Source organism: Bradyrhizobium genomosp. I (2014) (genome assembly GCF_000261685.1).
GTDB lineage: Bacteria > Pseudomonadota > Alphaproteobacteria > Rhizobiales > Xanthobacteraceae > Bradyrhizobium.
Genome location: NZ_AJQE01000042.1, coordinates 1 through 110,567, shown reverse-complemented (window position 1 = coordinate 110,567; position 110,567 = coordinate 1). Strand labels below are relative to the sequence as shown.

Below are 110,567 nucleotides of genomic sequence, written 5' to 3'. Positions count from 1 at the left end.
CCCCCCTGCCGTAGAGCCTGGGCTCGAGCGGTCGGTGCTTCAGGCCGGATCGGATATCAGAGTGAGGTCGCGCAATGCTGCCGGCTGTGCCGGCCCAATCATGCTCAAGGCAGCCAAGCCGCCGAGCAGGACGAGAACGCCGGTCACGACCATGATTGCAAAGCAGCGTTCGACTCTGTCCATGATGATGCGCCCTCCAACTGGCGGTCCGAGCGCCAGATAAGACCGGTTGGCGGTGCATTGTAAATCGCCGAAATGATCGGTCGGTACGCCGCCGCGCTCGCTTTCTGAGGCAAGAAGGTCGCGGCCCCGCCGCCCGCCAGCGGGCGCCGCCCTCAACCCGCGTCGTCGAGAGTGCCGTCTTCCAGGATTCGGTAGCGCTGCCCGCGCCAGGCGATGTTGGCGCCGAAGAAGCCAGCCACGAACACGGCCGACATGATCGCATCGTGGATGACATGGGTCATGATGTGCAGCCGTTCCTTGCCCCTGATCTGTAGCGTTCGGGCGACCGTTGCGGTCAAGGCGATCCGGCTGGCGAGCGCGATCGCAACGAGCAGTAACGGATAGGCGCTTCCGAACAGGCCGGCGAAGACCGAAAGCATGATCGGCTGCATGAAGATGAGCCCGCCATAGCCCACCGGGTCCAGCGCGCGGATCGTGCGATGGATGCGCAGTTGGTGGTGCCAATAGACAGAGAAATTCGGCTCGAAGCAGACATGACCGACGGCCCAGGGGGGAATGACGACCTTGAGCCCGAGCGACCTTACGGCTTGGCCGATTGCATAGTCGTCGGCCAACTCGTCGCGAAAGGCGCGAAATCCGCCGATCCGCCGCAGCACGTCGCGCCGCAATGCGATTGCCGCGCCGAAACACGGCGAGGCCGCGCCGCAGACCAGTGCGACGATGACGTTCGGAAGGAAGGTCGAGTTGATGCTCAATGCGGATAGCCGGCCCCATAAGCCACGGGCCGCTATGCCGTAGTAGAGGCAGGTGACGGCGCCGGTGGCTTCACGATCGAGCTCGGCGGTAGCAAGTCTCAGGAAGTCGGGCCCGACGACGATGTCGCTGTCGGACAGAACGATCGTATCGTATGTTATTGCGCAGTCCATGTTGGCGAGGTTTCCTACCTTGCGATTGATGCCCTGAGACCGTTCGTCGACGACGAGATCGATGTGCAGGTCCGGATGCAGGCGTTTGAGCAATCGAACCACGTGGATGGCGGGATCCTGGGCGCTCTGGACGCCGGCGACCAGCTGAACCGGTCCCGTATGATCCTGCCGGCAGAGATCTTGGAGGCGTTTGAACAGACCAGGTTCGGAGCCATGGATCGGTTTGAGCACTGTGACTGCTCGGGTCGCCGACCGCTCGGGTGACTGCTCGGGAGCATGAGCGAAGAACCAGAGAACGGCACCGGCAGCGAAGCAGTTATAGAGGATGCCGAGGCTGGCACCGGCAAGACATAGATCGGCGATGATGTGGAGGCTAGGTGCTATCATGATCGAATGACGTTGCTCTAGGCAGGAGAAGGGGCGAGCGACCGTGAGGAGGCTCCGACCTGCGTTCCGGGTCGGTCCGTTGCAGGCACTTGATGCGAATGAATGTGCATGCCGGACTGTTCCTAAGTTGGAGTCGACGACGAACCGACTTCCCGCCGTTTCGGGTAGGCCGAGAGTCAGCTGGTGAGGAGGAGATTCATTGTTGTGCAATGCTGCGAGCAACCATGAGGTCCGTGTCTGCGTTTGACCTCCGACGGGCCATTGGGCTCGTTTGGCAAGGTGTGTGCGTGGTCAACAGAGACCGAATCCCATGAAGGTCATGCGAAGCTCGGAGGTGCCTGCGCCCGCCGCCATCTGCGTGGCGTTGGAGCTCGAGGCGAAAATTGCCGGTCGGCACTTTGCGCCGGACGATCGAACCGAGCCCTCGGAGCGAAGCTTGATGCGGCTCGCAAATCTGCGCGCGCCGGGCTGCAAAGGGCTCGTGAGCCTTGGGCTTGCCGGTGGGCTATGTGATGACCTCAGCGTGGGTGACGTCGTCGTTGCCTCGGAAATTGTCGCCAACGGGCAACGGTTCGCGACTGACGATGAATGGGCAGGTCGTCTGCTCTCGGATATGCCGTCGGCGATCTACGGTCCGGTTACAGGGTCGGATGTCGCCGTCACGAGCGCTGCGGCGCGATACGATCTTGCTCGGCGGTCGGGCGCTCTCGCCGTCGATATGGAATCGCATGCGATTGCGCGTATGGCCGCGGTGAACGGGATACCGTTTCTTGCTGTTCGCGTCGTCATGGATGGCGTTCAGCGACGCGTACCTGAGGCCGCGGTCAGCTGCATCTCTTCGAGCGGGCAGACGAGCCTTCTCCGTCTCGGGCAACTGGTGTTGCGACGTCCGCGGGACGCCTCGGCCGTGTTTCTCCTGTGTTCGGATTGGCCGCGAGCCAGGCACTCTCTGGACGCATGTTGTCGCGCGATTGCTGCTTGCGAGGCGGCCAACGAACAGAGTTCGGTGATGAGGGCCGGATGTCCCTGAGCACAGCCGATGTCCTTCTGACCGGCGCCAGCGGCTTCATCGGCTCTGCGGTGCTGCGCGAAGCCGTGCGGCAAGGATTTCGAGTCCGGGCACTGGTCCGAAGGGACAGCAATTGCGCCGACCTCTCCTGCGCCGGCGTCCACTTCATCCATGGCGATCTCCTGGATCCGGCCTCGCTGCGAAAGGCCTGTGACGGATGCCGCTATTTGTTTCACGTCGCGGCGGACTACAGGCTGTCCCTGCACCACGGTGCGAAGCTCCTGGCAACGAACGTGGCTGGTACCGATCATCTGATGTCGGAGGCCTTGCGAGCGGGAATCGAGCGCATCGTCTACACCAGCAGCGTCGCCACTTTGCGCTATGAAAACGGCAGCGAACCGGTTGCGGACGAACCCGACAGTCTGCCGCTCGCCTTGGCTGTCGGCCCCTACAAGCGCAGCAAGATCCTGGCGGAGAGGCTGGTTCTCGAAAGGGTACGCGAGCGGAAATTGCCCGCCGTGATCGTCAATCCGTCTGCGCCGATCGGCCCGCGTGATAGTCGTCCGACGCCCACCGGTCGTATCCTGGTTGCCGCAGCAACGGGCCGCATGCCGGCGTTCGTCGACACCGGATTGAACCTCGTCCATGTCGAGGACGTGGCTCGGGGGCACCTGGCGGCGTTGCGCCGGGGTCGGATCGGCGAACGCTATGTGCTCGGTGGCCAGAACGTGGCGTTGTCGGACTTGCTGGCCGAGATCGCGTCGCAGCTAGGCCGCCGCTTTCGCGCTGTGCGCTTGCCTTGGTACGCCGCCGTGCCGGCTGCGTTGACCGGCGAGGCCAGTGCTTATCTGACCGGAAGGGAGCCGTTGGCGACCTGGACGGGCGTGCAGCTCGCGCGGCACCGAATGTATTTCAACACCCGTAAGGCCGAGCGTGAGCTTGGCTATGCCGCGAGGCCCTACCAGCTCGGCGTCGAGGACGCCCTAAGGTGGTTCGCAGAAAATGGCTTCTTTGTGCAGCGCTCAGGCGGACGCGGGAGGGTGGCGGTCGGTTCGTGACCGGGGAGAGGTATGGTCGGACCTCTGGCCAAACCGCCCGATCAGAGTTTCCCGCGTCATATAAACGTGCAGGCGGGTACGCCGCATGGTGTTGCCGCGCAGCGCCCTCGGGTTGTGTGACCATACCAGCAAAGTGATCAACATATTCTCCCCGATCTGGTGCAGGCGATCGCCGGCCGTCCTGCGCGACCTTGCCTGCTCGAGCGGCTTGGCGAAACCAAAGCGTCCCGAGAGTTCGATCATCAGCGGAGTGGTCGCGTCGGACCCGAAAGCGAGGGTTGCACTGATCGCGGCAACGTCCGCTAGATCGCTGCGGCTCGTGACGAACGCTGCCAGTGCGCGCAGTGAAAGGTCGATCTCGCGCGAGAGCCGCCGTGCCCAGGCCAAATTGGCTCCGCTGGCAGGAAGCGGGGGGACGTGCTCGTTCCAGACGTGAAGCGCGAGCATCGGAGCACCAGGAGGCAGACACGTTCCATCGGGAAGCTTAAGCGCGCCAGGATTGCTCGCCCGCTGGATCCGGAACAGGCAAGCTTCCGACGAGCTGTACTCGAAGATGTGCTGACGAGCGCGGAGCGACCGATCGATCGCAGCCATCAACTTGCTCAACATCACGGTTGCTCCAATGACGCCGATGAGAGCAGCTCCGTGGCACCCGAATCGGTGCTTGCCGGTTCGGACGTCGACAGAAGCGGCGCCATGACGGGCGTTGAAGCGGAGAGGTACTGGTGATCCCGTGTCCACGGACGCCGCACCGAGCCGTCGGCCAAGGGCTTGAACGCTTGCACCTGTGCGATGGATAACCAACCGCGCTCGAATGCGCAGGCCATGCCGGCGAGGAAAACCCGCCAGATGCGGACGACCTCCGGTCGAGCTGTGGCGTAGGCGTCAGGCAGCCGCGCTTCGAGCCGCCGGCTCCAGTGCTGCAGCGTCAGTTCGTAGTGCGGACGAAGATCCTCGGCATCGGCGAATTCGAGGCCGGCCGCGGAGAGTTCGACGAGGACGCGCGACAAGTGCGGCACGGCGCCGCCGGGAAAAACGTGCCGGTCGATGAACTCTCCGCCCGGCGGTCCCTGCGGACGGCCGGCGGCGTCGGTCGAAACGATCCCGTGGTTCAAGAATACTCCGCCGGGCCGCAGCAGCCTGTGCACCGTCTGGAAATAGGTCGGGAGATTGTCGAGCCCGACGTGCTCATACATGCCGACCGAAACGATCCGGTCGAAGAGCTTGGCGTCGTCGAGATCGCGATAGTGGCGGAGCTGAATGTCGATCCGGTCCGACAGTCCGGCGGAGGCGACGGCTTCCTGTGCAGCAGCATGTTGCTGCTCGCTCAAGGTGACCCCGACGACCCGTACCTCATAGCGCCCCGCCGCCCATATGGCCAAGCCGCCCCACCCGCAGCCGAGGTCGAGCAGCCGATCTCCGGGTCGCAGCAGCAGCTTGCGGCAGATGTGATCGAGCTTCTGCTCCTGTGCAAGCGCGATGTCCTCTCGCCCGGTGCGGAAATAGGCGCAGGAATAGATCATCTGTCGATCCAGCCAGAGCCGATAGAAATCATTGCCGACGTCGTAATGGTGACGAATGTTGGCCCGATCGCGCGATCGCTTCCGAAGCAGACGGGTCAATGCCGGTAGGCGGGCGGCGCGAACGACCGGCGAATACCGTCCCAGCCGTTCTGCAAGGGCAATTCCGGCATCGACGACGTTCCCGATCGGTCCGTCCACCGAGATGTCGCCGGCGACGTAGCAATCGGCCGCGCGCGAGAAGTCGCCGACGATGAGAGCTTTCAACGCGACGGCCGAGTGGAACGTGATCGTGACGTTCGGGCGCGTCGACGAGAAGACCGTGCCGTCCGGAAAGATCAGCCGAATCGCGGGAAGTTCGTTGCCGAACCTGCCTTCGAGGCGCTCGAGGAGATGGTGGACGAGGCTCATCGTGTTTCCTGCGCGTAATTTCGTTTCCGCCTCGTCTGCTCGGGCGCTTCGTCGTACAGCGTGGCCAGAGTGGTGCGGATCACGAGCGCAATCGGCACGGCCGTGATCACGCCGACGATGCCAAAAAGCGCTCCACCTGCGAGGAAGCAGAAGATGATGAGGGTGGGATGCACACGCCCAGCAGCGCCGAGCAGGATCGGTCCCATCAACTGGTCGATCACGAGCCGAAGCGCCGCGAGATAAACGCCATAGGCGAGGATCGCGCCGAGGCTCGAATCATGTTGCAGGGCGACGAGGCCGGCGATCGTGGCGGCGGCGATCGGGCCCACGACCGGAATGGCTTCCAGAAGCCCCGTCAACAAGGCGAGAAAGATCGCATGCGGAACGCCGAGCGCCAGACCGAGACCGACGTAGGCGAGGACCGCCGCCAGGCACACGACAGCGATGACACCGACGAAATAGCGGCGCAGCACGGGATCGAGCGTGATCAGGAGATGATCCGTCACGAGCTTGCGGTGCCCGGGGGGAACGAGCCGAAGCAGGCCGTGTACGATCACGTCGCCGCTGACCATGAAGAAGAACAGGAGGACCAACGTGAGCATCAGCCCGAACCCGGCACCGAGGGTGGTGCCGGCCAGCACGGCGATCAGGCGCGGGGTTGAAAGAACGTCCCACAGAGCTGCGGTTGCTTGGCGGGCAAGATCCTGGGCAGACATCTGTTGGCCCAGGACAGTCACACTTTCGGCTCCGACCGCGCCTCGGACGACGTGCTCGATCGTGCCCTGCAAATTGCCGAGCACGATGGCGACTTCGCGGGCGAAGGGCGGAACGCCGACCCAGCCGAACAGCGCCCCGAACCCGACGATGACGAGGAAGGCCGCCGTCGCGACCAACGCTCGCGGCAAGCGGGTTGCCGCTGCGGCGCTCCCGATCACGGGCCAGCATATGTAACTCACGACGGCGGCGCAGACGAACGGAAGCAGGACCAGCTGAAGCTCATACAGGGCAAGGATGGCCAGCGCCACGATGAAGAGGATCGCATTCGTCGACAGCTTTTCGACATGCTCGTGATCCCTTGCGGTACTGATCGGGGGCTGGGTTCGGGTCACGGATAGGTCCGTCCCTTCCAGACGATGCGTCCCCGCCGATGACGGCGGACGCTCTCGATCGCGAGCCATGCGCCGATCGAATATCCGAGCGGAAACAGCAGACCATACCAGAACGGGATGCGCAGGTAGACCGCGCCGGCGACGTGAAGGCCGACGAGTGCTGCGGTTCCTGCTGCAGCAGGCACAGCAGCGAGGCAGCTCGAGGTGATCCCGTCGGCACATCGTGCTGCCAAGAGCACAGGCAGCAGGACGCTGGTCAGGGATGCAAGCACGACGGCGCCAGCGGTGATCACGGCGGCGGTGGAGCCCCCGAGCATCTCGACCAGATTCTTCGAAAGGCCGGACCACAGGTCCGCCCAGCCCCGGTACATGCGCGCGGTCAATGCGGTCCGTCCGTCGGCCAGCAGCACCCGCCCCCCGCCCTGCTTGATCAGGTGAGCCAAAGCGGTATCCTCGCAGATCGCGTCGCGAACGGCGGCGTGGCCGTTCACGGCCGCATAGGCCGATTTCCGAACGAGCATGAACTGGCCACTGACAGTGACGCCCGGGGTGCCTGGACCTTGCAGGGATGCGAGGTCCTGACTGAAGGCCAACAGATAGAATCCGCACGGGATCAGCAGGCGCTCCGGAAAGCTTACCAGTTCCTGACGGGGCGCAAGCGACAGCAGATCGAGCCCTTGATCCTCTGCGTTGCGAACCGCTCTGGTCAGGAGGGACGGCTCGGCCCGAACGTCAGCGTCGATAAAACACAGCCATTCTGCGTCGGCCGGAGCGAACTGCACGCCGGTCCAGCAGGCCTGCGGCTTTCCGACCCATCCGCTGCGAAGCGGTGGACTGCTCACCGGCCGGATCAACGGCGACCGGGCTGCGAACGATGTGGCGATCGCCAGAGTCTCATCGAGAGAGTTGTCGTCGACGACCACGACCGCGAGACGATGTCTAGGATAATCCTGCGCCACCAGCGCCCGGAGACAAGCGGCAAGGTTGCATGCTTCGTTGCGGGCCGGGATGATCACGCAGATGTCGGGAAAATCGTCCTGAGGCGAGCGCAAATATCCGAGCGAAGGCAGCAAGCCGCGCTGGCGGCTGGCGCGCACGATCAGCCAAATAGCACAGATGAGCCATGCAATCGATATCGCCAGATCCATCGCGGGCCTCGGCCGACACACCCGAACCGCTTAATGGGCGGGCGTGGGATAGGTTCCTGTTTACGGCGCGGGTTCGCCCGGCAAGCTCGTGGGTTGTCCCAGCACTTCGCGGAGATAGAGCTTCTTGACCGCCACAAAGGCGATCACGGTCATCGGCGCGGCGAAGATGATTCCGATATCCCCGAAGATCATGCTGACGACCACGATGCTGAGGATGAGGACGGCCGGTGGCAGGAAGATCAACTGTCGCTGAATGATCGGTACGATGACGTTCCCCTCGATCTGATGGATGATCAGATACGCCACGATGGTCCAGATTGCGGTGTAGAGGCCTGAATTCATGGCCACCAGGATCGCAGGAACGGACGCGATCAGCGGACCGAGATATGGGACGAATTCGCAGACGCCGGCGATGGCGCCGAGCGCGATGGGTGAGGGCAGGCCGATCAGCCAGACCGCCCCGGCGGACAGAGCTCCGATGAGGAACATCTGGATTCCCTGCCCGAGCAGCCACAGGCGCAATGCTCGGCCGATGTCGTCGAGCGTCTCCTCTGCATCCCGCCGGCTGCCCGGATTGAAAAGGGCCGCCAATCCTTTTCGGTAGAGATTCGGCTGCACCGCCAGATAAACTCCGGCAGCGACCGTGAAGACGATCTGCTCCAGAACCTGCATGCTCTGGCTGGCGAGGTTGCCGGCGAGGCTTGTTACCGAGATGCTCCCCGTTCCGGCATGCGCGAGAACCAGCCGGCCCAGCTCCGAGTGCCCCAGACTCTCGCGAATGGAGGATGTCGCGGCTTCGGCGCGGTTCACCACGTCCTGTATCTCGGAGACCAGTTGCGTGCCGAACAGGTAGACCGTTCCGCCGGTGATGCAGAAAATGAGCAGACCGGAAACCGTGAGGGCAAGGCCGTGCGGCAGTCCGAGCCACCTCGTGAACGGCTCGCTGACGAGCTGGAGGAGCATCGCCACCAGAACTGCACCGACGAGAACGAGGAGGAAGTCTCGCAGGTACCACAGCAAGGGCGGCAGCGCCGCGATCATCACCACGATCGCGGCGCGTTTGGCAAACTCGCCGGCCGACATCTGCGTCATCTGCTCCGTATCCCGACTAACGAAATGGGTGCTCCGCTGTTTCGCCTGGCCCCGCTCTAGGATTGACCAAATCCGCGTGTTTCGTCAGGCGTGGTCGTTGGCGATCCTGAGGATCGCCAGATAGTGGAGGACAATTCCGGCCAGGACGAAGCAGTGCCAGATCGCGTTCTGGAAACGCAGCCGTCGCCAGAGATGAAAGACGATACCGACGCTGAACGATACGCCGCCAGCGATCATCAACCGGCTGACGGAGGCGGGAAGCGCAGCTGCTTGTCCATTGCATAGGGTGAGGCCACACCACCCCATCAGCAGATAGGCGACGATCGACAGCCCATCGTAGCGGCCAGGCACGAACAGCTTGAGCGCGACACCTGCTGCCGTGGCGCTCCAGACGCTGACGAGAAATACCAGCCTGACGTCGGGCTGCTCCGCCTTCACGATGAACGGCATGTAAGTGCCGGCGATCAGAAGATAGATGGCGGCATGGTCGAAGCGGCGCAGCAACCACTTGGTGGGACTGATCGGCCAGAGATTGAAGGCTGCCGAAGTGCCAAGGGCCGTCAGCAGCCCGATGAGATAGATCGTGACGGCAGCCCGCTGCTGCATGTCCTGCAGACGCACCAGAGCCGCGAGCAGCGGCAGGACCGCCGAAAGCCCGAAACAGAGACCTAGGCCATGAATGAGGAGGTCGGCGCGGATCTCGAGCGGGCTGTACGGCCAGTCGACCGGCGCAGCCGGTTCGGTGGTTGGCCGACGGCGCGGTGCGGCACGGAGGCCATGAGCTTTGAGTGTGTCGGATGTAATACGCATGAAGATCGGCCAGGGGGCAGGTGTTGTCATCGCAGGTGGTGCGCTTACGCAGGACGCGGCAGCGATCGCGTCCGTTTCCAATCGACCGTTCCAGCGGTCGTTCCTAGGCCAGGACTGGACTTGGACCGGTCGCGGACCGTGTCTTCATTCGGCCGGTGGCGCCTCGGGACTTTCGTGTGCGAACGGCTTGACGTCCCTCGGAGGGCCCATCAGCACCGGCTGAAACAGCACGGCGGCCGTCATGGTGCAGAGAAGCGACAGGGCCATCAGTTTGCCCATGCTCGACATACCCGGATATTTGGAGGCCCACATGCTTCCGAACGCAACCGCATTGGTCAGGGCGCTGAACACGACCGCTTGTGTCAGGGCAGATTGCAACAAGCCGGTCTTTCCGGCTCGCCAAGCCATGATGTAGTAGATCTTGAATGCAACCCCCACGCCGAGGAGGAGAGGAAGCGCGACGATGTTCGCGAAGTTCAGCGGCAGCCCCCATATCACCATGATCTCGAGCGCAAGAAGACCTGCGACGAGCAGGGGAATGAGAGTCAGGAGCACGTCGCCGATCCTCCGCAACGCGACGTAGAGCAGAACGGTAATCGCCAGTAGCGCCAGGATGCCGGCCTGGACGAACGCGCTGGTTACGGTGCGGCTCGACTCGTAGTAGCTGATCGCCGCCCCGCTTGCGTCGGGAGCAACACCGAGCACGGCCCGCGCGAAGGCGCGCAGGACGTCGACGTCGTTGGCGTTTCCTTTCGGCACGATCTGCACACGCGCCCGGCCGTCCGGAAGCACCCAATCCCGCTTCAGGTCTTGCGGCAGCGTCTCGCGCGTCACGCGATCGGCCGACAAGCCGGATCGGAGCGCCTCGAGGTCGTAAGTCAATGGGCGGATGAATGCGAGTTCGGCGCGGTCCCGCGCCGCAGGATCGGCGCGGGCCAGGCGCTGGATGAGCCCGGCGAATTCGCGCGTTGCGCCTGCCCCTGAGTCTTCGGCATTGTCGGCAGCTTCATTGAGCACTTTGGCGGCTGCATTGAGGGCCGCGACGTTCTCCTCATCGGTCGGTGGTTGCAGCTTGCCTGCAGGCCGCAGCGCGGGTCCGAGAACCGCGTTTGCCCGGTGCAGGACGGCAAGTTTCTCGTCCTGGTTCGCCGGGATGAAGCTGGAGAGGGTCAATGTTCGCTCGACCTGCGGCAGCGCTGAAAGCCGCTTCGCTTCCTGATCGGCCTCAGCGACGCTGCCGACGAGCAGCTCGGCTCCCAGACTGGCCGCCAACGGGTCCTGCTGCAACCGTCGATAGGTGACGACCGCAGGCGAAGAGGGATCTTGCAGGTTGACCGGATTGAAGTCGAACCGGAGCTGAAGCAGGAGCGGAATGCCCGCGAGGATGGCGATGGCCGTCAGCGCAAGGACGACGGCCCGGTGACGTTGCAGAAAGGACTCGATCGGCGCGAGCCAGGGAAAGCCGATCGGCGCCGGCTCCCCCTGGGGAGCCAGCAGCATGAGCGCCGCCGGCACCATCGTGATGCTGAATGCAAACGCGAGAATCATGCCGAATCCGGCGATCAGTCCGAGTTCGGAGAGACCGCGGTAGTTGGTCGGCAGAAAGGCGAAGAAGGCGACCGTCGTTGCAGCGGCGGCCAATGCGAGAGGATCGCCGGCCTTGTGTGCTGCACTCCTGAGCGCCTTTCGGAGGTCGCCGATGTCATGGCGTTCGGCACGGTAGCGTACGCTGAGCTGAATGCCGAAATCGGCGCCGAGACCGACGAACAGCACGAAGAATGCGATCGAGATCAGATTGAACGAGTCGACCATGAGCAGGCCGAGAGCGGCGGTTGCCGCAAGACCGACCGCAAGACTGAACAGAACGGCAGCGATCAGCTTCCACGACCGGAGGGCGAGCCAGAGCACGACGACCACGCCGAGGGCCGCGGCCAGCGTGTCGCGAACGGCGCTTTCGCGGATGACCGAGAACTGCTCGTCGTTCATAGGAACCTGTCCGGTCAGCGCGACGGTCGCATCATAATCTCGTCTCAGCGCAAAGTCATGCGCGGTACTCCTGATGGCCTCTGTCGCGCCGCGGCCGGGCTGCAATTGATCGAAGTTGAGAACGGGAGCGACCTCGATGAAGTGTCGCTTTTGGCTGAGCGGCAGATCATGGCCTTTCAGCAGAGCTTGCCACGAAAAGGCGGCGGGTCGCCCGGCCAGCACATCTTCCAGGGTTCTGCTCGCCTGCGACAGCGGCCAAGACAGGGAAGCGAGATCGACCTCGCCTGACCTAACGACGGAGGTCAGCACGGTGAGGACGCCCCGCAAAGAGGGGTCCGAAGCCAGGCCGCTCAGAAGAGGTTTGGCCCTGGTGAGGCCGCCAGTCAGTTGCTTGAGATCGGCTTCCGAGCTGTACAGCAGCCCGTTGCCCTCGAGGGTCAAGCCGGCGTCCGGCCTGTTCAACTGGCGGACATGGGCGCGATCGTCACGAAGCGCGCCGGCCAGGCGGTCGGCGGCCAGCGTTGCGCCCTCTGCCGTACTTCCTTCGACGACCACGGTGATTCCACGCTGCGGGAACGCCCGCTCGAGTTCGCGTTGGCGCTGGTGCCACGGCAGGTCTTGTGCGAGCAGGACGTCGACGTCGGTGTTGATCCGGAAGTGCAGGGCGGCGAACACAGTGCAGCCGATCATGAGCACGATTCCGAACGCAAGCGTCGTCCATTTGTGCTGCGCGCAGACATCGACGATCCGCACGATGAGGCTGTTGATCATGGCGGCGAACGCTTCGCATGAGGGGCCGAGTGAAGGCCGCGGGGCCGTGGTCGATCAAACGTCGTCGTACGCGCAAGTTCCTGCAGTTTCGAAGACCGTCGAGAAAAGGTGGGTTTGGTACGGTTCCGATCCTTCAGACGGTGTGTCGACCAAGGAACGAAATGCAACCTGGTGTGCTTGCTCCGACAGGCCCACCCGGATCGAGCCATGTTGCATCGCCTCGTGATCAATGCCGACGATTTCGGGCTCGCGCCCGAGATCAACGAAGCGGTCGAGAGCGCTCACCGGAGCGGTGCGCTGAGCGCCGCCAGCCTGATGGTCGGTGGGGCAGCGGCCGCGGACGCCGTTGCCCGCGCACATCGCCTGCCAGGGCTGAATGTCGGACTGCATCTCACTCTGCTCGAGGGTGAAGCCGTTTCGGCCAAGGACCGAGTTCCTGGTCTGCTCGCTGCGGACGGGCGGCTGAGGACAGATCAAGTGGGGCTCGCGCTCGCTCTCGGACTCGACCCGGCGATACGGCGGCAGCTGCGCGCCGAGATGGAAGCGCAATTCGAAGCCTTCGTCCGGACCGGGCTGACGCTCGATCACGTGAACGCACACAAGCACTTTCACCTTCATCCCATGATCCTGTCGGACCTGCTCGAAACCGCACGGCGATTTGCCGTTCCGGCGATCCGGATTCCCGTCGAGCCGCGAAGGCAGCTGCGCAAGGTCGAGAAGATCTCCGCCGGTCTGTCGAATCTTGCTTTGCAGGCTCATGCAAAGGTCCTGAGGGGTGTGGTTCGGCGAGCCGGATTTATCGCGCCGGATGCGGTGTTCGGACTTGCCTGGTCGGGCGCCTTCACGCGCGACCGACTGTTGGGCCTCCTCAGTCACCTTCCCGCGGGAATCGTGGAGATCTACCTCCATCCTGCAACGAGCGACGAGTTTCCCGGCTGTGCGAAGGGGTATCGCTACTGCGATGAGCTTGCGGCCCTGAGCTCTCCGGGGATCATTGCCGGGCTTCGTCGCATCGAAGCGAGGATCGGAGGCTATGCAAGCCTTCGACGTGCCGAGCCGGTCGGCGTGCAGGGCGCAGCGATGGCCGGCGCGCGGGCTGATTCGGTCAGCTGAGCCTTTCCGTGAGAATGATCAGTCCGATGAAGCCGACGAAGAACATGGCCGTCGTCCAGAGGCGGTCCTCGACCTCGTGGGCCTCGACCAGCAGTTCCTCGACCGCAAGATAGAGCAGTGCAACGAGGCCGAAGGAGAATGCGGCCGTTCGAAGCGCGTTCGGGCTGTGCGATATCGGCAGCGCCAGGAGCGATCCTGCCGGGACCATGCATGACACGCCGAAGGTGGCGGCGAGCAGGACCCATTTGCGGACGCCGCCCCGGAACGCGGCGGCGATTCCGACGGCCAGCGACAGGAATTCGATCGAGAGCGCGATCGCGAGCAGCATCCCTTGCTTTTGCCCGGCAGCGAATCCGAGGCCGAGTACGATGCCATCGAGGAGGGCATCGACGGCGGCGGCTCCGATCAGCCCGACCGGGCCCTTGGCACGTTGCTCGGCCACCCGAAGCATGAGCATGACGGCCACGCCGACCGCGGCGCCGATCGCAACGGGCCAGATGGTTCCGCGGCGGATCGCGTCGGGCAACAGCTCGGAAGCGGCAGCAGCGAAGATCACGCCGGCTGCGAGATGCTGGGCGGCGCTTGTGACCTGCTTGCTCGGCTTCCAGAGCACGACGAAGAGGCCGCCAAGCAACGAGGCGCCGACTGGAATCAGGGCATAGCTCCACATGGGGAGCAAACCTGCATTCGAGGGTGGACGTTCCGACGCATTTGGAGGGAGCGAGCAGCGCACGGTCAAACCCAGTGTCGAGCGCGTCCGACCCGGCAACTATTGAACCTCTCGATCCCTATGAGGACGTCAGCAGCGCTGGGAGGGTAGGTTTCGGTCGCGGTGGTGCTCAGGCGTACGCAGCCGCACCAATCGTGCGCTTTGGAAGCGTCTTGATCGGAACGCTCGCAGTTTGCGACGATTGGCGCGGGGTGGTCCGAGAGCGCGGTCGACAGGGACCGGTTGACATACCTCATCCATGGTGAAGCGTGGGAGCGTGGCATGCTGAAATGGGCGTTGATTCTCTTCGTAATATCATCGTAGCCGGATTCTTCGGCTTCAGCGGAATCGCTGCTGGTGCATCCACGATTGCCAAATGGCTGTTTTTTGCAGCTATCGCGATCTTTGTGGTGTTCGTGCTTCTTGCCTTTCTGGCAGGAGAGTTAATTTTGTAGCCGCGCGGAACCTGGTGCCCGCTTCTCCGCCGTCGCACCTTCAGGAAAAGTAGTACGCCAGCGCCAGAACGACGTAGACGCCGATCAGCAGCAGGCCTTCGAACCAGGTGGTCTCGGCATCCCTCGTGATGGCGTTGACGATGAACGCAGTGCCGGCGATCGTGAACAGGTCGACGGGATTTTGGAAGACGAGGGTCATCGGCTTGCCGATCAGCCAGGAGAAAATGACCAGGAGCGGAGCGACGACCAACGCGACCTGGATCGCCGATCCGATGCAGAGCGTCATCACGAGACCCATCCGGTCGCGCCGGGCAAACCAGACGGCGGCAAATATGTCCGAACTGGTGCCGACAAGCGCCAGCACGACGACGCCGAGAAAGAGTGGTGTCACGCCCGTCGATTTGGCTGCCTCCGTCAGAGCGCCGGAGACGAATTCGCTCTGCAGGGCCGCAGCCCCAGTGCACGCCAAGAGCACGACTAGGCATATCGTCGCCGACCAGGCCGGTTCGGCCGAAGCGTCCTCGTTGGCCGCGAAGACGTTGCGGTGGGTGATCAGTGTGAAGACGAGGTTTCCCGCATAGAGAATCAGCAACACGACAGACACGGCGAGGCTGAGCAGTTCGTCGGAGGCACCGACGTCATGGATGTGACGAATGCTGCGGCCCGTGTAATCGAACACCGCGGGCAGCAGAAGAGCGATCACCGACAGAACGAGCATGCTCGACAACAGCCCGGCGCGGGCTTGGGTAAAGCGTTGCCGCTCGCGATTGAGCCCGCCGGCGACGATGGCCAGTCCGAGTCCCAGCAAGCAGGTCGCAGCAACGGACCCGGTGATCTGGGCATGGACGACGTCCACCTGGCCGCGCCAGAGAACGAACAAGGCCAGAATGAGTTCGGCCAGGCTTCCCAGGCTGACCGTCAGGAGACCGCCCAAGGCAGGACCGGTATGGGTGGAGAGCTGGTCCGTTGCAACGCGGATCCACTCGGCGAGCACGGCTATCGCAAGGACACCGGATCCGAAGACCCAGATCGGCGAAAGGTGAAATACGTACTCGCCCAGCGGCGTGAGCAGAACGAACGCCAACGGCGCAATGCGCGCGAGGGCACCGTATCGCGAAAAGATGTCCGTTGCTCTGGAGACGTTTGACTTTGGCAAATTGGCGACTGGCTCCTGACTGCCCCGCAAAAGGTAGTCACTGGGATTTGCAGCGGGGCACCCGACGGAACGTAGCCGACGGAGCGGCGGGGCGCGAGGCTCCTCGCATTTGGTTCCGGGCAGTTTGCGATGATCAACGAAGCAGGATGCGCAGCGTTCGCTGCGCGGAGGGTTGATCTTGGTACGCAACCGGACAAGGCGGAGGCAATGCGAGGCCGCATGAGTGATGACCTTTGCCGTTTTCCTTGGCACGGCACCGGACCATTCGTCGAGGCCACCTAGAACTCCGGGCCTCGGAAGGGATTAAGGGAGCAAAGGCCAGAGTGATCTCGAATGGTAGGAGCATGGAATGAGGGTCAAGAGGATCGCCCGTGCAATTTTCGTAGGTGCAATCTCGAGCTCCGTTCTGTGGGGTGCCGCGTGGGCTGAGACTGCCGCGAAGGTTGCGACGGAACAATCAGCACAATCCCAGCAATTCGCCGCGATGGTGTATGATGGCTACCGTGCCTCCCGCTTGCTCGGAAGCGCGGTGTTCTCCTTGAAGGGCGAATATTTGGGAGCCGTTCGGAACGTGGTCATGGCGGACGACGGACAAATCACGTCGTTGCTGGTCGAGGGATTCAGAACCAAGGACCAGCCGGAGTTCATCTCGCGCATTCCGTTCAAGCGGGTCCTGCGGCCCCTTCACGAAGGCGCCATCGTTGCCGACTTTTCCGACCTGAGGTCGCGAGAGTTCGGCCTCTTTCTCGATCCCGGTCAGGCCGAACCGGAGCCGCACGAGTTCACGATCTCGAAGATCATCGGAGACTATGCGCGGTTGCAGGCCGGACAAGGCTACGGGTATGTCTCCGATCTGGTTTTTGACGGCGGCGGCAAGCTCGCGGCCGTCGTGATATCCCGCGAAGCGTCTGCCGGCGGAGGGACGTACGCCTTCCCGTATCCGGGCCAAACGGGACGATGGAGCCCGAAGCTGAGCTATTACGGCCTGCCTTACGTCACGGCAGATCAAGCGAGCAAAGCCGGCTTGCGCTTGGATATGAAGGAGTTTCAGAACTCGTGAAGAGCCAATGCTGCCGCGATGGAAGCCGGCGACGTGCCTTCCCATGCACGCGGGTAGCGAACTGAGGTAGTCACGTTTGAGCGCAGAAAAAGTCCTCCCCTCCTCAACCTGCGTTTGAACGTGGCTGCACCGGAGGAGGTTCCTGGAGCGTCGGGTTCCTCGTTCGACCGCGAAGCGCCTCGCCCGGCAGACCGGACGGGGCTTGGTGGGGCGCTCTTACTCGCCGGTCTTGCGCGGCCGCGACCAGAGCAGGGTGTAGCCTTCACCGCCCTCGTCATCGAACAGGTTCGCGTGATCGGCGCGTTGAACGAGGGGTCGTCGAGCTTGAGCGAGAGGTAGTCGCGGCCTTCCTCGGAACGCTTCGACCAAGCTGCGCCAATCTCCGCGCGACCCACATAGATGCGGTGGCTGGGAGCGTTGTCGTTGGATCGGTTGGTCTCGGCGACGATGCGGAATAGCCGGGCATAGCCATTGCCGGCCCGGTCCGCTTGCCGTCCGATCGCCCTCTAGAAGGTCGAGGTCGCGTCCTCTTTCGGCGATGGCCTCGTTATGACCGACCGATCAACATCGATCCAAGCACTGGCCTATTCTGCGGCTAGCGTCGCCGAATGAAGAAAACGGACGACGTCCTCTGGTACGAGTTGAAGCCGCAGCGCTGCTCGGAGGGTCTCGAGACCGAAGATGTGCAGGTCTTCGTTGAAATCGCCCAGCCGGGGCGACACTGCAATCGCTTCAATGCCGGCATCTTCCGCGCGCTGGATGAGAGTAGCCTGCGCGGCATCTCCGGCGGCATCGTCATCGCGGGCGATATAGAGCCGACGCAGGCCAGATGGCAGCAACATGGTTGCGAGGTGATTGGCCGAAAGCGCCGCGGCCATAGGCATAGTCGGCAGAACGCAACGCAATGAAAGCATGGTCTCGATGCCCTCGCCGGCCGCGAGCACGTCGTCCACCGCACCGAAGCGAACGGCGTTGCCGAGCAGGTCGCCCATGGCCCGTCGTGGCGTGTCGATCGGAGCTTTGCCGAGACGAATGCGATCAAAGCGGACAGGATCGAGCCAGGTTCGGTGCAGGCCGGTGATTCGTCCCTCGAGGTCCGTGACGCAGGCGATCATTGCAGGCCAAGTTTCGGTCGGCGAATGCTCATCCGGTCGGTAGTAACAACGTGGGTGGAAGGCAAGCTGCCGCCATGGTGGATGCGGGCTATTCCGCGGCGCTGTAAATAAGTCTCGACCACCGTCCCCTCGATCTGGCTGGATATTGCAAAGAGCCGACGGGCGGCCTCCTGCGATCCAGCGGGCGCCACCGAGCGAACGGGTTTCGAGGCTAGTTGCGGCTCAGGACGAGGCAGCTTCAGAAACCGCCTCGCCTCCTCGGCGGCCTCGCCGAAGTCGCGCAAGCCCCGGCATTCGCGGATGATGTCGAGGAGGTCGCCGTGCTCGCCGGTCGCAGCATCAGTCCACTTCCCGGCGGGCCCCTTCAGCGAGCCCTGAAGCCGCACGAACATCGGGCGGCCCGGCGTGTTGTGGACGTCGCCAACCACCCAGTACCGCCCCGCCCGCTTGCCATTGGAGAGATAGTATCGGCACACGGCCTCGGCCTCGCGCGCGACGCGGCGTGCCAGTTCGCAAGGCGCGGGAGCCATCACGCGGCCTCCCGCTCACTGACGCGCGCGACCGGATAGGTGTCGAGCACCTTGTCAGGATCGCCACGCCGCTTGCGTCCGTGGGCACGAACGTCCGCAGCTTCCAGGATATGATCTCTCCAAAGAGGCCGTAAGCGCGGAGGCGATCGCGCATCGTGTCGTTGAATCCCGACAGCTCGATGCGATATGCGCCCATCACCCGGACCCGGCGAAGCTGGAGCCCCTCCGCAAGATCGAGGACGGTGCGTCCTTCCATCACCGCGGCAAAGGCAGCGTCAGGCCTCAGAGTAGGCGCGTCCGCCGAGAGGACGTTTGCGACCCACGCGGCAGAAACCTTGCGGCCGATGATGCGTTCGCCCGCATCGGTCTGGAGCCGATAGACGCGGGTCGATTCATTCGGCAGGCGTTTCCAGATGGGTAACAGCAAGCCGGCCACGACGTGGATCTTGCTTTCCGTGAACTCGGGGACCTCGGCAAGCTCCGCCAACCAGGCTGCGGCGAAGCGTTCACGGTCCGCATCGACCCAATGGCTCTCCGCCATCATGGTCAGGAGGACCCTGTGCTGTTCCATAGGCCGGATCAGGCAGACGCGGCGCTCGATCTCGCCGTCGTCGAGCATGACGCTCGCCGTTGGGATCGAGCTGCGCGACCTCATCCAGCGCATCTGCCTCAAACACATCTTCTATGGCTATCGGCGCGTGACGGCAGCCGTCAGGCGCCAGGGCATGGTCGTGAATGCCAAGAAGGTTCAGAGGCTTATGCGCGAGGATAACCTGCTCGCGCAGCGCAAGACCCCGCTCCTGAAGCCGCCCTCGGAACGGCCATCGGGCTTTCTCGTCGTTCCCAATCTCGTGCGCGGCCTGGTTCCGTCTGCGCCCGACCAGATTTGGGTGGCGGACATCACCTACGTCCATCTTGCCAGGACCTTTGCCTATCTCGCCGTCATCCTCGACGCGTTCTCGCGCAAGGCTGTGGGCTGGGCCTTCGACGACACGCTCGACGCCTCGCTTGCCATCAGCGCTTTGGAGAAAGCCATCGCCGCGAGGCGGCCGGCGCGTGGCAGCCTGATCCACCATTGGATCGCGGCGTGCAATACGCCTCGATCGCCTATCGCCAACGGCTTGCCGATCGGGACATCACGCTGAGCATGAGCAGACCTGGCAATCCCTTCGATAACGCGAAGGCCGAGAGCTTCATGAAGACGCTCAAGGCCGAGGAGATCAACGGGAAGACCTTCATCGATCTCGACGACGCCCGCCGCCGCATCAACAGCTTCATCTCGGATGTCTACAACAAGGAGCGCTTACACTCGGCGCTTGGGTATCAATCGCCCCTTGAGTTCGAAACCGCGTTCGCGCAAAACAATCCACGGTAACGTGTCGTGGCAACCGCCCTGTCACTGCAATTATCGTGTCTCACTTCAGGGGTGCAGTCCAGTGCTCTCAATTGTTGGTCTTTGTCGCGCGAGCCTTCGCAGCCGCTGTGCTCGAATCCGATTGCGTGACTGTCATCGCAACTCCAGGCGTCTCCGGCGCTGTCACGCTTGCGGCGGTCCGCGCGGTTTGCTCGAAAAGCGAATGGTTCAGGGCCGGCGCAGATCCGGCGGGGTTGCCGAATAAAGTTTGAGCTGCATCAACTTCGTCTCTCCATCCTATGCCATCGTGACTCAACCAGGCTTGGGGCGCGTCCGATGAAGCTGCAAAAGTTTACACTTCCTGATCTGGAAGCGAGGCTGGAAGTTCTGGCTGACGGCGAGCAGTGCCGGATCACGACTCAAGACTACGAGCGGCTATTCGGAACCAATGACGCAGCGTTGGGACGTGTGCGAAACTTTGCGAAGCTCCATGCGTGCCGGGTGAGCTTCAGTGCGAACCATACCCTGTTTCGAAAGGCTCTTAACGACCGTACGAGTTGATTTTGTCGCGCAAGCGGAGGCAGAACCGTTACAGAAGAGTTTGCAGGTTCTCACAATTTACAAGCACTTGCTCTGCCAGCTGGCGCTCCGATCGCGGTGGTGGCATGGTCGAACGGGATCAGGTGCCGGATCGGCTTCGAGACGGTCGCGAACTCCGGCAGCAGCATGTTGCCGGCGACGGCGCGCAAGGAGAGGTCGTAGATCTCGATGTTGCGGCCGATGTCGGCCTCGATCGTGGTGGCGAGGTTTTCCAGGGTCTGGCGCGCCAAGGCCTGCTCGCCCCGGCGCATGTCGAGCATCACGTTGACGCAAATGGCGGAAAAGCCGATCACCGTCACGACCGACGAGACGATCAGCAGTTTTGCCGAAATCCGCCACGGCCGCCTGGCCGTGCCGTCGCGCCTTCCGAACAGCATCGTTCACTCCCGAACATTTACGGATGCGCCCGAAATCTTGCGTAGTGTTTAAATCGCCACGCCTCCGCCGCGATCGGCTAAGAAATGGTTTCCAGGCGTATCGCTTTCAGGCAGAAGCGATATGGACGAACGGCTTTGAGGACTGACGTGAACGACTACGCCCCCTTGCGCGATCATCTGATGCGGCAGAAGCAGGCCGAATTCGTCCCGACCTTCGACGAGATCGAGGAGATCATCGGCGCGGCCCTGCCGCGCGCGGCGCACCGTGCCTCATGGCGGGACTCAACTCGCAGCCCCGACATCCAGATGCCGCACGCGAGGCGGTTCTCGCCGCGGGATCCAAGGTGGTGCGGATGCCGGATGGGACGAGCGTGCGGTTTAAGAAGATGAGGAAGCAAAGGTAGCGGCTGGCGCCAACCAGGCGCCTGAGCCGCGATTAGCAATGAGAGAGCGACCCGGATTCCCACAGCGATGCGCTCCCGATTGCTCCCGACATCCGCCTCGAGGTTGAGATTGCCGCCGGCGAGCGGATCGGTTCGCCGAACCTGACGGGGATCGCCGATCCGGCCGCGCTCACCTGTCCTGCCTGCGGAGGGGTGCTCTCGGCCTTGAAGGACACCCATCCCACGCGGTTTCGCTGCCAGGTCGGCCATGCCTATACCGCGGATGCGCTGGCCAGGGAGCAGGAGGGACAGGTCGATGAGGCCATGCGGGTGGCGCTCCGCATCATCGAGGAACGGGCCGAGCTCGTGCGCCGCATGGCGGCAGACGGAAGGCGCGCCGGCCGGCCGGCGGTGGCCGAGATGTACGAGCTGCGTGCGACGGAATATCGCGAATATGCCGATATGATTCGGCGCGCCGTGCTACAATCGCTCGACCCTGCGATACGCTAGGGAAGGTGCCTCATGGCCGTGTCTCCCGCCGAGCGTGCCGAGCAGCTCCATGCCGAGCAGCGGCTGCTCGTGAAGGCCGATACGGATATCGAGCAGGGCTGGCAGCGTGTCCGCAATCAGCAGGATCTGGTTCGGGAGCTCGAGGCCAGCGGCCACGATGCGCGGCAGGCGCAGCGCCTGGTCGAGCTCATGAAGCAGACGCTGGTCGAATGGGAACGGCATCGTAAGCTGATCATCCAGCGGATCAATTTCCTCGAGCGGGAGGTTTCTTCAGGGCCGCCGAAGGCTTCTTGAGTTTTGGAATTGTTGCGATGGGCGTCCGCCAGCGGATGGCGGTTCCCGGCTTTTCGCTGTTGGGGTAGCCTCAATCTCTGCTATTTGCAGGAATCGGGCTGCTTGATCCCGGGTAATGAGAGTTGCGGCAAGCATGGACGAAGTCGAGAAGACGTCGGGCGCGGAAGAACGCCAGGCAAGGGTGCCACTGGTCATCGGCGTGGGTGCCTCGGCCGGTGCGGTCGACAGCATCGAGCGCTTCTTTGCCAAATTGATGCTGGGGGAGGACCAGGCCGTCGTCCTCGTGCTGCAAAATCGCGAGGCGCTCGCCGACGATCGGTTGCATGCGCTCATTCAGCGCGCCGACGGCACCCGGCTCTCCGAGATCAGCGATGGAATGGCAGTCGAAGGCGGGACGATCTATCTCAGTCCGGTCGCGATGATCACCACCGTCCATGGCGGCCGTCTGGCGGTGCGCAAGGCGGAGCAGGGGCCGGGCGAGCGGGCGACCATCGATAGCTTCCTCGTCTCGCTCGCCGAGGAACGCGCCGAGCAATCGATCGGCGTGCTCCTGAGCGGCACCGGTGGCGACGGCACGCTCGGCGCGGCCACGCTGAAGGATCATGGCGGCCTCGCCATTGCGGAGAGCGTCACCAATCATGAGGCCGAGCATCTCATCGACAGCAGCCGGCCGGCAGCCATTGCCGATTACGTGCTGCCACCCGAAGACATTCCCGAGCACATCCAGGTCTATGCGCGCCATTTGCGGCGGCTGAAGGAGAAGCAGGGCTTTGACGAGGTGCTGGCCGCCGCGGCGACGTCGCTGTCACGCATCGCGGACATCCTGCGCAACAAGACCGGCAATGATTTCCACGGCTACAAGCAGAACACGTTTCTGCGTCGCGTCCAGCGTCGCATGCAGGTGGTGCAGATCGAGGACATCGCCGCTTACGTCGACTTCCTTCGCAACGACAAGGACGAGGCCCAGCACCTCTTCAACGATCTTCTGATCGGCGTCACCGAATTCTTCCGCGACAAGCGTGAATTCGAGGTGCTGGAGACGCAGATCATTCCGAAAATCTTCGAAAGCAAGAGCAACGGGCAGCAGGTTCGCGTCTGGGTGCTCGGCTGCGCCACTGGCGAGGAGGCCTACTCGATCGGCATCCTCCTGCGCGAACACGTAGCGAAGCTCGATTCCGCGCCGCAGGTCCAGATCTTTGCCACCGACATCGACGGACGGGCGCTGGCGACCGCGCGCGTCGGCCGCTATCGCACCAATATCGAGCAGGACATGTCGGCTGAACGCCTGGCGCGCTGGTTTGTGCGCGAGGGGGATACTTATTGCGTGGTGAAGGAATTGCGGGAGATGTGCATCTTCTCCCAGCACAACGTCATCAAGGACGCTCCGTTCTCCAAGCTCGACCTCGTCTCCTGCCGCAACCTGCTGATCTATCTCAACGCGGAGCTTCAGAACCGCGTGATTCCGCTGTTTCACTTCGCGCTGTTGCCGGATCGCTTCCTGTTCCTCGGCAATTCCGAGAACGTGACGCGGCATCCTAAATTGTTTGCGCCGGTCGATCGCCGCGCCCGGATCTTCAAGAAACTCGAGACCGGCACGCGGCTGCCGCCGGAGTTTCCGATCTCGACCGCGGCGGGCCGCGCGCCGGTCGAGCTGCCGCCGGTCCGCTCCTTCGGTCCCGACGTCGGACTGGAGCGCCGGGCCCAGCGGATCGCCGAGCGCTATGCGCCGGCCTATGTCATCACCGACGACAATTTCCAGATCCTGCATTTTTCCGGGCGCACCGGACGCTATATCGAGCCAACGGCAGGGGCGGCCTCGCTCGATCTGCTTCAGCTCGTGCACCGCGACCTCAGGCTGGAGCTGCGGACCGCGCTCAGCCGTGCGGCAGAAACCAACGAGCCCGCCCGTGCCGAGCACGTCCAACTCGGCGTCAACGGCCATCGCGTCGTGGTCGACATGACCGTGGAGCCGATCCAGGAGACTGGGGGCGCCCATCGCAATTTCGTCGTGCTGTTCAAGGACGGGCCGGCGCGCGCCGCCAATGCGCCCGACGGCAATCCCGGCGCCGGCGCCCTGGTGCGGACCGAGCATGTCGAGCGGCTCGAAAGCGAATTGCGGGCGACCCGCGAGCGCCTCCAGGCAACGATCGAGGAGCTCGAAAGCACCAATGAGGAGCTGAAATCCTCCAACGAGGAGTACCAGTCGCTGAACGAGGAGCTGCAATCGGCCAATGAAGAACTCGAAACCTCGCGCGAGGAATTGCAGTCGGTCAACGAGGAGCTGACGACGGTCAATGGCGAGCTGGCGCATCGTGTCCAGGAGCTGACGCGGGCGACAAGCGACCTCAAGAACTTCCTCGAGAGCACGCAGATCGCGACCGTGTTCCTCGATAACGATCTCAAGGTGATGAACTTCACGCCCGCGATCACGCAGATCCTGCATCTGGTCGAAACCGACGTCGGCCGTCCGATCGCGCATATCAAGGCGCGCATTGCAATCGAGGAGCTCTATGACGACGTGCGCCGCGTGCTGCGCACGCTGGCCAGCGCCGAGCGTGAACTCACCGCGCCGGACAGCGGCACGCGCTACATCGTCCGCATCCTGCCCTACCGCAGCATCGACAATTTCATCGCCGGCGTCGTCATCACCTTCATCGACGTTACCGCGATCACGCGCGCGGAGGAGCGGCAGCGGCTCCTGCTCGCCGAGCTTCAGCATCGCGTGCGCAACACGCTCGGCGTGGTGCGCTCGATCGCGCGCCGCTCGGCCGAGTCGAGTTCGACGGTTGCTGAATATGCCGCCCATCTCGATGGCCGGCTCAACGCGTTCGCCCGGACGCAGGCACTGGTGACACGGGATCCCGAGGGCGGCGTCGATCTCGAATATCTCGTCGTCGAGGAGCTCTTGGCCTACAATGCCCGCGAGGGCGAGCAGATGCGCGTGTCGGGACCTGCGGTACGCTTCCAGCCCAAGGCCGCCGAGACCTTTGCGCTCGCGATCCATGAGCTCGCGACCAATGCGCTCAAATATGGTGCGCTGGGCCAGCCGGCGGGCCGACTCGAGATTTCCTGGCGTATCGACGAAGCCGCCGCACCGCCGCAATTGCTGTTCGAGTGGCGCGAGCGGGGTGGCCCGCAAGTCACGCCGCCGCCGCGTAAGGGATTTGGCACGGAGCTCCTGGAGCGGACCCTCGCGTTCGAGCTGAAGGGGCAGACGACGATCTCGTTCAATGCGCCCGGGATCCACTGCCTGATTGCAATTCCGTTGAGCAAGCGCACCTTTCACACGCCTTCGATGGACGGCTGATGCGTGTTCAGCATACCGAGGGAAGTCTTGCGCAGGCGGTCATCCGCCGCTTCAACGCCCTGCGGCCCTTGTCCGAGGACGCTGTCGCAGCGCTGGAGCAAGCCATTCTGGAAGGCTTGCTGCGTGCCGGGCCGGGCGAGGATATCGCTTCCGAAGGAGATGAGGTCGACGGCGTCCGGCTCGTGCTCTCGGGCTGGCTGTTCCGGCACAAGACGCTGGAGGATGGCCGGCGGCAGATCGTCAATTTCATTCTGCCTGGCGAAGCCTGCGATGCCTATGTTTATCTGCTCTCGACCATGGATCATTCGATTACGACGGCGACGCCTGTGGTCTATGCCGAGATCAAGAAAGCGCGTTTCGAGAAGCTGCTGGCGAGCGAGCGCACGCTGGCCGAAGCATTCATGTGCGAGACGCTGGTGAACTCAGCGATCCAGCGCGAATGGGCGATCAATCTAGGGCGGCGGGTGGCGTTGGAGCGGGTGGCTCACCTGTTCTGCGAGATCTATGAGCGGCTGCGACCGGTCGGTCTCGTCGACGGCAATTCCTGCGCCTTTCCGGTGACCCAGATGGACCTGGCTGACGCAACCGGCCTCTCCGTGGTGCATCTCAACCGCACCATCCAGGAGCTCCGGGCCTCCGGTCTGATCACCCTGCGGGAACGGACGCTAACCGTCAACGACCTCGATGCGCTCAAGAGCGCAGCGTTCTATTCGCCGAGCTATCTGCAGCTCTACCGGCGGGGTTGAGCACCCGCGCAGTTGCGATGCACCATGCGGTAGTCATGCAGATTCCATGATCTCTTTAACTTGCTGAAATGCCGGAACCGGCTCAGCGCTCGAAGCTGGGAATAGAAATCCGCCTCCCGGCGGATCCCAATTCAAGCGCAGATCGAAAATGAGCGCGAAACGCATACGAAGGAAACACACCCAATCGCTCCAGGAGCGGCTGCTGTCATCGGCTGAAGCCGCGCGCGAACGCGCACGCCGCTTGCCGCCCGGCAAGGCCCGCGAAACGCTGTTGCAGCGCGCAAGGCACAACGAGCTGACCTCGAGTCTGGCGGATTGGCTCGGCGCACCGGTTGTCCAAAGGAGGGGGTGATGACGATCCAGTGCCTGAAGCTCTCGGGTTTCACAGCTGTTTTGCTCGGCGCTCCCGATAAATTATTCGCGTGTTCCGTCGGCGCACTGGAAGCCATTCGCGTCGCTTGTTCTGGAGGCGGCCCATGAGGCCACCCTGTTGGCTGCTGTCCTGAACAAACAGCGGGGCATATCAAATGTGGTTTTGCTCACACATCTTGTGTGGGGGTGCCTTTGGAACGAGGAGGAGTGGATTGACACTGCCATACGGCGAGCTTTGACGACAATGTCGCGTTTTCTCGACGCGCTTGCGGGAGTTGCCGACCTTCTTGACCGCCTTCTTCACGGCCGATGCCGAGTGGCCCGTCTTCTTCGCTGCTGCCACTGGCTCCTCCTCTTGCGAATGATGCCTGTGCAACGCCGCTAGGATTCGCGGGGTTCCCAGTCTGTAGCCCGCGATCTCGACCGAACTATAGGCGAAAGCCGGCGTTTACCTGGACCATGTCAGACGCATTCGACTATTTCCGAGCCTACGCTGTCCGAGCTCTTTGCAAGGCGAGATCGATGCCGCGGGGGAGGATGAAGCATCTGCAGCTGGTCGCGGGGCGGATCTACAATCTCCTCAAGAAAGAGGCCGCGTACGGCGCCAATATCCAGCACCTCGAGGACTTTCGCGCAGCTCAGAAGCTCGAGAGCTCTCTCGATGGGCGGCCAAGTGACCGTTCGGGCGGCCGCCTTGCTGCGGCGCCGCCGCAACGCAGGGAGCGGGAGGCACGCTGAATGCCTTCGCTCGACGCTCGCGGTGTGGCAAGTCTCCTGCGCGAGTACGCGCAGCGCACGGCCTTGCGGGGCGGTAATCCCTACCGAGCGAAAGCGTATTCCCGGGCCGCCGACAGCCTAGCGGCCCTTGCCGTTCCTCTTGATGTTCTCGTCGAGGAGGATCGACTCACGGGAATCCCCGATATCGGCGATGCGATCGCCGATATCGTCACGAAGCTCCACAAGACGGGCAGTCATCCCAGCCTCGAAAAGCTGCGGCAGGAGATTCCCGCCGGGGTGCTCGAGATGCTCGCTGTCACGCGCCAGCGCGGTTTCGAGTATTTCGGCGTCGCGGACCATTCCAAGTCTGCGCATTATGCCGGAGGTCTGTCGGTCGAGGAGATCGCGCAGCAGCACCTGGAAGCCGACCGGCTGAACAAGCGCTTCGGCAAGGATTTGCGGATCCTCAAAGGTATTGAATCCGACATTCTGGCCGATGGCTCTCTGGACTATCCGGATGACGTGCTGGAGCGCTTCGACTTCGTGGTCGCGAGCATTCATGGCCGGTTCAAACTCGACCGCAAGGCCCAGACGCAGCGCCTGCTGCGGGCTATCTCCAATCCTTACACCACCATCGTCGGCCACATGACAGGACGACAGCTCCAGCGCCGGCCAGGCTACGAAATCGACATCGAGAAGGTGCTTCGGGCATGCGCGAAGCATGACATCGTCGTGGAGATCAACGCCCACCCATGGCGGCTCGACCTGGACTGGCGTTGGCATCAGGCGGCCTGGAGTTCGGCTGCATGCTGAGCATCAATCCGGACGCGCACTCGATCTCCGAACTCGACCACATGCACTGGGGCGTCCAGATGGCCCGAAAGGGCGGGGTCCCTGCCGATCGGGTCCTGAACGCGATGAAGCTTCCCGAGATCAAGCGCTACTTCCGCCAGAAGCGGCGCTCGCTCGCCCGCGCCGCCTGATGCCGCAGACGCACGATCTCTCGCTCGAGGCAAAGGTGGCGGCGGTCGCCGCCGACCCTGGGCACTACTTCAGCAAACCAACTCGGGACCGCATAATCCTGGTGGAAGGCTACGGTAGAAGGCGACGCTCACGCCGGCCCGTTCGTCCGGCACCGCTATTTGGCACGCCGCCGTCCCCGCCTGCCCAATCTCCGGCAAGTCCACCTGATCCCGTCCGAACTCTTCCCGTCCCTCCTCGAAGCTGGCTTCGAGGTTGGCGCCGGCGAGCTCGGCGAGAACGTCACTACCGGCGGATTGGACCTCGAACGGATGCCGCTCGGGACCCTGATCGAGCTCGGGCCGACGGCCATGGTCGAGCTGACCGGGCTCCGGACGCCCTGGATCCTCATCGATCGCTTCCGGGCCGGACTGAAACGGCAGGTGCTGTCGTCGGAGGAAACGGGCCCCCATTCAAATCAGGGGTGCTGGGCGTGGTCCGAGCCGGGGGACCGGTCGTGGCCGGCGACAGCGCGCGGGTTCGCCTTCCATCCTCCTCGTTTCGGCCTTTGCCGGCCCTGTAGAGAGCCCCTGCCATGGCCCGAAAATCGACCCTGCCTCGTCGCCTGCAGCCCATGCTGGCCACGCTGACCGACTCACCATTCGACGACCCCGACTGGGTCTTCGAGGACAAGTTCGATGGTTTCCGCATGGTTGCGGAGATCCGGCGTGGTCGGGTCGCGCTCTACAGCCGTAATGGGAAGATCATCAACAGCTCCTACGTCGAGGTCGCGAAAGCGCTGGAGGGCGTGACGGCCGACGCCGTGATCGATGGCGAGCTCGTCGCGGTCGGCAAGGACGGCGCATCCCATTTTCAGTTGCTTCAGAACGCCCTGCGCCATGAGGCCAAGCTCTTGTACTGCGCGTTCGACCTCATGTTCGCGGATGGCGAGGACCTGCGAGCACTGCCGCTCCTGAAGCGCAAGAAGCGGCTCAAGGCCATCCTGCCGCGCCACAAGCTGATCGCGTTCAGCAACCACCGCAAAGGCAAGGGAACGAAGTTCTTCGCGGAAGCCGAGCGAAGGCATCTCGAAGGCATCATGGCCAAGCGCGCCGACAGCCCGTACGCATCCGGACGCCGAACCGCTGACTGGCTTAAGGTGAAGACCGCGCAACGTCAGGAGGTCGTGATCGCCGGCTTCACGGCGCCGAGGCGAACCCGGCCGTTCTTCGGCGCCCTCGTGCTGGCGGTACGGGAGAACGATGCGTGGCGGTACATCGGCCACGTCGGCACCGGGTTCAGCCACCAGGTTCTGGAAGAGCTTCACGGCAAGCTCGTGAAGCTCAAGACGGCCAAGTCGCCCTTTCCCGCCAAGGTGAAGGATGAGCAGGTCACGACCTGGGTGCGTCCTTCCTTGGTCGCAGAGGTGAAGTTCGCGGAGTGGACCAGCAAGGGAGAGCTGCGACAGCCAGTCTATCTCGGCCTGCGGTCCGACAAAAAGGCCAAGGATGTCGTTCGCGAAAGGAGTTGGTCGCGAGCCCCCCCGAATTTTGAACGTCCTTTCACAACCTCTTCTAACCAAGCGCCGCTCAATGCAATTTTATCGAACGGTCCACGCTGTTGGCAGAAGGGCCTAGATCGGCAGGGTTGGAGTTGAAGTCTGGATCTCCCGCTGTTGCGGAGTCGAACTTGTCGGGTCGACCCGCACTCGTGGAAAGCCGGATGAGCACGGCGGCCGTTACAGTCCGTCGTCAACTTCTTGCCGAGCAATACGGCGGCAATCACTTTACCGGCATTGGGTGGGGAGTCGATGGAGGCCGTAATTGCAGGGTGAGAGAGCTTGTCGCCCCGCCCCCAGAGTGCCCTCCGCCAATGACTGTACTTGAACTATTCAAAAGCGCTTTTCGCTAAACTGATTATCAGTTGGTTCGCTGGCCGTCACCGCGAGCAGGTCTCCACAAGTATAGGACTGAGCCTGCGGGACTGCCGATCGGAAAACGAACCACATTGCAAGATGTGTCATAGTTTCCGCAGCCAGGGAGAGAGATGTGGCCGATGAACAGAATTGGGTGATGCTCCAAGATTTGGAGCCGACCGAGCAAGAAAAGATATTTGAGGAGGCCCATAGGACGGCAACCGAGCGGATCAGGCAGTACGAGGAGCGCATTGTCACTGTCCTAAAGGGTCATCTGGCTACCGAGCAAGCGCTTAACTATTTGCTTACGGTAGCCAAGAGACGAAAGCGAGGTCGCAAATTCGCAGGCTGCGTCTGCGCAGGCGCCGAGGTCAACTTCTTCGAAGACCCCCGCCGAGCCAGGAAGTTCTGCCAGCGTGACCGTCATCGATGGGCACCTCCAGACAGCGTCGCGGCGGACAACCCGCCCTTCTGCAGAATGAAGCCCGCGATCTCATCGACGCCCCGACCACTCTTCAGATTGGAGAAGACGAACGGTCGCGCGCCGCGCATCCGTCGCGCGTCCGCTTCCATGATCTCCAGATTTGCGCCCACCAGAGGAGCCAGATCGACCTTGTTGATCACCAGCAGGTCGGATCGCATGATCCCCGGTCCTCCCTTGCGCGGGATCTTCTCGCCAGCCGCGACGTCGATCACGTAGACGGTCAGGTCCGCAAGCTCCGGGCTGAAGGTGGCGGCGAGATTGTCACCGCCCGACTCGACGAAGCAAAGCTCCGCGTCCGGAAACTTCAGGTTCATGTCGTGGATCGCCGCCAGGTTCATCGAGGCGTCCTCCCGTATGGCCGTATGCGGACAGCCACCCGTCTCCACTCCCATGATGCGCTCTGCCGCCAGCGCTTGCGCGCGGGTCAGAATGAGCTGATCCTCCTTGGTATAGATGTCGTTGGTGATCACGTAGATCTCGTAGAAGTCGCGCAGATGCTTGCACAGCGCCTCGACCAGCGCCGTCTTTCCAGACCCGACCGGACCGCCGATTCCGACGCGCAGCGGCCCGTTGGTTGCCGAAATGCCGGGTGTGCGGAGCGACCTGCTCTCGCGTTCAATCGTGTTCATGATCGAAACAACCTCGTATACTGGAGTTCGTGCGCGATGGAGGCGAGCTCGACCATCATGCCCGCCGAACCGAGATCGTCGATCGTCTCACGGCTTGCCATTTCACTGCGCGACAGGATCGCCTGCTCGAGCGCTGCGATAGCGAGCTGACCGTCGGTCTGACCGAGAGGCACCAATCGAACGCCCGCGCTCACCAGATTGGCGACGTAGCTGTGCAGGAATGCGGGCAGTGCAATGTCGACCGCTATCCGCTCGCGGGCCGCTCGCGCTCCGAGCAGGACGGCCAGCACAGGCGGGCATTTCGGGTCGGAGAAAATGTCCAGAATTCGATCCGGCCAGACACTGCGAAGGGTCGCAAGGCACGCAGAGGATTGTTGCGCGGATTCGAGCACGAATTCCGACGTTCCGCGGGAGGCGGCTGCGAGTTCAGCCAGCTGCGGAAGCTGACCTTCGGCATCCTCGGCAACGCATCGATAGGCTTCGCTGAAGAAGATCGCATCGTTTCGGCCGGAGCCATAGCAAAGGTCGGCCTTGAGCCAATCGATCAGACTGCGCCGATCGGAGACATAGCCGGCCTCCACAGCCCATTCCAGCCCGTGCGAGTAGCTGTAGGCCCCGTTGGGAAACGACGGCGAAAGCCAGCTCTGCAGCCTGAGGAACGCCAGCGTCGTATGTCGATAGCTCTGGTCTGTCATCGGACCACCATGCCGGCGTCAGTACATGAAATAGCGCTGCGCCATCGGGACCACACTCACCGGCGGACAAGTGAGGAGTCGTCCGTCGGCCCGCACCTCGTAGGTTTCGGGATCGACCTCCATGTGGGGCAGCGCGTCGTTGAGGATCATGGAATGCTTGCCGATCGATCGCGTATTCGAGACTGGCAGGAGCTGCTTTGCCAGGCCGAGCTGTCTCGTCCTTTCGAGCGCGGCCTGACTGACGAAGGTCACAGAATTTCTGCCGGGAGCACGGCCGAAGGCGCCAAACATCGGCCGGTAGTATTCCGGTTGAGGCGTCGGTATCGATGCATTGGGATCGCCCATGATGGCGGCAACGATCATGCCGGATTTCAAGACCATGTCGGGCTTGATCCCGAAGAACGCCGGATCCCAGATGGCGATGTCCGCGAGCTTCCCGACCTCAACCGAACCAACGTAGCGTGACATTCCCTGCACGATGGCCGGATTGATGGTGTATTTCGCGACGTAGCGCCGCGCCCTGAAGTTGTCGTTATGCCCGGTCTCCTCTGGCAACCGCCCGAACTGCTTCTTCATCTTGTCGGCTGTCTGCCACGTCCGCGTGATCACCTCGCCGACGCGCCCCATCGCCTGGCTGTCCGACGACACGATCGAGAACGCGCCGAGATCGTGCAGAATATCCTCTGCGGCGATCGTCTCCTTTCGGATGCGGCTCTCGGCGAACGCGACATCCTCCGGGATACGGCGATCCAGGTGATGGGTCACCATCAGCATGTCGAGGGCTTCGTCGAGCGTATTCGCAGTGTAGGGACGCGTGGGGTTTGTCGAGGCTGGTATGACGTTCCTCTCGCCACAGATCTTGATGATGTCTGGCGCATGCCCGCCGCCGGCTCCCTCCGTATGAGCCGCATGGATCGTCCTGCCCTTGAATGCCGCTATCGTGCTCTCGACGAAGCCGCCCTCGTTCAGGGAATCGGTGTGGATCATGACCTGCACGTCCATGTCGTCGGCGACAGAGAGACAGCAGTCGATCGATGCGGGCGTTGCTCCCCAGTCTTCGTGCAGCTTCAGGCCGCACGCGCCGGCTTCGATCTGGTCGACCAGGCCGGCAGGGACGCTCGTGTTGCCCTTGCCGAAAACGCCGAAATTCATCGGGAACGCATCCAGCGCCTCGAGCATCCGATGGATGTGCCATGGCCCCGGGGTGCAGGTCGTCGCCGTCGTTCCAGCGGCGGGTCCGGTGCCGCCACCCATCATGGTTGTGACGCCCGAGAAAAGCGCCTCCTCGATCTGCTGGGGGCAGATGAAATGGATGTGTGTATCCATTCCGCCGGCGGTGATGATCTTGCCCTCGCCCGCGATGATTTCCGTTCCCGGCCCGATGATGATCGAAACACCCGGCTGTATGTCGGGGTTGCCCGCCTTGCCGATGGCGGCGATGAGCCCATCCTTGATCGCGATGTCGGCCTTGACGATTCCCCAGTGATCGAGGATCAGCGCGTTGGTGATGACCGTGTCGACTGCTCCCTGTGCCCGCGTGAGCTGCGATTGTCCCATACCGTCGCGGATGACCTTGCCGCCTCCGAACTTGACTTCCTCGCCATAGATCGTGAGGTCCCTCTCGGGCTCAATGAACAGGTCGGTGTCCGCCAGCCGCACCCTGTCGCCGACCGTGGCGCCAAACATCTGCGCATAGGCTCTGCGGCTCATCGTGTGGGACATGCCTTCCTCGCCTTATTCGTTGGAGCCGGAGGTATCGGTCGCCGATTCCAGAGGTCCCATCACGCTGCCGCTGAAGCCGTAGACGCGCCGCGCTCCGGCGAACGGAATCAACGAGACCTCGCGCGACTGACCCGGCTCAAACCGCACCGCCGTCCCCGCCGGGATATCGAGCCGGCATCCACGAGCGGCGGATCGATCGAACGTGAGCGCGGCGTTCACTTCGGCGAAGTGATAATGGCTGCCCACCTGAACGGGCCGGTCGCCGCTGTTGGATACGACAATCGATAGACCCGTCCTGTCCCCGTTCAGGACGATGTCGCCGTCATTCGAAATGACCTCCCCGGGAATCATGCCACGCCTCCGAGCAGCAGCAGCCCGACAAGGCCGGCACAGACGCCCGCCGCGCGAAGCAGGCCTTTCATGGCCGCGCTTCTTCCGCAATGGCCAGCGACCATGCCGACGAGAAGCAGAGCACCGGTCGCCGTTGTGAAGCCGATGACGTAGGGAACGAGCACCGCGGCCGTTTCAGTTCCATGCGCATGACCATGGAAGAATGCAAACAGGCCGACGGCTGCGGCGCCCAGCATGACGGGCATCCTGAATTCGAACGCAACGAACGCTCCCAATGCCACCACCGAGAGGCTGATCGCAGCCTCCACGAAGCCCATCTGAAGTCCCGCGCTTGCCGCAAGGAAGCCGCCCAGCATCGCGATCAGAAAGGTCAGCGGCCACAGGGCTCTTGCAGGTCCGCCCATGAGCGCGCTCCACGTTCCCACCAACGTGATCGCAACAAGATGATCGGCGCCGCTGAACGGATGGACGAGGCCGGCGTCGAACGAACTGCCTGTGCCGAGGGCGGGATGAGCGAGGGCCGGCGAGGCAAGCACGCTCAACACGGCGACATAAGACGGGACGATACGCATCATCGGCTCCTATCGGATCGGGTTGTGCACCGGGACAAGCTTGGTCCCGTCCGGAAACGTCGCCTCCACCTGGATCTCGCGAATCATTTCCGGGATGCCCTCCATGACCTGGTCGCGGCGCAGAAGCCGGCCGCCTTCGGACATCAGGTCCGCGACCGACCGTCCGTCGCGAGCGCCTTCCATGATGGCATCCGAGATCAATGCGATGCTTTCGGGGTAATTCAGCTTGACGCCTCGCGCGAGTCGGCCACGCGCAACGATTGCGGCAAGGGCGATCATCAGCTTGTCTCGTTCCCGTGGCGTCAGATTCAAGGTGCTTCTCCGACCTGGCAGCGCTGCTAGCAGGACCACATCTTCGGCACTCCGAAGGGCCCGCATCCGAGTTCATGGTTGAGTTGATCGAGGAAGCGGCGCAGACCTCGTCTGAGATCCGCACCGGCAGTCGCGGCTACCCGGATCACGATGATCGCGCCCACGAGCGTGACGCCGCAGGTGCATTCCAGAGAAGCACCGATCTCGCGCAATCTCTCGAGCCGGGTCTCGGCACGTGGACCGAAGTAGATCATCGTCGCGATCGCTTTCCAGTTTGAAAGCAGAGCCGTGTTCCGAAGCTGCGGGAACACCTGGTCAGACACCAGGAGGCCATCCGCCCAGACCAGACGGCCGTCGACCCTGATGCGCCAGCCGTCCAGGATATGTCCGCCAAGAACCTCCTCGCCGCTCTCGATGCGGCCAAGAACCAGCCACTCGAGGGCGATCAGTTCAGTGCCCGAGCTCACGTCGATCTCGGTCTGCCGCGCGATGCGCGCCTGATTGAAGACGAGCGTCTCCTGTGGGAGCCAGGCAAGCCGAGCGTTCCCCTCGGCCTTTAACCTGGTCAGGATTCGGGCGGGGCGATCCAGCGCCCGATAGACCTTCTCCGCGGCCTGCGTGGTTACAGCGACCGAGGCATTGCCTTGAACGACCACCTCGATCCTGATCTCGTCGCCGCCTGCGACACCGCCCGAAGTGTTGATCAGAACGGCTTCCTTGCGCCGACGATCGTCGATGTTCGGGAATGCAACGGCGATCGGAAACTTCTGATAGATGTCGCGGATCTCCGTGCCGCTTGCGGCGCCGGAGAACACCACGCGAGCCGCCCCTGCGGCGCGCTGCAGGTCGAATTTCTCCGTAGCACTCTGCCCTTCTCCGGGACGGCCGGGAGAGGCTGCGGATCTGCCGCGAGAGCGCTCATGAATCGCCTCAAACATCCGTCTCGGAGCTCGCGATTGACGTTGCATTTCCCGCCTGAGGGCGAGCGAGGCCGGGCGTGGAGCGGCAGAGCCGGCCACGCCCGGACCACGTGTCGAGGAAGAGCGATCAGAACCCCGCAAGCCCCTGAGGGCTGTTGTACGGGATCTTGACACTGCCGATCTCCTTCAACGAGCCGTCAGGCTGGGTGCTGTAGCTGACCAGCTTCGACGCGTTGCCGTAGATCTGATAGAGATAGGCGCCGTCCGGCGTGATCCAGCTATCGCTGGGCCCGCTGGTCACGGTCCCGTTCAACCCCCTCGCGGTGCCGTCGCCGGGGACCTTCGGACACGCCGGATCGCAGGCGACCTCGAGGCCGCCACCATTGATGCGGTAGCTGCTGATGTTGCTGTAGCCGAAATTCGTCGCGTAGATCGTGCGGTCATCGGGCGCGACGGCCAGCCAGCACAGCTCTGACGGCAGCCCCGGGCTCGTGTCGATCTTGACGAGCGGGCCGATATTGATCGAACCGTTCTTCTCGATGGTGCAGATGGAGCACCCGTCGCCGACGGCATAGCCGATCACGAACGTGTTCGGACGCTGGTGCAGGAACGCGATATAGAACGGAGAACCGCCCTTCGCATCGTAGAACCTGGCCGTCCCGAGCGAGCCATCCTTTTGCAGGGCGAACACGGCGAGGCCATCCGGATCCGGCGCATTCGAAGCGATCGAGTGCAGCGCGCCGCCGGCCCGCTGGACCCAGAGGATGGGCGAGCCGTCGGGATACAAGCCGGTGAGCGCGATCGGCTCATCGAATGTGGTGCCGACGAGCACCAGCTCCTCGTTGGGCGAGACCACGACCATGGTGGAGACGCGATTGCGCTTGCTGTAGGTGTTCACCGTATACCGCTCGGGCCGCGCCTTGAGCATGCCCTCGGCATCGACCGACATCAGCCGAAGATGATCCGGCCCGAACGAGTGCAGCACGAAGAGCGTGCGCGTGGTCGGAGCGAAAGCCAGCGATTTGGCCGTGCCGCTTCTTCCGTCGACGGGGTTGCCGGTCGACTTCACGTCGAGCAGCGTCGGCCGCCCATCGCTACCCAGGCGGAAGCTCGAAACGGAATTGTCTCCACCATTGGTCGCGAACATGAAGCGCCGATCGGATGTAATGATCACGCTTCCCGCGCCCTCGAAGGAGTTGGGCGCGCTGTCCTGGCCGCTGATCGGCTTGAATTCACCGGAGCCGGCGCCGCCCGTCTTGATGCGCGCGACCTCGACCAGCTTGCCGTCGGCCTGCCGGGTGTAGTGAATGATGGCATTGTCGATTTCGTTGGTCTGGATGTAGAGATGGCCAGCCTGTCCCTTCGACATCCCCATCTCACTCGCCGTCGCTTCTTTAGCCATCTCTCGCTCCTTTGATGATTGGCTTGGTTGAATCGAATGACTTTCCGTGACCCGCGCCGGTGCTAGTGCTTCAATGGCGGATAGCCATCGACGTAGACCCAGTCGGACGCCCGTGCGGGTACGTGGCAAGCCAGACATTCGGCCTTGTAGTCCGTCGTCGTCGTTTTCGAGCGGTCGCTCGCGTCGAACCAAGACCATCCCCAGCCATCGCCCCACAGCGCGCTGTCCGGATGACTGTTCGCGGTGTCCTTCACCATGACGAACCACCCTTTCAAAGCGTCGGCGCGGCTGACGGTACCGGTCGTCATTTCAGAGGTCGACGCCTTGAATACCTCCTTGATCAGCACCGCGCCGTCCGGAAAGCGCTTGTCTCTCCGATAGGCGTCGATCACTCCCGGCGAGGCATACACGACGTGAAACTCCTTCGAGGCGCGCCCGTCCTCTGCCGCAATCGCCCAGCTTCCGAGGAGCTGATAGGTCGTGCGATAGTCATCGGGTACGTGCAGATGCCCGTCGCGATCGGCAACGCTCGCACCGGTCGAGACGCCATCCGCTGCGTTCGCCCGCAGCTGCGACTGCCTGATCGCGGACGCGATCCCGAGGATCAAGACGAAAGCGACACAGGCGGCTTTGAGGATTCTCATGCCGATCTCCCGCCGACTACGCGGTCAGCGCGCGTCCTTGTTGTCCAGCAGCGGATAAAACTGCGTCCAGACCTCATCCTTCTTGGCGTTGGCGATGTGGCAGTAGGCGCACTCGTCCTTCGACTTCACCTTGGCCATCGGCGCCTTCGGCTCGTGATGATTGAAGTTGAAGTAGCCCCACCCGTTGGTATCGGCGAAGCGCCTCGAGTCCTTGACGGTCACGTCGGCGCCGTTCCACTTGCCCGGGAAGTAGCCGCGTCCCGACGCTTCCGTTCGCGAACCGTCGGCATTCTCCTGTGGCAACGTCAGCTGCAGCTCCTTGAACAGGATCGTTCCCTCGGGGAACTCGCCGGTCTTCTTGTAGATCGCGTACGAGCCCGGCTCGATATAGACGTTGTGGAATTCCGGGAAGTTCGCCTGCCCGCCATTGAGGGCGTTTGGCGTCAATGGTGAGCCGACATAGACCCACTCGTGAAAATTCTTCGGCAGGAGCAACTGCCCGTCTGCGGTGTATTCCGGCAGGTACCGCGCATTGCTCTGGGCATTGCCATCCTTGAGCGATCCGAAGAACAGGATCGTTGCGACCGCACTGCCTACGATGACCGCCGCTGCTGCCTGGACTCTCACGCGCATTGTCTTCTCCCGCGACTGGAGCCGAACGCACGAGGCGCCGGCACGATTGACCTGTTGGGAGATGAGATAGCCGGTCGCGGAGGACCTTGCGCGCTGGGGATTGCCTTCGCTTTTTCTATCTTGATGTATTCCGTGCCGATCCTGCGATCGCAAAGAGATTCGTGCATCGATAGACGCGCAGCCCAATGAGCGCCGCGACCGCTGAGCGGTCGCGGCGCATCATGAAGGCGAGCCAGGCGGCGCAAGGTCGGCCGGACCTGACAGCGAAGCTGTGCGAAGGCGCTCGGAATTCAGCCGGCCGATTCATCACGGGGATCGTCCGTCACGCCGCCAGGGGTCGTTCGCGGCAGATCCGGTAGTTGTCCTGCCAGGGACGAAGCCGCTCGAAGGCCGCGCTCGCGGCCAGCACGTCGAAGTCGGCGTTTCGCCGACCTATTATCTGCATCCCGACAGGAAGGCCGTCGGACATTCCGGCCGGAATCGATGCAGCCGGATGGCCGGTAAAGTTGACGAAGTATGTCAGAGCCCATCCGATGAGCGGATCGATGTCGACACCATTGATCGACTTCGGTCCGACCGTGTTGCCGTCGCCCGCGTTGTCGACCGGCGGGCACGCGACAGTCGGCGTCACGAGCAGATCAAATCTGCCGAGGACGTTCTGGAAGGCATCGTAGACCTCCGACCGGACCGCCTGGTCCCTGAAGAAGTCCAGGCCCGACATGCGATTGGTCTTCTCGACCCAATCCAGGTATTCTGGCGGAAAGTCGTCGCGATGCTTGCCGAACAGATCGATGCCATCGCGCTTCATGGTCTCGATCGCCTGCAGGTTCAGAAGCATGTACAGACGCGACCAGACGTCGCTCAACTCCCGTTGCGAGCGTGTGATCCCGAGCTTCACTTCCTCCACGTGAGCACCGGCTTCCTCGAACGCCCGTAAGGCACGGCCGACCGCCTCCGCGACTTTTCCGTCGACCGGAAAGACGTCGAGATTTGGACTGTAGGCGATCTTGAGGCCACGGATGGACCGACGGGTCGCGGCGGTAAAGTCGACTGGCGGCTCGATCAGACTGAAAGGATCTCGCGGATCATGCCCGGCAAGTACGTTCAACGCGATTGCGGCATCTTCGACCGTCCGCGTGATGGGCCCTTCGAACAGGAACGGAGAGTCGGCCGTACCGAACGCGTTGGGACGCACGAGGAACGGCACGCGGCCGAACGACGCCTTGTAGCCATAGACCCCACACCAGGCGGCGGGGATTCGTATCGAACCTCCGGCATCCGTGCCTTCTGCGATGGGCAGAAGTCCATCGGCAACCGCCGCGGCGCTTCCTCCCGATGACCCGCCGGTGTTCTTGGCAAGATTGAAGGGGTTACGCGTCGGACCAAACAGGTAGTTGTCGCAAGTGCCCCGGAATCCCATGAGCGGGCTGTTGGTCTTGCCGAGGAACACCGCTCCGCCGCGCTTCTCCATGCGCTCGCAGAACACGCAGTAGCCGTTCACGACGTGGTGCTTGAGCGCACGGATGCCGCCCAGGCTCGCAGGCCAGCCCGGCTTGAAGTCGAACAGATCCTTGAGAGCCGACGGAATGCCGTGCAGCGGCCCCAATGGCTCACTGGCGACCAAAGCACGCTCGGCCTCTTTCGCTCTCATGCGAGCGCCGTCGAAGTCGAGATAGACCAGCGCATTCAGGCTCGTGTTACGTGCCTCGATGCGCCGGATGAACGAATCGACCACTTCTACCGGCGACAAGTCGCGTCGCCGGATGCGAGCTGCCAGTTCTTGCGCGGTGAGGTAAGCGAGTTCGTCGGAATGCAGGGTCCGGCTCACGCTCGACATGGTCTCCTCCTTTTTGATCCACTTCAGGATGAAGCCGCATTTGATATTGAAATGGTCCATCCCCGCGCAGCCACGATTGCTTCGCCTTTCGCAATCTTGATGCATTCACCGCGACGGCCATCGACAAGGCATCGATCAAGGTTCATCTGCGCTTGTGCGGGCTGCACGGTATGCCGACACACATCCGGACGACCTGCGCGTCACCACAGAAGGGCACGCTTCCATGGACCGACCTCCCGTTTCTCGCGGCTTCAAATCGAAGCGACAGGCATCCGAAACCGCCCGGCTGCCGCCGGGTCAATATCTGACGACCGACTTCCCGGTGCTGTCGGCGGGCCCCACGCCGGAGATCCGTGTCGCCGACTGGAAGATCGCGCTTCAACTTGGCGGCTCGCTACTTGGGAAATGGACCTGGGACGAGTTCGAGGCGCTGCCCCAGACCACGATCGCGGTCGACATTCACTGCGTCACCAAATGGACGAAGCTCGGCACGATCTGGCAGGGCGTTGGCTTCGACGATCTTCTCAGGAGCGTCGGACTGAGCGAGCCGCCGGACGCCTATGTCATGGCGCATTGCGATGGCGGATACACGACGAACCTTCCGGCGGCCGACCTGATCGCGGGAAAGGCGATGATCGCGACCCGCTATGACGGTCTGCCGCTCGCGCCGGCGCACGGGGGCCCCGCCCGACTTCTGGTGCCGCATCTCTACTTCTGGAAGAGCGCGAAGTGGCTGCGAAGACTCCGCTTCATGCCCAAGGACGAACCGGGGTTCTGGGAATCGCGCGGCTATCACAACTATGGCGATCCCTGGCGGGAGCAACGTTATGACGGCGACTGATACGCCTCTGCAGTACCCCAGGATCGAGTGGCAGATCGGCTGCGTGCAGGCCATCATGGCAGAAACAAGCCGGGTGAAGAGCATCATCCTGCGGCCGGCCAAATGGTCCGGGCACTGGCCCGGCCAGCACGTCGACATACGGCTTACGGCCGATGACGGCTATCAAGCCGAACGAAGCTACTCGATCGCATCGCCACCGGAGGAACAACTGCTCACCCTCACCGTGGAGCGGGTCGAGGACGGTGAAGTTTCCTCCTATCTGCTCGACGAATTGCGGGTCGGCGACGCTCTCGAATTTCGAGGGCCCATTGGGCGGCATTTCATCTGGCGCCAATCTCTGGGCGGACCGATTTGCCTGGTCGCTGGCGGCACCGGGATTACGCCGCTGATGGCCATGTTGCGCCACCGCAAGAAGTCGCGCGCATACACACCGGCATCATTGATCTATTCGGCACGCAGCCTCGCCGAAATCGTGTATCGGGATGAACTCGACACGATGGCTCGCGACGATATCGACCTGCGTCTGGTCTATGCGCTCACCCGCGAGTATCCGGGCGACTGGAACGGGCATCGGGGGCGGATCAACGAGGCCCTGCTCGCAGAGAACAGCTTTTCGCGCGAGCAGAACCCCACATTCTTCATTTGCGGTCCTGCGGGGTTCGTCGAAGGCATCTCGAGCATGCTCGTGAAGTTCGGCTTCGATTCCTTCGCCATCAAAACCGAACGTTTCGGACCATCAGGAGCATGATCGCCATGGCAGACAACATCGCCGATCTCATTCTTGGCGGTGATCCGGGCACATGCCTGCTTCAACAAGCCTTTGCCTTTGACATCACCTTGACGAAGATCCGGTGCGCGGCATGCAACACCGTATCCGGCCTCGGCTCTCTAGCCGTCGACGGTGGTCCCCTGGAGGCGCTCGTAAAGTGCGCCGATTGCGGAAGCGATCTGATGAAGGCGACGCGAACTCAGAGAGGCTGTGTCCTTGAGATGCATGGTGCCCGGCACCTGTACTTCTGAATGCTGCGCCCGATCGCCCGCCGAACTCCGAAACCAAAGCCCCCTCAATGCACGGTGAAGACATCCACCTCGCTGAAATCGAGCGCCAGATTGCCGCCACGGCGGCAAACCTTCGCGAGTTGATCGAACAGGCCGCGTCATATTCCGCCGCGATCAGCGAAGAGCTCGTCGGCCAGCGAATTGACGACCAGGCCGCTCGGCTCGAGATTCTGATCAGGCGTCGCGAAGAGCTGCTCAGATCCAGAGCTGGAGAAGACTGAAGGGGTCGGCGAGCGCGAGCGCGCCGACCAGCCCTGGAAGCGTCAGGTATGAAATTTCAACCCATCGACGATCTTGTTTATCACCCTGCGTTCAGCGTCCATCAGATCGATTTCGCCTCGCCGCCGTCCATCCGCAACGCCGAGCCGGTCATCCAGCGCGCGCCGGGCGATACGAGGAACGCCATCAGTTCGGCAATCTCTTCCGGCTCGCCGTAGCGCGCGATGCCGGCCTCCTTCGGAAACTTTGCCGTTGCCTCCTCGACGGTCATGTTGTGCAGAGGCGCCCAGTGCTGAAGGTAGGAGCGGCGGCGGCCCGTCATCACCGGCCCCGGCAGGACGCTGTTGACCTGGACGCCATCGCTGATGCCCTTGTCGGAGAACGCCTTGGCCAAGGCGACGATTGCGGCATTGATGGTGCCGACCGCGGCGTAGGGCGCCTTGGGGAAGGAGGCCGAGTTTCCCGACATCAACACCACAGCTCCCTTCGCCGCCATGAGCGACGGCCAGGCGGCGATCGTGAGCCGCCGGGCGCCATGCAGCTTCAACGCCAGTCCGGCCTCCCACTGCGCCTCCGTCGTCTCGAACAGATCGACCTGAGGCACCGCGCCTGCGATATTGAGCAAGGCATCAATGCGGCCGAACGCCGCCAGGGTCTGGTCGACGACAGATTGAGCAGCACGAGGCTCGGCCAGATCGGCATCGATCACCAGCACCTCGGCGGCAGCCCCGACCGCCTTTGCGGTGTCCTCGAGATTGGCGCGGTTTCGCGCGACCAGGACGAGCGCCGAGAAATCGCGCGCCAGGCGCACCGCGGTCGCCCGGCCGATTCCCTGGCTCGCACCCGTCACGATCGCAACTGATTTCGACATATGAACTCTCCCGGACACCAGGCTTGCAAGTATCAGTCGCGGACAACGACCATCTTTCCGACTGCCTCGTTCGCTTCCATGACGCGGTGGGCCTCACGAATCTCATCGAAGCGAAAGATCCGGGCTGGCTTGACATCCAGCCGACCGGCCGCCGCGTCGGAGGCAATTTGCCTCAGCGGCACGTCGGAGAGCGGAAACCCGGGCGTGCCGAACACGAAGCTGCCGAAGAAGGTCAGGTGGACGCCGCTCGGCATCTGCAGCAGCGGATTGAAATCGGGAATTGGATCGAGCCCGCCGAGCCAGCCGGCGAGACAGGAACGGCCGCCCCGGCGGAGCATGGCGAGTGAGTCGAGCACGACACTGTTGCCGACGAGGTCGAGAATAGCGTCGACCTGCTTCGCCTCGGGGAGATGCCTCGAGAGATCCCGCCGTTCGATTTCGCACCGCGCGGCCCCGAGCTTCTCCAGCAGGGCAAAGCGCTCCCGGCTGCGCGTCGTTGCGATGACCCGCGCGCCGGCATTGGCCGCGAGCTTGAGCGCCGCTTGACCAAACGAGGAGGTCGCTCCGCGGATGACGAGAAGCTGATCTCTTCGGAGCTCGAGGTTACGGAACAGACAGGTCCATCCCGTCGCGAAGGTTTCGGGTATCGCTGCGAGCTCGGCCCAGGGCAAATCTGCATCGATCAAAGCGACGTTCGAGACCGGCGCCCGAGTGTATTCGGCGTAGCTGCCGTTGATGGTCCGGCCGAGCCCGCCCATCAATGCAGCCACCTTGGCACCTACAGGAAATTCTCCGCCCGGGCACGACTTCACGAGACCGACGCATTCGATGCCGCTGATCGGCGCCGCTTCGGCCCATTCGCCCCGGCGCATGTGCATCTCGGCATGATTGATGCCGAATCCCCTGACCTCGATCACGACATGACCGAGCTGCGGTTCCGGCTCCGGAACGTCGCGGTAGACAAGACTGTCCAGACCGCCGAATTTTTCAAGAACGATGGCGCGCATCATGATCCTCCGGCATTCCTCGCGGCGAGGGAAGCGCCGATCACGCGTTTGCGATCGGTGGCGCAAGAAAATCACCGATCGCAACGGCGATCTCCCGAGCATGGGTTTCGAGCGCGAAGTGCCCCGTGTCGAAGAAGCGCACTACGGCACCTGGCATGTCGCGCTGGAACGCCTTCGCGCCGGCCGGCAGGAAGAAGGGATCGTTCTTGCCCCAGACGGCCAGGAAGGGCGGCTTGTGCCTGCGGAAGTAGGCCTGGAATTCCGGATACATGGCGACGTTGGTCCTGTAGTCGCCGAAGAGATCGAGCTGAACGTCGTCGGCGCCGGGGCGCGCGAGATAGTGGTTGTCGAGCGTGTATCCATCAGGGGAGATCAGCGAGGTGTCAGGCACCCCGTGGGTGTATTGCCAGACCGTCGTTTCCGGCGAAAGGAATGATCGCAGTACCGCCCGGTTGGCGTTCGATGGATCTTCCCAGTAAGTACGGATCGGGCCCCAGCCCTCGCTCAATCCCTCCTCATAGGCGTTGCCATTCTGCGAAATGATGGAAGCGATACGCTCGGGATGCCGCAGAGCCATCCGGAAACCCGTCGGCGCGCCATAGTCGAAGACGTAGAGCGAGAAACGAGCAAGCCCGATGACCTCCGTGAACCGTTCGATCACCTGCGCCAACGCGGCAAACGTATAGGCAAAGCGTCCGCGGGCCGGCATGTCGGACTGGCCAAACCCCGGCAAATCCGGCGCCACCAATCGGAAGCGATCCGAGAGCGGCGGGATCAAGTCGCGGAACATGTGGCCGGCCGTCGGAAATCCGTGAAGCAGCAACAAGGCCGGCGCGGCGGCCGGGCCCGCCTCCCGATAGAATACATTCAGTCCGTCCACGTCCGCCCTGCGGTAGCGAATGCTCGTCATCTGCGGTCCCTCGCGGTCCCCCTCGACACCCGTTACGTCTCCTGAAAACGATGCTCAGATGGCCGTTGACGGGAGGCGGCCTCGCTGAGGTATTTCGTGGCACGGCACGATCCGGTTACAGACCCGCCTGGATTCTTCCGCACGTACGAGACTGCTGTCGCCTCCTCTGCCCGATCCATCACCCTCTGGTCGGCTCATTCGAACTTCCTGCGATAGCCCGTCGGGGTCCAACCCGTCGCTTTGCGAAAGGCCGAGCTGAAGGAACTCGTTTGTGCATAGCCCAGGCTCAGTGCGATGTCCGTAATCGATACCGCGCGATCCGCCAGTCGCAGCTTGGCGAACTCCATTCGCCGCTGCACCTGATACTGATAGGCCGGGATGCCGAACGACTTCTTGAATGCGCGGCAGAAGTGGTGAACGCTGAGCCTGGCGAGCTCGGCGAGCGTCAGGAGGCAGACTTGCTCTCCCAGATGCTCCTCGACATACTCGACGACGACGCGCCTCTGCCAGCCTGCGAGACCTCCGCGACTGATCGGTGTCGGCTCGCGAACGAGATGGGGATCGAATCTCAAAAGCTCGTGGGCGAGCACACCGCAGAGCGCCTCGAGGTAGGGCGCGCAGTTCGTCTCTCCGCTCTCGATTGCCTTCTTCAATTTGGAGGCTGTCTCCCAGACCAGCGGATCCTCGAAATATATCCTTGGCGCGAGTCCGGTCGCGCCGTCGACGGAGCTATGAAGCGCGGCAGGATCGAAGTAGAGGAAGGTCACCTGTGCAGACGATGCCGTCTCATGCCATTCCCGATAAGCACGTCCCGCCGGGACAAAGGTCAACCTGTTGTCGCTCCCCCGCAGCCTCGATGAGCAGAGGCCATCAATGGAGGTCTCTCCGCTTTTCCGTGCGCCCTCGTTGTACAACGCCAGGAGATGTCTCGATCCCTGAAAGCGAAACTCGACCCTGTTGCCGACCGGAAGGTGGACGCTCTCGGAAAACCACCAGCGCCATCCTATCCCGAGACGTTTCACCGGCCCGGCAGGCGTTATGCTGACCGTCGGATGAAGGACGGCCTCGGACCGCCCGGAAGGCTGCGTCTCGTCCGCCGACTGGATTGGCACCGCAGAAACCGCGGTGCGCAGCATGCCCTCACTCGAACTTGATACGTACATCCCCATCGTCGTCGCCCTGTTCTGTGCTCCGGATGGCCGCGTTCAGTCGCCAACAAACTTCCGCACGGAAGATATCCTGATTGCCTGGAGCCGGCGTTGAAGCCGCAAGCTGCAAGCGGCGTTACCTCTCCAGTCAAAGCGAGCTGCCTGCAGTGGCTGGCAGCACCGCACGGAGACAACATGCTTTTCATCGCCCTGGCGGGCAATCTCACGCTTATGCTGTTTCGGCCCATACCTAGGTATGGGTCGCGTGCGGGGACGGCACTGAGATGGTTCGGCACGAGATGCCGGTGCCGAAGGCGAAGCTTCAGCCCTGGAGTTGTAGCGCTTCGGCCATTCGAACGAGCATTGCCGCGGTCTTGGCCCCCAGCTTCCGCATCACGCTGCCACGATGCATCTTGACCGTCGCTTCGCTGATCGAGAGCTCGCTGGCGACCTGCTTGTTCATCAGACCGGATGCCACCAGCGTCATCACTTGCCGCTCGCGCGTGGTCAGGAGCGCAAACTTCTCCTGCAACTGTGCAAGGTGCGCGTTGTCGTCGCGCCGATCCATGTCCCTTCGGATCGCGGCAGTGACCGCATCGAGAAGATCCTGATCCCGTATCGGCTTGGTGAGAAAGTCGACCGCCCCCAGCTTCATGCCTCTCACGGACATGGGAATGTCGCCGAAAGCGGTCATCAGGATCACCGGGAGCCCGACATTGATCTTTGTCAGATACTCCTGCAGCTCCAAACCACTCGTGCCCGGCAATCTGACGTCGAGCACCAGGCACGCGGGAGCATCCGACAGCTCGACCTTCAGGAAATCCGAAGCAGATCCGTACAGCGCGACCTTGTAGTGCAGGGACTCAAGCAGGTCGCCAAGCGACTCGCGAACTGCGCGGTCATCGTCGACGATATGAACAACGCCAGAAGGAGGCATGTCTACCGGCTTTCCGACGTCTGAACCGCTTGGCGAAGCGGGAGAGCGAAGGTGAACCTCGCTCCACGTCTCCCGTTTTCTTCCACCCATAGCTGTCCTCCGTGGAGTTTCACTATCTTGCGGCAGATCGACAGTCCGAGTCCCAGTCCGGCCCCCTTCGTCGTATAGAGCGTCTCGAAGACCCGCTCTCTATCAGACGGGCTGATGCCACCCCCCGTATCCGCGATCGCCACGGAAATCATACCATCGGCGACCCCCGAAGAGAGGGCCAAAATGCGGTTCCCCTCCTCGACCCCGGCCATGGCCTCGATCGCGTTCCGCACGAGGTTGAGGGCCACCTGCTGGACCTGAACACGATCTGCTTCGACTTGAGGCGATGATCGATCGAAGTCGGTTCGGACGATGACCCCGGCCCGCTCGATCTCCCTTTTCGACAGAAGCAGGACCTCGGCAACCGCCTCGTTGATATCGAACTCGGCAAAATGGACCTGCGTGCCCTTCACGAGAGACCGGACCCCGGTCACAACCTCCGCGGCTCGACGGGCCTGCCTGATAATGCGCGCCACCGACTTCCGGGCCTCCGCAGCCTGAATGGGATCCCTGGCAAGCCACCGGAGGCAGGCTTCCGCGCTCATGATCGTTCCCGTCAGCGGCTGATCGATCTCGTGGATGATCGAGCCGGCGAGCTCGCCAAGGGACGTCAACCCCGTCGCCCGCGCCAGCTCGTTTCGCGCGTCGGCGAGCGCCTGCTCCGCCGCCTTCCGCTGCGTGACATCCGTGATGATGCCTTCCAGCTCGAGGTCTCCCGTCGGCCCCTCGTCGAATTGTCCGACGGCTGCGACATGCAACGTCTTTCCGTCCCGGTGGATCACGCGGTACTCGTGGGCAAACGGAGACTTCGTGCTGATCGCCTCGGTGAGAGCCTGCTCCAGCGCGGGATAATCCTCGGGGTGGACCCGACTACGGAACACCTCGAACGGCACGGGGTTTACATCCAGGTCGATATCCAGAATGCGGTAACATTCGCGCGATCCACGGGAGAGCGAGGTCCGCGTGTTCCACCGATAGCTGCCCATCCCGCCGATCTGCTGACCTCTGACCATCCACATATTGGTCTCGCGCAGCGCCTCGAACAGACGTACCGATTCGAATGAGACGGCGGCCTGATTGGCAAGCAAAGAAATCACCCATACACACCGCTGGGTAAAGATACCCGCATCTCCATCCGCTTCGAGATAGAGAACGCCAATCGCCCAGTGCTGGTGAATCAGCGGCAGGCACAATTGGGCTATCTTTCCAGACGTCGCCTTCGCGGGGTCAATCAATGCCGAGCTCTCTGCGCCGGCCTGTCTCACGACCGTCTGCTTCCGATCGAGCACCTCTTCGGCGAGGTCGCTCGGCAAACGGAAGTCGGCTTGCAGAGGAAAGGAAGCAAGGAAGTCTGCCCTCTCGCGCGGGAAGCTCGCATCGGCTTTGGCAAGCAACTCTCTTTGCCCGCTGAGCAGGATCGCCCCCCGAGCGGCCCCCGAATAACTCAGCGCCTCCATGAGGAGAGCCTTGGCCAATCCCTGATAGCTTATTTCTCTCGAGATGATCTGAAACGCCTTGGCGACCAGATCCAGCTCGTGCGTCTCGTTATCAAGCCTCATGCCGAGATGTCTCGTCGTGACCATCATATCCAGACGTCTCGACGCATCACCCCGCGGCTTGCGCATCGAGGGGGAGGACGAGCGCGGCGTCAGTACGCCGCAACATGTAACGGGACTTGCGAACGTTGCCAAGGTTGGCTGCGGGAGGCCGCGCTTCACGAACCCGCAACGGATGTTTCGCTTCGCATCGCATCGCATTTTTTCGAACCAGGTGTAACCAATGCGACGGCTGCTCCGAACTTCCACGAAAGTGCAGAGCGACGCCCCGATTGATCTGGAGTCTTCGCGCATCTGCTTTCCGTATCGCTGCTGCCGTTCTCGACAGCCCGGACCGCGAGCTCGAAGCCGGGCGGCACTGCCCGTCACGGGCTACGCCAGCATTTTCGCCCTGGTGAACGCGACCTATTACTGTGCTGGGAGGCTGCCGACCGGCCGGCGATCGAAGAGATTCCGGGCCAGGCACGCGTGACGATACGCACGCGGTCCCCAACTACCCCGCTCGATTTCGTCGCCGCGACGGCCGTCTCGCTGCACCATCCCATGTTCGCGCTGGCCATGATCTGCATCTGTCTGGCCGTGCATCTCAAGCCTCAGGTCGACTCAGGACCCGCGCCGCATCCTGCTTTAGAAGATACAACGACACCGCGAGCAGCACGACATCCTTCATCAGGAACGGGACGTTGCCTGTCATCGCCGGAAAGCCTCCCGCTGAAGCGTCCCAACCATCCGGCATGAACGGAATGATCGTGACCGTCGCGATGAAGGTACCGGTCGATCCAAGGGCGCCCAGAATGCCGAGGCGCTTGCTCCAGAAGCCCGCGAATATCAAGGCGCCAAAGGTCCATTCGGAGACGCCGAGAAACCAGCTGGCACCTTGATGGCCGAAAACGGGGTAGAGCCACCAGATCAGGGGACCGTTGCTGATGAAGGGTTCCAGACGATCGGCCTCGTACGCCCACCACTTCTGATACCCGAAAAAGAAGAACAGGATCACCATCGACGCTCGGACCACGTGGTAATCCAGATCTCCCGCCAGGAGTTCCGATATCGGCAGCCTGCTTGCGAACGATTTCCGCGGGACACTCGTCAATGTACTCATGATGTCGATCCTCCTGATCCTAGCTGACAGCCCCCAGCGTAGTCGACGTCTGGCCGAGATCGATCAGAAGCCGGCAGACAAGACCGTCGGGTGCGAAGTCGAGATCGACCTGCGCACCCGGCAAGGCCTTTGCGATCAACTGCGTGCCGAAACCTCTGCGCTCCGGCCTGGTCACCCTCGGTCCGCCGCGTTCGCGCCACTGGATGGCAAGACCTTGTCCGCCAAGACAGGGCGGGCTCTCCCAACTCACCTCGACGGCTCCCGTCGTCGAGGTCAGCGCGCCGTACTTGCTCGCATTCGTCGCCAACTCATGGATGATGACGTGCATCGACAGGGCGATGTGCGGCTCCAGCGTGAGGTCCGGCCCCGCCAGCAGAATGCGGCCCGTTTGGAACATCGCGTGCGGCTCGAGCGTTCGCTCCAGCAGCTCCGCAAGAGACACGCGCTGCTCCCGCACCGAGCCGATCATCCTGTAGGCATCGGACAGGGTCGCGATCCGCGCCGAGAGCGCCGCGCGAAGATCGGCGGTCGTGTTCGCATCGGTATTGTTCACGAAGCACAGCACCACGCTGAGGATGTTGCGCATTCGATGCTGCAATTCCCTGACGAGCAGCTCGAACGAGTCGTCCCGGATCGGGGCAATCCGCTCGTAGCGCGTGCACCCGCTTCCGTCGCGGAACGAATCGGTGACAGTGCGCCTCATGTGCAGACCCATTGCTGTTTGCCGAGCCCGATATCGATCAACATCCGCGGCAGATTTTCAGCCTCTTGTCGAGATCTGCGTCCAGGCCTTCCTGCTTCTGATTGAAGTCTGTTATGCGCTTCTGCAACGCATCTTCGGCGACTGAGTTCGGCATGAACGCATCGCCGCGCGGCTGCACGTGTACGCTCTCAGCCGGGCTCGGCGCTTTCGGCGACGGCGCGGGGAGAGGATCCGCCAGGGCAGTCAGGGGAATGGCGGCGAAGCTCAGGATGAGGGATGAACGGAGTTGCATGGTCGCACCTCGACGCAGTTGATTGCCACGAAGACACACGCAGTATGCAGGATATCGCGGGCCTTGCTGTTCGTGGATTGCGCCGATTGAGGCGATATTGCCGGAATGATTCCGGTTGCGCCTTCGATGCGCCCTAGGGTGCCGCTCGCGCGGGCCTTTGCTCCGCGAGAATGACGGAGAAAAGCTCCCTGTCGTCGGTCCAATCGGCGATGGGATTCCATCCGCCGGCCTGCAGCAGGACGAAGGCATCCCTCCGTCCGTATTTGAGGCTGTTCTCCGTGTGGATGGTCTCGCCCTTCGTCAAAAGAAAGACCCGACCATCGACCTCGAAGCTGACGTCGTGAGTGGCTTCCAGATGCATCTCGATACGCGCTTCCGCATCGTTCCACCGCGCCACATGGCGAAATGCGCCCACGGGAATCGAGCCTCCCAGCTCGCGATTGATCCGATGCAAGAGGTTGAGATTGAACGCCGCCGTCAGCCCTTGCGTGTCATCATATGCCGGCAGCAGAATTTCCTGATCCTTGATACGATCGATGCCTATCAGCAGCATCGACCCGGCCCCCAGGGTGGTCGCCATGGCCCGCAGCAAATCCACCGCCGCAGGGACGGTCAGGTTTCCGATCGTCGACCCAGGAAAGAAGCCGAGGCGCGCAGTCGACGTAATCTCTTCCGGCAGCGAAAAGGGATGGGTGAAGTCGGCCTCGGTTGGATAGATCGGTAGCCCGGGAAATGCACGCGACAAGCCTGCCGCAACCTCCCGGAGGAATTCGCCCGAGATGTCGATCGGCACATAGGCGCAGGGCCTCGTTTCCGCCAGCAGCAACCGCGTCTTTGCCGAGGAACCCGAACCGAACTCTATGACTGCGCGTCCCGCCCCCGCGAGCGCGGAGATTTCCGATATCGCGGACGCGAGGATCGATCGCTCGGTTCGTGTCGGATAGTATTCCGGCAACAGCGTAATGGCCTCGAACAGCGCCGATCCGCGGCGGTCATAAAGCCATCTCGCCGGAATTGCCTTTGGCGCGAGACTTAACCCTTCCATGATGTCATAACGGAATGCCGCCGTCTGGTCGGCCGCGCCGGATCGCACTTCGTTCTGGATTTGAAGCAACTTCACTATTCCTTCGCACGGCGTCCCGTTCGGCCCGGACGGCGGCCGCAATGACATCAGGAAACCAACGCCGCCAATTTCTTCAGCCCGCGGTGGATATTGATCTTGACCAGGGCCGCCGACTGGCCGGTCGCGCCGGACGCCCGCGCGATGCTAAGACCGTTGAGCTTCACGAGGCGGATCACGGTCTCTTGTGCAGGCTTGAGCCTGCCGAGCAACTGGTCCAACGCGGCAGCGCTGATGGCGACACCTTCGTGATCCTCGACTGCGATTTCCTCGTCGAGCGCAAGCGCACTGTAGCGGGACGCATCGCGAACGCGATCGACCCATTTGTAGCGCGCAATAGCCGTGATCCAGGCCCCGAAGGGCTTGGACGGCGTAAAGGTGTGGCGTTTGGCGTGAATGGCCAAGAGCACGTCCTGCCGGGCATCGTCGGCAGCGGGATATGGAAGCCGGCGCGCGTAGTAGGCGCGAAGCCACAGATCCAGCTCCCGAAGCAATTGCTCATATGCGGCTCCATCCCCTGCCCGCGCCGCAAGCATGAGCCCGCCCCATCGCTTCGAGCAATCGTTCCATCTCTCCCAGCGGGCCGTCTTTCCGCGATCATGTCGCGGCGGAGCCGTATCTTCCCGGGACCGTGGGCTCCGCAGCTCGTCGCCACCGGAGGACTGCGTAGCCATAAATGACGTGATGTCGTCACCGGTGAGCGCTTTCATCTTCGAAGGCTCCTGTCGAGACACTCAAGCAGCGCGCTTGTTTCGAACGGCTTTCTGAGAAGGCAGAATGCGCCGATCGATGCGGCTTCCGCATCCAGCTGCTTGTGAGGGAGCGCCGTAATGAGAATCACCGGCGCTCCGACCTTCTGCTCCTGGAGTTCGCGAACGAGATTGAGCCCGCCCATTCCGGGCATGTGAACGTCGGCGATGATGCAGTCGAAGCTCGAGCGGTCGGCATAGCTCAGCAGCGCTTCGGCGCTGTCGAACGGCTCCGAGCGGTAGCCGATCGATCGCATCAGATCCACCAAGGACAGGCACAGGGCCTCGTCGTCATCGACGACTCCTACGAAAGGGACCTTCACCTGACTTATCCTCGCAAGGCGCAATCATCATCAAGACGCGATCGCAACGGGGGCGATCGGCACGCAAGCCGTTCCCCTTCTGACCAGGTGACAGTTGTCGTGACGTTCGACGCTTGTTCCCGAGAGGCGCATGTTCGGTCTCCCCAATTGAGGAAAATCCAGTAGCTGCGCCAGGAGCAGTTGCGCAGATGAGCCCGGAACATGCGTTCGGCGCGAGCCCCCTACAATCTCACGATTGTGATGCACAAACCTATACCTTGGTATGGGTTTGCGGCGGCAACGCGGACCACCGAAGACGGAGCGCGCGCAGCAGCAAGCCGGCGTCGTCGTCTCGCAATGTCATTCGCGGATGCCGGGACGCGAGTGAGGTCCGGCCAAGCCGACCGCGGTCTCCTCCAGCCGAACAGCACAATTCTGAGAAACGCGCGATAACCCACGCACAGCGCGGCTTTCGAACCCTGGTTACTGTTCAAGTCACGACGGACGTCGAGGCGCCGCTCGGCGTCAATCCGTGATCTCGAGGATGAGACGACATCAGATGGACCATCTCATAAAGAAACTGTCCGAGCTCGATCTGGTCAGAAGCGATTTTGACTACCATGCCACGCGTGTGGCGATGATCGTCGTGTTCCTCGTCTTCGGCTGCCAGAAATGGTTCGACTACGAAGCGCATGCGTTGATTCCCTTCATCAGCCACGGGCCTCTGATCTTCTGGATGTATCCGGTGTTTGGCGTGCGCGGGGCGGCCTACTTCCTGGGTTCCGCGGAATTGTCGTTCGGATTGCTTCTTCTGCTCGGCTTCTGGAACCGAAAACTGGCGATCCTGGGATCGCTGGGTTCATGCGCGACCTATGTCGCCACCGTGACGATCATTCCGTTTTTCCCCGACGCCTGGGCCGCGCCGGCCGGCGGCTTTCCCGCGGCCACGTTGCCGTTCCTCTTCCTCGTGAAGGACGTCGTCCTGCTTGCGGCTTCGGTCTATCTGCTCAAGCAGGATATCCTCCGGGCAGCGGCCGAACTGTCCCCGGCCCAGAACGGGATTGTCCGACAGGAAGCGATGCGGTAGCGCCGGTTGACGCTGGAGGGCAGGATCACCTTCGTCCCGTGTTCCGGGCGATGAGCTGCTCGGCTACATCGGCGAGGTCGTTGCCGATGATCTGCGGCTGGGGACCAACTCCGAGGATGTCGTTTCCGGGCCGCCTGATGAACGCTGCTTCCCAACCGGCCGCCACGGCGCCGAGCGTATCCCAGGCGTGGCAGGCGATCATGCAGAGCTGCGACGGACGGACCTTCAGTTCATTCTCGACATGAGCGTAGGTTTGCGGCGAGGGCTTATAGACCTTGACGCTGTCCACGCTGAACGACCTTTCGAAGAATTTCGCAATTCCGCCGCGTTCCAGCTGGCGGGTCTGAACTTCAGCCAGGTTGTTTGTCAGGGTGAACAGCCGAAAGCCGGCATCGCGCAGCTTCCGCAACGCTCCCGGCACTTCCGGATAGGGCGGCATCGTCGAGAATTTTTCCTTGAGCTCCTCGCCGTCCGCGCGCTCGATCCTGATGCCTTCGGCGTCGGCGAGCATCTTCAGGACGGCAGCACCGATCTCCGTGAACGGCACGTAAGCGCGTGCCGCCGTCAGGGCCAGCGAATACATGACGAGGTCGGCGAACCAGAGTCGCATATCGATCTTGTCTCCGAAAATGCGCTTGAACGTCGGCTCCATTGTCCGAAGATCGAGCAGCGTTTCGTTGACGTCGAAGACGATCAGGGGAAGATCGGACATGCTGCAAGCTCCATCTTCGCTTCGGCCGCGTGCCGAGGATGCACGGTCTGCGCACGTGACGCCGTACGCCGGATCGGGACGATCCGGGCTGTCATTCGTGGACGGGCATGGCTTGGTTACAGCCCGAGCCAAAAAACCTCGGCCCAGGGAATTCGGTGGCTCACGGGAGGGTTCCCGAGCTCAGAGTTCCCGATCAAATGCAAATCTGCCCGTAACCTTTGTGGCAGCGTCCCCGAATATTGGAGGCCAGAGGAGCGAGCAGCGTGAAGCTGACAGGTTCGTTCTGATGGGTGCCGTTGTTGTGGATGACTTTTCCGGGGAGTAGGCTGGTGGGGGGCGATTGGACGCATGGCGCGCCCTCTCCAGGGCCAGCTCCGGAGTCCGGCAGATGAATGTGTCCCCGCCGATCCCCACACATGGAGATGCCAGTCCCGAACTGCTGTGGCACGACGGGGAGCGCGTCTTCTGCCGCGAATGGTGCCGGGGCGCCGACGGCAACATCAACAGTGTCCTGACCGTAAGAGCCGCTACGGATCGCGCGCCGGCCGCGGTCCTCGACCGGCTCGTCCATGAATACGCCTTGCGCGACGAGCTCGATGCGAGCTGGGCCGTACGGCCGATGGAACTGATCCGCGACAGCAGCCGAACCTTGCTGATCTTGGAAGATCCGGGCGGCGAGCCGCTCGAGCGGCAGCTCGGCGCGCCGATGAAACTGGACCGCTTTTTGCGATTGGCTCTTGCTATCGCCATTGCCGTCGACCAGCTCCATCGGCGGGGTCTGATCCACAAGGACTTGAAGCCCGCAAATCTGCTGGTGACCGGAGCGGACGAGGTCAGGATCACCGGATTCGGCCTCGCATCCCGCCTGCCGCGCGAGCGACAGCAGCTCGAACCACCGGAGACCATCGCGGGCACGCTGGCCTACATGGCGCCCGAGCAGACCGGCCGCATGAACCGGTCCGTCGATTCCCGCAGCGATCTGTACGCAATCGGCGTGACGTTCTACCGGATGCTCACGGGCGCATTGCCGTTCACCGCGGCCAATCCGATGGAATGGGTGCACAGCCACATCGCGAAGCGAGCGGTACCACCTGCCGAACGAACAAAGGACGTGCCTAGTGCCGTCTCGGCGATCGTCATGAAGCTTCTGGCCAAGACGGCCGAGGACCGCTACCAGACCGCCGTCGGCCTCAAGAACGACCTCGAGCACTGCCTTGCCGAATGGGAAGCGCAGGGACGGATCGATGATTTCGTTCTGGCCCAAACCGATACGCCGGACCGCCTGTTGATTCCCGAACGGCTATACGGCAGGGAGCACGAGATCGAGGCGCTGCTTGCTTCGTTTGATCGCGTCACCCGGAGCGGCACGCCCGAGTTGATCCTGGTGTCCGGATCCTCCGGTATCGGCAAGTCCGCGCTCGTCGACGAAATGCACAAGGCTATAGTCCCACTGGGAGGGTTCTTCGCGTCGGGCAAGTTCGATCAGCACAAGCGCGACATGCCTTACGCGACGCTGGCGCATGCGCTTCAGGGCCTGATCCGAGGCCTCCTCGCCAAGAGCGATGCCGATCTGGTACCCTGGCGCAGGGCACTGCGCGAAGCGCTCGGGCATCTCGGTCAACTGATGGTCGATCTCGTTCCGGAGCTGCGGCTGGTGATCGGGGATCAACCACCTGTCCCGGAGACCTCCCCGCCGGACGCACAGCGACGCTTCCAGCTCGTCGTTCGACGCTTCATTGCCATCTTCGCCAAGCCTCACCATCCCCTCGTGCTGTTTCTCGACGACCTGCAGTGGCTCGACGTGGCCACGTTGGATCTGATCGACGACCTCCTGAACAGATCGGACCTGCGAAATCTGCTTCTCGTCATCGCGTATCGACGCAACGATGTCGACGTCAGACATCTGCTGGCACAACGGCTCGTCGAAATTCGCGCGTCCCGCAAGCGGGTGCGCGAATTCGACCTGGCCCCCCTCACCCGGGATGCCGTCCGGGAGTTCATTGCGGATGCACTTCACTGCGAGCCGGCATACGCCGCGCCTATCGCCGGGGTGGCATACGAGAAGACGGGCGGCAATCCGTTCTTTCTGACGCAATTTCTGCAGACGCTAGCCGAAGAAAAGCTGCTGACCTTCGATCATGACAAGAGGCAGTGGCACTGGAACCTCGAACGCATCAAGGACAAAAGCTATGCCGAAAATGTCGCAGATCTTATGGTCGGCAGGCTAAGCGGTTTGCGCGACGAGACGCGTCAGGCCCTACTGCAGCTCGCCTGCTTGGGCAACAGCGCCGAGGTTGCGGTGCTCCGCCTCGTGCACGGAACATCCGAGCAGACGCTCCATATCGATATGCGAGACGCAACGCGTCTCGAGCTGGTCAGACGCCTCAAGAGTTCCTACGCGTTCGCGCACGATCGCGTGCAAGAGGCCGCTTATGCGCTTGAACCGGACCAGAACAGGCGAACGGCCCTGCACCTTCGCATCGGCATGGCCCTGGCAGCGCAGCTGACCCCTGACGAAACCAACGAGCGCGTCTACGTCGTTGCCAACCAGCTGAACCGCGGCATCGCCGCTCTGGCAAACGGCGCCGAACGCAACCAGGTCATTGCCGTCAATCTCGCTGCGGGTCGGCGCGCGCGAAATGCAACGGCTTACCACGCGGCAACAACCTACCTCGCGATCGCCCGCAAGCTGCTCGGAGAGGAAGGACATCCGCGTTGCAGCCAGGACGCCTTTGCGATCGGGCTGCTTCACGCCGAATGCAAATTTCTGCTTGGAGATTTGAACGCAGCCGAAGCAGAAATGACGATCCTCTCACAGAGCCGATCGGACATTCAGGCGAGCGCGGAGGTTACCAGGCTTCAGGCACAGCTGTACACCGCTGCCGGACAGCTCGAGCGGGCGGTCGACGTCTGCCTTGCATTCTTGCGCAAGACCGGGATTGACTGGCCCCCTCATCCCAGCCGAAGCGAGGTGGATGAAGATCGGCGACACCTGCGAAGTTTGACCGAAAAACTGTCGGACGATCAGCTGCATGCGCTACCGCCAATGACCGATCCGAACCATCGGGCAACGATGGGCGTCTTGGCCGACCTTGTCACGCCTGCCTTTCTCACCGATCGTAACCTGTCCGACATCATGCTCGTAGAGGCCACGCGGCTGACGATCGAACACGGGACCAGCCCCGAAGCGAGCTATCCGCTGACCGCCATATTCGGCGTGCTCGCGAGTAGTTCAACCGAGGCCGAACTTGGATTCCGATTATCGCAGTTTGGCGCAGCCCTTGCTGACAGGCAGCCACAAATAGGGTTGAGCGGCCGCGCGCTTTTGGTATTCGGTCTCCACGTAACCCCATGGATTCGTCCGATCCGATCGGGACGGCCGTTCATTCAGCGCGCTCTTGCACTCTGTTTGACGACTGGGGAGCTGGCTTTCGCGGCGTATTCACATCGCGGACTGATATCGGTCGATCTCTTCTGCGGCGATTCGCTTGCGGACGTCTGCTCGAGCGCCGAGCGGGCCTTGTCATTCGCGGAGGGTTTGGGTATCCGGCTGGCTGCGGAGGGTCTGGTCAAGCAAAGAGATCTGGCGCTGAGCCTTACGGGGCGCGATGAGAGGAATGCCTTCAAGAGCCCGGGTGCGCTTCAGCCCCCGGATGCGAGCGAACCGTTAACCGCCTTCTTCTACTACGCGACGCAAATTCAGATCGAGGTCCTCGCAGGACGCGACGATGTCGCGATTGACCTCGCCGCACGCGCCGAAGAGCTCTCCTGGTGCGCCCGCGCTTATTCGGACTTTACCGAATACCGGTTCTACACGGCGCTCGCTCATGCCGGGGCCTATCACGCATCGCGCCCCGAGGATCGCGAGCGACGCCTCGGCGACCTCCGCGAGCACCACCGCAAGCTCACAGTCTGGTCCAACCGCTGCCCGGCGAACTTCGCCGCCCGGCAGAAGCTCGTTGCGGCGGAGCTTGCGCGTATCGAAGGCCGCGAACTCGAGGCGGAACAGCTGTACGAAGAATCGATCCGATTGGCGCAAGAATCCGGATTTGCGCAGATCGAGGCGATCGCCGCCGAGCGCGCAGCGGGGTTCTACCAGGCGCGCGGCATTCGAACGGTCGTTCTGTCCTACCTGATGAAAGCGCGCGATTGCTACGCGCGCTGGGGCGCCGAGGCAAAGGTGAGCCAGCTCGAGGAACTCTATCCGGGCCTGCGGGAACGAGGATCCGCGCTCAATGCCGCAGGCACGATCGGAGCGCCCGTCGAGCAGCTCGACCTCGCGACGGTTCTCAAGGTGTCGGAGGCCGTTTCAGGCGAGATCGTGCTTGAGAAGCTCACGGAAACCCTGCTTCGTTCGGCGATCGAGCACGCGGGTGCGGAACGCGCCGTGCTGATTTTGCCAAGAGGCCCCGAGCTGAGAATTCGGGCGAAGGCGGTGACGGGCGGCGGTTCGGTCGCTCTGGATCTTGCCGATTCACCGATCTCCGCCGCCGAAGTGCCGATGTCGATCGTGCTCTACACGGCTCGCACGCGAGAGAGCGTCGTGCTCGACAATGCCTCGACGAACAGCGCATTCGGCGGCGACGAATACATCAAGCAGAAGCGCGTCCTGTCAGCCCTGTGCGTACCACTCATCAAACACGGCAGGGCGGTGGCGTTTTTGTATCTCGAGAACAATCTTGCCTCGCGCGCTTTCACTCCCGCCCGGATCGCGATCCTCAAGTTTCTCGCGTCCGAAGCCGCGACCTCGCTCGACAATGCCCGCCTGTATCGAGAGCTTCAGGAGCGGGAGTCGAGGATCCGCCGGCTGGTCGAATCCAACATCATCGGGATTTTCATCTTTGATCACACTCCCGACATTCTCGATGCCAATGACGCCTTCCTGAAGACCCTGGGATATGATCGCGAAGATCTCGGCGCAGGCCGGTTGCGTTGGGCAGATCTGACGCCGCCCGAATGGCAGGAGCGCACCGATCGCGCCCGGGCCGAATTGAAGGCGACGCGAATCGTCAAGCCGTTCGAAAAGGCGTTCTTCCACAAGGACGGCAACCGGGTGCCGGTGCTGACCGGCGGCGCCTTGTTCGACGACGAGCAAGAGCAAGGCGTCGCCTTCGTGCTCGATCTCAGCGAGCGCAAACGCGCGGAAACCGAGGCACGCGAGAACGAGCAACGTTACCGCGAGGCTCAGATGGAGCTGGCCCACGCCAACCGCGTGGCGGTGATGGGACAGCTGACGGCGTCGATCGCCCACGAGGTCAATCAGCCGAACACCGCCGTCATCGCCAGCGCGCAGGCAGCATTGAGCTGGCTCGATCATCATCCGCCGGCGCTGGAGCAGACGCGCAGGGCGCTGACACGCGCCATCGAGAACGGCATCCGCTCCAGCGAGGTCATAGGACGTATCCGCGACCTGATCAAGAAATCACCGCCCAAACGCGATTCCCTGGCGATCAACAACGTGATCGGTCACGTCATCGAGCTCACGCAGACTGAAGCCGCGCGGAATGGTGTCTCGATCAAGACGGCATTCGCCGATCGCTTGCCCATGGTGATCGGCGATCGCGTCGAGCTGCAGCAGGTGACGCTCAACCTGATCCTGAACGCCATCGAGGCGATGAGCGGAATCACAGAGGGCAAGCGAGAGCTGCTGATCCGGACCGGGAGGGCCGATGCGGAGAGCATACTCGTATCGATCGCGGATTCGGGGCCAGGATTGTCTCCAGAAGGCCTCGCGCGGCTCTTCGAACCCTTTTATACGACCAAGCCCAGTGGTTTGGGTGTCGGGTTGTCAATATGTCGTTCGATCATCATTTCGCAGGGTGGCCGACTATGGGCGGCCGCCAATGTGCCGCGGGGAGCCGTCTTTCACTTCACCCTACCGATCAACGACGGACTAGGCGTCGACGCTTGGGAGGAAGCAGAATGACCAGTCCACCTGCGAGGATGGTCTCACTCGGCGCCGCTGCGACGCCTGAATATCGTTGCTCCTAAGCGTCCGAATACTTTGCACGCCTCCAGTTGCCGGGTGTTATTCCAACCTTTCGCAAGAACACGCGAGTGAGGTGGCTCTGATCCGCAAAGCCGCACTCGAACGCGATGTCGCTGATCGACTGCTTCCCTTGCAGCAGACACTTGGCGCGTGCCACCCGCTGCTCAAGGAGCCACTGGTGTGGTGAGGTTCCCAGCGTCCGCCTGAAGGCACGCGAGAACTGCCCTGCGGAAAGTCCGCAGGCGCCAGCCAATTCTGCGACCGAGCGGTCTGCGCCGGCATCATCGAGAAGCAGTTCTTTGATGCGCGCTACCTCCTGGGGCGAAAGTTTGGCTCCCGTCGTGGCTTCAGTGGGATGCAATCCACAGTAGGCAACAAGCAAGCGCGTGCGCAGCGCAGAGAATACGTGATCGACAAATAGCATTGGAATTTCTCTAGGTCGGCTCAACGCCGGTAGGACGGCGCGGGCAAGCGAGGTCGTAACCTCGTCCCTATACTCGCGTTCGACATCGTAGTCGAAGCCGGCGAAGGTGGAGCCAAGTTCACGTGCAGTCTCGTCAAAGGCAAGATCGGGCACGAAGAAGTTCAATGCTTCGAACGGCGCCATATTGTCGCCTTCCCAATGATAGCGCATGTCGAAAAGGGAGATCGCTCCCGCGTTCATCGCGGGCCGCATGGCGTGATGACCATCCTTCCAGACGTCCTGCGCCTCAGGATGATCCGTGAGATATACGGTCACCATGTACATATTCTCTCGGAGATGCATTGAGGTCATTTCCGAGCCTTGTCGGCGCCTGAGGGTATGAACGGCGTTAAGGCCGGCTTTGGCGAACTTTGCGCCAGCGATCTCTCGAACCTGACAAATGCCGTCCTTGGGATCGGACAAGAAATCCGACGGCTTCTCTCTCACCACCCTGCTCTGACTTCTCATCACTTTGCTCCTATCCGCGGCAATGATTGATCGCTAGATCTTGCCCCCCTGATCCGTCAGCCGATGTCCTCGATGAACATGAGAACCATTGATCGTCGTTGAACCCGATCAGATTCGTCCAAAGCGACCGTCAGGTCTATTCAATAATGGCGACGCGGCTTTGAGTAGGATGACTGCTGAAATCAAACGGGTCACCAGCATCGGTCGCATGTTGCATTGCGACGGGAATAGCGTCGATGTTGGAAGTCTGCTCGATGCTGAGCGTGCGGAGCGTCGTGATGGATCTCTTTGAACTGAAGACCGCGGTGGATCTCCTTCATGGAACCGAGCGCGAAAGCGATCGCCAATTGCGGCTGACGCAACTCGGGGAACTCGCTGGAACGATCATGCATGAGATCAATCAGCCGCTCGGCGCGATCATTTCCAGCGCCGAAGCTGCCTTGCGCTGGCTTGACCGCGACGTTCCAAACGTCGCCGCGGCTACAAGGTCCATACAGCGCATCCGTGCCATAGCCGGTCGGTCCGGGCGGACCATCGCGGACCTACAATTGTTGTCGGCGAATATCCTGATCGATTTTACGGAGCAGTCGCTGAACTCTATTGTAGAGGAAGCGCTTCAGATATCTAAGCCGCAACTTGCCCTCGCAGAAGTTACGACGACAATATGCCAGGATCCGGCCCGGCCGGTTGCGAAGGCGAATATGGATCTGCTCCTTCAGGTGATGCTGAACGTTATTCAAAACGCGATTGACAGCGTGCTAGAGGTGTCGGAGCGCAAAAGGACGTTGAGCCTTCGAACGTTCACCTCATCGGAATCTGTGATTGTCGAATTTGAGGACAACGGTGTTGGCCTTTCCCAAGACCCGGGGGTAGATCTGTTCGATCCCCTCTACACCACGAAAAAGGGCGGTATGGGCCTCGGTCTCGCGCTCTGCCGGCGCGTCATGGTTGCTCACGGAGGTTCGATCCAAGCCAGACCCAATTCCGTTTACGGTGCGACATTTGCTGTGAGTCTGCCGCAAGTGGCGCCATCGCGCCGATGCTCCGATGTCGTTGGGTAGCGTCAGGCAAGAGTCCTCGCAAAATATTGCGATCGTCTGTAACCTCGACCAGAGGGCGCACGAAATACACTCGATCGAATAGTTCAGGCGAAGCCACATGGGTCGGGACAGGTCCACCATCCGCTGGCGTGCAACGAGGAGGGAAATGTGGGACTATCCTGGCAACAAGGCCCCCTTTCAACGGGAGCAATCGGCCGCTTCCTCGTCCCCGAGCAGCTGCCCAAGCGACTACTATACGTCGAACCGTTACGCCGCCGCATGCGCGTGCACTTTGGGGGACACTGGATTGCCGACAGCGAGAAGGTCCTCCTGCTGTTCGAACCAGGCCGTTATCCCGTGGCCTATTTCCCGGCGACCGACGTTTCGCCCCAAGTCCTCGAGCGCACCGAGCATATCACTCAACATGCGGACCTTGGGCCCACGTCCTGGTACAGCGTGCGGGCGGACGAGCAACACATCGCAGCGCGAGGAGCGTGGCAGCACACCAACCTGCCCTCCCATGCGGGCGATTTGCAGGGTTTGATCGCCTTCGCCTGGCGGGCCATGGATGCGTTCTACGAAGAGGACGAGCGCGTCCTCGGCCATGCGGCCGATCCCTACCATCGCATCGACATCCGCCAGGCATCTCGCAACCTGGTAGTTGCGCATCAAGGTCGGGTCATCGCCGACACAAAGCGGCCGCTTGTCCTCTACGAGTCCGGCTTCGCACCTCGCTGGTACGTTCCACGCGCCGACGTCGATGAGTCCGCCCTTACTCCGGTGAAGCTTCAGACCTTCTGCCCGTACAAGGGGCTCTGCAGCTATTATTCCATCGGAGAGGCCCGCCAGGCGGCCTGGTCTTACCTCGACGCCTATCCCGAAGTCCGCCGTATCTCCAATCTTGTGTCATTCGAGCCGGACATCGTGACAGTTCATCTCAACGGCACGCAGATGCGCCTCGAGGCGGGCCAGTCGGTCGTTCCACACGGTCCCGATCGCAATCTCGACATCGCCGAGGTGGCTCCCGCGCCGACGCCTGGGGGCTAGCCCAAACGGGCTGCAACCGGCTAAAAAGATACCCCGGATCGGTCGAAACGGAGCGGCACATGGCGCGACTCCTGTCGGTGAATGTCGGACTTCCTCGCAACATCGCCTGGAAGAATCGCACCATACGCACCGGGATCTGGAAAAATCCGGTGCATGGCCGCTGTCGGGTCGGCCGATTGAACCTGGACGGAGATGGTCAAGGCGATCTGGGCGGCCACGGAGGCGAACAACGAGCGGTCTTCGTCTACCAAATTGAAGCATATCGCCACTGGCAGAAGCAGTTGGGCCGCACCGATTTCGTCCACGGGCAGTTCGGCGAGAATTTCACGATCGAAGGACTGCCCGACGATGCCGTTTGCGTAGGCGATCGCTATCAAATCGGCAGCGCCGTGTTCGAGGTCACTCAACCGCGCGTGACCTGCTATCGCGTCGGCATTCGGACCAACGAGCCGAAGATGCCGGCACTGCTGACGTCCAGCGGACGGCCAGGGTTCTACTTCCGCGTCCTGCGCGAAGGCGAGGTCGGCGCCGGCGACGAAATCGTGAAGGTGGGAGAGGCAGACGAGCGGATAACCGTCGCCGAGATCAACGCGCTGCTCTATTCGCCCAATCACCCGCGCGATCGACTGGAGCGCGCCTTGCGGATCGAGGCGCTTTCGCAGGGATGGCGCGCGTCATTTGAGGCATTGCTTCAGAGCCAGACGAGTGATGCGAGGAGGAGCGGCAACGCAGGCCTTGCTCCGGCAGCCGCGTCACATCCGGTCTCTCCGGGATTTCGGCCGCTCGTCGTTACGTCGATCGATCGAGAGGCCTTGGACGTCATCTCTCTTTCACTGCAGCATCCGGATCGTGAGCCACTGCCGCCGCCTCTGCCCGGCCAGTACGTGGTCCTGCGCCTTCCGCGAACCGAGGGCCCGCCGCTCATTCGCAGCTACTCAATCTCGGGGCCTCGATCGACAGAGGGCTATCGGATCAGCGTCAAGATCGAGCCGAATGGAGCGGCCGGAAATTACCTGAACGAGCACATCCACGCAGGCGATATTGTCGAGGTGAGTTCTCCGCGAGGAGGATTTACCCTGGAACCCGGGGAGCGGCCGGTGGTGTTGCTCAGCGCGGGGATCGGGGCAACGCCCGTTCTGGCCATGTTGTACGCCCTGGCAGCGGCCCGCGCGACACGACAGGTTTTCTGGCTGCATGCGGCGCGCGACGGGCGGCATCATCCGTTCGCGCATGAAGTACGCCGCCTGATGCTTGCCCTCCCCCAGGGCCGCAGCTTCGTCTGCTACAGCAGACCGGATCCCCGCGACAAGTTGGGCGAAGATTTCGATGCTCCTGGCCGTCTGTCGCAACCGGCCTTCAAGGACATCGGCATCCCGCATGAGGCGGATGTCTACCTCTGCGGGCCGACTCGTTTCATGGCGGACATGAAACAGGCGCTCGCAGCGTTCGGTATGTCTCCCGGGCGGGTTCATATGGAAATCTTCAATGGCGGCGAATCATTGACGCCCGGCATCGTCGGCGCAGCCATGCGAGCTCCGCACCCGCCCGAGGACGCCGCCGACAGCGGCCCGCTGGTATCCTTCGCGCGAAGCGGTATCGCCGTCCATTGGAAGCCATCGGCTTACGCAAGCATTTTGGAGTTGGCCGAGGCATGCGACGTTCCGGTCCGTTGGTCGTGCCGGACGGGCGTCTGTCACAATTGTGAGAGCGGCTTGATTTCCGGCGCGGTGGCCTATGAGCCGCTACCGCTCGATCAGCCGGCCGACGGCAATCTTCTGATTTGCTGCTCACAGCCGGTTCGGGACGTCGTGATCGATTTGTAGATCGCAAGGCGCAATCAGCGGGGCCATCATGAAGTTTTCGTTCGAGGTGATTACCGTTCCCGTGGCGGACGTCGAGCGGGCGCTGCGCTTCTATGTCGATCAGGTCGGCTTCGTGCTCGACGTCGACTATTCACCGAATGGCACATTCCGCGTGGTGCAGCTCACGCCCTCCGGCTCGAGCTGCTCGATCCAGATCGGCAAGGCCATCACCGACGCGCCCCCTGGATCGCTTCGTAACGCCTATCTCGTCGTCACGGACCTCGAGGCCGCGCGCCGCCACCTGCTGGAACGCGGCGTTCAGGTCAGCGATATCAGGCACAAGACGCCGATCGCCGCGTGGGACGGACGCTTCGCCCCGGGCCTCGATCCCGCGCGCGGGGACTACGCCAGCTTCGCCGACTTTTCGGACCCGGATGGCAATAGCTGGGTGCTCCAGGAACGAGGCTACCGCAAGGCTTGACGCGTGCGGCAACGTCCAGACAGGTCGTGCCCGGCGCAAGAGGCCGCTTCGACCCACGACCGGTCCCGTTCATCGATGCTTGCGAGACGAAAGAGCATATCTTCGAGATCGCGCAGCATTCAGCCCTTCGCCTCCATGACTATCGTGCCCCGCAAGGAGCCGCTCATTCCGAGCCTCCACCAAGGGAGCGCCAACATGTCCCATAGCTCGAACCAAACCAACTCGATCCGTTCCGCGTTTGCAGGCCTTGTCCTCGTCGCGCTACTGGCGCCCGCGCATGCGGCCGATCGAAACACCTCCATCGACGTTCTTCCCGACCTGCCGGCGCGTGCGGCCGAGCATTTGGCTTCGGCCGAGCTGACGTCGCACCTGCCCTGGCTCGCTCCGGTCGGCCACCACCAACCGAGCCGCGCCGACGCGCCTCAATCGGGTTCTCTGTCGGCCTGGGAGCGCGAGCAGCAACGACGCGATCAGATGCTGGATCGAAGGCTGATCATCTGCCGTGGATGCTGACGTTGCCGCCTCGAGCGCGCTTGCCTATGCATTTTCGCCCCTCGATATCGCCTCTGCGCTCGCCAACTCCAGCCCGTCAATCGTCGCTGGAGCCTGCGCCGCCTTTCGCCATTGCGCAGGGGTCAGGCCCATATGGGCCTTGAACGCCCGCTGGAACGCCGCTTCTGACAGATAGCCGACCGTTTCCGCCACTGCTCCGGTCGAGATCGACCCTTTTCTCAATTCATTCGTTGCCAGCGTCATCCGGATGTCGGTCAACAGATCGCTCGGCGAACGTCCGACCTTCTCCTGGAATTGACGGGCAAGCGTCGCACGCGACATATTCGCGAGCTGTGCGAACTCGGGCAGCGTCCATGCGCGCGCAGGCTCGTTGAACATCGCCGCGACCACCGGCGCGAGGCGCGGGTGACCTGCCAGAGCAAGCAGCCCGCGCGGTGCGTCCCCGGTCTCGCTGGCGAGGCGGAGCACGAGCGCGAACATCGCCGTCGACAGCGCGTTCAGCATCGCACGGCCACCGAGATGATCGTTTGCCGCCTCGCCGCGCATCAGGGCAACGAGGCCCGCGAGCTGCCCGGCAGTATCCCGCTCGCCGGCCCGCGAGCTGGCACGCACGATGAGGACCGGCGGCAGATAGCTGCGCAGCAGCCGGTCATGCGGCGGGGCGATCGAAAAATGTCCGCACAACAGATCGAGCCGCGCGTCCGAGCCGGGATTTTCGCTGATCGTGAAGTTGAGTGACGCGCGGTTGTGAGCCTTCAGCGGCGCAGCGCCGCCGCCGTCGTGCATGACATGTCGTGGATTGCCGGGCAGCAGGAGAATGTCTCCGGCTTCCAGCCGCAGCGGCTTGCCGCCGGCCGGGTCGTCCAAGATGGCCGAGCCACCAACGACCGCGTGATAGGGCATCTCATTCGCCCCGCCCGGCCCCTGCTCGATCCGCCAGGGCGCACCGTAGGAGCAGCGCAGATCCAGGCGACCGCGCACTGGCATCATCTCGAACAGCCGGCTCAGCCAATCCATCATACCCTCTCGAGACGAATGAGCATATATAGTAGCCTTTGTAGCATTCAATATCTCATACCCGGACCATATTGTCACTCCGCAATCGTTCACCACCCCAACCAAAGGAGTGCCACCATGTCCCGTCTTCCCATCCCGAACCTCGAAGCCGACGCCGGCTCGTCCGGCCAGGTCTACGCCCAGATCAAGAAGGCTATCGGCAGCGTGCCGAACACCTTTGCGGCGCTCGCCGCCCACGGCCCGGCCGCGCTCAAGGCCATCCTCGCTGCAGACACCGTGCTCGCCTCCGGAGGCCTGACCAAGTCCGACAGGGAGATCATCAAGCTCGTGATCAGCGAGGCCGCCCGCTGTGACTATTGTGTCGCCGCCCACAGCCATCTCGGAAAGCTCGTTGGCCTGACACCGGACGTGCTGAAGCAGATCCGCGACGGTCGGCCGACTGGCGATGCCCAGCGTGATGCGCTGGTCGCCTTCGTCGACAAGCTCGCGCGCACCAGCGGCACGGTCAGCGACAAGGATTTCGCCGCGATCAAGGCTGCCGGCTACAGCGACGCACAGCTCGTCGACATCAGCCTCGCCTTCGCCACCACCGTGTTCACCAACGTCTTCAACCGCATCAACGACACCGAGATCGACTTCCCCGCCGTCGCGTGAAGCCACTGAGCGAAGTGTCAGATCTCAACCATGAAAGGATCACGACCATGACTACGCTTTCCGCAACTGCCCAAAGCCCGATTGTCCGTGCGCTGAACGGCTCCGGCCTGCTCGCGCAAGACCTCGACTACCACGTCGTCCGCGCCTCGATGGTGATCATGTTCTTCTTCTTCGGCTATCAGAAGTGGTTTCCATATGAGTTCGAGCGGCTGGTCCCCTTCATCAGCAACGGGCCGTTGATCTGGTGGCTCTATCCCGTGTTCGGCCACGCCGGCGCCAGCTATTTCCTCGGCGTCTCGGAATGGACCTTCGGCGCACTGTTGCTCGCGGGCTTCTGGAGCCACCGGCTCGGCGTGCTCGGAGCGCTGGGCTCGACCGGCACCTTCATCGCGACCGTTACCATCATTCCCTTCATGCCGGAGGGTTGGGACGTCGCCGCGGGAGGCTTCCCCGCGATGACGGGCAACGTGCCCTTCCTGATGAAGGATGTCGTCCTGCTCGCTGTCTCCTTCTATCTGCTGCGGCAGGACCTGGTTCGCCTCACGCGGCAATAGGGTGGCACCCTGCTGAAGCGCGAAGCGTCGCCGGCGAGAGCCCACCTCGCCGGCGATTGCGCGTTCGCGAAGGTCCTCCACCCTGCGGTCGGGCGCGACGCAAGCAGGCTTCGCGTCGGATCGTACCTTCCTGCGGTTGGCCAAGGTAGCCTGCCTTGGCAGCCGCACGTCGGCAGCTTCATCGCATTCTCGATCCGGCATCATGGAAACAATCCGCGAAGCTTCTTCCTTCACGGACCTTCTCGCCGACATCAACTGCGTGGCGACCTGCGACTTGTGGCGATGATTGGCAGGATGAGCGGAGACACTTCAATCTTCAAACAGCAAGGCGCGCCTCCACGACCTCGCGACGCATGACGCCCGAGTCTTGTGCTGCTCACGACGCCCTTCCTTGGAAAGGGCGCAGGGAAGGCCGGGCGCCGGCTGGCACCCGCGGTCCGCTGTGCGCAAATTGCGCGAAAATAGATGCACAGCGGCATACAGGGCAGCCCGGACATCCCGGCCTTTCCCTGCGCAGTGGTTTGACGGCTTATGACGCGCTCTCCCCGGGGAGCGATGCACTATTGCCCCCGTCGTCTTGCGGATGATCGGTGCGCGGACCCGGTCGGGCCGCCTCACCACCGCAAGCCTTGACGCACAGACCCCGGGCGTCAGGACCACACGCTTTTGCCGTACGCTGGAATCGCACCGGTCGTGTGCGCGCCGCTCAACCGCTCACGGGCCAACCCGCCCTGCGATTGCATGCGCGCCGATGCGCTCCGCGCCCACCGCCACCCGGCCCGCGTATCGTGACGATCGCGAAACGCCCCTTATCCTTGGGCCGGGATGAAGATCCTATACGACATTTCCGAATTTCGGTCAATCGGAATCTCGGAGACCCGCACATTGCCTTGGCTGCCCCCCAACGCAGGGCCAACGGCGGGCGTCTCGAAGGATGGCTACAGGGAAATCGTTCTCAAGTGCGGGTGTTGCCTCCGAGCGCGGAAGCGAGCCGGCACCTGCCACGCGACCGTCGCGCGACCGGATAAGCGTCGCGCCCGAACCGCCAGTGGCCGTTCGACTTCCACGCGCCAGTACCTATATCCTGTCGCAACCGATGTGATGCAGCGGACAGCTTCGATGGCCAGGAGACGCACGACGGACGCCGACGACCTTCCCCGCTATTTCGTTTGGGTCCGGGGGCTCGAGGGGCCCGAGCCGCAGAAATGGACGGCGATGGATTTCGGCGTCGGCGACTGGAAGCGACCGCTCGTGCTGGCGTACCTGGAGCTCCCGGAAGAGGAACGGCCCCTGTCGCTGTCAGTCCTGGCGCAGCGGTATCCGCCGCCGCGAGTCGAACTTTCGTGAGCGGGGTGTGTACTCATAACGCCGGCCCCCGCAAGAGAAGGCGGAAGTCACTTCGCTTGACGTGATCGGCGGCTTGTGACCCGTAGCGGACTTCGGAAGCCGAGGGATTTCGCTCTCTCGCGACGGCGACGCGGGCAAGCACTGGGTCATTCGGAGTTGCTACCGGGAACCTATACCAGCAGTTTGGCGCCGAGTACCCCCGCCGTGCCTCAAGACAATTCTCTACCTCCTGCCCGGAAACTCATCGTGCCGACGCAGTTCATTCAACTCGTCTCGCCCGAGGGATAAATCCCGGTATGCCGGTCTCGACCACGGCGTTGAACCTGACGGTCGTGGTGATAGCTTCCCGGATGTCCCGCATGGCGTCGTCGGGCAGGGCGGAAATGTCAAAGCTCTCCTGGATGCGTTGTGGTTTGGTCGAGGTGGTCAGGAAAGCGGTGCCGCGCTGCACAGCCCAGGCCAAGGCCACCTGGGCCGGCGTTTTGTGCACACGCTGCGCGATCGCAGCAATCACGGGATCTTCCAATACGCTTGGCTCCATGGCGTGTCCCAAGGCTGCAAACGCCTGCAGTACGATTCCGTGCTCTTGGCAGAAATCGAGCAGATCCCATTCGGGCAGATATGGATGCGATTCGATCTGCACCATCGCGGGCCTGATCCGCGCGGCCGCGACGATCTCGCGCAAATTCTTCAGCGTGATGTCAGATAGACCGATCGACTTGCAGTCACCATCGTCGACGAGCCGCTCCAGTGCACGCCATGTCTCCAGCAACGTCACGCCTGGGTCATAGATTACCTGGCCGCGATCGTCCCGCGGGTCCTGCTCGTCGCCGGGTTGAAAAGCAAACGGCGTATGGACGATATAGCAATCGATCGTGTCGAGTTGCAGTCGGCGGCGGCTGGCGTCGAAGGCCGGCTTGACGCGCTCGGGACGGTGATTTGTGTTCCAGAGCTTCGTGGTTACGAACAGGTCCTCTCGCCGAAGCGTTCCCGCCCTGAAGGCGTCCTGGATAGCTTCGCCTACCGCTGCCTCATTGCGGTAGCGTTCCGCGCAATCGAGATGTCGAAATCCCGCTTCCAATGCAGCCCTCGTGGCTTGTTTCGTTGCGTTCTGATCCTGAATGAGTGTGCCAAATCCGACAGCGGGAATTGTCCCGGATTCGTGGGTGGAAATCCTCGTGTAGCGGAGCGCGCTGGAAGTTGTCATGTTCCTGCTTTCTTGTTGGAGCTCGGCCGCCGCAGATGCGGCGTCCGTCGAGTGCGACAGACTGAGACTGTTCGATGCGGTCTCATCTCACCATTCCACGGTCCTCAACCTGTCGGCCGCGGTTTGCGAAGAAAAAGCACCAGCGGGCTCACGACGAGCATGGCGAACATCAGAATCTTGAACTGACCGATGACCGCGACGACAGCCGCCTGGTGGGTAACCATGCCGTTGAGCGCCGCAAGGCCGGGCTTGGCCATTGATCCGGCGACATGCGCGGCGGTCCGGTAGGGCATGAGGTCCTTGGCGAGCGCGACATGCATGGCCTGGGTGTTGCCGTAGAAGAAGATCTGCACCACGGCAATGCCTATCGTGCTGCCATAGAGCCGCGACAGGTTGATGAGTGCACTGCCTTCCGGGCGGAGCTTCGGATCGAGCGTACTGAACGCGGCTTTGGCGAGCGCCGGAATCACCATGCCGAGCCCCGCACCTTGGAGGGAGCCGGCCTCGGCGACCGGGCGCCAATCCATCGCCGGCGAATATCCGAGCATCAGCCAATTGGCGTAGACCACCAGTGCCATTCCGCCAACCAGAAACGGGCGGTAGTCGACTTGCGCCGGGACCAGGCTCGTCAACAGCACCCCTCCCACGAGCGCAACGCCCCGCGGGATCGTCATGTAGCCCGTGGTGTCGACCGGGTAGTTGAGCAGCTCCTCCAGCATCGGCGAGGTCAAAGCCAAGGTCGGCAGCAGGACGAGGCCGACGGCGAAGGAGATCATCGTCGAGAGGACGAGATTGCGATCCCTGAACAGCGCCGTGCGGAGAAAATGCTCCTTCGTCGTCATGACGTGCACGACGAACAGATAGAATCCCAGAATGGAGACGACCGCCTCAATCCAGATTTCCATGGAGTCGAACCATTCCAGGCGCTCGCCGCGGTCGAGCAGCACTTGCAGGCCGATCATGCCGAGCGAAAAGGTCGCCAAACCGAAAAAGTCGAAGGGTTGCGTTCGCTCCGCCCTCTTGTCGCGAAGCCAGAACGCCATCGCGAGAAATATGAATGCCGTCATTGGCAGGCTGACATAGAAGATCGAACGCCAGCCGAGATATTCACTGAACCAGCCGCCGATACTCGCTCCGCTGCTGATGCCGAGAAGAGAGCACACCGTCCAGGCCAGGCTCAGGCGGGCACGCCGCGTGGGTGGCTGCACCTCAAGCAGGATCGCCAGCGAAAGCGGCGCAAGCGGGCCGCTTGCAACTCCCTGGACGATCCGGGCAAGCACGAACTGGACGGACGTCGTCGCCAGCGTATCCAGCACAAGACCTAGCGCGAAGATGATGAGGGAGAATTGGTAAACCGACTTCCGTCCACAGCGTCCCGCAAGCCAGCTCGTGACCGACATGGCTACGGCGCTTGCCGCGATATAGGAGGAAAACACCCACCCGACCTCGTCATTGGCCATCGAGAGGGTTCCCTGGATATGCGGTAGCGCCGCATTGGGCAGCGAGATGTTGACGGCCTGCATGTAGGTTGCCATGAGAGCCGCGAGCGAGATGGCCCGATGGCTATCCGCTGCAACGGTCGATGGAACGACGGCACTCATCTGAGCCCCGCCGCGTAGGTTGGCTGCAGCAGGTGGCGCAAGCTCCCACGATAGCCGGTATCGACCCGCGCGGTGACACTGATGCCCGAAAACAATGGCCTGCTCGCGTCAAAGTCATCGAGCTCGAGACGCACCGGCAGACGCTGGACCACCTTGACCCAATTTCCGGTCGCATTTTCGGGCGGCAGGACCGAGAAATCCGATCCGGTGCCGGGGCTCATGCTGACGATGTGCGCCCTGAATTTGCGATCGGGATACGCGTCGACCTCTATCGTTGCCTCCTGACCCGGACGCATATGGGTCAGCCCTGTCTCGCGAAAATTTGCTTCGATCCAGACGTGACGGCTCGACAGCAGCGAAAACACCGGCGCTCCGGCATTGACGAAGCCGCCGATCTGTAGATCGTCGACCCTGGTGACGACACCGTCGTCGGGCGCCGTCACCGTCGCATAGGAAAGATCGAGGCGGGCACGATCAAGCTGGGCCTTGGCCGCACGAACCGTCGGATGGCGATTGACGTCAATGTCCGGATCGCCGTCCAGAGCCACGATTGTGCTGGCGATCTGTTGCTCAATCGACGAAATGCGCTGGCGCGAGACCTTGAGATTCGTCTCGGCTCGCTCGAAGACCGCACGCGGGGTAAAATCGGAGGCGACCAGCATCTTTTTGCGGTCGTACTCGCGCGCGTCGAAGTCGGCGGAATCCCTCGCCGACTGCAGCTCGGCCTGTTGCTGGCGGTAAGTCGCCTTGAGCCCCTCGATCTGGAGGCGCGCGCTGCCGAGCCGCGCCTCCGCCTGATCGACAGCGATCTGGTAGGGCTCCGGGTCGATTCGGAACAGGACCTGGCCCTGCCGGACATTCTCGTTATCGTGCACGGCGATCTCAATCGCTTGGCCGGAAACTCGGGCGTTGACGGTCAATTTCGCGGCCCGAACGAACGCGTTGTCGGTCGAGACGTAAGGTTCTTGCACGAGATACACGACGGCTCCGAGTGCCGCCGCCATGAGAGGCAGAGCGAGCATGAGCGGTCGGCGCAACCGCTCCATCACGCTCCTTCGGGGTAGCGCGACCGCGCGGTCGAGCGGCGAGTCGTCGACAGTTCGATCAACTCGCGCCTCCGCAGAGCTCTCGCTAAACTCTTCACGCTCGCCCTTCGAGCCGGCGACGGGCAAAAGATCTAGCCGCATGGAAAGCCCTCACCTCAATTCTATTTCGTAACGATCGTTACAATTAATTCACAGCGGCACGACAATCAAGGGGGCTCCCAGTTGTTTTTTATAGCGGATGTTATAAATATGCCTCAGCACACGACGACCGAGATTTTCGACATGCCCCGAAGAAAGAGCGAAACGGCAGCGGCACCTCGCGGGCGGCCGCGTGCCTACGATGCGAAGGCAGCCCTGAAGCAGGCGACCGAGACCTTCTGGAGGACCGGGTATTCGGGCACCCCGCTGGACAAGATCGCGGCTGCAACTGGAATGAGCCCGCCGAGCCTCTATGCGGCATTCGGCAACAAGCACGAACTCTATCTCGAGGCTCTCGCAAGCTATTGGGAGATGACCCTGGCTGCGACGCGCGAGGCGCTCGCGGGGGACCGTCCCTTGGCCGAAGCGTTGATGCTTGCCTATGAGGCGGCGCTGTCCTTCTATTTTTCGCGCAAAGGCTCCGCGCGCGGCTGCTTTGTGATCGGGACAGCGGTAGCCGAGGCGGTCGAAGATGCAGAGATCCGGAAGAGTGTTGCCGCCGGGCTCCGCATGCTCGACGGCGATTTCGAGGCCCGGTTTCGCACGGCGCGCGAGAGAGGCGAGTTGAAGCAAGATGCTGATCCGGAGGCACTTGCACTGCTTGCGTCAGCCACGATGCACACCATCGCAATCCGGGCGCGAGCCGGAGCTCGACGCGCGGACTTGAGGGAGATCGCTCATAAAGCGGTGACCGTGATCTGCGGAAGCCCTTCGGCGTCGCACTGACTCCAACCAACCCAGCTCGTAGACGTGCCTAGGCGCCCCTCTCCAGATCCAGAGCCCCGATGTGATTGGCTTCGAATGATCGCAAAAAGCGCCATGACCCAGCTTCTCGCCGCTTTTCTGCTCATGAAAGCTGACGGGTGCAATGCCGAGATACGGATCGTGAACGATCCCGGCGGCGGGATCGGAAACTATGTTGCCCGGGACGAATGTCTGCGGGCCACAGGCGATGCGATCGTAATCGACGGGTATTGCGCATCCGCCTGCACGATCGTTGTCGGTATTATTCCTCGTGACAAGATATGCGTGACTTCTCGCGCCGAACTCCTGTTCCATGCCGCCTACAACCCGGCCCCGCATGGCCGCAGGCAAACCAAACGCGAAGCTACCGACCTTCTGTATTCGCTATACCCGATCGAAGTTCAGCGTTGGATCAATCAGCGTGGGGGACTGACCCGGCGCGGAACGTTGTTGAGCGGAGCCTCGCTTGCAGCAATGTATTCACGGTGCTCCGGGCACGAAACGCAGGGAGCGATAACTGCTCATCTGCCACGCGAAACTCGCCAATTCGTCGGACATTAACGTAGCGACCCAACGGTTCCGATCGCGTTGTGATCCAAGGTTTCTAGAGGGGGTTGATCGTGCTCAGACTAGACTACCGATGAGATCTGCCGCAGCGCGTTAAGTTGGCATCTGACCTTTGGTCAACGGTCAGCCATGCGGCTCAACCTCGCGACCCGGATTCGTTCATATCTCTCAAAGCAATATAGGACATGTTCCTGAGGCTGCATGGAGCCTTGGTCCCCCTGGGGACCGTATCATTGCCGCCCCCATGATTATGGGTGTCACCGCGTCCGCGCTGCGGCTAGACTTGCCTCGCACCGCGGGGGACACGCGGGTCGCGGGACGATGATCATGACCGAACAGGGCGAGACGGGTGAAGCCATCACCATCCTCCTCGTCGAGGACGACGCGCCGACCTGCTGGCGGCTGCAGGATGCGCTGGTCAAGGCCAGTTACGAGGTGCGTAGCGCCGGGACGCTCGCGGAGGCGCGGCAGGCCCTGAGCGGCGGCGCGCCGCGCGTGCTGCTGACCGACCTGCGGCTGCCCGACGGGCACGGCATCGAGCTGATTCGCGAGATGAGGCAGCGCTCTCCAGACACCGAGATCATGGTGATCTCCGCGCTCGGCGACGAGGAGAGCGTGATTTCCGCAATCACGGTCGGCGCCACCGGCTATCTGCTTAAGGACGCCTTTCCCACCGACATCGCCACCACCGTGCGCGACCTGGTCGCGGGACATTCGCCGATCTCGGCCTCGATCGCCCGTTTCATCGTCCGCAGAACGCAAGGCGCCGCACAGAATTCGGCGGAGCCGCCGCCCGGGCCTGCGCTCAACACGGCGAGGCTGACCCCGCGCGAGATCGACATCCTGTGGGGCATCGCAAAAGGCTTCAGCTATGCCGAGATCGCGAGCCATCTCGGCCTGTCCAGGCAGACCGTGCCCGGCCACATCAAGAACATCTATCGCAAGCTCGAAGTGCACACGCGCAGCGAAGCGGTGTTCGAGGCGGTGCAGCAGGGCCTGATCAAGCTGTGAGCGAGATCGCGGCCAAAGCACCTACGAAGGCACCCAGGAAGGCACCTGCGAAGGCACCGGCCAAACCCGCACGGCGCCGGCTGCTGGCCTCGCGCCTCGTGCCCTATCTGCTGCTCCAGGCCCTGATCGTGATCGCCACCATTCTCGGCCTGCGGCTGCTGCAGCCGAGCGACCCCGAAGACTTCGCGTTAAGCGATTTTTCGGCGCGGGAAGACGGCCTGACGCGCCCCGTGACGCTGCCGCATTTCACGTCGTCGCGCTACGCCCTGGCCGACCCGCCGTTCTACACCGGCGCCTTCACGTTCCGGAGCGCCGATGCGGCCTCGGGCTGGTCGGTGTACCTGCCGCGCTTCAGCAACGCGGTGGAGGTCGCCGTCAACGGCGTCGTCGTGCTCGACTCCCGGCGCGATGCCAATGCCAACCGACCCGACCGCAACACACCTGAGATCGCAGCCATCCCCGCTTCGCTGCTGCGCGAGGGCAGCAACGAGATCACGGTGCGGCTGTTGGTGTGGGGACCATTGAAGGGCTTTCTCGACACCGTCTATGTCGGGCCGGATGCCGCCCTGCGCCCGGCCTATGAGACACGCACGCTGCTGTTCGTCACGCTGCCGGTGGTGTTCTCCGCCTGGCAGGCGATCCTGGCCGTCATCCTCGCGATCATGTGGCTGATGCGGCGCCACGAGCCGGTCTATGGCGTGCTGGCCGCCGCGATGGTGCTCGGCGTGGTGCAGGCGTTCGCGCCGCCGCCGGTGCCGCCGGCCACGGTATCCAGGCTTGCCGCGGTGCTGCTGGCTTCCGCACCGATCGAGAGCGCGCTGATCGTCGTGTTCGGCGTGCTGTTCTTCGGCTGGCGCTGGCCGCGCTACGGCACGCTGCTGTTCGTGCCCGGCGTCGTCGTGTTCGTGGTCGGGCTGATCGGGGGCCCGCCGCTGCCGCGCGTCCTTTTCCTGGTGCTCGGCATCCCCACCGTCGGGCTCTGCCTGTTCCTGATGGCCTGCGTCACGGCAACCGCGGTGGTGCGGCGGCAGGACGCGGCGAGCTTCACGATCGGCTGCGCGGTGACCATCGTGCTGGTCTGCTGGATCCAGGACATGCTCACCGTGCTCGAGATCTCGGCCAACGATCGCATCTTCGTCTCGCGCCTGTCCTATTCGGCGATGCTGGTCGCGATCGGCGCCGGGCTGACCTGGCGCTTTGCCCGCGCGTTGAACCAGGTCGACAGCTTCGCCGGTCAGCTCGTGACGCGCGTGCGCGAAGCCGAGGAACGGCTGAAAGCAAGCTTTGCCCGCGAGGAGGAACGCGCCCGCGCCGCTGCGCTCGCCAACGAGCGCACGCGCCTGATGCGGGACCTGCATGACGGCCTCGGCGGCCAGCTCGTGAGCATCGTCGCACTGTCCGAGCGCGGCAGCGGGGGCGCGACCATCACGGATGCGGCCCGCGCGGCGCTGAAGGATCTGCGCCTCGTCATCGATTCCATGGACGACATCGGCGGCGACCTGATGCTCGCGCTCGGCTCCTGGCGCGAGCGCGCCACGGCGCAATTGCGGCCGCACGACATCGCGCTCGACTGGCGCGTGGCGACGCCGCAGGGCCTGCCGCTGCATCCCGAGCTCAGGCCATGGCACGTCATCCAGATCGTGCGCATCCTCGACGAGGCGGTGACCAACGCGGTCAAGCATGCGCAGGCCCGCCACGTCGCGGTCACCATCGAAACGCATGACGGCGGCCTGGGGCCTTGCGGCGTGATCAGCGTCACGGATGACGGAAGCGGCTTTGCGATGGCCGGCAATGGCGAGGCCGCGGGCGCGGGCCAGACCGCGCGCGGCCTGCGCAACATGAGAAGCCGCGCCGCGCGCTGCGGCGCTGTGCTCGATCTGAATTCCGATGCCTCGGGCACGCGCGTGCGGCTGCAATTGCCGCTGCGTTTCCCCGACAGCGACGCGGCTGCGGGCTGAAAGGCCCCCTCCCCGAACGTGTGAGGCGCACGGAGAGAGGGGACGGGCCAGGACATCTGCCTGCGGAGGACGGGGGGTTCGTCCGCAGGCCCCGTTGGCCCGAAGCGATGCAATCAATTCAATCGAATGGAAACGATCAGCGCACGCCGACGCGATTGACCGGGCCGCCGCGATTCATCGGCGTACCTGCGCGCACGCCGACGCCGGGCGCGCCGAGACCGGGGGTCGCGACCGCAGCCCGCGCAACCGGCGCTCCCGGCGCCACCACCACCGCCGCAGTCGGCCGCGCCACGCAGCCCTTGGGCACCCCGACGGTCTTGCAATAGACCACCGCCTGCGCCGGGCTGGTGCCCAGCGACACCATCGCCGCGCCCGCCAGGGCCATGATCGTCAGCCCGGCGCTCAGCGCTCCAGCTCTCTTCGCCATCTTGCTCTCCTGCTTCCCGTTCGGTGCCCCGATGCAATCACCGGGTTTCGCAGCCGAGGTGCAGCCTGAATGGCAAAAGTCGGCGCGCCGATACATGCCATGAAAATGGGGGTGCGGCGGTCGGGAGGCCGAGCCGACGCCATGAACATGGCATGGACCGGCGCCCCGGCTTCGCGGGATGGTCCGGGCCGCGTGATCCCGGTCGGGACCAACGAGAATTCCAAAGAGGTGCTTTATGAAGATTTCGGTTCTTGCCGCGCTGCTGCTCGCTGCGGCCGTCCTGCCCGCTGCTGCACAGTCCGGCCCATCGCTCCAGGAGCAAATGGCCTGCCGCGGCGACGCCAGCAAATTCTGCGCCGAACATGTCGGCAAGCCGCCGCAGATGAATGCCTGCCTGCGCGAGAACAAGTCGAAGCTCTCGGATTCCTGCCGCAAGGTCGTCGAAGCGCGCGGAGGCTAGTCCGTCATCCGCCTCCCTTGGGAGGAAAGCCGAGAGGGCGGCGCACTGCCGCCCTCTCGAGAAAAGGCCGAAGCCGGGCCTCGGCATCTGGAGAGGCCTCGGCGCACGCCTCGTCCTTCGAGACGGCGCTTACGCGCCTCCTCAGGATGAGGCTAATCTGCGCCGGCGCCCGTCGAACCTGCTGCCGCGCACTCCATCCTCATCCTGAGGAGCCCGCCTGAAGCGGGCGTCTCGAAGGATGGCCGCAGGGAACAGCCTTCACCTGAAGGCGCGCCGCTACTCCTGCATCATCTCGCCGCTGCCGCCGAACTCGGCCGGAAAATCCTTCAGCTTGGGCAGGCCGTCGCGCATCGGCAGCACGGTCTCGGCATAGTTGACGTGGACGCCGGGCGCGAACGCGAGGGTCGGGATGGTGGCGGTGAAGACGTCGACCAGACCGAGCGGCGGATGGTTGGTCATGAGATGGCCGCCGCATTTCCTGCAATATTTGCGCTGGCTGAGCGGCGTCTTGGCGAAGGTCTCGACATTCTGGGCGCCCTCGGTGATGCGCACCGCCTCTGGCTTCCACAGGCTGAAGGCGTTGACCGGGCCGCCCGACCAGGAGCGGCAGGAACGGCAATGGCAATAGCCCATCGCCTCCGGCGCGCCCGTGACCTCGACCGTGACCGCGCCACAGAAGCAGTTTCCGACATGTTTCATTTGGACGTCTCCGTTTTATGAAAAATCGTTATTGCGCATCGGCGCCCCGCGCGTCCGGTTTTCGGTGGGCGCGCGGGGCGGGGCCGAGACTATACTGACCGGCGCCAGGGAATAAGCATCGACACCCGTTGTTTGTACTGCCGGTACTCGTCGCCGAAGAGAGCGACGAGATCGCTCTCCTCCAGCGCGATGCCGACGAAGATGTAGAGCGTGGTCACGGCCGCGAACAGCAGATGACCCGCCGTCATGGTCGGCGCCGCCCAGAACGCGATGATGAAACCGAGATAGATCGGATGACGGACGAACTTGTAGAGCAGCGGCGTCTTGAAGCGCGGCGGCGCCGCTTCCTTGCCGACGAGGTGGTCGGTCACCTGATTCAATCCGAACAATTCGAAATGATTGATCATGAAGGTCGAGGTGAACACCAGCACCCAGCCGGCGAAGGACAGCGTGACCAGTGTCACGGCGAGATCCGGATTCTCGACGTTCCATATGATCGACGGCAGCGGGCGCCACTGCCAGAACAGGAGGAGCAGTGACAGGCTCGCGAACAGCACGTACGTGCTTCGCTCGACCGCCTTGGGGACGAACTGTGTCCACCAGGCCTTGAACTGCCTGCGAGCCATCACGCTGTGTTGAAGGGCGAACAGCGTCATCAGGAGGAGATTGATGATGACGGCCTCGACCGTCGGCGTATCGCTTCCGGTGTCGATGGTCTTGGGAACCATCACTCCCATGACGAAGCCGATGGCGTAGAGAACGGTGACGAAAAACACGAGATACGCCGCAATTCCGTAAAGAAAGGCGATGAACCTGAAAATGCGCGAGCCCGTAACCTCCGGGCCGATGGAATGAACCTGGTGATCGATTTGGGTCATGAAACGCTCCGTTGTGCCGAGACATCGACACTGTTTGGTGTTCGCACCATGCCGGATCGGACGTCCTGAGACTTTCGCGGAGGGTTGATTTTCGCCTGAGACGACTTTGATTTTTGCTTGAGACGACGAAAACGTGCGATTTCGCTTTGAAAACAACGTGCTCGACGGTGACCTTCGGGAGCTCATTTGCGACGGGGCAGCTGTTCCGTTGCAGCCGCAGGTGTTCGATCTCTTGCTTTATCTGGTCGCGCAACGCGAGCGTGTGGTCAGCAAGGGTGACCTGATCAGCCAGATCTGGAGCGACCGCGCCGTCTCGGATTCCGCCCTGAACAGCCGGATCAACGCCGCGCGCAAGGCGCTGGGCGATGACGGCGCGACGCAGCGGCTGATCAAGACCATTCCGCGCAAGGGCTTTCGCTTCGTTGGCGAGGTCCGGGAAGAAACGGCGGCATCCCCGGCGCGGGCGGAAGCCAAGCCTGATCCCCCGCGCGCGGCCGACCGTCCGGCGATCGCGGTGCTCGCCTTCGAAAACATGAGCGGCGATCCCGCACAGGACTATTTCGGCGACGGGATCAGCGAGGACATCCTCACCGCGCTGTCGAAGCAGCGCTGGTTCATGGTCATCGCCCGCAACTCGTCCTTCACCTACAGGGGACGCGCGGTGCACATCGGGCAGATCGCCGAGGAACTCGGCGTCCGCTACATCGTCGAAGGCAGCGTGCGCAAGGCGGACAACCGGGTGCGCATCACCGCGCAGCTCAACGACGCCGTGTCGGGAAACCATCTCTGGGCCGAGCGCTACGACCGCGAGCTCGTCGACGTCTTCGCCGTGCAGGACGAGATCACCAACGCGATCGCCGCGGCGATCGAGCCGCAGATCCATGCGGCGGAGAATTTTCGCGCCCATCGCAAGCCGCCGGCGAGCCTGGACGCCTGGGACCTGCTGATGCGCGCATTGTCGCATTTCTGGCGCGTGACGCGGCGGGATCACGAGGCCGCGCGGGCGCTGCTCGAACGCGCGATCGGAATCGATCCGAACTACGGCCAGGCGCTGTCGGTGCTGGCCGTAAACGACATGTTCGGCGTGCATCTCGGCTGGGCCGAGCTGGCCACCGTCGCCCCGGTCGCCGAAGCCGCTGCGCTCGCCGCGGTGCGCTGCGACCATGAGGACGGCTGGGCGCATGCCGCGCTCGGCAGCGTCTGCTTCTCGACACGCAGGCTTGCGGACGCGCTGTCCGAGTTCGAGCAGGCGCTCGCGCTCAATCCGAACTTCTTGCTGGCACAGAGCTATTACGCACTGGCGCTGTCCTATGCGGGACGTTCCGGGGATTCGTTCGAGGCCGCGCAACGGGCGATCCGGCTGTCACCGCGCGATCCGTCACTGGCGATCTATCACGGCATCGCCGCCTATGCGCGCTTCACCGAACGGCATTATGACGAGGCCATCGCGCTGGCGCGCGAGGCGATCCGCCATCGCGGCGACCTCACCGGCGCCTACCGCGTCCTCGCGGTCTCCGCCGGCATGACGGGCGACGGGACGCTTGCGGCGATGGCGCTCGGCGAGCTCCGCCGCACCCAGCCGGGCATCTCGCTGCACTGGATCGCGACGCAACTGCCGTGGGCCAATGACCGGGATCGCGAGCACTATCTCGAGGGATTCCGCCGGGCGGGGTTGCGGTAAGGCGCGACGCTGCTCTTACCCTCCCCTGGAGGGGGAGGGTCGGCTCACATTGAGCGAAGCGAAATGTGAGACGGGGTGGGGTGACGGTCTCCCCACGTCCAACAGTGCCCGAGTGGAGAGATCACCCCGCCCCGCTCGCGCTGCGCGCGATCGACCACGGGCGAGCTACGCTGGTCCCGGACCCTCCAGGGGAGGGTAAGAGCACAGTGGCGCTACGTTCGCTTCCGGCGCAGGTGGACGATGACGTCGAGCCGCGCGATCTCGTGGCCGGGAAGCGCCTCGGGCACCTTGGTGAAAGCCAGGCCGTCGGCTACGTCGACCAGCATATCCTCGCCTTCGAGATAGAAGTGCGGATGCACGGACGTGTCGGTATCGAAGAACGACTTGATGCCGTCGGCCGCGATCCTGCGCAGCAGGCCGGCTTCGGTGAACTGGTTCAGCGTGTTGTAGACGGTCGCGAGCGACAGATACGCGTTCGCCGCCATCGCCTCTTCATAGAGGCTCTCTGCAGTGACGTGACGATGGCCGCCCAGGAACAGCAATTGACCGAGCGCCAAGCGCTGGCGCGTCGGACGCAGGCCGGCATTGTTCAGCAGCTGCAGGCAGTGCCGCACGCCCGCCTCCGGCGATGCATCGAGGCCGACGACGTCGGTTTCGCTCGCATCGCCCGCAGGAAAGGTCGCGGCCTGGGTGTCCATCGATCACGTCTCACGGCTAAGGGGAACAGAACGCGCAGCACCTCATCCAGTTGCTATCCAATCGCAAAAGCGGTCGCCCGGCTTTGATCCGGATCAAATTCGGTGGATCCGTCTCTGAGGCGCCTGCCGAGCGGCAGCCCGGCGCTCGGCACAGCATGATGGCCTGATGCTTTTGGTCGCAGGCGCACACTTGTGCAATCACCATCGGCATCTGCTCAAGGCCCCTGGTCGCCCGAGCCAGCCTGACGTGGCAGAGGAGCCGACGTCAAAACAGGACGCGCTGTACATTTTTTGTGCGAACACTGTCGAGACTTTCATCTTGCGGCGCCGAACGAGACTGTGTGAGCCTCGATACCGGATGGGGACTGGGATGGGCCGACCGTAGCTTTGCACGCGAGGACGTTGCGAAGCGTCTACGGCTGGTCTCGCTTGAGAAAGATACGACATGCCGAAAAGAGTGTTGCTTGGTCTTCTCCTGGCTTGCGGCCTCGCGGCCCCGGCACTGGCGCAAGAGCCGAAAACGGGTGGCACGATCAATGCCGTGATCCAACCCGAACCGCCCGGCCTGATGCTTGCGCTGGTCCAGAATGGCCCGACCCAGATGGTGTCGGGCAACATCTTCGAAGGCCTGCTGCGCTACAGCCCGAAGCTCGAGCCGCAGCCGGAGCTTGCCGAGAGCTGGAGCATCAGCGAGGACGCAAAAACCTACACTTTCAAGCTGAGGAAGGGCGTGACCTGGCATGACGGCAAGCCCTTCACCGCCGCCGACGTCCTGTTCTCGATCGAGATGCTGAAGAAGACGCATGCGCGTGCCCGCACCAACCTGGCGCAGGTCGACAAGATCGAGGCGCCAGACGACTACACCGTCGTATTCACGCTGAAGCAGCCATTCGGCCCCTTCCTCGGCATCTTCGAGGTCGGCTCGATGCCGATGGTGCCGAAGCATCTCTACGAAGGCACCGACTGGAAGACCAATCCCTACAACAACGCGCCTGTCGGCACCGGCCCCTTCATGTTCAAGGAATGGCAGAAGGGCTCGTTCATCCGTCTGGTCAAGAACCCCAACTATTACGAGAAGGGCAAGCCCTATATCGACGAGATCTACTGGCAGATCATTCCCGACGCCGCGGCGCGTTCGGTGGCGTATGAGACCGGCAAGGTCGACGTGCTGCCCGGTGGCTCGGTCGAGAATTTCGACGTGCCGCGGCTCTCCAAGCTGAAGGACACCTGCGTCACCGGCGCGGGCTGGGAATTCTTCTCGCCGCTGGCCTGGCTGTGGCTCAACAACCGCCAGGGCCCTCTCGCCGACAAGCGGGTGCGGCAGGCGATCATGTATGCGATCGACCGCGACTTCGCCAAGGACGTGATCTGGAACGGGCTCGGCAAGGTCGCGACCGGTCCGTCCGCCTCGACCATCAAGTACTACACCGACGACGTGAAGAAATATCCGTTCGATCCGGCCAAGGCCAAGGCGCTGCTGAAGGAAGCCGGCTACAAGGGCGAGAAGATCCGCCTGCTGCCGCTCGCCTATGGCGAGACCTGGCAGCGCTGGGGTGAAGCCGTGAAGCAGAACCTTCAGGACGTCGGCATGAACATCGAGACCATCGCCACCGACGTTGCCGGCGGCAACCAGAAGATCGCCGACTGGGACTACGACATCGCCTTCACCTATCTCTACCAGTACGGCGATCCAGCGCTCGGGGTCGGCCGCAACTACATCTCCAGCAACATCGCCAAGGGCCAGATGTTCAACAACGTCGAGGGCTACACCAATCCGGAGATCGACAAGCTGTTCGCCGACGGCGCGGTCGCAACCCCGGATTCCAAGCGCAAGGAGATCTACGAGAAGGCGCAGAAGATCCTGGTCGAGGACGTGCCGGTGGCCTGGATGCTCGAGCTGCAGTTCCCGACCATCACGCGCTGCAAGGTCAAGAACCTGATCACCACGGCGATCGGGGTCAACGACGGCTTCAAGGACGCATGGCTCGACAAGTGAGCCCGTCCTTCTTCGCCTCTCCCCGTCTGCGGGGAGAGGTCGAATGTGCGCATAGCGCACATTCGGGTGAGGGGGAGTCTCGACGAGTCCGACTGCTGATACCCTCGCGGAGAGCCCCCCTCACCCCAACCCTCTCCCCGCAAGCGGGGCGAGGGAGTCACTCCGCCTCCGTGGCTCCAGGTCACATCACCAATATGACTCACTAGATGCTCTCCTTCGTCGCTCAGCGTGTCGTGAAGGGCGTGATCGTCCTGCTCGCGATCGTCGTCCTCAATTTCTTCCTGATCCGGCTTGCGCCCGGCGACCCCGCGATGGTGATGGCTGGCGAGGCCGGCGCCAGCGATCAGGTCTTCGTCAAGCAGCTCCGGGAAAAGTTCGGCCTCGACAAGCCGCTCCCGGAGCAGCTCTTCATCTACGTCAAGGGCGTCGTCGGCCTCGACCTCGGCTTCTCCTTCCGCCAGCAGGCGCCGGTCGCAAAGCTGATCGGCGAACGGCTGCCCGCGACGCTGCTGCTGACGCTGACCGCATTTGCGATCTCGCTCGCGCTCGGCATCCTGTTCGGCACCTTCGCCGCGCGCTTTGCCGGCACCTTTCTCGACACCGGCATCACCGTGTTCGCGCTGATCTTCTACGCCATGCCGATCTTCTGGGTGGCGCTGATGGGCATTCTGCTGTTCTCGGTCGCCTTCGACTGGCTGCCGAGCTTCGGTTACGAGACGGTCGGTGCCAATCTCACCGGCCTTGCCCATGCGCTCGACGTCGCCAAACACCTGATCATGCCGGCGATGACGCTCGGCCTGTTCTTCATGGCGACCTACACCCGCATGACGCGCGCCTCGATGCTGGAGGTGAAGCGGCTCGACTTCGTCAAGACGGCGCGTGCGAAGGGTCTCTCCGATGCCGTGATCCAGCGCCGCCACGTGCTGCGCAATGCGCTGCTTCCCGTCGTGACGCTCGCCGGCGTCCATTCGGGCACGCTGATCGGCGGCGCCGTCATCACCGAGACCGTGTTCGCTTGGCCCGGCATCGGGCGCCTGATGTACGACGCCCTGCTGCAGCGCGACTACAATCTGTTGCTCGGCGTCTTCGTGATCTGCTCCGCCATGGTCCTGATCTTCAACCTCATCACCGACCTGGTCTACCGACTGGTCGACCCACGCATCGAATTCGCCTCATGAAACAGTTCTGGAAATCGATGCTGAAAAGCCCGAGCGGCGTCATCGGGCTCATCATCCTGCTGCTTGCGATCTCGGTCGCGGTGTTCGGACCGATGCTGTTCCCGAACTCCCCCTGGCGCATGGTGCAGCGGCCGTTCCTGCCCCCCTTCACGCTCTCGACCGTGCCGCTCGGGACCGACGCGCTCGGTCGCGACGTGTTCGCCGGCATGATCTTCGGCGCACGGGTGTCGCTGCTGGTCGGCCTCGTCTCAACCCTGGTCGCCCTGATCGTCGGCGTGCCGATCGGCGCCATGGCCGGCTATTTCGGCGGCAAGGTCGACGATGCGCTGATGCGCTTCACCGAGTTCTTCCAGACCATTCCGAGCTTCGCGCTGGCGATCGTGCTGGTCGCGATCCTGCAGCCCTCGATCTATTCGATCGTGGCCTCGATCGCGGTGGTGAGCTGGCCGCCGGTGGCCCGCCTCGTCCGCGGCGAGGTGCTGTCGCTGCGCACGCGCGAATATGTCCAGGCCGCCGTGGTCACCGGCCAGAGCAACGGCTGGATCATCCTGCGCGAGATCCTGCCCAACGCATTGTCGTCCGTGATCGTGCTGGCCTCGCTGATGGTGGCGACCGCGATCCTCCTGGAATCCTCGCTGTCCTTCCTCGGCCTCGGCGATCCCAATCTGATTTCCTGGGGCTACATGGTCGGCGCCGGCCGCACCGTGATCCGCCAGGCCTGGTGGATCACGGTGTTCCCCGGCATCGCCATCCTGATCTCGGTGCTCGGGCTCAATCTGATCGGAGAAGGCCTCAACGACGCCCTCAATCCGCGCCTGTCGCGGGAGGGCCGCTGATGATGACCGCCCCGCCCGCCGTCACCATCAGGAACCTCAGGATCGCGCTGCCCAAGGGCGCCGAACGTCCGTTCGCCGTCGACGGCGTCTCGCTGGATCTGCGGCCCGGCAAAATCGTCTGCGTGGTCGGCGAATCCGGCTCCGGCAAGTCGATGTGCGCGCATGCGCTGATGGGCCTGCTGCCGGATACGGTCTCGGTCGCCTCGGGCGAGATCCAGTTCGAAGGCCGCGACCTGCTCAAGCTCGACGACGACGGCTGGCGCGACCTGCGCGGCCGCCGGCTGGCGATGATCTTCCAGGAGCCGATGACCGCGCTCAATCCGCTGATGCAGATCGGCGACCAGATGGCGGAGATGTTCGAGGCGCACGGCCTGCTGACGCCGAAGGAGCGGCGCGCGAGAGCGCTGGCTTTGGCGCGGGAAGTCGGCCTGCCCGACCCCGAACGCATCGTGCGCGCCTATCCGCACCAGCTCTCCGGCGGCCAGCGCCAGCGCGCCATGATCGCGATGGCGCTCGCGCTCGAACCGGCCGTGCTGGTCGCGGACGAGCCGACCACCGCGCTCGACGTCACCACGCAGGCGCAGATTCTCAAGCTGATCCGCAATCTCCAGCGCAACCGCAACATGGCGGTGATGTTCATCACCCACGACTTCGGCGTCGTCGCCGATATCGCCGACCAGGTCGTGGTGCTCCGCCACGGCAAGGTCGTGGAGGAAGGCCCAGCCGCAACCGTCTTCAGCGAGCCGCAGCACGATTACACCAAGGCGCTGCTCGCCGCCGTGCCCTCGATGGACCCGCCGGCACGCAAGCCCCTCGACGACCAGGCCAGGGCGGTCGAGGTGATCGGACTGGACAAGACCTACGTCACATCAGGCGGCTGGTTTCGCGAGGACCGCCGCGTCGATGCCGCACGGGCGGTCAATTTCAACATCCTCAGGGGCGAGACGCTCGGGCTCGTGGGCGAATCCGGCTCCGGCAAGTCCTCCGTGGCGCGCCTCGTGATGCGGCTGATCGAGGCTGATCGCGGCACGGTGCGGATCGGCGAGACCGATCTCACCCAGCTGTCGGGCAAGGCGCTGCGCGCCGAGCGCCATCGCATCCAGATGATCTTCCAGGACCCGTTCGCCTCGCTCAATCCGCGGCGCAAGATCGGCCACATCATCGCCGACGGGCCGATCGCAGCCGGCACCGATCCGAAGATGGCGTTCGACCGCGCCCGCGATCTCCTCAAGATGGTCGGCTTGGACGCCGGCGCGCTCGAACGTTATCCGCACGAATTCTCCGGCGGCCAGCGCCAGCGCATCGGCATCGCACGCGCGCTCGCGCTCGAGCCGGAGATCATCGTCGCCGACGAGGCCGTCTCGGCGCTCGACGTCTCGGTACAGGCGCAGGTGTTGAAGCTGCTCGAAGACCTCAAGGCGCGGCTCGGGCTGTCGATGCTGTTCATCACCCACGATCTGCGCGTCGCCGCCCAGATCTGCGACCGCATCGCGGTGATGCAACGCGGCGCCATCGTCGAGTTGAAGCCCACCGCGCAGCTGTTCGGCGCGCCCGAGCATGCCTATACGCGCGAGCTGCTCGCGGCGGTGCCGGGTCGCAAGGAGCAGGCGCCTGCAGCCTGAGTGGGCGGTCGGACGGATTTGCCGGCTTTCGAGATGGTTCCAAGAATTTGCACGCCGCAAGAGGCGAAACATATTCGATCCAGCAGCATTTGCTTCGTGAGACTTTCCTCGCTGACGAGCGCAAGGACAGGCCGACACCGGCATTCGCCCGCTCGGCTGCCGAAGCTGCGCAACTGACGTGAGGTGGTGGACGGCCTCACAACCCAGCGCGTGAGAACACCGGCGCCGGGAGCGAGGTCACGCGCTTTTTATTCGGTCGTGACCACCGCGCCGCTTCAAAGCCGCAAGCGGCACCATAGATGTGCATTGAATGGTCAGCGTCATCTCATGACGTTTCACTAGCCGAAATTCGGAGTCAGCATGGGCGAAGTCATTCGATTTGTCTCAAGATCCGAGCGCGAGCGAGCGCGTCTCATTCAGGAGGCACGCGCCATCTACGACAGCATCTTCCCGCCGGCAGATCCGGCGAGCGAAGGGCAGGACAAACCGGCGATCGGTCGCACATATATCGGCCGCGACGGGGGTAACGTATCGTGATCAAAATCATCGCCGTGCTTTGCAGCCTCGCCTCTCCAGCCAATTGTCACGAGCAGATCGTCACCACTTCGGACTTTGCGCAAGTCTCGGTGCAGTCCTGCCTGATGGGCGCGCCGCAACTCGCCGAATGGATGAACCAGCATCCGGCCGAACGACTGGCCGCGTGGCGGTGCGTGATCGGTCAACAGACCGGCCGTGGAATTTAAGCTCGGGCGTCTCGATTCGGCGGAGTAAGCCGTTCTCGTGCCCCGGACGCAGCGCAGCGCTTCCCCGGCGATGCGAAGCATCGTCCGGTCCAGCGGTGCGCTGCAGAGCCGGGGCCCATCGCAGCGCCGAGCCTTGCAGCCCCTGGGTCCCGGCTCGCGCTTCGCGCGTCCGGGACGCGCCACCAAGCCTGCTCCTCGCTGAACGTTGGGCAGTGACGTCACTCCATTGCCGGGGTAACCTCTCGTTGCGGCCGTTGGCAGCAAGGGGGAAGCCGGATGGAGGTCGCCAGCCTCGTTCTTCCCGTATTCGCGATCATCGTCACCGGTTGGCTCGCGGGCGAGGTTGGCTATCTCTCCCGCTCGCTTGCCGATGCCCTGGTCCACTTTGCCTACAATGTGGCGATGCCGGCGCTGCTGATCGTCACGATCGGCCAGGAGCCGGCGCGCAATCTATTGGAATGGCGCTTTCTGCTCGCGTTCGGCGGCGGTTCACTCATCTGCTTCGCGCTGGTGTTCCTGCCGCTCCGCACGGGTGGCAAACACGACCTTGCCAGCAGCACCATCCAGGGGATGGCGGCGGCGATGACCAACACCGGTTTCGTCGCGCTGCCGATCCTGCATGCGATCTACGGCCAACCCGCCGTCCTGCCCGCAGCTGTTGCGACGGTGTTCGTTGCCGCCGTGATGTTTCCGATCACGGTAATTCTGCTGGAAAGGCGCGGTGCACGCGGGCCGTCCGCGCTCTCCACGGGGCTGGCAAAGCAGATCCTGCTCAATCCCATGGTGCTGTCGACGTTCATTGGGCTCGCGTGGGCGGTGACAGGATGGCCGATTCCGGCGCCGGTCGCGGCCTATCTCAACATGATCGCTGCCGCGCTCACGCCGTGCGCGCTGTTTGCTATCGGGCTTGGCTTGTCCGTGGAAGGCCTGCGATCCAACCTGAAGGCGGCGTTTGCACTCGCGGCGGTGAAACTGGTGGTCATGCCGCTCATCGTCTACGGACTCTGCGTCGTCATGGGCCTCAACCCTCTGTACATGGTTGCGGCCGTCGTCTGCGCAGCCGTACCGACGGCGAAAACCGTGTATGTCCTCGCGCATGAGCACAAGGTCGAGGAGAAGCTGGTCGCGGCCACGGTCTCGATCACGACGATGCTGTCGGTCGCGACATTGCTGGTCGCACTCTATCTGCTCTCCGGACTGGTGCGTGCCGCAGGTTGAGCGGCCACCGGCTTCCGCCTCGCTCTCTGTCTCGTGACAATGCTCCGGGGGGAGACCAAGTTGGACACGCCGACCGGGGGCCGGTTTCGAGACGCAGCGCGGGGCACGCACCCGCCGCCTTCGGATGGACCCGAATCAGCGCTAATGCATTGCGCTCGGTGACTTCCCTGGACGCAAGACAGCATGACCGGCGCCGAACTGAAGCAGCTTCGCAACGACCTCTCCGATGCCCTCGAGCGCAAGCTCACGGCGGCTGACATGGCCATGCTTTGCGGATTGCCGGAGAGAGGGGGCGCCGACACCATCCGGCGCTGGGAGGTCAGCGGCCCGACGCCGGAGGCGACCCGGGTGCTGCGCGTGCTCGCAATGGCGAGCGAGCGGTATCCGATCCTCGAGAAGTTCGACATCTTCGATCGTCACGACGTGCGCGAGGAAGACCGGCCGACAAAGCGCGCGGCCTTTCGCGCGCAGATGCGCGATGAGGTGCGGCGGCGTCTTGGTTAACAAGGAGCGCGCGCAAGTTACCCATGACGCGCGACGTTAAGCCTTCCTTCACCACTTCTTAAGCCGCCATTAAGCACGAAAATCATTTACACCCCAATAAGTTAAGCTGGCTGTCGCTGTGCCATGGATGTGACAGCATTTTCATCAAAAGCGAGCTATCTGCAAAACCAACGACGGCGCGGAAAGCGCGCCTGCCGGGGACCTTACGTGTTGGAGTTCGAGACGATGAAGAAGATTCTGTTTGCGACCGTGGCGCTGCTCGTGGTGGGCGCGGCTGCGCCGGCCGTCGGCGCCGACCTCGGCAACCGCAACTACTACAAGTCGCCCGCGCCGGCCTACGCCGCGCCGATCTACAATTGGACGGGCTTCTATCTCGGCGCCCATGTCGGCGGCGCGTTCTCCAGCGACAACAATTTCAACGGTCTCTCCACCGGCAGCAACGGCAATGGCCGCTTCCTCGGCGGCGTGCAGGTCGGCGCGGACTGGCAGCTCAACCCGTACTTCGTGGTCGGCGTCGAAGGCCAGTATTCCTGGCTGTCCGGCAGCGTCGGCGCAGTCTTCCCGGGCGGCATCGCCTATACCAACGACCAGCGCGGCCTCGGCTCGATCACCGGCCGCGTCGGCTATACCTGGGGTCCCGGCCTGCTCTATGTGAAGGGCGGCTACGCCTATTCGGACAACAACGAGAAGGTGACTGTCGGCGGCGTGCCGACCGGGTTCATCATCGATGGCGATCACCGCAACGGCTACACCGTCGGCGCCGGCCTGGAATACATGTTCGCCCCGAACTGGTCCGCCAAGGCCGAGTACCAGTACTACAATTTCGGCGATGCGCACTTCACGGCGGGCCCGCTGGTGGGCACCGGCAACTTCACCACCGACGACCACACCTTCAAGGCGGGCGTCAACTACCGCTTCAACTGGGCAAGCCCGGCCGTCGCGAGCTACTGATCGGTTACCAATATCTTATCACGATGAAGGGCCGGCCTCGTTGCCGGCCCTTCTTTTTTTCGCTCTGCGGAACATGCGCAAGCAGTTGCCTCAATTGCGATTTTTTAACGGGTGCCGCCGATACTGCCGCCACAACAGAAGCAAGAACATTGGGGGAATTTTCGATGGCGATCCGTCTGGGCCTTGGCCGATTCCTTGGCCGTTTCCGTCCTCGTTTCAAAATGCCGAAATGGGGCGTGCGCGGCAGCCTGTTCGCGGCCTTCGCGGTGATCGCGGGCATGGGGCTCGTGATCGCGACCGGCGCCGGCCTGGCGCTGCAGAATCTCGGCGGACGCATGACCGAACTGAGCGGGCGGGACATTCCGCGCCTCGCCGCCAGCCTGCAATTGTCGGCACAGAGTGCGAGCCTTGCGGCGCAGGGACCGGCCCTGCTTGCGGCGCAAAGCGAGGACGCCCTGAATGAACGCACCAAGAAGCTCAGGGAATTGCAGGAGCAAACGCAGCAGAAGCTCACCGAGATCATCGAGCTCGGCGGCGACAAGAGCGTCGTCTCCGGACTCAGCGACACGATGAAGAGCATCAACGAGGCGGCTCAGAGCCTGGCGAAGGCCGCCCGCGAACGGCTCGATATCGCGGCCCTCCATGAGAAGCAATATGATGCGCTTCGCAGCGCGCAGGGTGCGTTCGTCGGTGCGGCGAGCCCGGCGATGCTGGACGCACAGACCCGGGTCAACGCCATTCTCGGCTCAGCCGACCTGTCCGCCGCAGATGCCACCGACGCCGCGCAGACCGTCGGTCAGCTCGGCAACGTCGTCGCCAGCGGCAATCTCGCCGCCGCCGACATGAGCGCGGCGCTGTCGGCGAGCACGAGCGACAAGCTCGACGACATCCAGAAGGAATTCAAGACGGCTCAGGGACGCCTGCGCTCCAACCTTGATCTGTTGCCGGACAACCAGGGCAACAAGATGCTGCGCGAGGCGGCGGAAAAGCTGCTCGCGCTCGGCACCGGCAAGACCGGCGTGTTCAATCTGCGCGAGAAGGAGCTCGACTCCATCGACTACGGCCAGACCATCCTGGACGAGACCCGCAAGCTCAATGTCGGCCTCGGCATCAGCGTGCAGCAGCTCGTCGACGGCGTGCAGAAGGAGACCAACACCTCGACCTTCCAGGCGCGGCAGGAGATTTCGCTCGCCACGTCAGTCATGCTGGCGCTGGGCGCGTTGATGCTGGTCGGCTCGGCGCTGTTCGTCTGGCTCTATGTCGGCCGCAGCATCCTGCGCCGGATCGGCGCTCTGCATCAGTCGATGCAGCTGCTCGCGAACGGCGACATCGAAACCGAGATCTACCGCTCGAAGAACCACAACGACGAAATCTCGGTGATGGCGAACACGCTGCAAGTGTTCCGGGAGAGCATGATCGAGGCCCGCGCGCTGACGAACGAGCAGGACAAGGACCGCATCGCCAAGGCCGAGCGTGCCGCGCGCATCGAAGCGAAGATCGCCGAATTCGAAAGCACGGTGCGCTCCGCGCTCGACAATCTGGCGCAGTCGGCCAATTCGATGCAATCGACCGCGCAGAGCATGTCGAACACCGCCGACCAGTCCAACGCGCTGGTGAACGCGGTCGCCTCCGCTGCGGAGGAGACCTCGGTTAACGTGCAGACCGTGTCCGCCGGCACCGAGCAGCTGTCCTCCTCGATCCAGGAGATCAGCCGCCAGGTCGTGACCTCCGCCGAGATCGCCAGGAAGGCCGTCGATGAAGCGGGATCGACCGACGCCACCGTGCAGAGCCTCGCAGACAGCGCGAGCCGCATCAGCGTCGTCGTCGACCTGATCCAGACCATCGCCTCGCAGACCAATCTGCTCGCGCTCAACGCGACCATCGAGGCCGCGCGCGCGGGCGAGGCCGGACGCGGCTTCGCCGTGGTCGCCTCGGAAGTGAAGAGCCTGGCGAGCCAGACCGCCAAGGCGACGGACGAGATCCGCACCCAGATCGCCAGCATGCAGTCGGTCACGACCTCCGCGGTCGGCGCCATCCAGGGCATCGGCCGGATCATCGGCGAGATCAACGACGTCACCACGACGATCGCAGCCGCGGTGGAGGAGCAGGGCGCCGCCACGCGTGAAATCGCCCGCAACATCCAGCATGCCGCCGGCGGCACCAGCGAAGTCTCCAGCAACATCGTCGGAGTCTCCACCGCTTCCGCGGAAGCCGGCACGGCGGCAGGCGAAGTGCTGAGCGCCTCGGACGCGCTCCGGCGCGAGGCCGATATGCTGCGCGCGGAAATCGATGCGTTCCTCAACGACATGCGGGCGGCCTGATTGTCATTCCCGGGGCCGCCTCAAAGAGGCGAACCTGGAAATCTCGCGCGACAATCCCCGGATTCTCTGGTGCGCAACCGCGCACCAGAGTTCACGCTCACGCGCGCCCCGGAATGACGGCGTTTTTGACTGCGCTCCATCCGGGCCGCGGAAAACCGCCGGTATGCCGGCCATGCGGAGACCACGGCCGTCCTTTTTCGGCTGGCGCCCCGCTCGCGCTGGGTTTAAGCGGGTAGCATGAGCTCAAAAACCGACACCGCACAGTCCTCGGCCGAGGCCCTGCGCTACCCCTGGGAACAGCACCCCGGCCACGAGGAGATCGTGGAGGTACGGCCCGGCGTGTTGTGGGCGCGGCTGAAGCTGCCGTTCCGCCTCAACCACGTGAACATCTACCTGCTCGCCGACGGCGACGGCTATGCCATGGTCGATACCGGATTCGGCAACGAGGAGACGATCGAGGCCTGGACCAGGCTGTTCGACGGACCGCTGAAGGGCGTCAGGATCACCCGCCTGATCGTCACCCACTCCCATCCCGACCATGTCGGTCTCGCCGGGTGGATCGTCGAGCGCTTCGGCTGCCCGCTGGTGATGTCGCAGGTCGAATATCTGCAATCAGTCTATCACCAGAACCGCGGCACCGAGGAGCGGCGCGAGGCGCAGCGGCTGTTCTTCCGCCGCCACGGCATGGACGAGTCGCTGACCGAAAAATTGCTCGGCCGCGGCCAGGACTATCTCAAGCGCGTCTCGGTGCTGCCGCCGTCCTACCGCCGCATCTCGCATGGCGACGACGTCGTGATCGGCACGCGCCGCTTCAAGGTGATCACCGGCGGAGGCCACGCGCTCGACCAGGTGATGCTGTATTGCGCCGACGACAAGCTGTTCCTCTCCGCCGACCAGGTGCTGAGCAAGATCTCGCCGAATGTCAGCGTCTGGGCGGTCGAGCCCGACCAGAACTCGCTCGGCGAATATCTGGCCTCGCTCGCCAGCCTCACCACGACGCTTCCCTACGACGTGCTGGTGCTGCCCGGCCACGGGGTGCCGTTCTACGGATTGAAGACCCGCATCAAGCAGCTCGCCGACCACCACGAGGAGCGCTGCCGCCTGATCGCGGAAGCCTGCCGCGAGGTGCCGCAAACCTCGCGCGCATTGGTGCCTGTCGTGTTCAACAAGCATGTGCTGGACGAGCACCAGATGGGCTTTGCCGCCGGCGAACTGGTCGCCCATGTCAACTACATGATCGTCGAGGGGCGCCTGGCGGCCGAGATGCAGGACGGCGTGCTGCAGTTTCGGACGACGTGAGCTCTTTCTTCGCCTCTCCCCGCAAGCGGGGCGAGGGAGCAGACCACTGCCGCGGCTACCACTCACTTCATATTCGCGATCGCGTGCAGCGCCGCGATGTAGCCGAACGGTCCCAGCCCGCAGATCACGCCGGTCGCCACGAACGAGATCCTGGAGTGCCGGTGGTATTCATCGCGGGCATGGATGTTCGAGATGTGGACCTCCAGCACCGGGCCTTCGAATGTCTTGATCGCGTCCATGATCGCCACCGAGGTGAAGGAAAAGCCGGCGGGGTTGATGACGATGGCATCGGCGTCCTGCCGGGCCGACTGGATCAGATCGACGAGCGCGCCCTCGTGGTTGGACTGGTGGAAGGCGAGCTTGAGCCCGAGCCTTGCGGCGGCCTCCTCGCAGCTCGCGTCGATCTCTGCGAGCGTCGTCGTGCCGTAGATGTGCGGCTCGCGGATGCCGAGCATATTGAGATTGGGACCATTGAGAATCATGACACGCTTCATCGGGGCTTCCTTTCGCATGGGCTGTCCGATTGACCGACCTGCCGTCCCGGCCACGCCATGGCGCCGGCGCGACCGCTTCCGCCATCATGGATGCAGTGCGTGCCATGGACAAAATGTCCATGGCAGCCCCGGCCTCCCGGCAACTGCGGTCCGGCCGGCAGGGCCGCGTTAGGCGGTTGATCCAAATCAACAATCGCGGCCGGACGGGCGGTTATCAATTGGCACGCTCGCCGCGCCTCAAATGTGTGCTGGCGCATAGACATCGGAGCTGGAAAAGCTCTAAAAATGGGCGGCCGTCATGGCCGGGTTCCGTTGCAGGTTTTGCCGATGGATTACAACCAGTTCTTCGACTCCGCCCTCGATCGTCTCCACGCTGAGCGGCGCTATCGCGTGTTCGCCGACCTCGAACGCACGGCCGGCCGGTTCCCGCACGCGGTCTGGCACTCGCCCCAGGGCAAGCGCGACGTCGTGATCTGGTGCTCCAACGATTATCTCGGCATGGGCCAGCACCCGAAGGTGGTCGGCGCCATGGTCGAGACCGCGACCCGCGTCGGCACCGGTGCCGGCGGCACCCGCAATATCGCCGGCACGCACCATCCGCTGGTCCAGCTCGAAGCCGAGCTCGCCGATCTCCACGGCAAGGAAGCCGCGCTGCTGTTCACCTCGGGCTATGTCTCGAACCAGACCGGCATCCCGACCATCGCAAAGCTCATCCCGAACTGTCTGATCCTGTCGGACGAGCTCAACCACAATTCGATGATCGAGGGCATCCGCCAGTCCGGCTGCGAGCGGGTCGTGTTCCGCCACAACGATCTCGCCCATCTCGAGGAGCTGTTGAAAGCGGCCGGCCCGAACCGGCCGAAGCTGATCGTCTGCGAGAGCCTCTATTCCATGGACGGCGATGTCGCGCCGCTCGCCAGGATCTGCGATCTCGCCGAGCAGTATGGCGCGATGACCTATGTCGACGAAGTCCACGCCGTCGGCATGTACGGCCCGCGCGGCGGCGGCATCGCCGAGCGTGATGGCGTCATGCATCGCATCGACATTCTCGAGGGCACGCTGGCAAAGGCGTTCGGCTGTCTCGGCGGCTACATCGCCGCCAATGGCCAGATCATCGATGCCGTACGCTCCTACGCCCCGGGCTTCATCTTCACCACCGCGCTGCCTCCGGCGGTCTGCTCGGCCGCGACCGCTGCGATCAGGCACCTGAAGACCTCGAGCTGGGAGCGCGAGCGCCATCAGGACCGCGCCGCCCGCGTCAAGGCAATCCTCAATGCCGCCGGCCTGCCGGTGATGTCGAGCGACACCCACATCGTACCGCTGTTCGTCGGCGATCCCGAGAAGTGCAAGCGGGCCTCCGACCTCCTGCTCGAGCAGCACGGTATCTACATCCAGCCGATCAACTATCCGACCGTTGCCAAGGGCACCGAGCGCCTGCGCATCACGCCCTCGCCCTATCACGACGACGGCCTGATCGATCAGCTCGCCGAAGCGCTGCTCCAAGTCTGGGACCGCCTCGGCCTGCCCCTGCGCGAGAAGTCCCTGGCCGCGGAGTAGGGTTCTTACCTTCCCCTGGAGGGGGAGGGTCGGCTCACATTGAGCGCAGCGAAATGTGAGCCGGGGGGGTGACGGTCTCTCCACCTCGAACGCTGCCCGTGCCGAGAGATCACCCCACCCCGCTCGCGCTGCGCGCGATCGACCCTCCCCCTCCAGGGGAGGGTAGGCGCCCGTGGGTGCACGCCCGCACCTTGACGACAAGCCCGGTTCCTCCCCCGGCGCGACATTTCGCTGTCGCCTACACCCGTCCAACACGCTAGATTTGCAGGGAAAATGAGACCGGGCGCGTTGGCGCCCAGGGAGAAGCGCGCTCACCATGCTGCACGACTGGGGCGTGATCGCCGCCGCTTTCGGTTATATCGGCTTCCTGTTCCTGGTGGCGAGCCATGGCGACCGCCGCTCGCCGGCCGGGCGCGGTCGCGCCTCCGGGCTGATCTATCCGCTGTCGCTGGCGATCTACTGCACCTCCTGGACCTTCTTCGGCTCGGTCGGCTTTGCCACCCGCACCTCGACCGACTTCCTCGCGATCTATGTCGGCCCGATCCTGATGATCGGGCTCGGTGCCGGCGTGTTGCGCCGCGTGATCCAGCTCGCGAAAGCCCAGAACATCACCTCGATCGCCGACTTCATCGGGGCGCGCTACGGCAAGAACCAGGCGGTGGCGGCGACCGTCGCGCTGATCGCGATCATCGGCTCGGTGCCTTATATCGCGCTCCAGCTCAAGGCGGTCGCCTCCTCGCTCGAAACGATCCTGGGCGAAGACCAGGCCTTCTCCCACATCCCGATCTTCGGCGACGTGGCGCTGCTGGTGACGCTGGCGATGGCGGCCTTCGCCGTGCTGTTCGGCACGCGGCAGACCGACGCCACCGAGCACCAGCACGGCCTGATGCTGGCGGTTGCGACCGAATCCATCGTCAAGCTGATCGCCTTCCTCGCCGCCGGCATCTTCGTCACCTTCTGGATGTTCTCGCCGCAGGAATTGATCGAGCGCGCCATGAAGACGCCGGAGGCGGTGCGCGCCATCAACTACGCCCCGTCGATCGGCAACTTCCTGACCATGACGCTGCTGTCGCTGTGCGCGATCATGCTGCTGCCGCGTCAGTTTCACGTCAGCGTGGTGGAGAATTCCTCGGATGCCGAGGTCGGCCGCGCGCGATGGCTGTTCCCGCTCTACCTCGTCGCCATCAATCTGTTCGTGATCCCGATCGCGCTCGCCGGCCTCGTGATCTTCCCGTTCGGCGCCGCCGATCCCGACATGTACGTGCTGGCGCTGCCGATGGAAGGCGGCGCTGATCTGCTCAGCATCGCCATCTTCGTCGGCGGCCTGTCGGCGGCGACCGCGATGGTGATCGTCGAATGCGTCGCGCTCTCCATCATGGTCTCGAACGACCTCGTGGTGCCGCTGGTGCTGCAACGTCGGCCGGAGGGGCGCGCCGGCGGTGCCGATTTCAGCGACTTCCTGCTGCGCTCGCGGCGGCTCGCGATCTTCGCCATCATGGTGATGGCCTATTTCTATTATCGCGCGCTCGGCAATACCCAGCTCGCGGCCATCGGCCTGCTCTCCTTTGCCGCCATCGCCCAGCTGGCACCGAGCTTCTTCGGCGGGCTGCTCTGGCGGCGCGCGACCGCGCGCGGCGCCATCGGCGGCATGCTGGTCGGCTTCGTGGTGTGGCTCTACACGCTGTTCATACCGAGCTTCATGGATTCATCGACATCAGGCATCCTGCTGCTCCAGCACGGCCCGCTCGGCATCGAGGCGCTGCGGCCGCAGGCGCTGTTCGGCGCCGACCTGCCCCCTCTGATGCACGGCGTCATCTGGTCGCTGTCGCTCAACATCCTGACCTATGTGCTGCTGTCGCTGGCGCGCCAGCCGTCTTCCATCGAGCTGTTGCAGGCCGATCTGTTCGTGCCGAACACGCTCGCACCGATCTCCCCCAGCTTCCGCCGCTGGCGCGCCACCGTCACCGTGCAGGACATCCAGACCACGGTGGCGCAATATCTCGGACCCGACCGCGCGCGGCATTCCTTCGAGGCCTTCTCCGCGCGGCGAAACGTGCGGCTGGAGCCCGGAGCACCTGCCGATTTCGAGCTGCTGCAACACGCCGAGCACCTGATTGCCTCCTCGATCGGCGCGGCCTCCTCCCGCCTCGTAATGTCGCTGCTGCTGCGCAAGCGGACGGTCTCCGCCAAGGCCGCGCTGAAGCTGCTCGACGACTCGCATGCGGCACTGCATTTCAACCGCGAGATCCTCCAGACCGCGCTCAACCATGTGCGCCAGGGCATCGCCGTGTTCGACGCCGATCTGCAACTGATCTGCTCCAACCGGCAGTTCGGTGATCTCCTCAATGTGCCACCGCATTTCATCCAGTTCGGCACGCCCTTGCGCGAAATCCTGGAATGCATCGGTGTCGGCGATCCGCACGATCCGCTCGGGCGCGAGGCCCTGCTGAAGCGGCGCCTGGCCGCCTACACCACCGACAGCGAGCCTTATCTCGAACGCCTGCCGGAACGCCACATGGTGATCGAAGTGCTCACCAACCGCATGCCCGGCGGCGGCTTCGTCATCACCTTCACCGATGTCACGCCCACCTTCGAAGCAGCGGAGGCGCTGGAGCGCGCCAATGCGACGCTGGAAAAGCGCGTGCGCGACCGCACCGAGGAGCTGACGCGGCTGAACTCCGAGCTGGCGCTGGCCAAGAGCGCGGCGGAGGACGCCAGCATCTCCAAGACGCGTTTCCTCGCCGCTGCCAGCCACGACATCCTCCAGCCGCTGAACGCGGCGCGGCTCTATGTCACGAGCCTGGTCGAGCGCCAGCACAGCGGCGAGGAGACGCGGCTGGTCGAGAACATCGACGAATCGCTGCAAGCGATCGAGGAGATCCTCGGCGCACTGCTCGACATCTCCAGGCTCGATGCCGGCGCGATGACGACTTCGATCTCGAGCTTCAAGATCGGCGACCTGATGCGGTCGCTGGAGATCGAGTTCGCGCCGATCGCGCGTGCCAAGGGGCTGGAGCTCGCCTTCGTGCCCTGCTCCCTCCCGGTCAAGTCGGACCGCCTCCTGCTGCGGCGCCTGCTCCAAAACCTGATCTCTAACGCGATCAAGTACACCCCGCGTGGCCGCGTGCTGGTCGGCTGCCGCCGCCACGGTCAATCGCTGAAGATCTGCGTTTACGACACTGGCGTCGGCATCCCCACGGTCAAGCGCGGCGAGATCTTCAAGGAATTCCACCGCCTGGAGCAGGGGGCGCGGATCGCGCGCGGCCTGGGGCTCGGCCTTTCGATCGTCGAACGCCTGGCGCGCGTGCTCAAGCACGGCATCGCCATCGACGCCAATGCCAGCGGCGGATCGGTATTCTCCGTGACGGTGCCGACGGCCAAGGCGATCACCCATACCGCGGCCGTGACCAGCGCGACGCCGCTGGCGCGCACGCCGATCTCGGGAGCGCTGATCGTCTGCATCGAGAACGATGCGGCGATCCTCGACGGCATGCGCACGCTCTTGAAGGCCTGGGACGCCGAGGTGATCGCGGTCGCCGACCCCGAAGGCGCGATCGCCGCGATCGAAACGGCCGGACGGCGCGTCACCGGCCTGCTCGTCGACTATCACCTCGATCGCGGCAACGGCATCGCCGCCATCCGCGAGATCCGCCGCCGCTTCGGCCACGCCATCCCCGCGATCCTGATCACGGCCGATCGCAGCCCCGCCGTGCAGATCGCCGCGCGGGACGAGAAGATCGCGGTGCTCAACAAGCCCGTCAAGCCGGCCTCGCTCCGTGCCCTGCTGGGTCAGTGGCGCACGCAGCAGATGGTGGCGGCGGAGTGAGACGCGCGGGTCAGTAGTCGGTCGATACGCTGAGCGCGCGCCACGTCTCCAATTCCTCCAGACGAAGCCTGTCCGCCGCCGCGATGGCGTTCACGGCGTCGCTGCCGAGGGCAATCCGCAAGGGCGGGCGATCCATGTCGACGAGCTTCAACACGACGGCTGCAGCCTTGGCCGGGTCGCCGGGCTGGCGGCCATCATAGTCGCGCTGCATCCTGACGGCGGCGCCAACGACCGCGTCGTACTCCGGCCGTCCCTCGCCGGCCGCATGCGCAGCCTGGGCAAAGCCGGTGCGAAAGCCGCCGGGCTCGACGATCGTCACGCTCACGCCGATCAACGCCATCTCGCGCGCCAGCGATTCCGAAAAGCCTTCGATCCCCCATTTCGCGGCCGAATAGGCCGCGCGGGCCGGAGCACCAATGCGCCCACCGACGGACGAAACCTGCACGATGTGCCCGCGGTGCTGACGACGCAGCACGGGAATCGCGGCCTTGGTGACGATGACGGTGCCGATCAGGTTGACCTCGATCTGGTGACGGAACGTCTCCAGGCTCGTATCCTCGACCGATCCGAGATCGCCGTAACCGGCGTTGTTGACGACCACATCAATGCCGCCAAATGTCTGCACGGCGAGGCCGACCGCTGCTTGCGCTGCCGCCTCGTCGGTCACGTCGAGGGTTGCAAGCCGAAGCCTTTCGCCGAAGCGCTCAAGCAGCGGTTCAAGCGGTTTTGGGTGCCGGGCCGACGCAAGCACGCGATCTCCCGCTGTGAGCGCGGCTTCCACGATGGCCCGGCCAAGCCCGCGTGAACTGCCGCTGATGAACCATGCTTTCGACATGACGGTCTCCGGATGCTCAGGGCGCCAGGCGCGTGAAGACGTAATCGCGGCTCTTGGCGCGGACCTCGTGGCAGGCGAAGCAGGTGCGATGCTGGGCCTCGTCCACCGGCCTGCCGTTGACGAAGCGGCCGAAACCCCAGCCGCCGGTGGCAGCGTATTTCTTGGAATCCTTGACCATCACCTGGACCGTGGTGGCGGCACCGGGGATCGTCGCGGCCTCAAACTCCGGCGACTTTTTCCGCTTCCAGGCGCGCTTGACCAGAATGGTGCCGTCGGGGAATGGGAGCTTGCCGGCTTGATACGCGTCGATCGCGGTCTGGTTGCCGACGACAGCGCGAAGCTCGTCGAGTGGCGCGGCCTCTTCGGCCGGTGCGATCAACTCCCACTGCTTGTAACCCGCGGGAATCGTGACGCCGAAGATCGGCGAGGCATCGGCGGTGCCAGCTTGCGCCGGCCCCTCCGCGAGCGCGATCGAGACCAGGTAAGGCACGCAAGTCAGGAGAACGACCAGGACGAGCACGGCCTGCGTGATCGCCGTGGCATAAGAGCGACGCTTCTTTTCAGGTTCGACAGAAGTCATGACATTTCTTCAGGCTGGGATCGCGGCACATCCTCGATCCAGCCGGGCTGGACCGAGGTGCTGACAGATGCTCAGGCGCCGTCGGCGTCGACGACGGCCTTGGCAAAGGCTTGCGGAGCTTCCTGCGGCAGATTGTGGCCAATGCCGCCGGTGATCAGGCGAAACTCGTATCGGCCCGAGAATTTCCCGGCATAGGCGCTCGGATCGGGATGCGGCGCGCCGTTGGCGTCGCCTTCCATCGTGATGGTCGGCACCTCAATCTGCGGAGCCGCCGCGAGCTTCTTTTCGAGATGCTCGTACTTCGCCTCGCCCTGGGCGAGCCCGAGCCGCCAGCGGTAATTGTGGATCGTGATTGCGACGTGATCCTTGTTGTCAAGCGCCGCCGCACTGCGATTGAAGGTGGCATCGTCGAATTTCCATTGCGGCGAGGCGAGCTTCCAGATCAGCTTGGCGAAATCGTGCGTGTACTTCTCGTATCCGGCGCGGCCGCGCTCGGTCGCGAAGTAGAACTGGTACCACCATTGCAGCTCCGCCTGCGGCGGCAACGGCGCACTGCCGGCAGCCTGGCTGGAAACCAGATAGCCGCTGACCGACACCAGTGCGCGGCAGCGGTCGGGCCACAGCGCGGCGATGACGTCCGCGGTGCGCGCGCCCCAGTCGAACCCGGCGACGACGGCTTTCTTGATATCGAGCTTGTCCATCAGCGCGATGATGTCGACGGCCATCGCCGCAGGCTCGCCGTTGCGCGGCGTCTCACTGGAGAGGAAGTGCGTCGTGCCGTAGCCGCGCAAATAAGGGACGATCACGCGATAGCCGGTCTTCGCCAGGATCGGCGCGACATCGACAAAGGCGTGAATGTCGTAGGGCCAGCCGTGCAGCAGGATCGCGACGGGACCGTTCGAGGGCCCCACCTCCGCATAACCGACGTTGAGGACGCCGGCGTCGATCTGCTTGATCGCCCCGAAGGACGCATTCGATGCGGAGGATCGTAACGGTTCCGTCTCGGCACGTGCAAAATCGATCACGCCGAGACCGACGGCGACGGCTCCTGTGGCGATGCCGAGAAACTGGCGGCGGTGCTCATCGATGAGCTGCTTCATGGCGTTGCGACCTCCTGGTGGTTGATGATGCTGCGTCGATGCGCTTCAGCGACGATGCCCTGTGCGGTCTCGCGATCGAGACCCGGCAGGCTGACATTGAGGCGCGCCCGGAGGGCATAAGTGCCTTCATCGAGAAGAAGATCGATTTCCGTATCGATCGCACTTTTTCTGGGAAGCACGATTTTCCGCTTGCGGGCTGCCATTTCCATCGCGCCTTCGAAGCAGGCCGAGCAGCCGGCTGCGAACAATTCCTCGGGATTGGTGCTGATCCCTGCGCCACCTGGCGACGACAGCCTGACGTCGAGGCGGCCGTCGGACCTGCGCGATATGCCGTCGTGTCAGCCGTCACTGGTGTGGGTCTTGGCCGTATAGAGTGCTTTTTGCCGCTTGCGTCATGAATGTCTCCTTGCCATCGCGCAACTGACTAGCAGCGGTGACCGCAGGATACCCGTTTGGACTTGTGAGAAATTGTGAGGTCACCACGCGCGCGCCTCACAAGGCTTGCATGCGTGGTCTGGTGTCGATGCAGCGGCGCACTTGCCGCGATACATCACCACGCTCTCAGGCCGCGGCTATTGCTTCGTGGCGCCGATCTCGCAGGCGAGACTTCCGGCAGCACGGCGCTCCGCACCGAGGATGGAATTGCCGCCGGTCAAGCTGCCACGGCGGCGCAGCTGGCGCGTGAATTCTGGTTGCAGGGCCGGCACGCGGACGCGCTGCAACTGGCGCAACAGACCGTCACTGAGGCCGCGCAGATGGAGCACCCGAGGGCTCCGAAACGGCGGATATCAGAGCGGCCAACGTGCTTTTGCAGCGACCTGACCTCACCCCGTCGGCGTGCCCTGCGTCCACTGGCCGCCGGCGATCTTTGCCGCGGCAATCACGGCCTGGGTGCGGCTCTCGACGCCGAGCTTTTGCAGGATGGCCGAGACATGCGCCTTGATGGTGGCCTCGGAGACGCCGAGCTCATAGGCGATCTGCTTGTTGAGAAGGCCCTCCGACAGCATCATGAGGACCCGGACCTGCTGCGGCGTCAGCGTCACCAGACGGTCGCGCAGGCGTGTCATGTCGGGGTCGGCCGCGGCGGACAGGTCGGTGTCGGCGGGAACCCAGACGTCGCCGTCCATCACCTTGAGGATGGCGTCGCGCAACGTCTCGACGCCGAAACGCTTTGGAATGAAGCCGGAGGCGCCGAAATCGAGCGAGCGGCGAATCGTGGCGCTGTCGTCGGAGGCCGAGACGATCACGACCGGAATCGCCGGATATTGCGCGCGCAGATAGATCAGGCCGGAAAAGCCGGAGATCCCGGGCATCGAGAGGTCGAGCAGGATCAGGTCTACCTCAGAGGTCTGTTCCAGGAGCGTGGTCAGATCCTCGAACGATCCCGCCTCATCGATCCTGGCCGAGGTCAAAACGCCGGCCACCGCCTGCCGCAGCGCGTCGCGGAAAAGCGGATGGTCATCGGCGATGACGAGATGGGTCGAGGGAGCGTTCATCGTTCTCTTGCTGTCGTTCACGCCGGGCGGCGAGTCAACGCCGCAGCCGGTCAATTCTTCCCCGAGCGGCCGTGGCATGCAAGTGCACAATATCCCTTTGCTGCAAAGGGGTTAATCCGGGAGCCCCGTGACTGCGCGCCGGCGCCCGATACCGCTCGTCAGCTGCGCGTCCGTGCGCAAGGCCGAAAGTCGTATTGGGGCTGGTTTCACGCCGATGTTACTTTCCGCGCAAGCCTAAATTGATCCGGCATGGCCGGACGCGCGGCTTGCACTAACTCTGGGAGCGAAACGATGACAATGGCTGCCACAGCGGGCTCGGGAGTCCGCACCGGGGGAATGACTGCCGAGGAGCGAAAAGTGATTTTCGCGTCCTCGCTCGGCACCGTTTTCGAGTGGTACGACTTCTATATCTACGGAACGTTGGGTGCGTTCCTGGCGAAATATTTCTTCTCTAACGTCCCGCCGAACGTCGGCTTCATCTTCGCCTTGCTCGCCTTCGCGGCCGGCTTTGCGGTTCGCCCGTTCGGTGCACTGATCTTCGGCCGCCTCGGCGACATGATCGGCCGCAAATACACCTTCCTCGTGACCATGACTCTGATGGGCGTGGGCACGTTCTTCATCGGTCTCTTGCCCGGCTATGCGACCTGGGGCCTCGCCGCGCCGATCGTGTTGATCGGCCTGCGTCTCGTCCAGGGCCTTGCGCTCGGCGGTGAATATGGCGGTGCGGCGACTTACGTTGCCGAACATGCCCCGCAGAACCGGCGCGGGTACTACACCTCCTGGATTCAGACCACCGCGACCCTCGGCCTGTTCCTGGCCCTGCTGCTCATCCTCGGCATCCGCACCGTGATGGGCGAAGAGGCTTTCGGCGATTGGGGCTGGCGCATTCCCTTCCTGCTGTCTGGCGCTCTGCTGGTCGTTTCGATCTGGATTCGCTTGAGCCTGAACGAATCGCCGGTATTCCAGCGCATGAAGGAAGAGGGCAAGACCTCGAAGCGCCCGCTCACCGAGGCTTTCGGCGAATGGAATAATGCCAAGATCGCGATCCTGGCGTTGTTTGGCGCAACCGCCGGTGAAGCGGTGGTGTGGTACGGCGGACAATTCTATGCGCTGTTCTTCCTCACCCAGACGCTGAAAGTCCCGGCCGTAACCGCGCAGATCATGATCGTGATCGCGCTCGCGCTGGGCACGCCCTTCTTCGTCATCTTCGGCATGCTGTCCGACAAGATCGGCCGCAAGCCGATCATCCTGACGGGCTTCCTGCTGGCGATGGTGACCTACTTCCCGATCTTCAAGGGCATCACCCACTTCGCTAACCCGAAGCTGGAAGCGGCGCTCGCCGCATCACCGGTGAAGGTCATCGCCGACCCCAGCGAGTGCTCGTTCCAGTTCAAGGCGACCGGTACCGAGAAGTTCACGACGGGATGCGACATCGCCAAGGCCGCGCTGGTGAATCTGTCGGTGAACTACCAGACCGAAGACGCACCGAAGGGCACCCCGGCTCAGGTCAAGATCGGCGAGCAGGCTCTGAGTGCGACGGCCCCGGATTTCGCCAAGGCTTTGCCCGCGGCGATCAAGGCTCACGGCTATCCGGCTTCCGCCGATCCGAACGAGATCAACTACGTCATGACGACGGTCCTGCTCTGGGTTCTCGTGATCTACGTGACCCTGGTTTATGCACCGATCGCCGCCTGGCTGGTTGAGCTGTTTCCGAGCCGCATCCGCTACAGCGGCATGTCGCTGCCCTACCATATCGGCAACGGATGGTTCGGCGGCTTCCTGCCGGCGACGGTCTTCGCGATCGTCGCGGCGACGGGAAACATCTATTCGGGCCTGTGGTACCCTGTCGCCATCGCCGCGATGAGTCTGGTGGTCGGATTCCTGTTCCTGCCGGAAACCAAGGACGTCGACATCAAGCAGACCTAGTCGAGATCAGCCGGAACCAAGGCTCCGGCGATCGGACACGAACGGCCGCGGATTCCGCGGCCGTTTTGTTATGACGTCGCGCCGACGAATTGCAGCACCACCTCGCGCCGGTGCGGGCGCTTGCGATGCTCGATCAGATAGATCGCCTGCCAGGTGCCTAGCGCGAGCCTGCCGTTGAGGACGGGAATCTGGAGCGAGGTCGCCGTCAACATCGTCCTGACATGCGCCGGCATGTCGTCCGGTCCTTCGGTGTCGTGGGTCCACCCGGCATTCTCCGGCGCGAGCCGGGACAGCGCGGTCGTGAGGTCGACGAGCACGGAAGGATCGGCGTTCTCCTGTATCGTCAGCGAAGCCGAAGTATGGCGGATGAACAACGTCAACGCGCCGTCACGCGCGAGCGCCTCGGCGACGAATTTTGCCGCCTCGCTGGTCAGATCAGTGAAGCCGCGGCCCGGCGTCTGCACAGTGAGCAGTGACGATATGACGGTCGCGGCTTGCGCCGACGAAGGTATCGAGCGGGTGACGGATCTGGCTGATGTCATGAAAGGTCTCGATCGATCGAACACTGCGGTGGCGCGAGGGGCCGTTCAAATCTTCCCCGACACGTCCTTCTGCACGCGGTTGGCCATGTCGATCAGCCTTCGCCAGGCCTTTTCCAGGAACGACATCAGGCGATCGACGTCCTGGTCGCTCGGCAGCGGGATCTCGATCTTGCGCTCGCCCTCGGCGACCTTGGGCTCCGCCTTCTTCAGCGGGTCGGATTTCGGCAATGCCTCATCGATCTTGCCCGACACCGTCGGACCCGCCGCGAGCTGCCCCTTCAGCCTCTCGACCTCGGCCTGGAGCCTGCCGATCTCGGCGTCGAGTGCGGTCCGCTCGTCAGGCACCGCATAGCAGGCCCAGCCGGCATCGTTCTTGGTGCAGGTCGATACCGTGCCGGTGCGCGTATCGAGCCGCAGCACGCCCTCGGGGATCGGCGTCATGCTGTAGCGCCCATTTTCGCCGTCGGGCGCGGATTGCGCGGCCACGGAGCCGCCGCTGACGGCCATCAGCGCGGCCGCCGCCGCAAACCATGATGTTGTGGATGACGTCGCTGGTCTCATCGCCCTCTCCGCCACGGCGCTGCTGCGGCGCAATCCTACACCCCATCAGGCAATTCGCCGCCCAAAACCCGCCTCTGAAATCAACGAACGCGATGGCCGCTTTGATCCCGGCAGTGTGGCGAAAGGACAGCAGCATACGCCGATCGTGAGCAGACCTGCTGCGGTGCGGCGTCACGCTGTGTGCGGCGCTGTCGCGCACGCCAATATCGTCAATAAAATCAGTTACATGACCGAAAGCGACGCAATCGTGACTTGGCTTGACTTGATTATGGGCCATCAGTATGGTCCGCGCGGCTTTTGAGGGTGACGGGCGTAATTTCCATTCAGCCGCGGCGTTTCGGGTCTTCGTTGCATGACACAGGGCACGGGACACGGCGATGATGGGGATCGCGATAGATCGTCCGAGGAAGCCGCGCTTTCCGAACGGCTCGGAAGTCTTGATCAGCGGTTGTCCGAATTTCGCGACCGCCGGACCAGGACCGAGCAACCCGCAGGCGACGATGGAGACAGAGCGGCCAGAGCCTCGGCGATGGCGCTTGGTTTCCGGTTATCCTCGGAGTTGATCGCCGGCGTCGCTGTCGGGGCGGGGATTGGCTGGGGTTTCGACCGCTTGCTGTCGACGTCGCCTTTCGGATTTATCGTGTTCCTGCTGCTGGGCTTCGTCGCCGGCGTGGTGAACGTGGTGAGAACGGCGGGCGCGGGTCAAAACAGGCGCGGTGGTTCGTGAGCCGATCCCACCAGGAAAGGAATATCGTGCCGGCCTCGCCGGTACGGGCCGGCCCGGCCGGCAGACCGAGACCCGCCGGCATTGCCCGGCAGACCAAGAGATGCCGCGCTGATGAAAATCGACCCGATCCACCAGTTCAACATCGAGCCTCTCTTCACCCTGGGCCATATCGGCAATCACACGATCGCCTTCACCAATTCGTCGCTCTACATGCTGGTGGCGGTGGCGATCATCTCGATCCTGATGCTTGCCAGCGGCACGCAGCTGGTTCCGGGGCGTCTGCAGTCGGTCGCTGAAATCTCTTACGAATTCGTCGCCTCGACCATCCGTTCGACGGCCGGCGCGGAAGGCATGAAGTTCTTCCCGCTGATCTTCTCGCTGTTCATGTTCATCTGCGTCTCGAACCTGGTCGGCATCATCCCCTATACCTTCACGGTGTCGAGCCATCTGATCGTCACCGCGGCGCTCGCGCTTCTGGTCTTCTTCACCGTCCTGATCTACGGCGTCGCCAAGAATGGCCTGAAATTCTTCAAGATCTTCGTTCCCCACGGCGTCCCCATCTACATCCTGCCGCTGGTCATGTTCATCGAGATCCTGTCGTTCTTCCTGCGGCCGGTCTCCCACAGTGTTCGTCTCTTCGCGAACATGCTGGCCGGCCACATCGCGTTGAAGGTGTTCGCGGGCTTCGTCGCCATGCTCGGCTTCTCGCTCGGCGC

103 protein-coding genes and 9 pseudogenes are annotated in these 110,567 nt (G+C 63.4%); 52 read left to right on the top strand and 60 right to left on the bottom strand.

Going from position 1 to position 110,567, the window contains the following annotated elements; translation table 11 throughout:
- Positions 1-39: 39 nt before the first annotated feature.
- Positions 40-183 carry a hypothetical protein gene (locus IC50_RS41065; RefSeq protein ID WP_157460834.1) on the bottom strand — a complete coding sequence of 48 codons (144 nt, stop codon included), beginning with the start codon at positions 181-183 and terminating at the stop codon, positions 40-42.
- 152 nt (positions 184-335) lie between these two features.
- On the bottom strand, positions 336-1,496 hold the full coding sequence (gene hpnI, locus IC50_RS04610) for a bacteriohopanetetrol glucosamine biosynthesis glycosyltransferase HpnI (RefSeq protein WP_035700947.1): 1,161 nt from the start codon (positions 1,494-1,496) through the stop codon (positions 336-338).
- A 310-nt stretch (positions 1,497-1,806) separates the two neighbouring features.
- On the opposite strand from hpnI, the gene IC50_RS43995 reads away from it, so the two are divergent.
- Positions 1,807-2,526 carry a phosphorylase family protein gene (locus tag IC50_RS43995; RefSeq protein WP_050990886.1) on the top strand — a complete coding sequence of 240 codons (720 nt, stop codon included), beginning with the start codon at positions 1,807-1,809 and terminating at the stop codon, positions 2,524-2,526.
- A complete protein-coding gene (gene hpnA, locus IC50_RS04600) occupies positions 2,517-3,563 on the top strand; it encodes a hopanoid-associated sugar epimerase (protein WP_035700944.1) in 1,047 nt (348 codons plus the stop codon). Before IC50_RS43995 ends, hpnA begins: the two co-directional genes overlap by 10 nt.
- Here hpnA and IC50_RS04595 read toward each other — a convergent pair.
- The 7 genes from IC50_RS04595 to IC50_RS04565 form a co-directional block, all read right to left on the bottom strand.
- The gene (locus IC50_RS04595; RefSeq protein WP_035700943.1) at positions 3,528-4,172 is read right to left on the bottom strand and encodes a hypothetical protein; all 645 of its coding nucleotides are present in this window, start codon (positions 4,170-4,172) and stop codon (positions 3,528-3,530) included. The genes hpnA and IC50_RS04595 overlap by 36 nt on opposite strands.
- Positions 4,172-5,494, bottom strand: a complete 1,323-nt coding sequence (locus tag IC50_RS04590; protein WP_050990885.1) for a class I SAM-dependent methyltransferase — start codon at positions 5,492-5,494, stop codon at positions 4,172-4,174. Before IC50_RS04590 ends, IC50_RS04595 begins: the two co-directional genes overlap by 1 nt.
- Complete coding sequence (locus IC50_RS04585; protein WP_157460832.1) at positions 5,491-6,519, bottom strand: AI-2E family transporter; 1,029 nt, start codon at positions 6,517-6,519, stop codon at positions 5,491-5,493. Before IC50_RS04585 ends, IC50_RS04590 begins: the two co-directional genes overlap by 4 nt.
- Before the next feature lie 80 nt (positions 6,520-6,599).
- Positions 6,600-7,751 (bottom strand): glycosyltransferase, encoded by a 1,152-nt coding sequence (locus IC50_RS04580; protein ID WP_050990884.1) that lies wholly within the window; start codon positions 7,749-7,751, stop codon positions 6,600-6,602.
- Between the two features lie 60 nt (positions 7,752-7,811).
- Positions 7,812-8,843: an AI-2E family transporter gene (locus IC50_RS04575; RefSeq protein ID WP_244429532.1), complete on the bottom strand. Its 1,032-nt coding sequence runs from the start codon at positions 8,841-8,843 to the stop codon at positions 7,812-7,814.
- 84 nt (positions 8,844-8,927) lie between these two features.
- Complete coding sequence (trhA, locus tag IC50_RS04570) at positions 8,928-9,734, bottom strand: PAQR family membrane homeostasis protein TrhA (protein ID WP_244429531.1); 807 nt, start codon at positions 9,732-9,734, stop codon at positions 8,928-8,930.
- 63 nt (positions 9,735-9,797) lie between these two features.
- A complete protein-coding gene (locus IC50_RS04565; protein ID WP_035700939.1) occupies positions 9,798-12,410 on the bottom strand; it encodes an MMPL family transporter in 2,613 nt (870 codons plus the stop codon).
- Positions 12,411-12,617: 207 nt separating this feature from the next.
- Between IC50_RS04565 and hpnK the strand changes: the two genes are divergently transcribed.
- Positions 12,618-13,523, top strand: coding sequence for a hopanoid biosynthesis-associated protein HpnK (gene hpnK, locus IC50_RS04560; RefSeq protein WP_063826447.1), 906 nt, complete (start codon positions 12,618-12,620; stop codon positions 13,521-13,523).
- Here hpnK and IC50_RS04555 read toward each other — a convergent pair.
- Positions 13,516-14,193, bottom strand: coding sequence for a ZIP family metal transporter (locus tag IC50_RS04555; RefSeq protein WP_035700937.1), 678 nt, complete (start codon positions 14,191-14,193; stop codon positions 13,516-13,518). The two genes, hpnK and IC50_RS04555, sit on opposite strands and share 8 nt — an antisense overlap.
- 321 nt (positions 14,194-14,514) lie before the next feature.
- On the opposite strand from IC50_RS04555, the pseudogene IC50_RS38805 reads away from it, so the two are divergent.
- Positions 14,515-14,687: pseudogene (locus tag IC50_RS38805) on the top strand (DUF1328 domain-containing protein).
- 40 nt (positions 14,688-14,727) lie between these two features.
- Here the strand turns inward: IC50_RS38805 and cax are convergent.
- Positions 14,728-16,032: a calcium/proton exchanger gene (cax, locus tag IC50_RS04545; RefSeq protein ID WP_244429530.1), complete on the bottom strand. Its 1,305-nt coding sequence runs from the start codon at positions 16,030-16,032 to the stop codon at positions 14,728-14,730.
- Between the two features lie 160 nt (positions 16,033-16,192).
- Here cax and IC50_RS04540 point away from each other — a divergent pair, with 160 nt between their 5' ends.
- Positions 16,193-16,903 (top strand): PRC-barrel domain-containing protein, encoded by a 711-nt coding sequence (locus tag IC50_RS04540; RefSeq protein ID WP_035700935.1) that lies wholly within the window; start codon positions 16,193-16,195, stop codon positions 16,901-16,903.
- A gap of 216 nt (positions 16,904-17,119) precedes the next feature.
- Here the strand turns inward: IC50_RS04540 and IC50_RS42935 are convergent.
- The 3 pseudogenes from IC50_RS42935 to IC50_RS40055 form a co-directional block, all read right to left on the bottom strand.
- Positions 17,120-17,367, bottom strand: a pseudogene (locus tag IC50_RS42935) (DUF736 domain-containing protein); the annotation flags it as partial.
- A gap of 120 nt (positions 17,368-17,487) precedes the next feature.
- Positions 17,488-18,548, bottom strand: a pseudogene (locus IC50_RS04535) (DUF7146 domain-containing protein).
- A pseudogene (locus IC50_RS40055) lies at positions 18,548-19,182 on the bottom strand (methylase); the annotation flags it as partial. The pseudogenes IC50_RS04535 and IC50_RS40055, both read right to left, overlap by 1 nt.
- Here IC50_RS40055 and IC50_RS40050 point away from each other — a divergent pair.
- Together IC50_RS40050 and IC50_RS41060 are read left to right on the top strand one after the other, a co-directional pair.
- A complete protein-coding gene (locus IC50_RS40050; RefSeq protein WP_157460830.1) occupies positions 19,091-19,693 on the top strand; it encodes an IS3 family transposase in 603 nt (200 codons plus the stop codon). The pseudogene IC50_RS40055 and the gene IC50_RS40050 sit on opposite strands and share 92 nt — an antisense overlap.
- A gap of 2 nt (positions 19,694-19,695) precedes the next feature.
- Entirely contained in the window at positions 19,696-19,923 is a 228-nt protein-coding gene (locus tag IC50_RS41060; RefSeq protein WP_035700930.1) for an integrase core domain-containing protein, read from the top strand.
- Positions 19,924-20,555: 632 nt separating this feature from the next.
- On the opposite strand, the pseudogene IC50_RS04515 reads toward IC50_RS41060, so the two are convergent.
- Positions 20,556-20,879 (bottom strand): annotated as a pseudogene (locus IC50_RS04515) (GGDEF domain-containing protein); the annotation flags it as partial.
- Positions 20,880-21,026: 147 nt separating this feature from the next.
- On the opposite strand from IC50_RS04515, the pseudogene IC50_RS38790 reads away from it, so the two are divergent.
- From IC50_RS38790 to IC50_RS04490, 5 genes and pseudogenes are all read left to right on the top strand, one after another.
- Positions 21,027-21,283, top strand: a pseudogene (locus tag IC50_RS38790) (hypothetical protein).
- Between the two features lie 72 nt (positions 21,284-21,355).
- Positions 21,356-21,772: pseudogene (locus tag IC50_RS04505) on the top strand (chemotaxis protein CheB); the annotation flags it as partial.
- 12 nt (positions 21,773-21,784) lie between these two features.
- Positions 21,785-22,066 carry a hypothetical protein gene (locus tag IC50_RS04500; RefSeq protein WP_035700917.1) on the top strand — a complete coding sequence of 94 codons (282 nt, stop codon included), beginning with the start codon at positions 21,785-21,787 and terminating at the stop codon, positions 22,064-22,066.
- Positions 22,067-22,199: 133 nt separating this feature from the next.
- On the top strand, positions 22,200-25,373 hold the full coding sequence (locus IC50_RS04495; RefSeq protein WP_035700914.1) for a CheR family methyltransferase: 3,174 nt from the start codon (positions 22,200-22,202) through the stop codon (positions 25,371-25,373).
- Positions 25,373-26,119, top strand: a complete 747-nt coding sequence (locus tag IC50_RS04490) for a Crp/Fnr family transcriptional regulator (RefSeq protein WP_035700911.1) — start codon at positions 25,373-25,375, stop codon at positions 26,117-26,119. The genes IC50_RS04495 and IC50_RS04490 overlap by 1 nt, the downstream gene beginning before the upstream one ends.
- Positions 26,120-26,744: 625 nt before the next feature.
- Here IC50_RS04490 and IC50_RS41055 read toward each other — a convergent pair.
- Positions 26,745-26,831: pseudogene (locus IC50_RS41055) on the bottom strand (DUF3606 domain-containing protein); the annotation flags it as partial.
- Between the two features lie 197 nt (positions 26,832-27,028).
- On the opposite strand from IC50_RS41055, the gene IC50_RS04475 reads away from it, so the two are divergent.
- From IC50_RS04475 to IC50_RS42930, 3 genes are read left to right on the top strand one after another with little or no spacing between them, the layout of a single operon-like run.
- On the top strand, positions 27,029-27,229 hold the full coding sequence (locus IC50_RS04475) for a hypothetical protein (protein ID WP_244429528.1): 201 nt from the start codon (positions 27,029-27,031) through the stop codon (positions 27,227-27,229).
- Positions 27,230-28,021: a DNA polymerase/3'-5' exonuclease PolX gene (locus IC50_RS04470; RefSeq protein WP_244429527.1), complete on the top strand. Its 792-nt coding sequence runs from the start codon at positions 27,230-27,232 to the stop codon at positions 28,019-28,021.
- Complete coding sequence (locus IC50_RS42930; RefSeq protein WP_244429526.1) at positions 28,015-28,191, top strand: hypothetical protein; 177 nt, start codon at positions 28,015-28,017, stop codon at positions 28,189-28,191. The genes IC50_RS04470 and IC50_RS42930 overlap by 7 nt, the downstream gene beginning before the upstream one ends.
- A gap of 69 nt (positions 28,192-28,260) precedes the next feature.
- Here IC50_RS42930 and IC50_RS43870 read toward each other — a convergent pair whose 3' ends face one another.
- A complete protein-coding gene (locus IC50_RS43870) occupies positions 28,261-28,641 on the bottom strand; it encodes a hypothetical protein (RefSeq protein ID WP_035700901.1) in 381 nt (126 codons plus the stop codon).
- A gap of 122 nt (positions 28,642-28,763) precedes the next feature.
- Here IC50_RS43870 and ligD point away from each other — a divergent pair, with 122 nt between their 5' ends.
- Entirely contained in the window at positions 28,764-29,825 is a 1,062-nt protein-coding gene (gene ligD, locus IC50_RS04460) for a non-homologous end-joining DNA ligase (protein ID WP_244429525.1), read from the top strand.
- 520 nt (positions 29,826-30,345) lie between these two features.
- Here ligD and IC50_RS41050 read toward each other — a convergent pair.
- From IC50_RS41050 to IC50_RS04405, 12 genes are all read right to left on the bottom strand, one after another.
- The gene (locus IC50_RS41050) at positions 30,346-30,510 is read right to left on the bottom strand and encodes a hypothetical protein (RefSeq protein ID WP_157460825.1); all 165 of its coding nucleotides are present in this window, start codon (positions 30,508-30,510) and stop codon (positions 30,346-30,348) included.
- Positions 30,507-31,151: an urease accessory protein UreG gene (ureG, locus tag IC50_RS04455; RefSeq protein ID WP_035701004.1), complete on the bottom strand. Its 645-nt coding sequence runs from the start codon at positions 31,149-31,151 to the stop codon at positions 30,507-30,509. Before ureG ends, IC50_RS41050 begins: the two co-directional genes overlap by 4 nt.
- A gap of 41 nt (positions 31,152-31,192) precedes the next feature.
- A complete protein-coding gene (locus tag IC50_RS04450; RefSeq protein WP_035700900.1) occupies positions 31,193-31,891 on the bottom strand; it encodes an urease accessory protein UreF in 699 nt (232 codons plus the stop codon).
- An 18-nt stretch (positions 31,892-31,909) separates the two neighbouring features.
- Positions 31,910-33,613 (bottom strand): urease subunit alpha, encoded by a 1,704-nt coding sequence (ureC, locus tag IC50_RS04445; protein ID WP_035700897.1) that lies wholly within the window; start codon positions 33,611-33,613, stop codon positions 31,910-31,912.
- A gap of 12 nt (positions 33,614-33,625) precedes the next feature.
- A complete protein-coding gene (locus IC50_RS04440) occupies positions 33,626-33,964 on the bottom strand; it encodes an urease subunit beta (protein ID WP_035700896.1) in 339 nt (112 codons plus the stop codon).
- Complete coding sequence (locus IC50_RS04435) at positions 33,961-34,539, bottom strand: HupE/UreJ family protein (RefSeq protein WP_035700893.1); 579 nt, start codon at positions 34,537-34,539, stop codon at positions 33,961-33,963. The genes IC50_RS04440 and IC50_RS04435 overlap by 4 nt, the downstream gene beginning before the upstream one ends.
- Before the next feature lie 6 nt (positions 34,540-34,545).
- On the bottom strand, positions 34,546-34,848 hold the full coding sequence (locus tag IC50_RS04430; RefSeq protein ID WP_028148889.1) for an urease subunit gamma: 303 nt from the start codon (positions 34,846-34,848) through the stop codon (positions 34,546-34,548).
- A gap of 26 nt (positions 34,849-34,874) precedes the next feature.
- Complete coding sequence (locus IC50_RS04425; RefSeq protein WP_035700888.1) at positions 34,875-35,666, bottom strand: urease accessory protein UreD; 792 nt, start codon at positions 35,664-35,666, stop codon at positions 34,875-34,877.
- A gap of 229 nt (positions 35,667-35,895) precedes the next feature.
- Positions 35,896-37,170: a hypothetical protein gene (locus IC50_RS04420; protein ID WP_035700886.1), complete on the bottom strand. Its 1,275-nt coding sequence runs from the start codon at positions 37,168-37,170 to the stop codon at positions 35,896-35,898.
- Positions 37,171-37,232: 62 nt separating this feature from the next.
- Complete coding sequence (locus IC50_RS04415) at positions 37,233-37,814, bottom strand: cytochrome P460 family protein (RefSeq protein ID WP_035700883.1); 582 nt, start codon at positions 37,812-37,814, stop codon at positions 37,233-37,235.
- Between the two features lie 24 nt (positions 37,815-37,838).
- A complete protein-coding gene (locus tag IC50_RS04410; RefSeq protein WP_035700880.1) occupies positions 37,839-38,447 on the bottom strand; it encodes a cytochrome P460 family protein in 609 nt (202 codons plus the stop codon).
- Between the two features lie 322 nt (positions 38,448-38,769).
- Positions 38,770-40,344 carry an amidase gene (locus tag IC50_RS04405; RefSeq protein ID WP_244429524.1) on the bottom strand — a complete coding sequence of 525 codons (1,575 nt, stop codon included), beginning with the start codon at positions 40,342-40,344 and terminating at the stop codon, positions 38,770-38,772.
- 163 nt (positions 40,345-40,507) lie between these two features.
- Here IC50_RS04405 and IC50_RS04400 point away from each other — a divergent pair, with 163 nt between their 5' ends.
- From IC50_RS04400 to IC50_RS04390, 3 genes are read left to right on the top strand one after another with little or no spacing between them, the layout of a single operon-like run.
- On the top strand, positions 40,508-41,125 hold the full coding sequence (locus IC50_RS04400) for a sulfite oxidase-like oxidoreductase (RefSeq protein ID WP_035700878.1): 618 nt from the start codon (positions 40,508-40,510) through the stop codon (positions 41,123-41,125).
- Entirely contained in the window at positions 41,112-41,873 is a 762-nt protein-coding gene (locus tag IC50_RS04395) for a ferredoxin reductase (RefSeq protein ID WP_035700876.1), read from the top strand. The genes IC50_RS04400 and IC50_RS04395 overlap by 14 nt, the downstream gene beginning before the upstream one ends.
- Positions 41,874-41,878: 5 nt before the next feature.
- Positions 41,879-42,145, top strand: coding sequence for a DUF6510 family protein (locus IC50_RS04390; RefSeq protein WP_244429523.1), 267 nt, complete (start codon positions 41,879-41,881; stop codon positions 42,143-42,145).
- A gap of 361 nt (positions 42,146-42,506) precedes the next feature.
- Here IC50_RS04390 and IC50_RS04380 read toward each other — a convergent pair whose 3' ends face one another.
- The 12 genes from IC50_RS04380 to IC50_RS04320 form a co-directional block, all read right to left on the bottom strand.
- A complete protein-coding gene (locus IC50_RS04380) occupies positions 42,507-43,274 on the bottom strand; it encodes an SDR family oxidoreductase (RefSeq protein WP_035700870.1) in 768 nt (255 codons plus the stop codon).
- Positions 43,275-43,306: 32 nt separating this feature from the next.
- Entirely contained in the window at positions 43,307-44,284 is a 978-nt protein-coding gene (locus IC50_RS04375; protein WP_244429522.1) for a zinc-binding alcohol dehydrogenase family protein, read from the bottom strand.
- Between the two features lie 37 nt (positions 44,285-44,321).
- Positions 44,322-45,191: an alpha/beta fold hydrolase gene (locus IC50_RS04370; protein WP_035700868.1), complete on the bottom strand. Its 870-nt coding sequence runs from the start codon at positions 45,189-45,191 to the stop codon at positions 44,322-44,324.
- Between the two features lie 194 nt (positions 45,192-45,385).
- Positions 45,386-46,327 (bottom strand): helix-turn-helix domain-containing protein, encoded by a 942-nt coding sequence (locus IC50_RS04365; protein WP_035700994.1) that lies wholly within the window; start codon positions 46,325-46,327, stop codon positions 45,386-45,388.
- Positions 46,328-46,661: 334 nt separating this feature from the next.
- On the bottom strand, positions 46,662-47,276 hold the full coding sequence (locus IC50_RS04360) for a response regulator transcription factor (protein WP_035700866.1): 615 nt from the start codon (positions 47,274-47,276) through the stop codon (positions 46,662-46,664).
- Between the two features lie 2 nt (positions 47,277-47,278).
- Positions 47,279-48,952 carry an ATP-binding protein gene (locus IC50_RS38315; protein WP_050990880.1) on the bottom strand — a complete coding sequence of 558 codons (1,674 nt, stop codon included), beginning with the start codon at positions 48,950-48,952 and terminating at the stop codon, positions 47,279-47,281.
- 556 nt (positions 48,953-49,508) lie between these two features.
- Complete coding sequence (locus tag IC50_RS04345; protein ID WP_035700858.1) at positions 49,509-50,024, bottom strand: YkgB family protein; 516 nt, start codon at positions 50,022-50,024, stop codon at positions 49,509-49,511.
- Between the two features lie 19 nt (positions 50,025-50,043).
- Positions 50,044-50,727 carry an HWE histidine kinase domain-containing protein gene (locus tag IC50_RS04340; RefSeq protein ID WP_157460823.1) on the bottom strand — a complete coding sequence of 228 codons (684 nt, stop codon included), beginning with the start codon at positions 50,725-50,727 and terminating at the stop codon, positions 50,044-50,046.
- A gap of 37 nt (positions 50,728-50,764) precedes the next feature.
- Entirely contained in the window at positions 50,765-51,019 is a 255-nt protein-coding gene (locus IC50_RS04335) for a hypothetical protein (protein WP_035700855.1), read from the bottom strand.
- A gap of 133 nt (positions 51,020-51,152) precedes the next feature.
- A complete protein-coding gene (gene egtD / locus IC50_RS04330; protein WP_271525033.1) occupies positions 51,153-52,190 on the bottom strand; it encodes an L-histidine N(alpha)-methyltransferase in 1,038 nt (345 codons plus the stop codon).
- The gene (locus IC50_RS04325; protein WP_081492340.1) at positions 52,190-52,849 is read right to left on the bottom strand and encodes a sigma-70 family RNA polymerase sigma factor; all 660 of its coding nucleotides are present in this window, start codon (positions 52,847-52,849) and stop codon (positions 52,190-52,192) included. The genes egtD and IC50_RS04325 overlap by 1 nt, the downstream gene beginning before the upstream one ends.
- Positions 52,846-53,211 (bottom strand): response regulator transcription factor, encoded by a 366-nt coding sequence (locus IC50_RS04320; RefSeq protein WP_035700850.1) that lies wholly within the window; start codon positions 53,209-53,211, stop codon positions 52,846-52,848. The genes IC50_RS04325 and IC50_RS04320 overlap by 4 nt, the downstream gene beginning before the upstream one ends.
- Before the next feature lie 538 nt (positions 53,212-53,749).
- Between IC50_RS04320 and IC50_RS04315 the strand changes: the two genes are divergently transcribed.
- Positions 53,750-54,277, top strand: a complete 528-nt coding sequence (locus tag IC50_RS04315; RefSeq protein WP_035700847.1) for a YkgB family protein — start codon at positions 53,750-53,752, stop codon at positions 54,275-54,277.
- A gap of 25 nt (positions 54,278-54,302) precedes the next feature.
- On the opposite strand, the gene IC50_RS04310 is transcribed toward IC50_RS04315, so the two are convergent.
- Positions 54,303-54,989, bottom strand: a complete 687-nt coding sequence (locus IC50_RS04310; protein ID WP_035700845.1) for a haloacid dehalogenase type II — start codon at positions 54,987-54,989, stop codon at positions 54,303-54,305.
- 394 nt (positions 54,990-55,383) lie between these two features.
- On the opposite strand from IC50_RS04310, the gene IC50_RS04305 reads away from it, so the two are divergent.
- Positions 55,384-60,915 (top strand): AAA family ATPase, encoded by a 5,532-nt coding sequence (locus IC50_RS04305; RefSeq protein ID WP_440588134.1) that lies wholly within the window; start codon positions 55,384-55,386, stop codon positions 60,913-60,915.
- Positions 60,916-60,976: 61 nt separating this feature from the next.
- Here IC50_RS04305 and IC50_RS04300 read toward each other — a convergent pair whose 3' ends face one another.
- Positions 60,977-61,909: an AraC family transcriptional regulator gene (locus IC50_RS04300; RefSeq protein WP_050990877.1), complete on the bottom strand. Its 933-nt coding sequence runs from the start codon at positions 61,907-61,909 to the stop codon at positions 60,977-60,979.
- Positions 61,910-62,145: 236 nt separating this feature from the next.
- On the opposite strand from IC50_RS04300, the gene IC50_RS04295 reads away from it, so the two are divergent.
- The 5 genes from IC50_RS04295 to IC50_RS41045 all read left to right on the top strand — a co-directional run bounded on the left by IC50_RS04295 (position 62,146) and on the right by IC50_RS41045 (position 66,792).
- On the top strand, positions 62,146-62,970 hold the full coding sequence (locus IC50_RS04295) for a sensor histidine kinase (RefSeq protein WP_035700842.1): 825 nt from the start codon (positions 62,146-62,148) through the stop codon (positions 62,968-62,970).
- A gap of 147 nt (positions 62,971-63,117) precedes the next feature.
- Positions 63,118-63,996, top strand: coding sequence for a DUF427 domain-containing protein (locus IC50_RS04290; RefSeq protein WP_035700841.1), 879 nt, complete (start codon positions 63,118-63,120; stop codon positions 63,994-63,996).
- A 59-nt stretch (positions 63,997-64,055) separates the two neighbouring features.
- Positions 64,056-65,819, top strand: coding sequence for an MOSC and FAD-binding oxidoreductase domain-containing protein (locus IC50_RS04285; RefSeq protein WP_035700838.1), 1,764 nt, complete (start codon positions 64,056-64,058; stop codon positions 65,817-65,819).
- Positions 65,820-65,847: 28 nt separating this feature from the next.
- Positions 65,848-66,279 carry a VOC family protein gene (locus IC50_RS04280; RefSeq protein ID WP_035700835.1) on the top strand — a complete coding sequence of 144 codons (432 nt, stop codon included), beginning with the start codon at positions 65,848-65,850 and terminating at the stop codon, positions 66,277-66,279.
- Between the two features lie 195 nt (positions 66,280-66,474).
- The gene (locus IC50_RS41045; RefSeq protein ID WP_244429521.1) at positions 66,475-66,792 is read left to right on the top strand and encodes a hypothetical protein; all 318 of its coding nucleotides are present in this window, start codon (positions 66,475-66,477) and stop codon (positions 66,790-66,792) included.
- A gap of 24 nt (positions 66,793-66,816) precedes the next feature.
- Here the strand turns inward: IC50_RS41045 and IC50_RS04270 are convergent, their stop codons facing one another.
- On the bottom strand, positions 66,817-67,809 hold the full coding sequence (locus IC50_RS04270; RefSeq protein WP_050990887.1) for an AraC family transcriptional regulator: 993 nt from the start codon (positions 67,807-67,809) through the stop codon (positions 66,817-66,819).
- Between the two features lie 117 nt (positions 67,810-67,926).
- Here IC50_RS04270 and IC50_RS04265 point away from each other — a divergent pair, with 117 nt between their 5' ends.
- From IC50_RS04265 to IC50_RS04255, 3 genes are all read left to right on the top strand, one after another.
- Positions 67,927-68,463, top strand: a complete 537-nt coding sequence (locus tag IC50_RS04265; RefSeq protein ID WP_035700829.1) for a carboxymuconolactone decarboxylase family protein — start codon at positions 67,927-67,929, stop codon at positions 68,461-68,463.
- Between the two features lie 47 nt (positions 68,464-68,510).
- Positions 68,511-69,017: a YkgB family protein gene (locus IC50_RS04260; protein WP_035700978.1), complete on the top strand. Its 507-nt coding sequence runs from the start codon at positions 68,511-68,513 to the stop codon at positions 69,015-69,017.
- 1,119 nt (positions 69,018-70,136) lie between these two features.
- Positions 70,137-70,364 (top strand): hypothetical protein, encoded by a 228-nt coding sequence (locus IC50_RS04255; protein ID WP_035700976.1) that lies wholly within the window; start codon positions 70,137-70,139, stop codon positions 70,362-70,364.
- 259 nt (positions 70,365-70,623) lie between these two features.
- Here IC50_RS04255 and IC50_RS04250 read toward each other — a convergent pair whose 3' ends face one another.
- The 3 genes from IC50_RS04250 to IC50_RS04240 all read right to left on the bottom strand — a co-directional run bounded on the left by IC50_RS04250 (position 70,624) and on the right by IC50_RS04240 (position 74,344).
- Entirely contained in the window at positions 70,624-71,571 is a 948-nt protein-coding gene (locus tag IC50_RS04250; protein ID WP_035700827.1) for an aldo/keto reductase, read from the bottom strand.
- Between the two features lie 104 nt (positions 71,572-71,675).
- Positions 71,676-73,106, bottom strand: a complete 1,431-nt coding sequence (locus tag IC50_RS04245) for an MDR family MFS transporter (RefSeq protein ID WP_244429520.1) — start codon at positions 73,104-73,106, stop codon at positions 71,676-71,678.
- Positions 73,107-73,168: 62 nt separating this feature from the next.
- Complete coding sequence (locus IC50_RS04240) at positions 73,169-74,344, bottom strand: HlyD family secretion protein (protein WP_063826446.1); 1,176 nt, start codon at positions 74,342-74,344, stop codon at positions 73,169-73,171.
- Positions 74,345-74,500: 156 nt separating this feature from the next.
- Between IC50_RS04240 and IC50_RS04235 the strand changes: the two genes are divergently transcribed.
- The 4 genes from IC50_RS04235 to IC50_RS04220 all read left to right on the top strand — a co-directional run bounded on the left by IC50_RS04235 (position 74,501) and on the right by IC50_RS04220 (position 78,696).
- A complete protein-coding gene (locus IC50_RS04235; RefSeq protein WP_035700973.1) occupies positions 74,501-75,142 on the top strand; it encodes a TetR/AcrR family transcriptional regulator in 642 nt (213 codons plus the stop codon).
- Positions 75,143-75,235: 93 nt separating this feature from the next.
- Complete coding sequence (locus IC50_RS04230) at positions 75,236-75,721, top strand: hypothetical protein (RefSeq protein WP_157460821.1); 486 nt, start codon at positions 75,236-75,238, stop codon at positions 75,719-75,721.
- A 333-nt stretch (positions 75,722-76,054) separates the two neighbouring features.
- Positions 76,055-76,738, top strand: a complete 684-nt coding sequence (locus IC50_RS04225) for a response regulator (protein ID WP_035700967.1) — start codon at positions 76,055-76,057, stop codon at positions 76,736-76,738.
- Positions 76,735-78,696 (top strand): sensor histidine kinase, encoded by a 1,962-nt coding sequence (locus IC50_RS04220; RefSeq protein ID WP_035700818.1) that lies wholly within the window; start codon positions 76,735-76,737, stop codon positions 78,694-78,696. Before IC50_RS04225 ends, IC50_RS04220 begins: the two co-directional genes overlap by 4 nt.
- A 136-nt stretch (positions 78,697-78,832) precedes the next feature.
- Here the strand turns inward: IC50_RS04220 and IC50_RS04215 are convergent, their stop codons facing one another.
- Positions 78,833-79,123: a hypothetical protein gene (locus IC50_RS04215; protein WP_035700964.1), complete on the bottom strand. Its 291-nt coding sequence runs from the start codon at positions 79,121-79,123 to the stop codon at positions 78,833-78,835.
- Positions 79,124-79,358: 235 nt separating this feature from the next.
- Here IC50_RS04215 and IC50_RS04210 point away from each other — a divergent pair, with 235 nt between their 5' ends.
- The gene (locus IC50_RS04210; protein ID WP_035700815.1) at positions 79,359-79,583 is read left to right on the top strand and encodes a cysteine rich repeat-containing protein; all 225 of its coding nucleotides are present in this window, start codon (positions 79,359-79,361) and stop codon (positions 79,581-79,583) included.
- Positions 79,584-79,859: 276 nt separating this feature from the next.
- Here the strand turns inward: IC50_RS04210 and IC50_RS04205 are convergent, their stop codons facing one another.
- Together IC50_RS04205 and mddA are read right to left on the bottom strand one after the other, a co-directional pair.
- Entirely contained in the window at positions 79,860-80,282 is a 423-nt protein-coding gene (locus tag IC50_RS04205; protein WP_035700812.1) for a GFA family protein, read from the bottom strand.
- An 89-nt stretch (positions 80,283-80,371) separates the two neighbouring features.
- Positions 80,372-81,160: a methanethiol S-methyltransferase gene (gene mddA, locus IC50_RS04200; protein ID WP_035700810.1), complete on the bottom strand. Its 789-nt coding sequence runs from the start codon at positions 81,158-81,160 to the stop codon at positions 80,372-80,374.
- A 133-nt stretch (positions 81,161-81,293) separates the two neighbouring features.
- Here mddA and IC50_RS04195 point away from each other — a divergent pair, with 133 nt between their 5' ends.
- Positions 81,294-82,841 carry a winged helix-turn-helix domain-containing tetratricopeptide repeat protein gene (locus tag IC50_RS04195; RefSeq protein WP_035700807.1) on the top strand — a complete coding sequence of 516 codons (1,548 nt, stop codon included), beginning with the start codon at positions 81,294-81,296 and terminating at the stop codon, positions 82,839-82,841.
- Between the two features lie 212 nt (positions 82,842-83,053).
- Here IC50_RS04195 and irr read toward each other — a convergent pair whose 3' ends face one another.
- Positions 83,054-83,539 (bottom strand): Fur family transcriptional regulator Irr, encoded by a 486-nt coding sequence (irr, locus tag IC50_RS04190; RefSeq protein WP_035700805.1) that lies wholly within the window; start codon positions 83,537-83,539, stop codon positions 83,054-83,056.
- Positions 83,540-83,984: 445 nt separating this feature from the next.
- Here irr and IC50_RS04185 point away from each other — a divergent pair, with 445 nt between their 5' ends.
- From IC50_RS04185 to IC50_RS04140, 11 genes are all read left to right on the top strand, one after another.
- Positions 83,985-85,535: an ABC transporter substrate-binding protein gene (locus IC50_RS04185; protein ID WP_035700802.1), complete on the top strand. Its 1,551-nt coding sequence runs from the start codon at positions 83,985-83,987 to the stop codon at positions 85,533-85,535.
- A 206-nt stretch (positions 85,536-85,741) separates the two neighbouring features.
- A complete protein-coding gene (locus tag IC50_RS04180) occupies positions 85,742-86,713 on the top strand; it encodes an ABC transporter permease (RefSeq protein ID WP_035700799.1) in 972 nt (323 codons plus the stop codon).
- Complete coding sequence (locus IC50_RS04175) at positions 86,710-87,549, top strand: ABC transporter permease (protein ID WP_035700796.1); 840 nt, start codon at positions 86,710-86,712, stop codon at positions 87,547-87,549. Before IC50_RS04180 ends, IC50_RS04175 begins: the two co-directional genes overlap by 4 nt.
- 2 nt (positions 87,550-87,551) lie before the next feature.
- Positions 87,552-89,171, top strand: a complete 1,620-nt coding sequence (locus tag IC50_RS04170; RefSeq protein WP_035700962.1) for an ABC transporter ATP-binding protein — start codon at positions 87,552-87,554, stop codon at positions 89,169-89,171.
- A gap of 360 nt (positions 89,172-89,531) precedes the next feature.
- A complete protein-coding gene (locus IC50_RS42335; protein ID WP_193374083.1) occupies positions 89,532-89,708 on the top strand; it encodes a hypothetical protein in 177 nt (58 codons plus the stop codon).
- The gene (locus tag IC50_RS04165) at positions 89,705-89,914 is read left to right on the top strand and encodes a hypothetical protein (protein WP_035700793.1); all 210 of its coding nucleotides are present in this window, start codon (positions 89,705-89,707) and stop codon (positions 89,912-89,914) included. The genes IC50_RS42335 and IC50_RS04165 overlap by 4 nt, the downstream gene beginning before the upstream one ends.
- Positions 89,915-90,190: 276 nt before the next feature.
- A complete protein-coding gene (locus tag IC50_RS04160; protein ID WP_035700790.1) occupies positions 90,191-91,132 on the top strand; it encodes an AEC family transporter in 942 nt (313 codons plus the stop codon).
- Between the two features lie 183 nt (positions 91,133-91,315).
- On the top strand, positions 91,316-91,636 hold the full coding sequence (locus tag IC50_RS04155; RefSeq protein WP_035700788.1) for a hypothetical protein: 321 nt from the start codon (positions 91,316-91,318) through the stop codon (positions 91,634-91,636).
- A gap of 225 nt (positions 91,637-91,861) precedes the next feature.
- Positions 91,862-92,587 (top strand): outer membrane protein, encoded by a 726-nt coding sequence (locus IC50_RS04150; protein ID WP_035700959.1) that lies wholly within the window; start codon positions 91,862-91,864, stop codon positions 92,585-92,587.
- A 164-nt stretch (positions 92,588-92,751) separates the two neighbouring features.
- Positions 92,752-94,908, top strand: coding sequence for a methyl-accepting chemotaxis protein (locus IC50_RS04145; RefSeq protein WP_035700786.1), 2,157 nt, complete (start codon positions 92,752-92,754; stop codon positions 94,906-94,908).
- A 237-nt stretch (positions 94,909-95,145) separates the two neighbouring features.
- Positions 95,146-96,207, top strand: a complete 1,062-nt coding sequence (locus IC50_RS04140) for an MBL fold metallo-hydrolase (protein WP_035700783.1) — start codon at positions 95,146-95,148, stop codon at positions 96,205-96,207.
- 62 nt (positions 96,208-96,269) lie between these two features.
- On the opposite strand, the gene aroQ is transcribed toward IC50_RS04140, so the two are convergent.
- Entirely contained in the window at positions 96,270-96,701 is a 432-nt protein-coding gene (gene aroQ / locus IC50_RS04135; RefSeq protein ID WP_035700781.1) for a type II 3-dehydroquinate dehydratase, read from the bottom strand.
- Between the two features lie 327 nt (positions 96,702-97,028).
- On the opposite strand from aroQ, the gene hemA reads away from it, so the two are divergent.
- Together hemA and IC50_RS04125 are read left to right on the top strand one after the other, a co-directional pair.
- Positions 97,029-98,258: a 5-aminolevulinate synthase gene (hemA, locus tag IC50_RS04130; protein ID WP_035700778.1), complete on the top strand. Its 1,230-nt coding sequence runs from the start codon at positions 97,029-97,031 to the stop codon at positions 98,256-98,258.
- Positions 98,259-98,574: 316 nt separating this feature from the next.
- Positions 98,575-102,084: a PAS domain-containing hybrid sensor histidine kinase/response regulator gene (locus IC50_RS04125; protein ID WP_035700775.1), complete on the top strand. Its 3,510-nt coding sequence runs from the start codon at positions 98,575-98,577 to the stop codon at positions 102,082-102,084.
- Between the two features lie 10 nt (positions 102,085-102,094).
- Here IC50_RS04125 and IC50_RS04120 read toward each other — a convergent pair whose 3' ends face one another.
- From IC50_RS04120 to IC50_RS04095, 6 genes and pseudogenes are all read right to left on the bottom strand, one after another.
- Entirely contained in the window at positions 102,095-102,919 is an 825-nt protein-coding gene (locus IC50_RS04120) for an SDR family NAD(P)-dependent oxidoreductase (RefSeq protein WP_035700772.1), read from the bottom strand.
- 16 nt (positions 102,920-102,935) lie between these two features.
- Positions 102,936-103,499 (bottom strand): cytochrome P460 family protein, encoded by a 564-nt coding sequence (locus tag IC50_RS04115; RefSeq protein ID WP_050990876.1) that lies wholly within the window; start codon positions 103,497-103,499, stop codon positions 102,936-102,938.
- Between the two features lie 71 nt (positions 103,500-103,570).
- A complete protein-coding gene (locus IC50_RS04110) occupies positions 103,571-104,599 on the bottom strand; it encodes an alpha/beta fold hydrolase (protein ID WP_035700767.1) in 1,029 nt (342 codons plus the stop codon).
- Positions 104,596-104,995: pseudogene (locus tag IC50_RS04105) on the bottom strand (Ohr family peroxiredoxin). The gene IC50_RS04110 and the pseudogene IC50_RS04105 overlap by 4 nt, the downstream one beginning before the upstream one ends.
- A gap of 176 nt (positions 104,996-105,171) precedes the next feature.
- On the bottom strand, positions 105,172-105,363 hold the full coding sequence (locus IC50_RS41930; protein ID WP_035700764.1) for a hypothetical protein: 192 nt from the start codon (positions 105,361-105,363) through the stop codon (positions 105,172-105,174).
- Positions 105,364-105,423: 60 nt separating this feature from the next.
- Positions 105,424-106,095, bottom strand: a complete 672-nt coding sequence (locus IC50_RS04095) for a response regulator (RefSeq protein ID WP_035700954.1) — start codon at positions 106,093-106,095, stop codon at positions 105,424-105,426.
- A 291-nt stretch (positions 106,096-106,386) separates the two neighbouring features.
- Here IC50_RS04095 and IC50_RS04090 point away from each other — a divergent pair, with 291 nt between their 5' ends.
- The gene (locus IC50_RS04090) at positions 106,387-108,021 is read left to right on the top strand and encodes an MFS transporter (RefSeq protein WP_440588133.1); all 1,635 of its coding nucleotides are present in this window, start codon (positions 106,387-106,389) and stop codon (positions 108,019-108,021) included.
- 68 nt (positions 108,022-108,089) lie between these two features.
- Here the strand turns inward: IC50_RS04090 and IC50_RS04085 are convergent, their stop codons facing one another.
- Positions 108,090-108,563: a secondary thiamine-phosphate synthase enzyme YjbQ gene (locus IC50_RS04085; protein WP_035700759.1), complete on the bottom strand. Its 474-nt coding sequence runs from the start codon at positions 108,561-108,563 to the stop codon at positions 108,090-108,092.
- 45 nt (positions 108,564-108,608) lie between these two features.
- Positions 108,609-109,124 carry a hypothetical protein gene (locus IC50_RS04080; RefSeq protein WP_035700757.1) on the bottom strand — a complete coding sequence of 172 codons (516 nt, stop codon included), beginning with the start codon at positions 109,122-109,124 and terminating at the stop codon, positions 108,609-108,611.
- Here IC50_RS04080 and IC50_RS41925 point away from each other — a divergent pair.
- From IC50_RS41925 to IC50_RS04070, 3 genes are all read left to right on the top strand, one after another.
- Positions 109,102-109,425 carry a hypothetical protein gene (locus IC50_RS41925; RefSeq protein WP_162131515.1) on the top strand — a complete coding sequence of 108 codons (324 nt, stop codon included), beginning with the start codon at positions 109,102-109,104 and terminating at the stop codon, positions 109,423-109,425. The two genes, IC50_RS04080 and IC50_RS41925, sit on opposite strands and share 23 nt — an antisense overlap.
- Positions 109,426-109,476: 51 nt before the next feature.
- Complete coding sequence (locus tag IC50_RS04075) at positions 109,477-109,851, top strand: AtpZ/AtpI family protein (protein WP_035700754.1); 375 nt, start codon at positions 109,477-109,479, stop codon at positions 109,849-109,851.
- A gap of 111 nt (positions 109,852-109,962) precedes the next feature.
- A partial coding sequence (locus IC50_RS04070; RefSeq protein WP_035700751.1) for a F0F1 ATP synthase subunit A occupies positions 109,963-110,567 on the top strand: 605 nt, incomplete at its 3' end.

What these genes read in the sequence shown, in the direction of transcription:
- IC50_RS04255 (WP_035700976.1), top strand. Translation starts at nt 70,137, where the DNA reads ATGGCCAGGAGACGCACGACGGACGCCGACGACCTTCCCCGCTATTTC.
- IC50_RS04380 (WP_035700870.1), bottom strand. Translation starts at nt 43,274, where the DNA reads ATGTCGAAATCAGTTGCGATCGTGACGGGTGCGAGCCAGGGAATCGGC.
- IC50_RS04595 (WP_035700943.1), bottom strand. Translation starts at nt 4,172, where the DNA reads ATGTTGAGCAAGTTGATGGCTGCGATCGATCGGTCGCTCCGCGCTCGT.
- IC50_RS04335 (WP_035700855.1), bottom strand. Translation starts at nt 51,019, where the DNA reads ATGCAACTCCGTTCATCCCTCATCCTGAGCTTCGCCGCCATTCCCCTG.
- IC50_RS04405 (WP_244429524.1), bottom strand. Translation starts at nt 40,344, where the DNA reads ATGGACCATTTCAATATCAAATGCGGCTTCATCCTGAAGTGGATCAAA.
- hpnK (WP_063826447.1), top strand. Translation starts at nt 12,618, where the DNA reads ATGTTGCATCGCCTCGTGATCAATGCCGACGATTTCGGGCTCGCGCCC.
- IC50_RS04155 (WP_035700788.1), top strand. Translation starts at nt 91,316, where the DNA reads ATGACCGGCGCCGAACTGAAGCAGCTTCGCAACGACCTCTCCGATGCC.
- IC50_RS04540 (WP_035700935.1), top strand. Translation starts at nt 16,193, where the DNA reads ATGAGGGTCAAGAGGATCGCCCGTGCAATTTTCGTAGGTGCAATCTCG.
- IC50_RS04225 (WP_035700967.1), top strand. Translation starts at nt 76,055, where the DNA reads ATGACCGAACAGGGCGAGACGGGTGAAGCCATCACCATCCTCCTCGTC.
- IC50_RS04210 (WP_035700815.1), top strand. Translation starts at nt 79,359, where the DNA reads ATGAAGATTTCGGTTCTTGCCGCGCTGCTGCTCGCTGCGGCCGTCCTG.
- IC50_RS04395 (WP_035700876.1), top strand. Translation starts at nt 41,112, where the DNA reads ATGACGGCGACTGATACGCCTCTGCAGTACCCCAGGATCGAGTGGCAG.
- egtD (WP_271525033.1), bottom strand. Translation starts at nt 52,190, where the DNA reads ATGTCATTGCGGCCGCCGTCCGGGCCGAACGGGACGCCGTGCGAAGGA.
- IC50_RS04285 (WP_035700838.1), top strand. Translation starts at nt 64,056, where the DNA reads ATGGCGCGACTCCTGTCGGTGAATGTCGGACTTCCTCGCAACATCGCC.
- IC50_RS04180 (WP_035700799.1), top strand. Translation starts at nt 85,742, where the DNA reads ATGCTCTCCTTCGTCGCTCAGCGTGTCGTGAAGGGCGTGATCGTCCTG.
- IC50_RS43870 (WP_035700901.1), bottom strand. Translation starts at nt 28,641, where the DNA reads ATGGGGGCCCGTTTCCTCCGACGACAGCACCTGCCGTTTCAGTCCGGC.
- IC50_RS04375 (WP_244429522.1), bottom strand. Translation starts at nt 44,284, where the DNA reads ATGATGCGCGCCATCGTTCTTGAAAAATTCGGCGGTCTGGACAGTCTT.
- IC50_RS04160 (WP_035700790.1), top strand. Translation starts at nt 90,191, where the DNA reads ATGGAGGTCGCCAGCCTCGTTCTTCCCGTATTCGCGATCATCGTCACC.
- hemA (WP_035700778.1), top strand. Translation starts at nt 97,029, where the DNA reads ATGGATTACAACCAGTTCTTCGACTCCGCCCTCGATCGTCTCCACGCT.
- hpnI (WP_035700947.1), bottom strand. Translation starts at nt 1,496, where the DNA reads ATGATAGCACCTAGCCTCCACATCATCGCCGATCTATGTCTTGCCGGT.
- IC50_RS04110 (WP_035700767.1), bottom strand. Translation starts at nt 104,599, where the DNA reads ATGAAGCAGCTCATCGATGAGCACCGCCGCCAGTTTCTCGGCATCGCC.
- IC50_RS04125 (WP_035700775.1), top strand. Translation starts at nt 98,575, where the DNA reads ATGCTGCACGACTGGGGCGTGATCGCCGCCGCTTTCGGTTATATCGGC.
- ligD (WP_244429525.1), top strand. Translation starts at nt 28,764, where the DNA reads ATGGCCCGAAAATCGACCCTGCCTCGTCGCCTGCAGCCCATGCTGGCC.
- ureC (WP_035700897.1), bottom strand. Translation starts at nt 33,613, where the DNA reads ATGTCCCACACGATGAGCCGCAGAGCCTATGCGCAGATGTTTGGCGCC.
- IC50_RS04120 (WP_035700772.1), bottom strand. Translation starts at nt 102,919, where the DNA reads ATGTCGAAAGCATGGTTCATCAGCGGCAGTTCACGCGGGCTTGGCCGG.
- IC50_RS04565 (WP_035700939.1), bottom strand. Translation starts at nt 12,410, where the DNA reads ATGATCAACAGCCTCATCGTGCGGATCGTCGATGTCTGCGCGCAGCAC.
- IC50_RS04150 (WP_035700959.1), top strand. Translation starts at nt 91,862, where the DNA reads ATGAAGAAGATTCTGTTTGCGACCGTGGCGCTGCTCGTGGTGGGCGCG.
- IC50_RS04410 (WP_035700880.1), bottom strand. Translation starts at nt 38,447, where the DNA reads ATGCGCGTGAGAGTCCAGGCAGCAGCGGCGGTCATCGTAGGCAGTGCG.
- IC50_RS04315 (WP_035700847.1), top strand. Translation starts at nt 53,750, where the DNA reads ATGGACCATCTCATAAAGAAACTGTCCGAGCTCGATCTGGTCAGAAGC.
- IC50_RS04295 (WP_035700842.1), top strand. Translation starts at nt 62,146, where the DNA reads ATGTTGGAAGTCTGCTCGATGCTGAGCGTGCGGAGCGTCGTGATGGAT.
- IC50_RS04095 (WP_035700954.1), bottom strand. Translation starts at nt 106,095, where the DNA reads ATGAACGCTCCCTCGACCCATCTCGTCATCGCCGATGACCATCCGCTT.
- IC50_RS04555 (WP_035700937.1), bottom strand. Translation starts at nt 14,193, where the DNA reads ATGTGGAGCTATGCCCTGATTCCAGTCGGCGCCTCGTTGCTTGGCGGC.
- IC50_RS04270 (WP_050990887.1), bottom strand. Translation starts at nt 67,809, where the DNA reads ATGGATTGGCTGAGCCGGCTGTTCGAGATGATGCCAGTGCGCGGTCGC.
- IC50_RS04500 (WP_035700917.1), top strand. Translation starts at nt 21,785, where the DNA reads ATGGCCGTGTCTCCCGCCGAGCGTGCCGAGCAGCTCCATGCCGAGCAG.
- IC50_RS04415 (WP_035700883.1), bottom strand. Translation starts at nt 37,814, where the DNA reads ATGAGAATCCTCAAAGCCGCCTGTGTCGCTTTCGTCTTGATCCTCGGG.
- IC50_RS04370 (WP_035700868.1), bottom strand. Translation starts at nt 45,191, where the DNA reads ATGACGAGCATTCGCTACCGCAGGGCGGACGTGGACGGACTGAATGTA.
- IC50_RS42335 (WP_193374083.1), top strand. Translation starts at nt 89,532, where the DNA reads ATGGGCGAAGTCATTCGATTTGTCTCAAGATCCGAGCGCGAGCGAGCG.
- IC50_RS04580 (WP_050990884.1), bottom strand. Translation starts at nt 7,751, where the DNA reads ATGGATCTGGCGATATCGATTGCATGGCTCATCTGTGCTATTTGGCTG.
- aroQ (WP_035700781.1), bottom strand. Translation starts at nt 96,701, where the DNA reads ATGAAGCGTGTCATGATTCTCAATGGTCCCAATCTCAATATGCTCGGC.
- IC50_RS04365 (WP_035700994.1), bottom strand. Translation starts at nt 46,327, where the DNA reads ATGCTGCGCACCGCGGTTTCTGCGGTGCCAATCCAGTCGGCGGACGAG.
- IC50_RS04145 (WP_035700786.1), top strand. Translation starts at nt 92,752, where the DNA reads ATGGCGATCCGTCTGGGCCTTGGCCGATTCCTTGGCCGTTTCCGTCCT.
- IC50_RS04440 (WP_035700896.1), bottom strand. Translation starts at nt 33,964, where the DNA reads ATGATTCCCGGGGAGGTCATTTCGAATGACGGCGACATCGTCCTGAAC.
- IC50_RS04075 (WP_035700754.1), top strand. Translation starts at nt 109,477, where the DNA reads ATGACACAGGGCACGGGACACGGCGATGATGGGGATCGCGATAGATCG.
- IC50_RS04470 (WP_244429527.1), top strand. Translation starts at nt 27,230, where the DNA reads ATGCCTTCGCTCGACGCTCGCGGTGTGGCAAGTCTCCTGCGCGAGTAC.
- IC50_RS04265 (WP_035700829.1), top strand. Translation starts at nt 67,927, where the DNA reads ATGTCCCGTCTTCCCATCCCGAACCTCGAAGCCGACGCCGGCTCGTCC.
- IC50_RS04185 (WP_035700802.1), top strand. Translation starts at nt 83,985, where the DNA reads ATGCCGAAAAGAGTGTTGCTTGGTCTTCTCCTGGCTTGCGGCCTCGCG.
- IC50_RS04490 (WP_035700911.1), top strand. Translation starts at nt 25,373, where the DNA reads ATGCGTGTTCAGCATACCGAGGGAAGTCTTGCGCAGGCGGTCATCCGC.
- IC50_RS04325 (WP_081492340.1), bottom strand. Translation starts at nt 52,849, where the DNA reads ATGAAAGCGCTCACCGGTGACGACATCACGTCATTTATGGCTACGCAG.
- IC50_RS04090 (WP_440588133.1), top strand. Translation starts at nt 106,387, where the DNA reads ATGACAATGGCTGCCACAGCGGGCTCGGGAGTCCGCACCGGGGGAATG.
- IC50_RS04080 (WP_035700757.1), bottom strand. Translation starts at nt 109,124, where the DNA reads ATGAGACCAGCGACGTCATCCACAACATCATGGTTTGCGGCGGCGGCC.
- IC50_RS41065 (WP_157460834.1), bottom strand. Translation starts at nt 183, where the DNA reads ATGGACAGAGTCGAACGCTGCTTTGCAATCATGGTCGTGACCGGCGTT.
- IC50_RS41060 (WP_035700930.1), top strand. Translation starts at nt 19,696, where the DNA reads ATGAGCAGACCTGGCAATCCCTTCGATAACGCGAAGGCCGAGAGCTTC.
- IC50_RS41050 (WP_157460825.1), bottom strand. Translation starts at nt 30,510, where the DNA reads ATGACGGTCACGCTGGCAGAACTTCCTGGCTCGGCGGGGGTCTTCGAA.
- IC50_RS43995 (WP_050990886.1), top strand. Translation starts at nt 1,807, where the DNA reads ATGAAGGTCATGCGAAGCTCGGAGGTGCCTGCGCCCGCCGCCATCTGC.
- IC50_RS04175 (WP_035700796.1), top strand. Translation starts at nt 86,710, where the DNA reads ATGAAACAGTTCTGGAAATCGATGCTGAAAAGCCCGAGCGGCGTCATC.
- IC50_RS04280 (WP_035700835.1), top strand. Translation starts at nt 65,848, where the DNA reads ATGAAGTTTTCGTTCGAGGTGATTACCGTTCCCGTGGCGGACGTCGAG.
- IC50_RS04575 (WP_244429532.1), bottom strand. Translation starts at nt 8,843, where the DNA reads ATGACGCAGATGTCGGCCGGCGAGTTTGCCAAACGCGCCGCGATCGTG.
- IC50_RS04360 (WP_035700866.1), bottom strand. Translation starts at nt 47,276, where the DNA reads ATGCCTCCTTCTGGCGTTGTTCATATCGTCGACGATGACCGCGCAGTT.
- IC50_RS04245 (WP_244429520.1), bottom strand. Translation starts at nt 73,106, where the DNA reads ATGGCAACCTACATGCAGGCCGTCAACATCTCGCTGCCCAATGCGGCG.
- IC50_RS04115 (WP_050990876.1), bottom strand. Translation starts at nt 103,499, where the DNA reads ATGACTTCTGTCGAACCTGAAAAGAAGCGTCGCTCTTATGCCACGGCG.
- irr (WP_035700805.1), bottom strand. Translation starts at nt 83,539, where the DNA reads ATGGACACCCAGGCCGCGACCTTTCCTGCGGGCGATGCGAGCGAAACC.
- IC50_RS04495 (WP_035700914.1), top strand. Translation starts at nt 22,200, where the DNA reads ATGGACGAAGTCGAGAAGACGTCGGGCGCGGAAGAACGCCAGGCAAGG.
- IC50_RS04085 (WP_035700759.1), bottom strand. Translation starts at nt 108,563, where the DNA reads ATGACATCAGCCAGATCCGTCACCCGCTCGATACCTTCGTCGGCGCAA.
- IC50_RS04170 (WP_035700962.1), top strand. Translation starts at nt 87,552, where the DNA reads ATGACCGCCCCGCCCGCCGTCACCATCAGGAACCTCAGGATCGCGCTG.
- IC50_RS04140 (WP_035700783.1), top strand. Translation starts at nt 95,146, where the DNA reads ATGAGCTCAAAAACCGACACCGCACAGTCCTCGGCCGAGGCCCTGCGC.
- IC50_RS04475 (WP_244429528.1), top strand. Translation starts at nt 27,029, where the DNA reads ATGAAGCATCTGCAGCTGGTCGCGGGGCGGATCTACAATCTCCTCAAG.
- IC50_RS04215 (WP_035700964.1), bottom strand. Translation starts at nt 79,123, where the DNA reads ATGGCGAAGAGAGCTGGAGCGCTGAGCGCCGGGCTGACGATCATGGCC.
- mddA (WP_035700810.1), bottom strand. Translation starts at nt 81,160, where the DNA reads ATGACCCAAATCGATCACCAGGTTCATTCCATCGGCCCGGAGGTTACG.
- IC50_RS04310 (WP_035700845.1), bottom strand. Translation starts at nt 54,989, where the DNA reads ATGTCCGATCTTCCCCTGATCGTCTTCGACGTCAACGAAACGCTGCTC.
- IC50_RS04235 (WP_035700973.1), top strand. Translation starts at nt 74,501, where the DNA reads ATGCCCCGAAGAAAGAGCGAAACGGCAGCGGCACCTCGCGGGCGGCCG.
- IC50_RS41045 (WP_244429521.1), top strand. Translation starts at nt 66,475, where the DNA reads ATGTCCCATAGCTCGAACCAAACCAACTCGATCCGTTCCGCGTTTGCA.
- IC50_RS04205 (WP_035700812.1), bottom strand. Translation starts at nt 80,282, where the DNA reads ATGAAACATGTCGGAAACTGCTTCTGTGGCGCGGTCACGGTCGAGGTC.
- IC50_RS40050 (WP_157460830.1), top strand. Translation starts at nt 19,091, where the DNA reads ATGGTCAGGAGGACCCTGTGCTGTTCCATAGGCCGGATCAGGCAGACG.
- IC50_RS04390 (WP_244429523.1), top strand. Translation starts at nt 41,879, where the DNA reads ATGGCAGACAACATCGCCGATCTCATTCTTGGCGGTGATCCGGGCACA.
- hpnA (WP_035700944.1), top strand. Translation starts at nt 2,517, where the DNA reads ATGTCCCTGAGCACAGCCGATGTCCTTCTGACCGGCGCCAGCGGCTTC.
- IC50_RS04435 (WP_035700893.1), bottom strand. Translation starts at nt 34,539, where the DNA reads ATGATGCGTATCGTCCCGTCTTATGTCGCCGTGTTGAGCGTGCTTGCC.
- IC50_RS04340 (WP_157460823.1), bottom strand. Translation starts at nt 50,727, where the DNA reads ATGAGGCGCACTGTCACCGATTCGTTCCGCGACGGAAGCGGGTGCACG.
- IC50_RS42930 (WP_244429526.1), top strand. Translation starts at nt 28,015, where the DNA reads ATGCTGAGCATCAATCCGGACGCGCACTCGATCTCCGAACTCGACCAC.
- IC50_RS38315 (WP_050990880.1), bottom strand. Translation starts at nt 48,952, where the DNA reads ATGATGGTCACGACGAGACATCTCGGCATGAGGCTTGATAACGAGACG.
- IC50_RS04345 (WP_035700858.1), bottom strand. Translation starts at nt 50,024, where the DNA reads ATGAGTACATTGACGAGTGTCCCGCGGAAATCGTTCGCAAGCAGGCTG.
- IC50_RS04300 (WP_050990877.1), bottom strand. Translation starts at nt 61,909, where the DNA reads ATGAGAAGTCAGAGCAGGGTGGTGAGAGAGAAGCCGTCGGATTTCTTG.
- IC50_RS04400 (WP_035700878.1), top strand. Translation starts at nt 40,508, where the DNA reads ATGGACCGACCTCCCGTTTCTCGCGGCTTCAAATCGAAGCGACAGGCA.
- IC50_RS04590 (WP_050990885.1), bottom strand. Translation starts at nt 5,494, where the DNA reads ATGAGCCTCGTCCACCATCTCCTCGAGCGCCTCGAAGGCAGGTTCGGC.
- IC50_RS04230 (WP_157460821.1), top strand. Translation starts at nt 75,236, where the DNA reads ATGACCCAGCTTCTCGCCGCTTTTCTGCTCATGAAAGCTGACGGGTGC.
- IC50_RS04250 (WP_035700827.1), bottom strand. Translation starts at nt 71,571, where the DNA reads ATGACAACTTCCAGCGCGCTCCGCTACACGAGGATTTCCACCCACGAA.
- IC50_RS04450 (WP_035700900.1), bottom strand. Translation starts at nt 31,891, where the DNA reads ATGACAGACCAGAGCTATCGACATACGACGCTGGCGTTCCTCAGGCTG.
- IC50_RS04260 (WP_035700978.1), top strand. Translation starts at nt 68,511, where the DNA reads ATGACTACGCTTTCCGCAACTGCCCAAAGCCCGATTGTCCGTGCGCTG.
- IC50_RS04420 (WP_035700886.1), bottom strand. Translation starts at nt 37,170, where the DNA reads ATGGCTAAAGAAGCGACGGCGAGTGAGATGGGGATGTCGAAGGGACAG.